The following is a 115,343-nucleotide window of genomic DNA, read 5'->3' on the forward strand; positions in this document are numbered from 1 at the left end:
GTGGCTTTGCTTGCCTTACCGGGACAAATGCCCCTGACTGTCTACCTGCTGCAATGCGGTGCTACAGCGTTCTTCTTCAATGGCAGCGGTATGGGTTACTATGGCCGGCTTTCGCAACCGCAACTTTACTTCTTTGCTGCTGAAATGGGCATCCTGGTATTGGGCGCCTGTATCCTTTGGAGCAAGGTATTCCGGCGGGGCCCGGCAGAGTGGCTGCTTGATTATGCCATCACCGGCGAACGGCCACCGGCGATCCGCGAAACACAATCTTTTCAAACCCAAACTGACCTGGTATGACCACGCCTAACCACCTGCCACAACCTGTTGCCAAGGCGGAACGCATCCGTACTATCGATATGATCCGCGGCGTTGCGCTGCTGGGTATTTTACTGATGAACATCCCAGGCTTTGGCATGCATTGGTCGAATTTTATCACGATACTGAAAGGCTCAAGAATTAATGCCGACTATCAGACATTCCTGGTTGTCATTACGTTTTTTGAAGGCACCATGCGCGGCTTGTTCAGCATGTTGTTTGGCGCGGGAATGATCCTGTTTATGCGCAACAAGGAAGATGCGCCCGGCGGTGCCACCGTATCGGAATATTATTTCCGGCGGTTGCTCTGGCTGGTGGGTTTCGGACTGATCAATGCCTTCATCTTCCTGTGGAACGGTGATATCCTTTTCTTCTACGGGCTCTGTGGCATGCTGCTGTTTCCTTTCCGCAACCTTGCGCCGGCGAAACTGGTGGTTGTAGTGTTGGTGTGCCTGGGAGTGGGCATGCTGAAACAACAGGCCAGCCACAATGACCTGCAAGATAAAAGGGTCGCTTTTCTGGAAGCTAAAAAAGCAGAGAAAGCACATCGTACGCTCACGGCTGATCAGAAAGAAGCGATCAGCGCCTGGCAGGGCATCGAAAAAAATTATTTCACCTTCGATTCTGCGCAGGCAAAAAAAGACATCGCCAAAATGCATGGTTCCTATGGTAGTGTCTATCGTTTCCTGATTCCGCAGAATGCCAATATTGAAACTTTTCTCACGTATCACGGTTCCTGGGATATCCTGACCATGATGTTCCTCGGCATGGCCCTGTTCGGCTGGGGGTATTTCTCCGACAAATGCAGCTCGGGCACCTATGCGCTGGGCGTGCTGATCGGCTACGGATTCGGGTTCCTGGTCAGCTGGACGCATTTTAAGGGACTGTACCAGGATGGCCTGAACCTGGGGGCTTATGTGGATCGCTACCGCGTTACGCACCAGTTGCTGTATGACCTGAAGCGCATGTTCATCAGTACCGGGCATGCTGCCCTGGTGATCCTGGTTTTCCGCAGCAGGCTGGTACCGTGGCTGATGCATGCACTGGGCTGCGTGGGACAAATGGCGTTTACGAATTACCTGATGCAAAGCATCATCTGTTCTACTTTCTTTGACGGGTTTGGATTGGATCAGTACCACCGCCTGCGGTTCTACCAGCTGTATTATGTAGTGGGCAGCGTCTGGTTGTTCCAGCTGATCGTTTCGCCCATCTGGCTGCATTATTTCCGTTTCGGGCCTTTTGAATGGTTATGGCGCAGCCTGACCTACTGGAAACTGCAACCGATGCGACTGGCACCGAAAGTACAGGCGCCACCATATGAAGCGCCGCAACTGGCGTCCTGATCTGCATTGCCCTCGGTTTCGCAGCCTGCCCTGATTTTGTCTCATTTACCACCCGCTTTCTTCGCTAAAGCCAGGGAAATTTGGGAATGAAATGTTTTGTGGATATCTCGCTGTCACTCGATGGTTTTACTGCCGGTGATGTCATCAATGTGGAGCAGCCACTGGGTTACCGGGGGGAATTGCTGCATGAGTGGTTCTTTTCCGGGAAGACACCGGAGGCCATCAGGATGCAGGAGTATGTAGTGAACCGCACCGGCGCAGTAATAGCTGGCAACGGCACCTATGCCCCGGCGATACCCGTGGCCTGGAATAAGCAATCTCCTTTTAAAGTTCCCTGTATAGTGTTGTGCCACCAGCAGCCTGCATTTACCGTCAGTGGTTTTTTATACGAGACCGGTGGCATAAAAGCTGCACTGGAAAGGGCAGTGGACATTGCCGGTGACAAGGATGTCTGGATCATGGGCGGTGCGAATGTGATTCAACAATTCATAGCAGCGGGTTGGGTGGATGAACTGCACCTGCATGTGGTTCCAGTGTTGCTGGGTAAAGGCCGGCGGCTGCTTGAGCATATTGATCCTTCAGCGTTCGGGTTCCGGTTGGTAGAAAAGGCATTTGCATCGGAGGTAGTGCACTTGCGGTATTTTAAAGTAGTCGATCATGATGAACCGGATTAACGCTTTTGAATTTCATTTTTTGTACTAATTAATACATCAATCATGAACAGGAAAGAAATTGTCAGAAAAGCAATTGACGGATTTGTTGCTTCGGATATTGAAGCGGCATTGTCTTACATGACGGAAGATGTGAAAATGGGATGGCCGGGTTATTTTGACCTGGCACCGGGAAAATCTGCAGTCCGCGAATTTATGACTGACATGCCCGAAACGCTGAGTTTCGGGGTGGGAGAGCTGATCGAAGATGGCGATAGGATCGCGGCCACCGGAACGGTCACTTCCAAATTCAAAGATGGCAATATCAAAAACTGTTTCTTCTGCGATATCTATTTTTTTGAAGGCGACAGGATTAAAGAAGTGAAAAGTTATATGGTGTTTGAACCACCGAAAGACCAATCAGTTCCGGCATAAAGGCAATGGTAATTTGTCCGGCCCGCCCCTTGATGAAGTCCGGCTTGCCCCCCGGCTTCGTGACTTATGGGCAATAGATTTGTTGGACCAATTATCAACAGCAAATCTATTCTTAAGCAAATCTATTCTTATGGCAACAAGAGATTTTACCATCGCAATCATCGTGGACCAGGATCCTGAGGCAGTTTATCATGCGATTAACAATGTACGCGGCTGGTGGTCAGAAGAGATCACCGGTGATACGGACAGGAAGAACGGCGTATTCGATTATCATTACAAGGATCTCCATACCTGTCGCATAAAAGTCACCGAACTAGTACCGGGCAGTATTGTGGCCTGGAAGGTGCTGGACAACCAATTTAAGTTTACGCAAAGCAAGACCGAATGGATTGGCAATCCCATCGTCTTTGAGATCACTGACGTGGGTGGACAGACGCGGTTGCAGTTCACCCATGTAGGACTGGTGCCGGGCATTGAATGTTATGAGATCTGCAGGGATGCCTGGACGAACTATATCACGGAAAGTTTAAAGACCCTGATTGAAACGGGCGAGGGTGATCCGATCCGGAAGACAGGGAATGCTTTCCAGGAGGTGATCGAAGAGCGGGTGGATGGTTAAAAGCTGCAATTCCACACTTTAACAAATTTTGTACGGGCGCCGGTGCATCGGCGCCCGGTGTTTGTATGGTCAGGATGCAAACATTATCTATGAAGCAGATGGTATTTCTCATGGCGCTGGCGTTCGCCGTTTCTTCCTGCGAGCGGAGCGTTGAAAATCCCCGGCAGCCCTCACCTGAACCTCCCAAGACGCAGCCGGAGATGACTTATATCGACCTCGGCAATGTGACTGTTGGCTTCGGACAGGCGAAGGGAGTTGACCTGACGGCAGACGGCCAACCTGATTTGATCTTCGGTACGGTCCTGGTGGGAGATCCAATCCTTAAAAGAGATCGCCGGCAGTACACTGTCGTATCTGCGCAGAAGCGGAATCTCCTGAACGATGCCACAGACCAGACCCCGGCATTGCACCAGCGGGACGGCATCACCGCAGCGCATCCCGGCTACCTGTGGTGGGACCTTTCATCCATCGTACTTGCCGAGAAGATCGTCACCTATACCAATACCTTCTGGCAGGGCAACTGGAAAGATGCCGGTCACCGTTACCTCCCCATCCAGATCGACCTCCAGGGCAAAAAATATCACGGCTGGGTAGAGCTGAGCCTGCCCGGCGCTGAAGAAAAGATCATTCTCCACCGGGCTGCAGTAAGCAAAGTGCCGGACGTGGCCGTGATGGCGGGGTTATAGTTTATGAAAACTTGCCTTCGTATTTCAGAATAGCTATCTTTCTGAAATGACTGTTTAAAACATGTTTGAGATATTCTCTGATGGTGCGGAATTTCGCCTTGTCAAAGCAAAGGGATTGATGAACAGGGAGCGGATCAATGTGGTGGTCAGCACACTTTTAATTTTCCTGTTTTTCTCTGTTCTTTATTTTACCATTAAGCAAACACTGTCCGTGATAAAATTGGTTCTGTTCAATGCAGTAATATTTGTCATTTTCGGTGTTTGGAAGGCCAGAAGCCTGCGTAAGACCGTATTGTCCATTACAAGAAAAAATGAATGCTACCTGATCGACGGAAAGCAATATCCTGTATCAGGTGCTGTGATTGCACTGGATTTTATGGAATATTCCGGTGATGTACCGACCGGATCACGGGGGATTCTTTATTTTCAGATCGACCGGGACGATTACCTCTTAGCTGAAGGAGTTGGTCGGGAAGCAGCATCGCAGGTCGCAGTAGCAATGGATGCTTTTTTCCTGCAACCGGTAGAAATCCGGAGCGGTGTCGCCTGGTAATTGTTAACTTTTTGCTGGCAATGATTATGTGCATTGATATCAGCACGCTGACAAAGGACAGGAATAGAAAAATTATAGCAAATGCACGAGGAATTCCACTATAATGAGCGTGTACGAAAGCTCAAAAGGAAAGATGGCTTCGAGGCCTTTGTTTTTTCAAATCTCAACAATCCGGACGATCTCAAAAATGTACCCGTTGATGCTATCGTCGCCGTCTCCATCAAGGAGAGTTTTAATTATGACCTGATCGCTCTGTTGACGCGGTTGCAGGTCCTCACGATGTTTGATATCGTACTCGACGAATATGCCATACAACAAATGATGTGCCTCACTGGTTTGAAGCGGCTAAACCTGGTGGACTGCAAAATTAAATCACCCTTCGATCTGGGCAGATTTGCAGATCTCGAGGAAATTGATCTTAACTGGAGCAACAATGTTGATTTTTCCGGTTGTGCAAATCTCAGGGAATTGGTAATCAGAAAGGTGGGCTCATTCGACCTGCGGTTTTTACAAATGAACGCGAAACTGGAAAAGGTAGAAATACTTGGAGGGACTATCACCAGCCTTAATGGGCTTGAGTCATTGAAAGCTTTAAAGGGATTGTTACTGATGAACCTTCGGCGCCTTGAACAGCTCACTGAACTTACAGCACTCCCTTCGGCAGAGTACCTTTTTTTGATGGGACTCAAACTGAAGGTCGATATATCCCCGTTGCAGCGACTCTCTAACCTTAAGTGGCTGGTGCTGGAAAATTGTCCGGAGGTTTCATCACTTGGGTTATTACTGCATATGCCTTCCATGAAAGGAGTGCTTGTAATTAAGAAAGGCCAAAAAAGCGAGGAGGAAAAGGCAGTTACTTCGGCGCTATCCGATATTACATACCGCTACTTCAGAAAGGATAGTGTAATTAATAGGTTGGTTGATGTTTTCAGCAAGGGTGAATAACAATTAGACAAATAGTTTCGCCTGGGTAAATCGTTCTGCGAGCAGAATTCCGATAAATCCCGATGTGTATGCCAGTAAATCTAACCATTCAAATGAACTTCCTAGTATCGTGCGGGCTACTACCGATTGCCCTAATCCGAGTTTGTCGGCCCAGTTAAAATACTGCAGGCATTCAATCAAAAATGCAAATGCCAAAACAGCAACAGCTGTTTTTGCCGGCGGATAATTCAGGAAGGATTTTGTAAAACAATACATCAGCGGAACAACCAGGAAATCGCCTAAATAAGGCCGGATAAACTTGTCGTGTACATAAACCGCGATAAGCACTTCAATGCTAAACAAGATGGTGGCCAGGAGAAAATAGGATCGGTTGAATTTGAACACTGCGTTCATTTGGTTGTTCAGGAGGAAAGTTATTTAAAATCAAAAATCAACGGCAATTTTATTTCATACTCGCTAGCCCTCCCTGCTTCAAAGTAAACTTCGTTTTGTCAAAATCTGCCTGATACTGGTGACGTGTATAGGTCTTGTGTAAGATCTCGTCGGGTTTGAGATAGAAACGGCGGTTACGGTTCTTGTATTGCCGGTTCGCATTGGAACAGTTCAATGTGAATTCTGTGCCGTCATATAAAGGGAAACCAAGATGGTGATCGATGGCGATCTGGTCGGTAAATCTTTCCATCTTGCGTTTGTAACGGGCAAAACAATACCGGTACCCGATCCACGCGATGCCGCCATTGGAGGTCTGCGTATAATGCAGCACATGCCCCAGCTCGTGCCCCAGCCAGCCAATCGTTTCGTTGAAATTCAGTTCCTGCCAGCTCATGCCCAGTTTGGCGGCTCCTTGCTCGTTAATGGTGATGATATAGGTACGGTGGTCCCTTTTCCGCAACAATGACTCAGCAGTCGGTTTGGAAGACATGGTGGTTTTTGATTTGCCGAACCTGAATATGATGTGGGTGGTTTTCAGTTCCGGGTAGAAGGAGAGGGCGGTAAGGCATTCCAGTTCGACTGCAGGCGGGATCACTTTGTTCATACTGAATTCACGACGCAGGTAATCCAGCCGGCGTTCAAAAGAATCTCGTACGAGGTAACTCACGGAATGGTATTGGGCACTGCAACAGAAACCGGTTAGCAGGAAAAATGTAGTGAGGATTATACTGGCAATCCACTGGCCGGTCGGCCGGCGGGGAAAATGAAGTTGTTTCATGACTTAGGTTTAATGCGTTGAAGAATGGTGGGTAGCGGGAATGGTTACAGGGATCACTTGAACCTGGCGAGTCCCGGTTGAAGGCTGGCTTTTTTTCGGTTGATCTTTTTCGCGTTCTGCGGATGGCTGTTGTAGTCTTCCTGTACCCGGATGTCGCCCCAGCGGGTGATGGACACAGTTGCTGCAGGGATGCAGGTATCAGCTTTGGGATGATATACCGTCCACTGGCCCATAGATTCCCAGACGGGGGTGAAAACAACGTCTTTGTATCGGCGTTGCGGCATATTGCCGACCAGTCCATATTTGCGGGTAAACATGCCGGGCCGGGCCATCACCCAGCTTTTACTCCCGTATATCGGCGTCTGGCTGAACACATTGCCAAGTCCCGCCAGCAGCGAATCTCCCCGCATTGGGACTGCCTCTGAAGTATCGGTGGCGGGAAAGGTATAATCGGCCCCTGCATAACAGGCGCCCAGGCCGACCCTTGTGCGTTCATCGCAATACCGGGCTATGCGCTTCAGGTGCCGCGTGCAGTTTGTGTCGCCGATATTATGCCAGGAGAATTTGTCGCGCCCGATGGTGAACGACGCATAACGATCACCATAGTGTCCATGGGAATCGAACCAGAGACTGCCGATATTCGTCTTTCTGTGACGCATGATTTTTTCAATTTTCCGTGCGGCCGCTTCCGAGGAGCTTGCCCGGATCACCACGAATTTTCCAGGGGCATGCAGGGCATTGATATAGGCCCGCGCCAGGATATAGTCGGCGGTGAAATCCGGCTTCTTTTTCTTTTCGCGGGAAACGACAAAGATGTTCGGGCGGGACTGGGAAAGCCCATAACTACTGATCAATGCAATTTGGATGAACAGCAGCGCAGCAAGGCGGTTGAAGGGTTTCATACTTGCAGTTTAGGTGGAGGTTTTTGATGGTTGTTTCCTCAACGAAACTAGCTGGCGGTGAAGCCCCTTCCGAATCGATACCCGCGTGGTTGCTGCTGCTTTCCGGCGATTTTCCATAACGGCCTGCCACACGCGAACGGGCAGTTTCATTTTACGGCAAAGGCATTGTGGCAAGCGACTAGCCAGGGGGCGCTTTACGGATTTTCCGTAAAGGGATTGACAGGATTATGGGAAATCCGTAAATTAAGGGAGATGGACAATGCCCATTTCCAGAAGGAGCTGTTCAATCACATCCGCAACAGCCTGCCCGGCCACATCTCCCTGGTCGAGGAAATTGCCGAATTGCTGCAATTGAGTTATGATAGTGTCTACCGCCGGGTGCGGGGTGAAAAGCCGCTCGCGCTGCACGAACTCAAACTGATCTGCGAAAAATACAGGCTCTCGCTTGATCAGCTGTTGCAGCTGGAAACTGATTCCGTATTGTTTGATGCCCCGGGTATGAAGACGAGCAATGGCGATTTCCTGCACCACCTGCAGGGGATCCTGCAACAGTTTCATTATTTCAACACGTTTGATGAGCGGGAGATCTATTACCTCTGCAAGGACTCCACGATCTGGAATTTTTACCTTTTCCCCGAGATCGCCGCCTTCAAAACTTTTTTCTGGAACAAGACGATCAACAACCAGCCATCACTCGCCGGCAAGTCTTTCTCGCTGGAAGCATTTCCCTATAGTGAATGTTTTGCCCTCGGACAGGAAGTGCTGCGCGCCTTCAACAGGATTCCCTGCATTGAACTCTGGAATTTTGAAAGCATGAACAGCTCGATCAACCAGATCGCCTACTATCGTGACGCCGGCCATTTCAAAACGCGTGAAGATTTCAATAAAGTGGTGAACAGTTTCCTGCAGATGGTGGATCACCTGCAGTTACAAGCGGAAACAGGTGCCAAATTTCTTCCGGGTGACGGGCCCTCTGCCGCGAGGACGTCCATCCAGTATTATGTGAATGAACTCATTCTTGGCAACAATACTATGGTGATCAACCTCAACGGACAATCGCTGTCCATGGTGAGTTATTCTGTTTTCCATTACCTGTTTACCCGCGATCCGCGGTTTTCCGAAAAGGTGATGGAGTCGTTCAATACGTTGCTGAGCCGTTCTACGCTGATCAGTAAGACGGGGGAGAAGGATCGGAACCGGTATTTTAATTCCGTCAGGGAAAAGATCCGCGCGCTGGGCTGAGCTGTTTTTCACGATAAAGGGGCTGATCAAACTCCAAGCTTAACTTTAACAAAGTCCAAAATATTTTCCCCCTGCCTTACGGTTGCTTGAAAATTGCTTTAAAGTTGCCTAATCCTTGCTTTAAAACAGCTTTACCCCTTATAGAACCTTGCTCCTGAAGCAAGGTTAAAGCAAGGTTTAAGCGACCTTAAAACTTCTTTAAGGTAAATTTAAAGCAGTAACGTACGGGTCAAATCTGCTCAAAATTTCGGTCATATGGGTTGGCTGGTGTGATGTTTCGGAGCGGGTGCAAGGGCGGCTGCAAAGGGCCTTAAAATGCGTTCCCGGGGCATTGTCGATAGGTCTTGCAGTACTTTTACTGGTCGTTCAAACTCTTGACTGATCAGCACCAGGCCGAAAATGCTACCTGCTACCTGTTAACAATAGAGGGAATACGGGAACTGTCGGGTTAAGACCACAGGCGGGGCGATTTACCGTCACTATTTTCCTGGAAACTGCCAGAATCGGCCTTGGTTTGATTTTTTCGTGGTATCTGGAAAATGATAGCACATGAAAAAATTCATTACGTTGGCGTTAGCCTGTTTGGTAACAGGTCTCGCCATGGCTCAGGCTGACACGCTCAATTCAAAAAATCTGCCACCAGCAGTATCTTCTTCATTTTCTACTAAATATGGCGACGCTACCTTGACCAGCTGGAGGATGAACAGGAACCAGTACAGCGCAAATTTTACCCAGAACAACAAAAAACAGATGGCCGTTTATTCCGATACCGGCGAGTTGCTGTGGACAGGCGAAAAAGTAACTAATGCGGATATTCCCGCTTCTTTCAGCAGTTCCATGAAACAGGGTAACTATACCACCAACGACATCAGTGATGTTTACAGGGTATCCCGTAACGGTCAGACGCAATATTACATTACACTGAGTGGCACGCCCACCCGCCGTTACATGTATGATAACAACGGTAAACTGATCAATGAATAGAAAAATGGTGGCCCGCTATTGCGACGCGTATACATATACCAGTAACGAAGCGTACCCATGATCATCACGGATCACACCATGCCGGAGTTGCCGGGTCTGCCAGGAAGAAAACTTCGGGCAGATCCGGTGCTGCCGGCAAAGGTGTACATAAGAAACAGTCAAAAAAAGACCATCCTCCCAAACGATGGTCGCGGGAAGTAATGCTGCATAGCGACGCGCTGGACCTGGATAAAGGTGTGTTTATGAAAGAAAATCCGGTTGCCATTGCGCGATCGCTGCAGCGTTCCGCCAAAGAAGAATGATGAATATCCAGACACAGCTCGCCAGCGCGATCGTGGTTTGATATTGACGCCGGGCAGCTGGCATTTCATCCTTGTTTAGTGAGTAAGCCGAAGGCAAAATTTCATGCCCGTACAGTAGTAATACCGATAGCTGTACGGGAATTTTCCCGTTGTAACGGAATTCTCCACAAATTACTTTTGGTTCAACTTAAATCTTATTCTATGTTTCTTTTAATTGATGCAGTCACCTGCCTCAGGCAGGACGATTATACCGGTGACGATGACGTTTACCTGGTTGTCAAAAATGGCGCTCCGCACACCATTACTGTGGGCGCGATCAGTGTAAATAATACCAAACAGCTTTCTGCCCAGGTCGCACTTTCGGAAGAAGGACCTCATACTATTGAAGTGTGGGAAAGGGATGCTCTTACCTCAAACGACCTGATCGGTACGGTCGACCTGGATAACTTTACCCACAATGTTGAACAACAGGGCGTGGTGGACAATGGATCTGCCAATTACAAAATCTGGTTCACCGTGGTTGACGAATCACACTAGTACAAGCGACTTTTTTACCATAAAACCTACCTCTCTATGTCAGTTTTTAAAAGTGAACAGCTGATGCAGGCGACGCTTGCCAAGCTGAATGAGATTCTTACAGGCGGTGATGAATATGCACCCGCCAGCAAAAACAATTTTGTATCCTGGATCACACCCGGCATTCCGTTTGGCAACGGCGATTTTGATTACCTGGAGAAAGGATTCAACGCGGCTGATGCAACTGAATTGCGCAAGCTCATCATGCAGGCAGCAGACTTTTCCATGTTTGCTGATCTTGTTCCTGATCCATCGGCCGTATACCAGGCGGACCAGTCGCAAACAATTGACCGCAACAGCCAGGAGCGCCTGAGCAAGATCTATGGCAACATCCTGAAGTTTGCCAAGGTGACCAATCTAGATCCTTCCGAGGAGGAAAAGAAGAAGCTCGACAAATTCAAAAGTCTGCTGTATACGGTTAAGAAAGAAAAGAATCTGGTGACCGACGAAGAAACGGAGAGGACGACCGACAGCCCGATCTCACTCGCCTATGCTGAAAAAGAGCAGGCCTATTCCGATGCAGTGTTGCTGTATAACAACAAACGCATCAGCGCTGCGGCGGGTGACAACAAGGAAGCAGTGCTTGATTTCAGTGTTAACCAGCCTGTCTACAGGAATAAGGTCAAGAGTGCCATGAACGCGTGGACCGGTGCAGGTTACAAGAATGAAGTGGAGGCTATGCATGCCTATATTGCGCAGGTGACAGGCCGCAGCATGGCCTCCTGGTTTTCAGAACTTCGTGATGCCTATGACAGGGCAAGGTTCACAGAGTCGATGATCGATTTCGACTTTTATCCTGTAAGACTTTTCCCCGCCAATTTCCACAAACAGGAATGGATGAAATACAGTTTCAGTGACAAGGAGGTGACCACGCATTCATCAAAATCCACCACAGCCTGGAATGCCGGGGGCGGCGTCAATTTCGGTCTGTGGTCCGCAGGCGCTGACGCCAGCGGGTCCACGGAACGTACCAATGATACCATGGAGACCAATGCGTTCGAAATGAATTTTGAACTGACACAGGTCAAGATCATGCGGCCCTGGTTTGGAACGGAACTATTTTCCTGCCGTGGTTGGAAGCTGGATCCGGGTACATGGACTTTCGGTAATCCTGTTTTGTCAGATGGCGGTAACCCACCCAAAGGAAGTTTTATCGCATATTCCACGCATGCTGTTTTTGCCCGTAACCTTAACCTGAAATTTGATAAATCCGCCTGGCAGTCCAGCACTTTTAAGAGCAAATTTGATGCATCGGCTAATGTAGGATGGGGGCCATTCCGGGTGAAGGGTGGTTATTCCAAGGGCAAAGAAACAAGTGATTTTCATTCCAAGGACACCGGCGAAGGAATCAGTTGTAACGGGATGCAGTTGTTGTGTTTCATCAACCGCCTTGTCGGTGTTTGCCCGGATACAGATCCTAACGCTAAATTCGATTAGCCATGAACGCAGCCATTGCCATCGCCCTGCTGACCAAGCTGAAGCTCATCTTTGAAACAGATGCAGACGGGGTAAAGCAGGATCAGAAATTTTTGTCTTTCCAGAATGGCCAGTTCATGGTCTCCAAAGAGGCGTTTTATTTTGTGGATCCCGAAAAATATGGCATCGATCCGACAGAGGCGACTGTCAGGAAGCATGCTTTTGCTGCCATGTTCAATTTCATTGCTGAACCCAATGACCTGATCACGGTAAAGCCGGATCTACTGCAGGACGTTTACAGCAGGGTGCTTAAGCTGGCCATTCCCGCCAACAGCCATCGGACGGCAGCTGAGGAAGCCAGTTACCAGGACGCGCTTGCATTCCTGAACAAGGAAGAGGCCGTAGATGGCATACAGGTCACACCGCTGGCCCGCTATGAACAGTATGAACAATTGTACAAGGCTGCGGTGAGTGACTATAAGACCAGGCAATTGCAAGCGACGCTTGCAGAGGGCGTAGGTGCGGAGCCGGTCAAAACCCAGTGGCTGGCTGATGAACCGGCCCTGAAAAGTATGATCGCTAAAGCGATGCTGGCATGGGAATCCAAAGGGAATAAGGCCGCGGTGGAAAAGTGGCTGGGGTTGTTTAACCAGCTTACGGGAGCTGCGCCGGTCACTACTTTGAATGATCTTAAAACAGACTATGAGTTGTTTGCAAAAATGCATGGCGCCGACGAACTGGCCGGTGAATTCACCTATCTGCCAACTTTGTTCAATCCCATAAATTTTTTCGAGGACCAGGTTCCCTGGCAGATGCTGACACTCGATAAAATGGAGGTGGCCTCCTTGTATGAAAAAGCGCCTGCCAACCTGAAGGAGGTTTTCCAGGTGAGTGACGGCGAACCGGAAATACAACATATCGGGTTTGAATATGCGGTCGTAACAATTGTCAGGGAATGGTTTCCGCTCAAGGAGTTTTTTCAGCAAAGATTCTGGAAACTTCCTGATGGTGAAACGGTCATATCGGACGGCAATGGAAATGGCCTGGTGCCGGCATATCCCGACAAAATGATCTTTGTACGCAATGTTGCTATTCAGTATGCAAAGCCGGTTCAACCATCTGCAGCAACGGGCAACCTCACGGCACAGTTGTTTGTAAAGCTCAATCCGCAGGTGAGCTTCCAGGCAAAAACAAAATCTGATCAGTTGCTCGGTCGAAGGATGAAGATGGCAACACTGCGGGCCGGCGCTGCAGCACCGGCAGAAAGCGCCGCACCGGTTATGCCGGTGGCTGATTCCGCGGGACGTGTACTGAGCATGCACCTCGCCGGTGACAAACCTGCTGTTGCGCGGAAGTTTTCGGCCAGCCTTTTCAAGGCGGGCGGTTTCCGCAAATTCACGGATGTGGTAGTTAAACCGCCGCCACCACCCACACCGCCGCCTGTTCCGGGGAATACAGAGTTAAAATACCCGGCTATGGAACTACTTGCCTTTATCTGTAAAAAAATGCCGCTTTGTCCCGATCCGGATACCGCGCTGGACTGGACCTGAAGCAATCAAAATGTAAACATCATGAAACAAAATGATTTCATTGCTGTACGATTTCCAAACGACAGTAAACAATATTTCGCATCGGTCACTGAAGTAAAGAACGACGGCCTGTTTGACTGCCGGTTTGTGCATACCGGGAGTCACTACACCTTTCAGCAGTTTTCCGGCTGGCTGGAAGTCAAAGCAACCAATGGAAATTTCCCGCCAGGCACGCGCACCAATGACGTGATTCTGTATGAACCCAAACAACGTAACCTGGATAATGGCAGCCACCTGGTGGTGACGTTCGAAGATGGTTATCCCTATCTTGGGGTGGTGGATGCTGTTCAGCCGGAGATGAAGATCAGATTTTTGCATTCCGGCAATGTCTATTCGGTTGACAGCGGCGGAGTAGCGCATGCAGCAGGCAAATTGTACGATGGCAAAAGGGTGCTGGAGAAGAAACCTTACTCCGATGGCGTAAGTCTCTTCAGTACGGCAACTGACAAGATCATCGTGCTGGAGATCAATGGCAGGAGCGGACCGGTTAGAGGTGAATTCGAGGCAAAAATCAATGCTGACACGGGTGATTCCCTCGCACCCAACCTGTATGAGAATGGCTATCTCCGGGCCGAGGAAGGCAAGGCGCAGGACAAGTTCGGTGTGAATGGCAGCGACCAGGTAACGATGACGATATTTGTCGCCTTTCATCCTTCAGTGCTGCCCTATACCATTAACCCGCGCGAGAGTACCGTAATAGACCGCACCACGAGTATTTACGGCAAGAAAAGTTTCACCTATAAAAAGGAAATAAACTCGCTACATTTTGATATTGAAGTGTTGTATGACTCCACCACGCTCAGTAACACGACCAGATCTGAGGCAATAAAGACAGTAATGTCAGAACACCGGAAAGGCAGTTCCGGCACGAAGGGATACGAATTCGGAACAGAGATTTCAGGCGACATTTTCTTTGTCGAAGCGAGTGGAACTGTTTCCCACACCCGGGAGACGACCACCACAGACGAAACGGCCACGGGAGAAAGCACGGCGGACGCAACGGGCACTGAGAGTTCCAGCAGCTGGACCGTTTATTACCCCGTCGGACTGGATATTAAGGAGAAGTTTTGACACTGGTGTTGTGCTGCCGGGAAACTACAGTACTACAAACAAGATGCAGTAAGCCCCTGCAATAGTATATTGCAGTAACCTGAAATTCCTGTTATGAGATTTCCCGGAAAGCTTTGCATATTAGTACTATACTTTCTTGGCAGCACATTTTCCTCCCGCGCACAGGTAAAAACTTCCCGCCCCAACATAGTGCTCATCAACATGGATGACATGGGCTATGGTGACCCGACCTGTTACGGCGGCGGTCCCTACCAGACACCACAGATCGATGCGCTGGCTGCGAGTGGTGTACGCTTTACAGAATTCTATGCCGCCCAGGCCGTCTGCTCGGCTTCGCGGAGTGCCCTGCTGACGGGCTGTTATCCCACCCGGATCGGGATCAGCGGCGCGCTTGACCACAATGCTAAATTTGCCCTCAATCCCAATGAAACCACGTTGCCCGAAATGCTGAAAAGCGTCGGTTATGCCACAGGGATGGTCGGCAAGTGGCACCTCGGTCACAAACAGCCCTACCTGCCCCTGCAGAATGGATTTGATGAGTTTTTCGGACTACCGTATTCCAATGATATGTGGGCCTACGACTATAACGGCGAACGCTGGAAAGACACCAGTTTCTGGCGAGCGAAGTATCCGCCGTTGCCCCTGATCGACGGCAATGAAACCGTGAAGATCATTGACGGCTTCGATGACCAGGACGGTCTTACTTCGGCCTATACGCAGCGGGCGGTATCGTTCATTCAAAGCAACCATAAAAAGCCCTTTTTCCTCTATTTCGCCCATTCCATGGTGCATGTTCCCCTGGGCGCTTCAGCGAAGTTCAAGGGGAAAAGCGGAGCCGGTTTGTTCGGTGATGTAATGGAAGAGGTGGACTGGTCCGTCGGCGAAGTGATCAAAGTCCTGAAGGCAAATAAGGTCTATGATAACACCATCGTGATCTTTACCAGCGACAACGGGCCATGGCTCACGTTCGGCAATCATGCCGGCAATACCGGCGGATTGCGGGAAGGGAAGGGAACAGCCTGGGACGGCGGACTGAAAGTGCCATGCATCATCAGCTGGCCGGGTCATACAAAGGCCGGGACCGTAAGCAACCGGCTGCTGACCAATATGGATCTCCTGCCCACGCTGGCAGACATCTGCAAGGCACAGTTGCCGCAACAAAAGATCGATGGCGTAGATTTTAAAGCCGTGCTGCTCGGCGACCAGCGTGCTGTGCCCCGGGACGAATTCGCTTACTATTACGACCGCAATAACCTGAAAGCCATCCGGAAAGAAAACTGGAAGTTGGTTTTTCCTGCCACCTCCCAGACCTACGGCCCGCCTGCCACCATCGGCGGCGACCGCTACCCGGGCAAATATGCGCAGGCAGATATTCCAATGGCACTCTATGATCTCAGTACAGACCCTGGCGAAGACCGTGATGTGCAGGCACAATACCCGGAGATTGTCAAACAGCTTTCGGAAATCGCCAACCGCTACCGCAAAGCCCTCGGCGATGGACTCACCAATAGCGTGGGCACCGAAATACGACCAGCCGCTCAACTTCAATAACACTATTCGCCGCTATGAGTAACCGAAAATGGATTGTCGCTGCCGCCATGGCATTGCTGCTGAATGTTCCTGCCCGTGACTGCTTCGCGCAACAACCGGTAAAGGGCGCGGAAGATCGCCAATACTGGTCGGAACTGCTTTTCCGGATCGCATGGCCCATTGCAAAAAGCATCAGCAACGGCACGCTGCACCAGGATCTGCCGCTCGAAACAGCGCCGGGTTACTACCTGAACCTTAAAGCGGTTACCTATGGTGAAGCTGTTGGCAGAACCCTGGCAGGAATTGCGCCGTGGCTCGCTCTCCCTGATGATGCATCAAAGGAATCTGCATTAAGACAACAACTTCGCGAAGCGCTGTTGAAAGGATTGCCCAACCTGGTGAATCCGCAGCATCCGGATCACCTGAATTTTGAAACGGAAATGCAGCCGCTGGTGGATGCCGCCTTCCTCGCGCAGGCATTTCTCCGTGCACCGGCTGCCCTGTGGGAACCACTTGATTCCCTCACCAAAAAACGGTATGTCGCAGCATTCCAGTCCCTCCGCAACCGGAACGCTTATTACAGCAACTGGCTGCTGTTCGCGGGGATCACCGAAGCCTTCCTGCTGAATACCGGTGAAAACTTTGACCCGGCCCGGATTGATATAGCCATCAGGAAAATGAAGGAGTGGTATGTGGGTGACGGACTCTATTCGGATGGCGAAAAATTCGCCATGGACTATTACAATTCCTTCGTGATCCAGCCCATGCTGGTTGATATATTGAAAGTGTTGTCAGAAAAGAAGATTCTCACCACTACTGCCGATTATGACCTCGCCCGTAAACGGATGGTGCGTTATGCCGTGCTGCAGGAAAAGATGATCTCACCCGAGGGTACCTATCCCATTACCGGCCGCTCGATTACTTACCGTACCGGTGCGTTCCAGGCACTGGCGCAAACGGCCCTTGAACATCAGTTGCCGGAAATTACAACTCCCGCACAGGTACGTTGCGCCCTGACCGCCGTGATGAAAAAATTGTTTGAAGCACCCGGTACTTTCTCTTCTGCCGGGTGGTTACAGATCGGACTTGCCGGTCATCAGCCGGAACTGGGTGATCCCTATATCAGCACCGGATCACTATACCTGGCAACGGTCGGATTCCTGCCCCTGGGTCTGCCTGCCAGTGATCCCTTCTGGACGACCCCGGCTGCTGCATGGTCTTCCCAAAAAGCCTTCAGCGGACAAGCGATAGAGAAGGATCACAAAATCGATTATTGAGCAGCTGTTACGATAATATGAATTGCCGCCTGATGAATTGTCGTTTATTCCTTGTCGTGAGATCGCTGATGGTACTGGCGGGTACCATATCCGCCAGGCAGCTTCCGGCGCAGGACAATCTTGACCTGGGAAAAATGATCCGAGCGGTGGATAGCAGCAATATTTTTCAATCGCCGGATTACTATCAATGGTGTTCCAGTGTGATAGAAGGGGAGGACGGAATGTTCCATATGTTCTATTCGCGATGGCCCCACGGCAGACGAACCGCCGCAGACGATACCCTCAATTATATTTTTGACGGGTTCTCCGGCTGGAACAAATATTCCGAGATCGCTTACGCTATTGCAGACAAACCAGGCGGACCCTATCATTATGTGAAAACGATTCTGAAAGGAACTGGTGATCCCACCCGATGGGATCGCTTCACCTATCACAACCCACTGATCCGGAAATTCAATGGCGAATATTACCTCTATTTCATCGCCAATGCATTTGACAGTGCATTCACTGTAAAAAAATCTGTAACTCCACAATCGCTGCAATGGCTTCGATACAATTGTACCCAGAAGATAGGTGTGGTGAGGGCAAAAACCCTGGATGGATTGATCAGCGGGCAGTTTGATCATACTCCCGCATATATCATGGCGCCCGATAACCAGCGCACTTACGAAGTGGCCACCAATCCGGCTGTCACACAAGGCCCTGACGGAAAATATTACCTGCTGTACAAATCGCGGATGCCGGAAGTGGGACATATGACGTTCTGGATGGCGGTTGCTGACCGGCCCGATGGCCCCTTTACAACGGTCAGCAATGTTCTGGCAGGAGCGGATCTGGCCTGCGAGGACCCAACCCTTTGGTATGATGCCGGGCGAAAAAGATTTTATGCTGTCGCGAAGTATTATTCGAATGCGGGAAAGCTTGCTCCGCAATTTGGAGCGCTCGTGCTGATCACCTCCATCAACGGGCGCGACTGGCAGCCGGCACATCATTCGCTGGTAAGCCTCCGTCAACTTCGTTGTAAAAACGGTCAAATGATCCCCCTGGCCCGACTGGAAAGGCCTTTCATTTACCTGGACGAGGCCGGCTGGCCAAAAGCCTTGTTCGCAGCAGCGGCCGTTGATGATCCCGGCAAAGGCGATCCGGAGAAAGTAAGACCCGGGAATAATACCTTCATTGTCCAGATTCCCCTTCAGTAAGCCTGAACATTTCACTGCCATTTCCACTTTTGTTTTTGCCCCATCTACAGTATTGATTTCCGTTGTTGAGTGGAAGGCATCCTCTTTTCCAAAAAAATGCAATTTGTAAAACTGAGTGAAATGAGCCACCAGGCTATGATTAATAGTCGTATGTGTGGTAGCCGGTTACAATACGATTTGTACCAGATCAGGAATGCTCCAGGAGGAGTAACGTATACCTGGTCTGCATTCGCACAATAACCGTATACAACCGCATAGATTGGTGAAATGCAGTCTGGTGGCTCATTTCACTCGATTTTATGAATTGGCCGTTTTCAAAAAAGCAACTCCCTCCTTCGCTAAAGCTTCGGAGGGCAAAGCCCACTTTCGCTAAAGCTACCGCCTCCGCTAAAGCTGCGGCAGTCAGAGCCGGAGGGCAAAGCCAAACTCCAAACCCCAAACCCACCTTCGCTGAAGCTTCTGCCTGCGCTCCGCTCCGGCAGACAAAGCTGGTGGGCCCTCCTTCGCTAAAGCTACCGCCTCCGCTAAAGCTGCGGCAGTCAGAGCCGGAGGGCAAAGCACAAAAAAGAGCCCCGGCAACGCCGGGGCTCAACTCTTCATTATGTTTCCGTTTATCAGTTCACTCACCCTCTCGGGTTCCAACTTCTAAACTTCTAAACAACTAAACTCCTAAACATTAAAACGCTTTCTTCACATCCCCCTTCTTCTCCTGTGCTTTCTGCATGGGCGTAATGCCGGTGCTTTGTCCGCGGGTGTTTTGTTTCAGCTTGTAGAGCTGGAACTTGCTGGGTTCGGCGATGGTTCCCCAGGTGTTGTTGCTTTCATTGATGTCAGCAGTTTCACGCATGGGATCGAGTTTGATGCTCTTCACTTCCTTGTCTTTCGCATATACCTTGGTCACTTTGCCTTCGTTCTTGCGCCAGATCTGGGCAGGAATGCGGTCAACTTCAGTAGTGCCGTCCGTATAGGTGAACTCAACGATGATCGGCATCACGAGTCCGCCCTTGTTGCTGAAGGTCAGTTCGTAAATATGCTTGTCTTTGAATTTCGCCTGTACCGCGTCGTCGGCCTTCTGTGTATTGGTCACAGCAGGAACTTCGTAAGTGGCAGTGTCGATGGGCTCGAGACCGCGGGCATAACGCCAGTAGAAATCGCGCAGGGTAGTGTCGGCATCAGTTGCGAACACGATGCTCTTGTCTTCCTTGTTGCGGATCTTGCTGATGTCTTCAAAAGTATTCACCTGGGGCTTCGCCAGCTTGATCTTATTCATGCCGTTCACCGGCTGGTTACCGTTGGTGGGCTCACCAAATTCCGGGCGAAGGTAGCGAACCGTATCGATGGCGATGTCCGTAGCATCTGTGCTGTAGAACCAGCCTCTCCAGAACCAGTCGAGGTCTTCACCGCTGGCATCTTCCAGGGTGCGGAACAGGTCAGCCGGTTGCGGATGTTTGAATGCCCAGCGGCGGCTGTACTCTTTAAAAGCATAGTCGAACAGTTCGCGGCCCATGATGGTTTCGCGGAGGATGTTCAGGCCGGTTGCCGGCTTGCTGTAGGCATTGGGACCGAACTGGATGATGTTCTCGCTGTTGGTCATGATCGGCTCCAGCTGGTCTTTCGGCAGCTTCATGTAGTCGGCGATATAGGCAGCAGGACCGCGGCGGGTGGGGAATTTATTGTCCCACAGTTCTTCGGTCAGGTACTCCACGAAAGTGTTCAGGCCTTCGTCCATCCAGCTCCACTGGCGTTCGTCGCTGTTCACGATCATCGGGAAGAAGTTGTGACCCACTTCATGGATGATCACACCCAGCATACCGTACTTGGTGCCCTCGCTGTAAGTGCCATCGGGAGCAGTACGGCCATAGTTGAAGCAGATCATCGGGTATTCCATACCGTTAGCCGCCTCGATGCTCTGGGCAACGGGGTAGGGGTAGGGTACAGAGAATTTGCTGTAGGTCTTGATGGTATGCGCTACTGCTTTGGAGGAGTAGGGGCGGTACAGGCCATAAGCTTCTTTACTATAGAAACTCATGCACATTACTTTTTTGCCTTCCACGTTCGCAGGGATCGCATCCCAGATAAAGCGGCGGGAAGAAGTCCACGCGAAGTCCCGCACATTATCGGCTTTGTAGATCCAGGTCTTCTTGGTTTTAGACTTGGTCTTCTCTGCTTTTTTCGCTTCGTCGAGTGTAACGATCTCGGTTACATCTTTTGCCGTCTGTGCTTTCTGCCAGCGGCTCATTTGTGTAGGCGTAAGCACAGCAGCATAGTTGATACACTCGCCGGTAGAACCGACCATGTGATCGGAAGGAACGGTCATCGCAACTTTGAAATTGCCGAAAGTGAGGGCGAATTCTCCGCGGCCGGTGAACTGGTGGTTCTGCCAGCCCTGGAAATCGCTGTATACGCAAAGGCGGGGATACCATTGGGCAATCGTGAAGAGGTAGTTTCCATCTTCAGCGAAATACTCATAACCACCACGGCCGCCTTCTTTCATGCGATCGGAAATCTTGTAGTTCCAGTCGCACTTGAACACGAATTTTTGTCCGGGTTTCAGTGCCGCAGGAAGCTCTACGCGCATCATGGTTTTGTTGACGGTGTATTTCAGTTCTTTACCGAGCGCGTCGGTCAGTTTGACGATGTTGACACCGAAATCGTTTTTCTTTTCTTCGTAACGGTCCATCTGAATGTCAACGGTCTGTTTGCCGATGCTGGACGCGTCCTGGTAGTTGGCGTTCTTTTCGCTGCTGTGTTCGTTTTCGTCCAGCTGCAACCAGAGGTAGGTCAATACATCCGGGCTGTTGTTGAAGTAGGTAACGGTTTCAGAACCGGTCAGGCGCAGTTTTTCTTCATCAAGTTCGCACTTGATGTCATAGTCCGCGCGCTGTTGCCAGTATTTCGGTCCGGGAGCACCACTGGCGGTACGGTACTCATTGGGCGTTGGGAGGATTGTTCCCAGCTGTTCAAACTTGTTCCCGTGATTCGAACCGGGATTGTTCTTGATGTCCTGGGAGTAAGCCGTTCCGGCAAAGAGCCCCAGACATGCAAAGAGGAGTTTTCTCATTTGTATATGCTGTTGATGAAAGGGATACATCTTTTTGGGGGAACCGTTCCACTGCCCATTTAAGGGAAAACAGCAGAATCAGGGAAGATAAAATGCTTACCCACCAGCGCCCCGGAACCTTCAAAAGGTCCACGAATATAAAGGATAGCACCAAAACCACCGCCACTACCAGCAATTGGGCTACTTCGATGCCAAGGTTAAATGCCAGCAAGTGCAGGGTCAGTCCCTCTTTGCCTTCCAGGTCGAGCAGGAGATTGGCATAGGCGAGTCCATGGATCATGCCGAAGAACAGGGCGAAGAAGTAAATGAGCGGCAGGCGGGGGGCGTTTTTGCCTTCTTTATGGAAAATATTGTTGACGGCAGTGCCGGCAATTGTTAAAGGTATCAGGAATTCTATCCATTTTACCGGAACAAAGAGATTTCCGCTGACACTGAGCACGAGGGTGATGCTGTGTCCGATGGTGAAGGCAGTCACCAGGATCGCAACTTTTTTCCAGTCCTTCCATCCGTACCGTAAACATAGTGCGGTTACGAATAATATGTGATCCAGTGCGTCCCAGGTGAGGATATGCTCCATCCCGAGGCGGAAGTAAAGGTTAAAATCTTGCATACTTTATGAAGCTGTCAAAATAAAACAGAGTTTTGGGCTGGAAAAAAATATTTGGTCAATGGTCACTGGATTATTTAAATGGTTGACAGTAGCAATGGTTTCCGTTGTGCATCCCTTTTTTGTGAGTGTTTCCGAGGTGCAGCACAATGCAAAGGACAAAACCCTGGAAGTAAGTATTAAACTTTTTATTGATGACTTCGAAAAGGCTTTGTCAGCAGGCCGTGAAACCGCGGTGGACCTCAGTGCACCGAAAGACCAGGCCAAGGCCAATGAGCTAGTTTTTCATTACCTGCAGCAGCATTTCAAAATAAAAGTGAATGGCCAGCCGGTGACCCTTGAATTTGTCGGTTACGAAAAAGAAAAAGAAGCCGCCTGGTGTTATGTACAGGTGACCAACGTCCCCAACGTCCAAAAACTCGAGATCGCCAATTCACTGCTCTACGACGCTTTCGACAAACAGATCAACATCATGCACGTAACGGTGAACGGTGAACGAAAAAGTACGAAGGTGGGCTACCCGGAGCAGAATGCGGCGTTTAGCTGGTAACAGACGGGGTTCTTTCTGTTTATAAGTTTAGATGTATGGTAGTTTAGTAGTTCTATGTCGCTGAACAGGTTGCTGTTTGTTTATTTGCTGAACTATGCTGTAAAACAGCTGCCGAACGATTGAAGATAACAGTAATCCTGCGCCCTGAATTACGAACGATTAACCCTTACTCAACTAATTTCAATGAGGACCAACTTCTAAACAACTAAACTTCCAAACAACTAGACAACTCAGTCCTCCTCATCCATCTTCTCCCTGATATCATCCGATATCGCCACTAAGATCTTGTCAATCCTCAAACTGTCCATATCGATGATCTCGAAGCGGAAGCCTTTCCATTCGAGGGTGTCGCCGGTCATAGGGATTCTTTCGAGTTTGTGCAGGATAAAGCCCGCGAGGGTATTGAATTCCTGTTCGCCCTCGTTCATCCAGTCGGTCATGCCGAAGCGGCTGAGGAAGTCGTAAAAGGGGATCTGTCCGTCGACAAGGTAAGTACCATCATCACGTTTGTTGATGGCATAATCTTCGAGATCAGGCTGAGGCAGGTCGCCGACGATAGCTTCCAGGATATCGTTGAGGGTGATCATGCCCTGAACCGAGCCGTATTCGTCAACGATAAAGCAGGAGTGGAGCTGTCCTTCCTTGAAGCGCTCCAGTACCCGGTAGGCGGTATTGTTTTCCGGCACAAACATCGCCGGCTTCATGATATGCTTAAACAGGGTGAGGTCGTTGGTAATGTAGAGGTCCTTGATGGAAACAACGCCTTTGATATTGTCGATATCGCCGTCGCAGATGGGATAGATGGAATGCGGTTCCATCACGATTTTCTCCTTGATGCTGACTTCATTGTCGTTGATGTCGAACCAGATGATGTCACTCCGGTGCGTCATCAGGGAAGAGATGCTCCGGTCGCCGAGGTGAAACACCCGTTCGATGATCTCCTGCTCGGCTTCCTCGATCGTGCCCTGTTCGGTGCCTTCGCTGATGATGGCTTTGATTTCTTCTTCTGTTACCTGCGTATCGTTTTTGCGGATGTTGAACACTTTTGCGAGCAGGTTGGTGGAAATGCCCAGCAGCCAGATAAAGGGATACGTGACCTTGCTGAGCAGGTTCATCGGTCCGGCTACCAGTTTGGCAATCACTTCCGGTTTGCTGAGGCCAAGCCTTTTGGGCAGCAGTTCTCCCAGCACGAGGCTGAGATAGGTGATGAATACTACCACTACGCCGGTGCCGATGCCTTTGGAATATTTGGCCAGCAACGGGATCTGGTTGAAAAATGCGGAAACATTCTCGGTAAGTGCCTCGCCGGAATAAATACCGGTCAGGATCCCGATCAGGGTAATGCCGATCTGCACGGTGCTCAGGAAAGTGTCGGGATGGCTGGCCAGGTTCAGCGCTTCGCGGGCTCTCGCATCACCCCGGGAGGCCTGGGCTTCCAGGCGGGCTTTGCGGGCCGAGACCAATGCGATCTCTGCCATGGAAAACACACCGTTTAACAGTATGAGTCCCAGTATTATAAGAATTTCCGTCATTATTGTAAAGGGCCGAAATTTTTGTTGAAGATAATACTCATTCCGTATCCGAGACCAATTCCCAGGAGGGCTCCGGCAGTGATATCAATAGGGTAATGCACGCCTACATAAACCTGGGCAAAACTGACCAGGCCTGCCAGTACAAATAAAATCTTAGACCAGGGCTTCAGCCATTGTCCTATGGTAAGGTAGGTGAAAGTGGCAAAACCAAAATGGTTCGTGGCATGGGAAGAGGTGAAACTGCTGCTGCCGGGGCAGTAGCGGATGAAGATCCGGATCTGGTCGGCAATTTCCGGGTCGCGGCAGGGGCGGAGCCGCATGATGTTGTTTTTGATCAGGTTGCTGCTCACCTGGTCGGTGAGCGACAGGCAGACGATGGCACCCACGATCCAGATCCAGCCTCTTTTGCCGAAATTCAGCGGCGCCAGCACCAGGAAAAAGAGGTACATGGGCAGCCAGAAATAGGTTTCCCGTATATGCTGGAAGATGGTATCCAGTACAGGATTACTCCAGTCGCGGTTAATGGTAACCGCCAGATTTTTGTCAATGCTGATAATCCTGTCTATTAAGTCCATGCGCTTCGCGATGTGGCAAAAATATAAATAATCCCGACTTTTGCCGTTATGGCTAAAATTCCCCGGACAATTCGATGGGTTTTCCTGATCAGTTTGTTGCTTTTGGTACTGATGAGCGCTGCCCGCCTGGGCACCTGGCTCACCTTTCGGTTGCCGGTTACCGGTAGTGGCGGCGCACCCGGAACGGGAAGGGCTTTCTGGCTCGGTTTCCGTTATGATGCCAGGATCGTCGGCGCCATCGCACTGGTCACGGCGCTGATCACAGCGCTACCCGTAGCGGATCCTTTCCGGAATCCCCGGGCCCTGAAGGGCTGGACCTGGTTTTACAGCATCATCGCCCTCGCGCTGGTGGTTTTTTATGCCGTCGATTTCCTGCATTTCCGGTACCTCAACCAGCGGTTGAATGCCAGCGCACTCAGCTTTCTGCAGGATGCCGCCATTTCAGCAAAGATGGTATGGCAAACCTACCCGGTGATTCGCATACTCCTGGCTGTTATTGTACTCACCTGGGGAATCGTTTGGATGATCCGGTATTTTTACCGCAGCATCAAAAAAAGTGACTACCGGTATAACCGTCCTGTGCGGGTGATCGGGTATATCGGCGGGTTTCTTGTACTGGCCGTGGCCTTGTTCGGCAGGGTGGGACAATACCCGCTGCGGTGGAGCGATGCCTTCAACCTCGGCAGTGATTTCAACGCCAATATTGCCTTGAATCCCATCCAGTCTTTTGCCAGTTCTTTCAAATTCCGCGGCTCCGGTTACGATGCGAAAAAAATGGCGGACGTATACCCGGAAATGGCAGCCTATCTCGGGGTGGAACATCCGGATCCGGCCACCCTGAATTTCCGGCGGAACGTATTGCCGGATACCATAGCCAACTGGCAGGGTGCCACCACGCCGAATGTGGTACTCGTCATCTGTGAAAGTTTCAGTGCCTATAAAAGTTCCATGTGGGGCAGTCCCCTGAACACGACACCCTATTTCGCGGGCATGTGTAAGGAAGGATTATTCTTCGACAATTGCTTTACGCCGCTGATCGGCACCGCGAAGGGCGTTTGGGCGACAGTGACGGGCATACCGGATGTGGAACTGGTGAAGACCGCGAGCCGTAATCCGTTGATGGTGGACCAGGCTACGATCCTGAATGAGTTCAAGGATCATGAGCGCTATTATTTCCTGGGCGGCAGCACGAGCTGGGCAAATATCCGGGGGATCCTGACCAACAATATCCACAACCTGCATTTGTATGAAGAGGGGGATTACGATGTGCCGCGGGTGGACGTATGGGGTATCAGTGACAAAAATCTTTTCCTGCAGGCGGATAAAATTCTCAGCAAGGAACAGAAACCCTTTTTTGCAATTATCCAGACGGCAGACAACCACCGGCCTTACACCATCCCGGAAGAAGACAGGGCAGCAGTAGGACTCGTGAACTTTCCCAAAGACACCCTGAACCGTTATGGTTTTGAGAACAACGATGAACTGAATGCCTTCCGGTATACGGACTACTGTTTCAAAACTTTTATGGAGAAAGCAAAGGCCTCTCCATATTTCAACAACACCTTATTTGTTTTCATCGGCGACCATGGTATTGCCGGCAACGGGGGACCATTATTTCCGCCGGCATGGACGGAAAACGGGCTCACGGCGAATCATGTACCGTTGTTGTTTTATGCACCGGGAAAAATCCCGGTGGCGCGGCTGCATGATGTGGCGTCACAGGTGGACGTACTGCCTACTATTGCCGGTATCGCCAATATACCCTATCGCAACAGCGCCCTGGGCCGCGACCTGATGGCGCGGCATGCGGCGGATTCCGGCAGCAGCAACCGTGCCTTCATTTTGGAGTATAACAATAAGCGGCTGGGGATGATCTTCAACAACTGGTACTTCACCCGGCCGATCCAGGGTGGGAAACCCGTAATGGCCTGGGCAGATTTTGCACAACCTGATCCCAAAACAACGCAATCGTTTGAACCATACGACTGGTGGTCAAAGGCTTATTACGAAACGGCCAGGTACCTCTTATTGAACAATAAGAAAAAAGAATAATCCCTTACTTCACTCCGGGGAATCTCTTATTTTTGACGCTATAAACCTCTTGAGACTGTGGCATTGATCAAAAGCATATCCGGCATTCGTGGAACCATCGGCGGAACACCTGGTGAAAACTTGACTCCCATTGACATCGTTCGTTTTGCAGCAGCTTACGGCACCATGCTGACGGCCTCCAACAAGGCGGCAACAGTAGTGATCGGAAGGGACGGCCGCATTTCCGGCGAAATGGTGAATCACCTGGTAGCCCAGACACTGATCGGTCTCGGGATCAAAGTGGTTGACCTTGGCTTGTCCACCACCCCAACGGTAGAAATGGCGGTGGTTTGGGAAAAAGCAGATGGCGGTATTATCCTGACAGCGAGTCATAATCCCAAAGAATGGAACGCATTGAAACTGCTGAACAGTGCCGGTGAATTTATTTCTGCGGAAGCAGGAGCCCAGGTGCTGGATCTTGCATCGCGTGATGCTTTCGCATTTGTGCCGGTGGATAAACTCGGTACCTATACTTTGAACGATAGCTATCTTGGCAAACATATCGATGCAGTGGTGAATCATCCGCTGGTGGATGCTGCTGCGATCAGGGCGAAAAACCTGAAAATTGTGGTGGATGCCGTGAATTCTACCGGCGCCATCGCCGTGCCTGCTTTGCTGAAGGCACTCGGTGTGGAGGAAGTCAGTGTATTGAACGGGGAGGTGAACGGAAGATTTGCCCACAATCCCGAGCCATTGCCGGAGAACCTTGTCGGGCTCAGTGCAGAGGTGAAAAAAAGCGGTGCTTCACTGGGGATTGCTGTTGACCCGGATGTGGATCGTTTGTGTTTTGTAAATGAAGACGGCAGCATGTTTGGTGAAGAATTCACCCTGGTGGCAGTTGCAGATTATGTGCTGCAGCATCGTCCCGGGAACACCGTATCCAATATGTCTTCCACCAAGGCACTCAAAGAAATCACGCTGAAACATGGCGGTGAGTATTTCCCTTCTGCCGTCGGTGAAGTGAATGTGGTGAAGAAGATGAAGGAGTCCAACGCTGTGATCGGAGGTGAAGGCAATGGCGGAATTATCGTGCCTGATCTGCATTATGGTCGTGATGCCCTGATCGGTATCGGGCTTTTCCTCAGCGCGCTGGCCAGGCACAAGAACGGGATCAAGAGTTTCCGTTCCCGTTATCCCGATTATTTCATTTCCAAGAATAAGATCGAGCTGGAAAAGAGCATCGATGTAAAAGAGATCTTCGAAAAGATCCAGACGAAATACAAGAAACATCCCGTGAATACGGAAGATGGCCTGAAGATCGAATTCGACAACGACTGGGTGCACCTGCGGACCTCCAATACGGAGCCGATCATCCGGATCTATGCCGAGAGCAATTTTGAAACCACGGCGAACAATATCGCCCTCCGCCTGATGCAGGATATCAAGGAGTTCATGTAAAAGTTACCGGTGTCGGATAATTTTCTGAAATTTGCGGCGGTTCCAAAATAACAGCTGTGAACAGGATTTATTTTGACAATGCCGCCACGACGGCTCTTGACCCCCGGGTACTGGAGGCGATGATGCCCTACCTGACTGAAAAATTCGGAAATCCTTCGTCTATCTATTCCTATGGCCGGGAGAGCCGTCTCGCTATAGAGAATGCGCGGAAATCGGTGGCGAAGATCCTGAACGCCCATCCTGCGGAGATCTTTTTTACTTCAGGCGGTACCGAAAGCAGCAATACGGCCATTGCGGCCGCCCTGCACAACCTGGGTTGCCGGCACATCATCAGTTCGCCGATTGAACACCACGCTACATCCCATACCGTGGAGTACTACCATCGCCGGGAAGGAGTAGCGCTCAGCTGGGTAAAACTGCTGCCGGATGGCCATATCGACCTGGAAGACCTGGAACGCCTGCTGGCGGCCAGCAAGGATCGAACATTGGTAAGCCTGATGCATGCGAACAACGAGATCGGCAACCTGCTCGATCTGCATGCAGTCGGAAATATCTGCAAAAAATATAATGCCATTTTCCATTCCGATACGGTACAGACCGTGGGGCATTACCCGTTTGACCTCCGGAATACACCGGTGCATTTCATTACCGGTGCGGGACATAAATTTCATGGTCCCAAGGGGGTGGGCATCCTGTACGTGAATGAAAATGTACAGATCCAGCCGTTGCTGCACGGTGGTGCCCAGGAAAGGAATATGCGCGCGGGTACGGAAAACCTGTATGGGATCGTGGGCTTCGCCAAAGCACTGGAACTGGCCATGGCCAGTCACGCTGAAGATGCTGCTTACATCAGGGAGCTGAAACAATACATGGCGGATCAGCTGAAAGAGAAGGTCGGCCATGTCGAATTCAATGGTGATGCATTCGGTCGCTCCCTGTATACGGTACTGAACGTTTCATTCCCGAAATCCGAAAAGTCTGAAATGATCCTGTTCAATATGGACATCAACGGGATCTGCGCCAGCGGTGGCAGCGCCTGTACCAGTGGTGCCGACCTCGGCTCGCATGTGATCCGGGAAGTCAACAGCAATCCCAACCAGGTAGCCGTGCGGTTTTCCTTCTGCCGCCAGAATACAAAAGAAGAGATCGATGCTGTAGTGGAGAAACTGAACGGAATGCTTTAGAGGTCGTTCCTTACCGTGAAGCCTACCGGAACAAGCAATTCACCCGGATCATACATGTTGAGGTAGAGGATCACCGGTTGATCCTGGCCCGCCCAGGTGATCACGTAAATGTCAAGCAACCCGGTGCCGACCGTTTCATTGCCCAGTTTCATGCCGTATTTGGATTTGAAATGGCAGCAGCTTCCCCTGCGCTCATAACTGATCTGCTCGCCGTGGGGACCCAACAGGGCATTCAGGTAACGTCTTTCATTCGATGGGCCTTCGCCCGATGTTTTACTGCCGACTTTAATCGGATTTTCTTTCGAATAGCCGTAGGTAGTATCCGTCGATAGTGAATCGTACACAAAAGCATTCCCTGAAATCGTGTATTTGCCGGGTTTTGGCGTAGTGCCTGAGGTTGATTTTTTAGCGCTGCTGCAGGAAGTGGTGGTGATTACTGTGAGTGAGGCGAACAACAACAGCGTAGTGCTGCGGAGTTTGGAAAATTTCATACAATGAGGTTTAACTTGTAACGGTAAAATAACATACAGGCCGAACACTTGCAAGCGCATTGCCTGCATTTAGACATCCCTTAACGATCAGGCTCCCGAGGTGTCGATATAATGGCGTGGTGCACCCGGTTCCCCTGTGTTGCGCTGCATCCGGTAGTTGGTGTAATAATAGGAGAAAGAGATGCCCAATGCCAGTATAACGAGGAGGATCAAACGCGTTTGAAACCTTCTTATATTGGCCAGTACAAAAAAATAATAGGCACCCAGCACCAACAAGGGAATAACCAGGAACACGATGCCCAGGAAGGGATTGAATCCATTGACAAAAGCAGTTACGGTGATATGCAGTACTACAGCCATGTCAGTATCAGCGCAATGTTGGTATGTCTGGTCATCGGGGTTTGTCGGCTTAGGGAGCCTGAATATAGTGTCTTTATGACACATGCTCAAGCATTGCGACCAACCGGGTGCTTATGTCGACAAAACAGATCAGTCCGCTTTTTCATACCGGATCATAACGCTTCCCGCTACCAGGTCATGAATGGCACGCCGCTGGTGATTGGTATACATGGTGAGAAAGGAGATCCAGCCCAGCGAAAGCTTGATGACGTACCGGATGAATGCCTGCAGGAAATTGATCCTTTTTTCGGGATGATTGACATCGCGTACCCGTATCCCTTTCAGGTAATTGCCGGCGGTACAGCCCAGACTGGTACAGAGGGGCTCGTATACTGCCCATAAGCCGAAAAACAGCGCGATCCTGATCCAGTCAGGGGTATTCTCGTACCGCTCCAGCAAAATACTTTCTGTATTCCAGTTATGCAAGTGGAATCGGCGGATTGTTACCGGGCAAGTTCCTTAATGTCCGGAACTTCCAGGATCGGGCTGTGATATCCTTTGGAGACGGCATGGATCATGGCCAATCCCACTTCCTGCAGTGTGCAGGTAAAACCCGGACTGATCAGGGCAAACAGGGGATATAGCGTCAGGAAGACCCGGAAAACGGATTTGACATTTTGTTGTCCGGGTACCGGCTTCATTAGTCCCGGCCTGAAATTGTACGTTGCTTTAAACGGCAACCGCTGGAGGGCATTTTCGGTTTTACCCTTGACCCGGGCCCACATGGTGCGTCCCTTTTCACTGCTGTCGGTATGTTTTCCGGAAACATAGGTGAACACCATTTCCGGCTGGAGTGATGCCAGCTTCCCCGCAAAGGTCAGCGTCAGGTCATAGGTCAGCGCGTGATATTTTGCTTCATCCATCCCTACCGAACTGACCCCGGCGCAAAAGAAACAGGCATCATAACCCTTAACCTGTTCGCTGACGGATTCCAGCCGGGTGAAATCTGCCAGCAACAGTTCTTTGAGCCTGGGATGCTGGCGGTTCAGCGGACGCCGGTTGATGACGAGCACATCGGTTACAGCCGGGTGTTCAAGGCAAACCAGCAGGACACCTTCACCCACCATTCCCGTGGTGCCGGTAATGATAACTTTCATATAGTGGTAACTGATGAGCCAGAAAAAAGTTTATTGTTCCTGCCGGATTGTCCGCGTAAGATGGTCAAACAGTTCCTGTGTCCTTTGTTTTACAATGGCCAGGAATTGAGCTGAATCGATCAATGATTGCATGGTGCCACCTCCGGAATATTCCTCTTTGCTTACAATACCGATCAGTTTGAATTCTGCATCGCGGAAAGCCAGCCAGGCTTTCTGTGCCTGAACAAGGGTGTTCTTATCATCACCTTTCAAAATCGCCATTAATTTTTTGTAGTACTTGTTTAACAGCACATCATATTGTTGCCTCGCCTCATATCCTGCATTTACCATACCGGCAGTGCTGTAATCAATTTCAATCGTGGCAGCAAATAAACGCTCGATCCGCATCGTATCTACAATATATTCCCTTTGCTCCGGGGACCAGTCTTCCGCTTTCAGCCTGGCTTTCGTGAGCTCAATATCCTGGTTGACCCTGGTTTCAATTTGTTTCAGTTTCTGCGGTGTGATCTCTACGGGTGCCTGGCTGAAACCACGCATGGTGCAACACAGCAACAGGATAAGGGTGATTTGTTTCATAGGAAACAAATATAATCACAGGAATATTACTTCACCCGTCTGCAGGTTGTAATAAGCGCCGATGATCCTGATTTCGCCTTTTGTTTCCATTTCTTTCAGAATGGGACTTTTTGCCCGGATGGTTTCGATCGTGTTGGTGACGTTTGCCTTGGCAACCTGCTCTACAAACGCATCGTTTTTGGAGGACTTTTCACCGGCAAAACCAGCCGACAGTTTTACCGCCGGCGCGATCTTCGTGAGCATGGCTGTGATATTGCCCAGTTTCACATTGTCGATCGCTGCCTTTACAGCACCACAGGACTCATGCGCCAGCACAAGGATCAGCTTCGCACCAGACACCTTACAGCCGAATTCCATACTCCCGAGAATATCTTCATTCACAAAATTGCCGGCGACCCGGGCAACAAACATATCCCCGATACCTTTGTCAAACACGTCTTCTACCGGAATGCGACTGTCCAGGCAGGAAAGCACTACCGCTTTCGGATACTGCCCCAGCACCGCTTTGCGCACCATGGTGGAATGATCACGCGCCGTGAGATCGTTGCGCACGAAACGTTCGTTACCTTCTTTCAGCGAAGCGATCACCTGGTCGGGAGTTAGCGCCTGCTGTTCTTCTGCAGTCAGCACTTTTTCCCGCCGCGGGGTGGGCAATGCGACCGGCTGGGCTGAATCCGCTGCAGCAGGAGCAACAGTTGCGTTGGTCGCTTCGGTACCCGTTCCGGCCTGTCCACAGGAAAGCAACAGCAGCCAGGCACCGGCCGCAACGCTGGTTAGATTGATTCGCTTCATGCACATGATTTTTGGGTGTGTAAAAATTAAGGATTTCGGCTGATGTATGTATGATAAAAATCATTTATTTATCTTTCCCGGTCATGAACAAGTTTACCTGCAATAGATTTTTGCGGATTCCTTCCCTGGTATTGTTGCTAACGCTCCTTTACTCCGGCAGGAGTGATGCCCAGTCGGTCGCAGACGGCACCTGGCGAAAAGATAGCGTCTACCTGATCCGGGACAGTGTACTGATCCCTACCCGTAGCGGTCATTCCATTTCGCTGATGGTGGTTCGCAGGGAAGGAGCGGCGGACAAGCTACCGGCCATTCTATTTTATACGACCTATTACCAGGGGCCCGGCGATGCGATCTTCGGCAAGCGCTCAGCAGACAGGGATTATGCCGGCATTGTGGCCTATGCCCGGGGTATCCGGACAGACATCAGCGCGTATGCGCCGTATGAGCATGAACCGGTTGATGTGTACGATATCATCGACTGGATCAGCAAACAAGACTGGTGCGACGGGCGGGTGGCGATGTTTGGCGGCAGTTATACCGGGTATGCGCAATGGGCGGTGATGCGGCAGCGGCACCCGGCGCTGAAAACGATCGTACCTCAGGTAGCGGTGATGCCGGGTTTCGATACGCCTTATGAGAACAATGTGCAAACGAACAATATCCTTGCCTGGCCCAATGACAATATTTACAAACGGCCGCCATTGCGGCGGAGTCTGCCTTTTGAATGGTATGAAAAGGGAATTGCCTTCGCCAGGATGGACAGTCTCGCTGGTGAAGCCAATCCCATCTTCCGAAACTGGCTGGCGCATCCTGCTTATGACAATTACTGGCAGCAGTTGGTTCCCGACGCCGCTGCCTATGCGAAAATTGATATTCCCATCCTCAGTACGACCGGTTATTATGATGGCGCACAGATCGGCGCCCTGCAATACGTTCGGCAGCATTACCGGAATAATCCTGCCGCGGAACACTATCTCGTTATCGGCCCATGGGACCATTGGGGCGCACAGCGGCGGGCAGCTCCCACGCTGATGGGCTATGCGATCGATTCGGTCGCACGCATCAGCCTGATGGAACTGGCCTACCAGTGGATCGACTATGTGATCAAGGGAAAACCGCGGCCGGCGTTGTTGCAGGACAGGATCAATTTTCAGCCAATGGGAACCAACCAGTGGAAACATGCTGCTTCACTGGAAGCACTCAGCAGGGATTCATTGCAATTCTGGTTGTCGGATGGAAATCTGGTTTCTAAACTGCCGCGGAAAGCTGCCTTCAGCCGCCAGGTAGTGGATATGAAAGACCGGAAAACGGAGAACAACTTTTTTACACCGGAAATCATTTTCGACAGTCTCGATGCCAGCAACGGGATCTTATTCCAGTCATCACCTTTTGAACGGGAAGTTACGCTATGCGGTTCTTTTGGCGGACAGATCCAGCTGACCACCAATAAGCGTGATGCCGATATTTCTCTTGCGCTGTATGAGCTGCAGGCCGATGGCCGGTATTTCTTTTTAACGCGCTATGTTGGAAGAGCCAGTTATGCGCGGGACCGGACGCGCCGGCAGCTGCTCGATCCTGGCCAGTCTGTGTTGTTGCCGATTGGAGCAACACGGTTTGTCAGCAAGCGCATCGGAAAGGGGAGTTGCCTGGTGGTGTTGCTGAATACGAACAAACATCCTTTCGAGATCATCAATTACGGATCGGGTAAAGCAGTGGCGGATGAGTCCATCGGTGATGCGGGTGTGCCGATGGAGTTGCAGTGGGGAAACCGGAGTTATATCAGCTTACCGGTTTGCCGGTAGTGACAACGGTTCTTTCAGGTAACGCAGTATATACTCCCGGATAGTGTCCTGTTGCTGCGGGTTGCCGGCATCGCTCATGTTGTTGTGCGGCATGTCGGTTAATGGCTGGATGATGATTCCAAATTCTTTTGCTTCAGCTGGTGTGGGCAGCACGTCTTCATCTGCAGGAAAGTCGCTCGAGCGGAGCGAATATACCCTTGGGGTTTTGGTGCGGGGCAGTGCCATCCTGCGGTTGTCGAGGGTGATGATGCGGCTGACGGTGCCGGGATACAGCACCGGATATAATGCCGTCATATCGCCGCCGTTGGAATGGCCGATCAGGGTGACCTGCGAAAAATCCAGTTCAGAATGATCCCGTTTCAGGGTTAATAAAACAAAGTGGATATTCTCAACGCCCCTTTCCCAGAACGGCCGGCGAACCACCTGGGGGGGGCCCGCTGAGGGGATGAGGTCATCGGTGGGCAGTTCGTGCTGGATGCTGACCACAACATATCCCTGTCGGGCAAGAAAACTGTTCAGAAAACTATAACGCAAATAATCACCACCCTGGTTGGCGCCATAGCCGTGGCTGAAAATTACGAGGGGAAGGAGTTTGGAGTTTGAGTGGTTTGAGGTTTGAGGTTGGTCTTTTGGATTGTAGATCGCGATCGGGATGCGACGCTGACGGGATGTATCAAATAAGGATAGCGTATCTGCCTGGGCTTTCGCCTGAAGTGTGCAACAAAGCAGGAACAGTATGTAGAAGAATTTTCTGCGTTGAGCATATAAGTGTGCTTTCATGTATTATATTGACAAATATTGCGCAATGCCGGCCGGAATTACTTTGTAATTGGTCTTGTCGGCGGTATGTACCGTTCCAGTAAAGCCAGCAGGATCTTTTTGTTGAGTTTGTCCAGAAGGAAGACCGCTGCAAGGAACCCACACCAAAACAACAAAGTTAATATGCTTCGGGGCAAGCCAATACCAAGAGACGTTAGAATCAATCCGGCTGCTCCGATATAAAATAAAATTAAAAATGATAAGTTGACACCAGCTGTTGCTTTCAGCAAAAAATGATGGTCCCCAATTTCTGCAGTGACTGATAATTTTCCCCCTTTTGCTGACAGACTGGTTGGAAAGCCATATCGCTTTGTATAGAATTGCCAGTGACCCGGAATTGCCTGCTTTTCACCCCAAAGACTAAACTTTGACGAACTGTACCGCGTAGTGATTATTTCATCCAGCATATTACTGATCTCGGTTGACCGGGTCAACGGGTATTTGTATGTTTTTGTAACGCTTTGAAAAAGCAATAGGGTTTTCATCGTTAAAATTTCAGGCCTCCAGTATAGTCAGATACGGTTTTCCTGTGGTCAGTTTAATCCTGGCTTTCCGGGGAATGATCTCTGGGTGAATAAAGACGATCAACAGGATGAGACCGGGGATGCCTGCATAGGCGACGGTATCTCCCCACACACTTACAAAGTTGTCAATCTTTGCTTCAGACGGATGTTCCTTGGGATAGATCACCGGTATGACCTCACCACGGTCGAAGAACATATTGCTGCTCCCGTTGAACCAGACGGAGTCTTTCCCGTCAAAAAACCTGATCACCGAATAAACACTCATGATCTGTCCCGACTGTGATTTGCCGATATAATGCATCACGCCATTTGTTCTTTCAACACTGTTCAGCCAAATTAGCTTTTGCACCAGGAACGGTGATGCCAATAAAAGAAATGAACAAAACAGGAATGTAGAACGGCTGAGGATCATGACGGTTAAAATAATACTTTAAGCCTTCAGCTTTTGTTAATTTTAATCATCGCTTCCTGCAATAATTCGTCAATAAGTGTGGTTTCCGGATTTAATTCTTTGGCTTTCTGAAAAAAGGCAAGTGCTTCGGTTATTTGATTTTGTTCAAGGTAATAAATGCCCAGGTTGCGGTAACAATAGGCGTTCTTGTCATCGAGATCCATTGAACGTCGTATGTCAGCCAGGCCCTGGTCTATTTCACCGAGTTTGATCCTTGTCAGCCCTCTGTTGTTATAAGCGTATGCGAATTCCGGATCGCATTCGAGAGCGCGGTTAAAAAGTGGCAGGGCTTCTTCAAACTTCTCCAGGCCCAACAGTTCAAATCCCAGGTTATTCAGGGCGAATGTATGGTTCGGGTTGATCTTTAATGCCTTTCGGTACAATTCAAGTGCAGCTTCAGTATTCCACTTCCTTGTTTTTGCTATTGCCAGGTTGTAAAAATCGTTAGCGGTAAGGAGTTCTTTCTTTGCCAACTGTTCCAGAAGATCAGCAGCTTCTTCTACGCGTCCGGCCAAAAGATAGGTTTCTGCCGCAAAGCGGACAGCAGCCGGGTTGGACCTGTATTTTGGTGTCAGTTGATCCAGCCTTTCCGCCGCGACAGCATATTGTTTTTCATTCCGGATCTTTTCAATTTCAAGTATATCGACAGGGATTCGTTTTGCTGAAATCAGCCATTTCAACTGGAAACCGTCAGAATAACAGATCGGATCAGAGGGGACGCCTGTATATTGTTTGGTTGGAAGAATGCTCCAGAAAAAATCTATAATTGCGGATGCGGCAAAAATCAGCAGGAACATTTGAAAGGTTTGCGATGATGCTGAATAAAATGCTGTCACCATGGCGGCAATGGCGACTACCAAAGAAATTGCAGGACCGCCACCTGCGATTATCATTTTCTGGCTGAACGTAGTGCCGATGTGGTTGAACCTGCACAACCCTGACAGCCAGGTAAAGGGAACCGGATTTAGCCTGAAAAACAGTCTACCGAAGCTGAAATTTACCGTGTCGGATTGTTTGCCGGAACAACCGATAAAGATTTCAACCGATTGTCCGGTGAAAGTCATTGCAGGAATCGCGTGACCCAATTCATGCACCAAAACGGAAAAAAGTCTTCCCGCCAGGCATGCAATCAGAAGGGTTAGTAGGAAAAGCATCTCAGGAATAAACTTCGGTTATGGTTTGGCGGAACAGGTCATTTAGAATTTCAGTTTCCAGAGACCTGACCGGATGTAGTGACTTTACGTAATCCCGAAAGAAACTGATCTTCTCCTCGAGGAAGTCGTTTAATAAAGTTATCCTCGGCTCAGTACTGAGCTCTTCGCCGGATTTTTTCCGTACAAGCAACTGGTCGATTTCTTTCCTGATAACAGGCTCTTCCACATGATTGTCGAACAATACCTGGAATTCCACAGGTGGGGGTGTGTTGTTCTTCAGGATCCATTCACAGGCAAGGATCGGCCGCAAAACATAAAAGTATTTTTTCACGCGCACCATATCCGTTTGCAAGTAGTTGCGATAGTTGCCTTCCGCCATATGCAGGTAATGGTAGAGGCATTTGGCGGGACTGAAATACTGTTTCGTCGGTTCGCGGAGCCGCTCTGCCGTGGACCAGGGTTCACGGTAGACAATGGGGCTGCGCAGCCACTCCAGCAACGGTGGATTGGAAGTCCGGAACAGTTTCAGGGCCTTACGGAGTTCCCAGCCGGAGAGGTCGACATCATTCGGAAGGATCTCTTCAAGGTTATCTTTTTTGTCGTCAATCTGCAGGTACCAGTCCCGAGGATGAACATAGATAAAGCGTACATCCCAGTCGCTGTTGGTGGAAGCAAAACCCCAGGCGCGGCTGCCACTTTCCACGGCATAAAGGATTTTGATATTGTGTTCAGCTTCGAGCTTGTCAAGTTCTGCTGAAATAGTCATGCGCATGGGCGCTGTGATTGCCTGTATGTCCATAATGTTTATTTACAGCGATAGTGCAGCTGCACCAGTCCTTTCTCAAAATATCGGGTGGAGATCAGTTCCATGTTCTGCTCGGGGCGGCCATCCTTAAACAACCGGATGCCATCACCCACCAGGATGGGAATGATCGATACGACGATCTCATCGATCAGTTTTTGCTGCAGCAGCAGGTCGACGATCTCTGCTCCGCCATCGCAGAAAATGTTTTTACCATCTGCGGCCTTCAGTTGTTCGATCAGTGATTTGATATCGCCGGTGTAAAAAATGATATTGTCAGCAGCCGGCTGCGGCGTCCGGGTAATGATATAATTGGATTTATCAGCATGAACATAGTCGGGTACGTGCCGGGTGATCCAGTCGTAGGTTTTACGGCCCATGATCACCGTATCCACTGTTTTAATGAATTCACCATAGCCGTAATCTTCGCCTTCTTTTTCTACAACAGATAGAAAACCCAGGTCGTCACCAGGTTTGGCGATATAGCCATCAAGGCTTGCGGCAATATAAAGGATAAGTTTTCTTTTCATGGCTGGTTATTAATAACTGCTTTAAGGAGCCTTGTGTTCTCAAAAATCTTTGTAGCGAAAATCCAGTTCGCGGCAAAGGGCAATGATAGCTTTTTTCCCTTTATCGGAAAAACCGTCTTAGCTCGTTTGCTTTCAGGAAGACGGTGTTCCGGGGCAGGCCGGGTGGTGGGGTCGGCGTTTCAGATAACCGTGAAGAGTCTTTAATTGGCAGAGGTTCTTTTTCAACAGGCGTGTGTGGCTGGAAGCAGCACGATGATAGTATCGCCAGCAGGAAAGAAATGGATATTGAAGTTGCCCTGAACATGGATCGTCTTAACTATAATCTGGTATCGGCGGTAAGTGTCTTTGGGTCAATGTCGAAATGAGAAGTAAATGCGTTGATAAGAAAAGGAGTCACCTCCCGTGGGTTATAAGACGCCGGATCGCGTCTTGCAGTTCGGTAGTTATGCCAGGCGAAGTGCCGGGCGAGCGCGCCCACAGTTTCCATTTGAAATAGTTTCGCCATTTTTACTGAAAGCCAGATCGCAGAAAAATTAATTAGAAGGCAGGATACTGCCAGTTTCCAGGAAATGAAAAAGAGCGTAAGGGAGCAAACGGTCGTTATCAACCAGGTTAGTGCAAGCCGGTCGGTTATGCTCAGGTTAATTAACCTGAGCCCTAACAGGGTATTGATTTTTTTTACAATTGATTGACGGCGGCGGACAGGGATCAGGTCTTCCAGCCTGGTTGCCGGCAGAATGTTTTCCCTGGGAATCTGGCAGGCAAATGCAATGGCATTGCGCACTTTATAGAAAGCCTGTTGGGGGTACAGTCACTGGCCTTTGCTCCCTCAAGATTTGTTTCAAAAAATAAGCACAGTTCCCCGAAAGTAGAAACACGTACTGCAGCCAATGCGTCTGTATTTATCCCGAATGATGTTGCCAGGTGAACCACCAGGTCACTGATGTCTTCGGGGTCAATGTCGGATAAAGTATAGTTGTCAGCCATGTTATTGGTCCGTCTTGTCAGCGAAAATTACTACTATGATAATCAAAATTGCAATTCCAATGAAATAGTCACTGTCCCGCTCATTCGCTTTGAACCATGTTGTAAACTTTTCCCTTCGCCCGGAAATGAGCCAGCGGACAATTGCCACCGGCCATGCCAGCAGGATCTGAAAAATGGTTCCGAAAATTACTTCTGCTAAAAAGTTAAACATGGTGGTGGCTATGTTGATCGTTCGGTTTTATGTTTATTTTAGAACAAACCTTTTACTGTGGAACTAATCTTAATACTAATCTTATTTCTCGGCCTGAATGCCGGTGTTGCTTACTTCCTTGTAAAACAGTTCGTCCGGATTCCGGTGGACAAGCCCGGCCGTGGTGCCTGGATGATCGCTTCTTTTGCCATTGCATTTTTATTACTTACGGCATTGACAGGTTATCTTATCGTTTCCAACCTGCGGTTTGAAAGATAGTACCGCCTGCGGACAATGATCTCCGCTACTGCCAGGTTGATGATCAGGGCCGCCCATGCGTCAAAAATATAAATGTCATCATAAGACCAGTTGGTGTAGCGGCTCATCACGAATTTGCAGAGCCGCAAAGTCAGCGCCGTCAGGGTGAGCGCATAACTGCGTGTCATGAAATCGCGGTGCAGGGTAACTGATCCCTTCCTGATCCAGTAGATGCCACCGATGGTAAAATACACCCAAAGCAAATCGAGCAGGATAAATGCTATCTTTCCGGGAAGATGGCCATTGGCATAGATCCCCATGACCAGGGCCACAGGAAAATTGATCAAAATGATGTTGGCCGCATAGATGCGCCCCAGCCAGCGGTGCCATTGCATACGAAATTGCCGGGCAGGTAAAAATTGCGTGAATCCTGCCGCGAGACAAAGGAAACAGGTGAATACATGGATATAGAAAGCAATCCTCCAGAACGCATTGGAAATCACCTCCTGCTTGAAAGCAAGAAATCCAGCCGTCGTAGAAAAGGACGCGTATTGCCAGATGGTTAGCACCATGCCGGTGAATGCCACATACAGGAGGACCAGCGCCGCCAGCCGGATCTGTGCAGGTATGTTTTTAGTCAGCACCGGAAGATTTTTTAACCGCAATGATGATTCCGGACGCCCAGTTCAGCCTGGTCAGCAAGAGGTCGGTTCTTGTATCGAGATAATCCATTAACTGCCGTGCTTTTGCTGCATGTCCTTCCGGCCAGTTGGGTTGCGGCAGCATGTCGTCAATGAGGTAGAGCCCGCCGTCGTTGAGCAGTTCCAGTACTTCGTCCAGCAATAAATATTTGCCATGCCAGGTGTCGGCGAAGATATAGTCGAATTTTTCGGTGGCATTGGCAGTTATCCAGTCGCCGCCATCCGCAAGCTGTAAACAAAGCCGCGGGTCAGCGGCGAATGTTTCTTTGGCCAGCGCGAGAAAGGCAGGATCGTTGTCGATAGAAACCAGTGTTGATTGTTGATCCATGCCATCGAGGATCCAGGCGGTGGACAATCCCGTGCCGGTGCCCAGTTCCAGGAAGCGCCCTGCTGGTTTGGATGCCGCCAGCGTGCGCAGCAGGGAACAGGTTAAAGGATCTGAAGCCATGGTGAAGCCGGACTGGCTGGTCTTTTCCAGCAAAAGCGCGTAAGTGTCGGGTAGTGTTTGAATCGGTGTGGTTGTCATTTGGGGGTCCATTAGTTGCTTTCGGGCAGCAGTTTTATTGCTTGTTTGTAGCTTGTTTCCTGCTTCTCCTCAGGCTCTTCATTGCTTCCTGGTTGCAACTCTTACGGCCAGGAACCAGACAATAAACTTCAATCAGAAAAATAGCCTAATAATAAAAGCCCCGCAATAGTGCTGCCTATGAAAGTTCTGTTAAAGCGGTGTTGTGTGGCTTCCCGATCAGATTTTGTCCAGCGTTGTTTTGGTCAGTTCGTTCGTGATGTCGCCGGTGTTCAGGGTGGTGGCCGGTTCAAACAGCATAATACACACTTCCTCGTCGGCCACAGGCCGGTGTTCCACACCACGCGGTACAATGATGAATTCATTTTCATGTACTGTTTCCGTCCGATCCCGGAATTCCATCTGCAGCGTGCCGCGGATCACCAGGAAAAGCTCATCTTCCAGTTCATGGTGATGCCACACGAATGGCCCTTTCAGTTTTACCAGCTTCACGTGCTGGCCATTGAGTTCCCCAACGATCTTCGGACTCCAGTGCTCTGAAAAAAGTCCTAATTTTTCATTGATGTTCACTGTTTTCATGGCTGTTTTTGCTAAGTCTTTAAAGCTAATAAATTCTGCTTTGTGGAAGCTGTTTTCCATTTAACCGTGAAACGGCCCGGATATTTTTTACTTCGACGGGTTTTGTCGTCCTTTCAAAAAAAACCAACATGAAAAAGGGAATTTTCACTTTGGCCATCTGCCTGGGAGCATTTGCCTACTCCGGCATGGCACAAACATCCGACGCTGAGGCAGAGGCGCTGGTGAATTTATTGGGTGTGCAGAAACGGGAAGCGATCGCCAAGCTGGTTCCGGTTGCTGCCGCCGATTCTGCAGCATTCTGGAAAATTTATGATGAATACCAGGCGAAAAATAAAGCCAAGGCAAAGGACAGGATCACCCTGTATGAGCAGACAGCCCAGGCCTATACCAACCTGACGCCGGAAAAGGCCGATGCATTGGCCAAGCGTTATTTTGATAATCGTGAGGGACAGGAAAAGGACCTTGCTGAATACTATAAAAAGATAAAGGCGGCCACCAACCCGATCACAGCTTTCGAGTTTTACCAGGCTGAAGTGTACCTTCTGACACAGATCCGCGCCTCCATCATGCAGCAGGTTCCTACCTACAGCGAATTCCAGCGGCTGATCAAAAAATAGACCTAAATCAGTACCGGCCCATGAACCAGTCGTATCCTTCGATACGCCTGTATTCTGCCGGTACTTCTTTTGTTTTTCTGACCACCTTTTCCGGTGACACCTGGCCGTTCGTCGATTAACAGGATTGTTCCCGCCGGTCCCGAATTTTGGCCGTCCTCAAAGCTCACGGTTTCTACTATAATGGCAGTATCCCCCTGCCATTGCCTTTTATAAAGTTTTGCACCTCCCGGATGGCCGTATGTCACACCGCGTACGAGGTGTTCTTCAGGAGAAAAAGTTGGATTAATGAATTTTATGGCCTTGCTGAATGCACTTTCGTCAGCCTGCAACAGGTAGATTGTACTGAATGTCTTCAGGCAGCAACCAGCAGATCCATACCACGAGATCTCTAGATCTTTCAGTCCATCACCATTTATGTCCCTTATCGAATCCCTCAGGAACTCCATCGCATCCTGCTGGTGTGAAAGGACTTTGGTGAAGCCATCTGAATCTGTTTTATGGATGGAAATGCAATGAAACCAGCTGTTGTGCTGCCTTATAATGAGATGGGCTTTATCTTCTGTAAACAAATATCCCTTATTGATAGAAACGTCGATATTGAAATTGCAGGAACGGCCTTCTGCGTAGCTGGTGTCGAACTGAAGTTGTTGAAAGTGGTGCATAGCTATGTCATAAGCGTCCGACAAGCTGCTGTCAAGTAAACTGTTAACGATTTCTTCAGTCAGTTCCTGGTATTGCACACTTGTTTCAGCAGTTGTAGTTTTGTCCTTACTGATTTCCTGTAACCTGTCTGGATTTTTTTTGCGATGTTCCTTTTGCCCACCAGTATACCGGCAACCAATACCCACGATCACTATCAAAAAAAAGCAATCAGCTTTAACATTATTCCTGTTTTGAATAGCCAAGGCTATTGCCGTTAAAAAACCCTTTCATCTGCTCTCCAATGGCGGTTATGGTTTCCAGCACTGCTTCCCGCTGAATGCGCTGCGCCGCTTCATAATTGTCCAGTTCTTCTTTGCTGCGCTGAGATAATACATCCCGCGTTACCATGGTAGAAAATGGCACCAGGCCCGTTCTTACATCCAGCAGGATCAGCTGACTGGTAGCAAATGCCTTGATCTCCGGTTTTGCAAAAGGTTTGTATTTCGAGTAGAGATCGCTGTTGATGGAATATACCAGCACGAGGTCTGCCTGCATCCTTACGGCAGCTTCCCGCAAGGTGGTGAAGCCCGGGTTTTTGGCGATCAGCATGTCAGGTACAGCTGTAACACTAACCACCCGCGGTGACTGCCGTAACTGGAGCACGAACTGGTCGAGGTAGGCCTGCTGCGATTTGATATACTGTTCATCGTTCCAGTAGTACCTTTTTGTTCCACCCGCAGGATCAAGACGCACTACGGCTATCCGTAACTGTTGGGGAAGTTTGTAACTGCCATCCAGGATCTTCTGGATGTTTTCTTCAGAAATGGAAGAGGACCTGTCAGTGAACAGTGATTCAGTGATTGTGGTGTCGGCAACTGGAACGTGGGAATAATTTGCCTGGGGAACTTTCGAGGTGCCACATGCGGTGATGCCTGCCATCAGGCAAAAAAGCAGTAGTGTCCGGTTCATGTTTTTAAGGTTTGCTGCCAAGTTAGCGGGTGCAACAATCCCTTTATGATGGCTATCCGAACATTAACAAAATCGCAGGTTAAGATCCTTTAAGAAATGTGTCTATCAGCGGCAGGACGGGAAAATCCAGGGTTGCCGCTTCCGCGGGAATGGTCGTGATCTCACCGATACATTCGCCATGAGCACCGGGTAGTATCACCAGGCGCGCTCCGCTGATCATCCGGTGAAGGGCCACGGCGTGTTCGGGTAAAATAACATCCCTGTCCCCGATTATGATCATAACGGGTTTTGAGATTGCTTTCAGCTGTTCTTCGGGTATATCCGTGAAGTGCACCATTCGCCTTGCATCCTTGTCGTGCATCACAATCAGTTTTTCCGGATCTGGTGCTACTGCTTTATAGGCTTCCTGCAGCTGCACCGGCATAAACTCCAGGCTTGCGTTTTTCATGAAATCCCAGAATGCTTCCGGCATGCCACTGCGTTGGGCCAGCGCGGCGATCGTAATGATCCGGTTAACGATCTCAGGATGACGGATTGTTATCTGCAGGGCGGTGGTGCCACCATTGCTGAAACCCAGGAAATCTGCAGCGGGGATACGAAGGTGCTGAAGCAATCCGGCAATATCATCGGCGTCCTGTTCGAAACTCACTTCCTGGTCGCGGTCGCCACTACGGCCATGCGCCTGGAGATCAACAGCGATCACCTGCCGGTTATTGGTCAGCAAGGGAATGATCCTCCCGAACGTGGTCTGGATCGTTGAGCCGCCACCGTGAATCAGCACAAGGGGGCTTCCTTTGCCATGAATTTCGTAATACAGTCGGAGCCCGTTGATTTCGGCATAGCCATTAATAAAGTTTGCCATCAGGCTGGTAAGGTACGAAGGGAATCCTTCGCCTGGTTGATCCATTGCCGGTAGGCGGACCGTTCCCGGGGACTTAGCTGTGCCGCTTCGTCTACCATGCTCTGGTAAATCCGGGCTGCTTCATCACCACGCTGGTGCCGGAACAGGAATTGTCCATACTGATAGCGCTGTTCAAAATTCGAAAACCGGGCAGTCATTTTTTTGAATTCCGTTTCAGCAGCGGCCGGGTCACCTGCTGCATCCAGGGCCTGCGCATACAGCATGTGCTGACGGGAACGGGCGAACTGGGGACGTGTATAGATCTTACGTGTGGCAGTAATGAGTTCCGGCCATGCCTGCAGGCGGCCATAGGCTTCAATCAGCTGCAGCAGTACATGTTCGTTTTCAGCAAACACCCCTGTCAGGCAGCCTTCATAGATGTCCACCGCTCTTTCTGTTTGTCCCGTTGCCAGGTACGCGTCCGCGAGCTGCACTTTATTGGTAAAGGTGTCTGCAAATTTTACTTTGGCTTCGAGCTGTTTGATGCCTCCGGCGGGGTTGAACAATGAACCCAGGCCGGATTTAACCTGCTGTGCTTCCCGTCCGGTCAGGATCTCCGAATAAATATAGATAAGGCTTCCGATCAGCGGCAGGAAGACGATGATCCAGAGCCATTTGTTCTGGTTGCCTTTGCGGAGACAATGTAATGCGCAGATGGCTTGTAAGGCAACAGGGATAAAATAGAGGTAGTTTTCTCGGAGCAGCATAGTAAGGTTTAGGCCTGCCAAAATAATACAGTGATTCGATTTCACCAAGTCTCCGGTCAGTGACGGACAAAGCAACAGGCCACCCACTGATTGTGAACGAAAACTGCTAAGGCCAATATGGCAATTATCAGGGTGATCAATTGCCGCCGCCGCCCCATCTTCCTGAAAAAAATAAGCATTACGAAGGAGATCACGACAATTAACACAGAGACGACCCGGAAAACCACAACGGATAGGGTGAAGCGATCCACATGTAGTACAACAGGAAAGTATGCCAGGCGGTAATTGCTGCAAAATATACTGCCTCAAGTTTTGTCAGTTTCATAAATCGGCACTGATTGGCAAGAATTCTGTGGGCACGTATTCCGTCAGCCAGACCATGTTTTCGGACAGAAAGAATTGATATCCCGCTGCCGACATTTCGCCGGCGCGCACTTCAAACACAAAGGGTTTACCATGTCGCGCACCGACAGTGCGGGCAATTTCCTGATCTGTACTCAGGTGAACGTGGGTCCTGCTTTGTTTACTGATGCCGTTTGTCATGATTGACTGAACATTCGCAGCCGCGGTGCCATGGTACAGGATCTCCGGCGGCGCAGTCGGCCGCAATTCCAGGTCAATAGCGATGGAATGTCCCTGGCTGGCACGGATCTTAGTCATGCTTTCATCAAAAGCGAAACGTTTTTTGCTATTGGTGGCAACGATATGCTGCAGCAATTCAAGGTCGATAGCAATGCCGGCAGCATTACTTTTTGCAAGCAGCTCACCTATGATTGCCCAGCCGTTAGCGTCGAGCGCTAATCCTATGGTTGACGGCTGGTGCCGCAGTACCAGGCTTAAGAATTTGCTGATCCGGGTTATTTCTGTAGTTGTTTTCACGTGATAAGGTTAAGATAGCAGGTGGTAAAGATAATTGGATACCTGTCGCCAACCCTCACTGTCAAAGCAGATCACTTCCAGCGTGTGTTCCCCGATAATGAACAGGCCAACATAAAGCAGTACCGGGTGAACCCGGCCATTTGTCTTTTTGTCCCAGATCCAGGCCGCAACTATCAGGCTGTCCGCCAGTACCACGGCAAACCAGATATCCGGCCGGGGAATGCCCGGAAAAAAATGCCTGAACCGGAACCAGGCAGGCCACAGCAACACAAGCGTTGCCAGCAGCATTAACCTTTTGTGAACGGCTGGCTGAGACCGCAGGAACAAGCCTGACAAAACCAATCCCAAAAACATGATGGCTGTTGTAACTACTCCGAAAAGGCTGGAAATGGCTGTTTGTCCCAGCCCGTCACGCAGGCCTTTCTCCACAGCAAACAAGCCTGCGGGGATCATCGTGAATGCAGTACCAATCGCTACAACAATTCCGGCAATGCCCAGCCGCGGATGCCAGTGGAAACGTTTTGCCTTCACCAGCAATGCCTGCGTGAGAAAGATCAGTACCCAGCTGAAGGCAAGGGCTCCATGCCAATAGATCACCTGTGGCGCTGAAAATGTTCCGGCAGCAACGGGTAACATGAACGTACGGGAAAACCCGGTCAGCACGGCAAACACGCCGAGCAGCCCGATCGCAATAAAGAAGGTGATTTTGTTCAGTACCGGTGCGGAATTGTTCATGGAAAGGTTTCCGCTGAAATTATAAAAAAACCAAACATTATTTCAGAAAGCTGCCATCCGGGGCAAGTTTTACTTCCAGCTCAAGACTATCTTCTTCAAAATCAGCTTCAAAATAAAACTGGCCACCCTTCTTTTCTGCTTCCCATTCCACGTTGCGCGCGGTGGGATGTTTTCCTTTAAAAGCAGCCACCACATCGGGCGGCACGTCACTTTCCTTCAGGTCAATTTCAGTATCCTGGCTGCATGCCTGCATTGCCAACAGTAATATACTAAAGGCGAAACAGGTAATTTGTGATCGCAGGGCTGTTTTCATTTCAGAACAATCTTTGTATTTCAACCAGTCGCTCCTTGCCTGTCTTCAGCTGGATTGTACCCCTTAATGGCCGGCCCAGGTCCAATGTCGCATAAATGATCGAACAGGCCATCACCAGGAACCCACAGATAACGACCCATTCTTTAAACTGGATCACAGGTGTGGTGAACCCACCAATAAAGCTGATCGCCAGCGCCAGTGCGAAAAGTATATAAATGATCAGGTCAGGAACACCTGATTGCAAAAGCGCATCTCTTTTCTCTGCCAGGTCGAACATTGTTGTCAGCGACGACATCATAACGGAACCCGGACCAGCGACTCCCGGCAGCTGTGCAGTGTTGACAGCGTCCGTCCATAACCGGGAACTGATTGCTATTGCTTTTTCCCTTGCGATGTTGAATTCGCTGATTTTTTTTGCGTTATAATAGTCGATCATAACGTCTGTATAAGCCCTTAGATTTGACCTGAAAACCTTCCGCAGGCTGTCGGGAATTGCGTCAGTACGCAGAATGGTGTTGCGGATGGCATTGGATTCATCAACCGTTACAATCCTGACGTTCTCAAATTTCGCAGACGAGTTGCTGAAGGTGAAAGCCAGCAGAAAACCCCAAAGGCCGAACAATGCACCCAACAACGAGTTGACTCCTCCCCGGGACTCCTGTGCGTCATTCTGAAAAAATCGGTTACGGATATACCTGCCCAGTATAACGGTGGCAATACAAAACAGGAACAGGAGGACACAAAGCGTAGACGCTTCTGTGCGGAAGAGCAGGGAGTAACGCATGATGGACTGTTGCCTGCAAATATAAAATCACCCTGTGCGCGTACAATAGATCGAAAAGGTTTTACGGTAAAACGAAAAGGGTCAGCTACTCCCCAGCAGTTTTTTAACCTCCTGCAATTTCAGTAATGCTTCTACTGGTGTCAGTCTGTTGATGTCAACGGCTTCCAGTTGTTTCCGTATGCTGTCAAAAGTCTGCGAATGGATATCGAAAATGGACAACTGGAACTGCGGACTGTCCACTGCCTTTATCTTTTCCTTTACTGCCCTGGCCCCGGCGGCGGAAGGTACAGGGGCAACATTGGCTGTTTCTGCGGGTACACCTTCGATAGGTTTCGCTTCTAAGTGTGCCAGTACTTCATTGGCGCGGTCGATGAGTGCGGCGGGCATGCCGGCCATGCGGGCAACGTGAATACCGAAGCTGTGGGTACTGCCGCCCGGTGCAAGCTTGCGCAGGAAAATGATCTTATTGCCAGACTCCCGGTTGGTGATGTGATAATTCCGGATCCGGCTCCATTTTTCTTCCAGTTCATTGAGCTCATGATAATGCGTGGCAAACAAAGTAAGCGGCTGCTGCTCGCACTGGTGCAGGTATTCAGCAATGCTCCAGGCAATGGAAATGCCGTCATAGGTCGATGTGCCACGTCCGATTTCATCGAGCAATACCAGTGATCGCGGGGTAAGGTTGTTGAGAATACTGGCGGTTTCATTCATCTCCACCATGAAGGTTGATTCGCCGCCACTGAGGTTGTCGGAAGCGCCCACGCGGGTAAAGATCCTGTCAGTTACAGGCAGCAACGCTTCATCAGCAGGCACAAAACAACCCATATGCGCCATCAGCGTGATCAATGCGGCCTGCCGCAGCAGGGCACTCTTACCACTCATGTTGGGGCCTGTCAGAATGATCAGCTGCTGCTGCGTTTTATCGAGAACAAGATCGTTGCTGATGTATTGTTCTCCCTGCGGAAGGTACCTTTCGATCACAGGATGCCGCCCGGCGATGATCTTCATGTTATCGCCATCGTGCAGCTGCGGTTTCCGGTAGGTGAAGGAAAGTGAAACCTGTGCGAAACAAAGCACGCAGTCGAGGATCCCGACAATATTACCATTGGTCTGAATGGGAGAGAGGTATTCCAGCAATGCTTCCAGCAGCTTTTCAAAGATCCCTGCTTCCAGCCGGATGATCTTTTCTTCGGCGCCGGTGATTTTCTCTTCATATTCCTTCAGCTCAGGCGTGATATACCGCTCCGCATTGGCCAGTGTCTGTTTGCGCATCCATTCGGCAGGTACTTTCTGCTTGTGTGAATTCGTTACTTCAAGGTAGTAGCCGAATACATTATTGAAACCAACTTTCAGCGAGGAGATCCCGGTCCGCTGGGCTTCTTCCTGTTGCAGTTTCACCAGGTATTCTTTTCCCGTGGAAGCAATCTCCCGGAGCTCATCCAGCTCAGCACTGACACCTTTCCGGATAAAGTCGCCTTTCTGGATGGTTGGCGGCGGATTCTCGCTGAGTGTTTCCTGGATCTTCGCAGCAAGCCCGCTGCAGGGATCAAGTGTATCTCCCAGCCGGCGGAGCCAGGCATTGTCACTTTCCAGGCAAAGCTGCTGCATGGCAGCTACCTGCACGAGACCGCGGGCCAGCTGCAATACTTCCCGTGGACCGGACTTTTTCATGGGTACCTTGCTGGCAAGTCTTTCTATATCACCGCAGGCCCTGATGTGCTGGATCAGGGCAGGGCGCAGGTCAGCAGCTGCGATCAGGTATTCCACAAGGTCAAGCCTTTCTTCAATCCGGCGGCGGTCTTTGAGGGGAAATACCATCCAGCGCTTCAGCAACCTTGCGCCCATGGGCGACACTGTATGATCAAGTACCTTCAGCAGCGTATGCGCATCAGCGTTGGCACCGCCCAGCAGTTCAAGGTTGCGGATGGTGAACCGGTCCATCCAGAGAAAATCCGAGCGGTCGATACGCTGAATGCTCCGGATATGCTGCAGGTTGGGATGTTCGGTATCCTTCAGGTAATGCAGCAGGCCGCCGGCAGCAGTCAACCCGTTGTTCAGATCTTCCACCCCAAAACCCTTGAGGCTATGGGTCTGGAACTGCTTCAGCAGCAGCTCGCGCGTATAATGTTCCTGGAAAACCCATTCGTCGAGGGTATAGGTATAAGCTTTCGTGCCAAAATATTCCTTGAACAATTTCTGGCGATGCCGCTGAAACAGGATCTCAGCGGGCTGAAAACTCTGCAGCAGTTTATCTGCATACTCCCGGTCGCCTTCTGCAAGGAAAAATTCGCCGGTGGAAATATCCAGAAAGGCAATGCCGAACTGGTTGTCGTCTACAAAATGCAGGCAGGCCAGAAAATTATTGGCATGGTGATCCAGCAGTTTCTCATTGGTAGCCGTACCTGGCGTTACCATTTCGGTCACGCCGCGTTTGACGATCCCCTTTGCCTGTTTCGGATCCTCCAGCTGATCACAGATCGCTACCCGGTAGCCGGCTTTCACCAGTTTGTGCAGGTAAGTATCCAGGGCATGGTGCGGAAACCCGGCAAGTTCTGAAGCACTGGCTGCGCCATTGTTGCGTTTCGTCAGGGTAATGCCCAGCACCTGTGAAGCGATGATGGCATCACTTCCGAATGTTTCATAAAAATCACCCACCCGGAACAACAGCACTGCATCAGGATATTTCTGCTTGATGGCATTGTGTTGTTGCATTAAGGGTGTTTCAACGGACTTCGACATGTCTGACAAAATAAGGGGCAAAAATAGCGCGGAAAATTACTATTTTGATAACCAATTGCCTGTCATGCGTAGGATCTCGTTACTAACTGTTTTATTCTATTTATTCACATTTAGCGCATTCTCTCAGCCAGGTGATTTTCACGATTCTGATCTTCCCATTATTGTGATCAGTACCAACGGCCAGGAAATTCCGGATGACCCCAAAATCATGGCTGATATGGGAATCATTTATAATGGAAAGGGCCAGCGCAATTCCCTGGCAGATCCTTTTAATGAATACCAGGGGAAGATCGCCATTGAGATCAGGGGGCAGTCTTCACAGATGTTCCCGATGAAATCCTACAGTGTTGACCTTAAAAAGGCCACAGGAGGCAGCCTGGATGCCTCACTCCTCGGCATGCCCGCCGAAAGCGACTGGGTATTGTATGCGCCCTACACCGACAAGACTCTCCTGCGCAATGTACTTGCCTACACTATTGCCGCATCACTGGGACAGTGGGCGCCGCGATGCCGTTTCGTGGAACTGGTACTGAATGATGACTACCGTGGTGTTTACGTGCTGATGGAAAAGATCAAGCGAAACAGCAACCGGGTAGCCATCACCAAAATCGCATCCGGCGACGCATCCGGCGATGCTGTCACCGGGGGATATATATTCAGCCTGGATAAAGAGCCGGATGGCTGGTGGAGTGATTTCTGCGGTCGCCAGTTTTCCTATGTGTATCCCAAAGTGGAAGATATTGCCGGCATGCAGGCCAGCTACCTGAAAAAGTTTGTCGATAGTTTTGAGGCATCGTTACAGGCGCCGTACTTCCAGGATCCTGAACGGGGCGTACGCCACTATGCCGACCTGAATACTTTCATGGACTATTTCTATGTGAATGAGATCAGCAGGAATGTGGATGGTTACCGGCTGAGTTCTTTTTTTCACAAAGACAGGAATACCACCGATGGCAGGATCAAAGCCGGACCGGTGTGGGACTATGATCTCGCTTTCCGTAATGCAGATTATTGTGATGGCAGCGCCGATACCGGCTGGGCTTTCCGGTTCAACCGGGTTTGTCCTGCCGATCCCGCAGGACTGGTTCCCTTCTGGTGGGACAGGCTGTTCAAAGACACTGCCTATGTTGCCGCATTACGCTGCCGGTGGAAACAGGTCAGGTCGGGGGTGGTAAGCGAAGCAAAACTGACACAGGTAATCGATTCCATTGCCGCCCTGGTAAATGAGGCGCAACAGCGGCATTTTGCTCGGTGGCCGGTGCTGGGACAATATGTCTGGCCCAATCCACAACCCATTCCGGCTACCTATGCCGGAGAAATTGCACAGTTGAAAACCTGGCTCGTCAGCCGCCTGCACTGGATTGACCAGAATCTGCCCAATACAGGAAACTGCATGGACTGGCCGGAAAAACAACCCGGTACTTTCCTCCTGAAAGCTTATCCCAATCCGTTTACCGGTGATCTGCCCGTAAGGATCCTGTCCCGCGGGCAACAATCTGTTGATTTGCTGATATATGATATGTCAGGCCGGCGGATGTATCACACCACGGTCCCTGCACAACAGGGAATGAATCAGGTACTTTTGCCTTCCGCCGCCTGGGCGCCGGGCGTTTACCTGGTGAGGGCTGCCAATGGCGAGGGAGAGAAACAGGTATTGCGGCTGATCAAGCGCTGAGCATTCTTTATCTTTGCGCCATGCTTAAAAAATCGATGCAGGACCTGCAGCGAAAAACCGTGGAAGAATTCCGTGCCGCTGAGAAGTCGCCTGTTGTAGTGGTGCTTGACAATATCCGCAGCATGCACAATGTGGGTTCGGTATTCCGTACTGCCGATGCATTCCTGATCGATTCCATCTGTCTATGCGGTTACACGCCGCAGCCGCCGCACCGGGATATCCAGAAAACGGCGCTGGGTGCTACCGAAACGGTAAACTGGACGTATTTCCCGTCCACCCTGGACGCTGTGTTGCAACTTAAATCCACCGGCTTCGGAATCTATGCCGTAGAACAGGCCGCCGGCAGCCTTCGCCTGGATGATATTGAAACTGTTCCCGGTGAAAAGATCGCCCTGGTATTCGGCAACGAAGTAAATGGTGTGGACCAGGCTGTGATGACACATTGTGATGGATGCATCGAAATTCCGCAACTGGGCATGAAACATTCTTTGAATATTTCCGTGGCAGCCGGGATCGTCTTGTGGGAAATCATGCGGGTAAGAATCCCTGCATTATTGCCGGCAACTAATTCAACTACACATGAGCACGATTAAAAACTACCTGAGCCTCGTCAAATTCTCCCATACCATTTTCGCTATGCCGTTTGCGATGATCGGTTTTTTCCTGGGCGTGGCGGAGAAAAAAGCAAACCCGCTTAGCTTACCTGAATCAATGGGCTGGTATGGCAATTATTTCTGGATACAGTTCCTGCTGGTAGTGCTCTGCATGGTCTTTGCGCGCAGCGCGGCAATGGGATTCAACCGTTACCTCGATCGTAGCTTTGATGCACTTAATCCCCGCACCGCCGCACGAGAGATCCCTGCCGGAATCATCAGTGCCGATAAGGCACTATTGTTTACCGTTGTCAATAGTGTCTTTTTTATCGGAACAACGTTGCTGATCAACCGTGCCTGCTTTATACTCTCACCAGTCGCCCTCGCCGTAGTGTTGGGATACAGCTATACCAAAAGGTTTACGGCACTCTGCCATCTCGTACTGGGGGTGGGACTCTCACTTGCTCCCATAGGTGCGTTCCTGGCAGTGACAGGGTATTTCGCCTGGCTGCCGATACTGTTTTCATTCGCTGTTATCTTCTGGGTAAGCGGCTTTGATATCATTTATGCCCTGCAGGACGAAAGTTTTGATAAAAGCCAGCACCTGCATTCCATTCCGGCAGCAGTCGGCAAGAAAAACGCCCTGCACATTTCCGAATTCCTGCACCTCCTGAGCGCTACCTGTGTGGTGACTGCCGGGGTTCAGGGGCATTTCGGATGGACGTACTGGTTAGGTGTTGCTGTATTCATCGGCATGTTACTGTACCAGCACTCGGTCGTAAAACCCAATGACCTGACACGGGTGAACCTTGCCTTTATGACGGCCAATGGCATCGCCAGCGTGGTGTTCGCCGTGTTTGTGATCGCTGATCTTTTCTTCCACACCAACCTTTTCTGACTATGGGCAGGATAATGGCAATCGATTATGGTGGCAAACGGACCGGCATCGCAGTGACCGATCCCTTCAGGATCATCGCCAGCGGACTGCAGACCGTTGAGACCAAAACGCTGATCCCCTTTCTGAAGCAATACTTCGCTGCAGAAACCGTAGACCACGTGATCATTGGCGAACCCAAAAACTGGGACGATTCCGATACCCATGCCACCCCGCTGGTGCAGGCCTTTGTAACCCGTTTCAAAAAGGAATTCCCCCAGATCCCGATTGAAGGGGTCGACGAACGCTTTACCTCGAAGATGGCAAAGCAGAGTATGATCGCATCCGGCATGAAGAAAAAAGACCGCCGCGACAAAGGCATGGTCGACCTGATCGCCGCCACCATCCTGCTGCAGGAGTTCCTCGAAAGCCAAAGTCGTTAGGAGATTCCTTATTTTTGCCCATTGAACAAGAACAGATGATTCTACCAATTGTAGCTTACGGACATCCGGTGTTGAGACAGGTTGCAGAAGATATTACTGCAGACTATCCCAATCTCCAGCAATTGCTGGCAGATATGTGGGAAACCATGTATAACAGCAATGGGGTAGGGCTGGCAGCGCCCCAGATCAACCGTTCCATCCGGGTTTTCGTGGTGGATAGCAAACAGATTATCGATAATCTGGAGCCGGATGAAAAAAATGATTACCCTGGCGATGAAGGAGTGCGGCAGGTTTTCATCAACGCCCACATTGCCACACTTGATGGCGACGACTGGCCTTATAACGAAGGCTGCCTCAGCATTCCAAAGATCCGGGAAGATGTTTTACGCCCTGAGACAGTCACACTTTCCTGGGTGAACGAGAACTTCGAACCGCAGACAGCTTCTTTTACCGGGATCACTGCCCGCGTGATCCTGCATGAGTACGATCACCTCGATGGCAAACTGTTCATCGATCACATCAAACCGTTGAAACGCAAATTGCTGAAAGGAAAGCTGGACGATATCAGCAAAGGAAAGATCAGGGTGGATTACCGCATGCTTTTCCCGAAATAATAATGCCTGCTGCCCGCTGCCTCATCCTGCTGCTATTGTTGCTTCCCGCTCTAAAGAGCAGGGCGCAGGCTGATTCAACAACCGGAAGGCATGATACCACTATCGTGGTAGACAGGAAGATTGTTACGCTGAAGGAGGTAATCGTTCACCGGAATATGGATGTTCCATCCTTTATCCGGCGCATTCAATTTGATACCAGCTTTTACCGGGCATTCAAAAATCTTCACGAGGTCAGCTATACGGCGCTCAATGATGTGCGGCTTTTCGACGGAAAAGACAATCAGGTAGCGGGCCTCGAGAGCCGTACCCGGCAAACCTTTGACCAGGGCTGCCGCTACATGACGGTGCTGGAAGAACATCCTTCCGGTGATATCCGCAATCGCCGGGGAGAATGGAACTACTATACCATGTCTATGTATGCCGGGTTATTTTTTACCGCCGATACGACCTGCGGTGAGGACAATTCCGTGCAGGCTGCGGACCTTTCCCTCAAAGGAAAACGCGGACTCGAAAAGCACAAGGAGCAGCTGAAGATGCTGTTCTTCAATCCCGGGAAAAAGATCCCCGGCATTCCCTTCATCGGGGATAAGATCAATATCTATGAACCGCCGCAGGCTGACCTGTATAATTTCGAGATTGACATGATGCCCTACCAGGGAAATCTCGCCTATGTTTTTCGGATCTACCCGCGCGAAGGGCTCAGTGAAGCGCAGAAAGATCAGCTGGTATTCAACGAGATTACCACTTGGTTTGATGAAACCGATATGCGCATCATTGGCCGGAAATACGACCTCAGTTACGACACCGGCCTGTATGATTTTGATGTTCAGATGGAAGTGAGCATCAGCAGGAAAGGAGACCTCCTGTTGCCTACCCTGTTGCGGTACACCGGTACCTGGAAATACCCCTTCAAAAAAAGAGAGACTGGTGTATTTACAGCAACACTCTTCGATTTTCAGTAACTATTTCCGGTTGGCTGCAGTATAGCGGCGCCATTTTTCGATCAGCTGGTCCATGTCATCCGGCAACGGCGCTTCGAAAAAAACCTGTTCGCCTGTGGTCGGATGCTGAAACCCGATATTGCGGGCATGCAGGGCATGCCGGGGACAGATCTCAAAGCAATTGTCCACGAACTGCTTGTATTTCGCATACACCGTTCCTTTCACGATCCGGTCACCGCCATAAAAATCATCGTTGAAGAGCGAATGTCCGATATGCTGCATGTGCACCCGGATCTGGTGCGTCCGGCCGGTTTCCAGGCGGCACTCTACCAGGGTTACGTAGCCGAAGCGTTCCAGTACCTTGTAATGGGTAATGGCATCCTTCCCGTGCTCGCCTTCAGGGTAGGCATCGTACAGTTTACGGAAACGCCGGTGGCGGCCCACATGAGCGATGATCGTACCTTCATCTGCTTCCACATCTCCCCATACCAGCGCGATATACCGCCGGAAGATCGTATGATCGAAAAACTGTTTTGCCAGGGAAGTGACAGCGCGGTCAGTTTTCGCCAGCACCATCAGCCCCGTGGTGTTTTTGTCGATCCGGTGAACGAGCCCGAACCGGGGTAACGTTTCTTCTGAAATGGATTTATCCGTTTGTTGAAGGTACCAGGCGACACCATTGATCAGGGTGCCTTCCGGGTTACCGCTGCCCGGGTGCACCACCATACCTGCCGGTTTGTTGATGATCATGATATCGCGGTCTTCGAACTGGATATTCAGCGGGATCTGCTGTGGAACGATATGTTCCCCTTTCTTTTCGTAGTGCGAATAAATAACGATCTCATCCGCGGGACGGATCTTGTAGTTGGATTGGGTTGGCCGTCCGTTCACGAGGATCCTGCCTGCCTCGATCGCTTTCTGGACCTTATTGCGGGTGGCATATTCTATCCGGGAAACCAGGAACTTGTCGATCCGCATCAGTTCCTGACCACCGTCGATCCGGAAAACATGTTGTTCATATAGTTCTTCCGAGGCTTCCTGCTGTTCTTCCAGTTCTTCTGTATCCATAATGGCCATATCGCCGGGTTTTCGCAAAAATAGCATCCAAGCGCTACATTTGCGGAATGCAGGAAGTATTGTTCACAGATCTGGGGCAGATGGAATACCAGAAAGCCTGGGACCTCCAGGAGACGCTGCTGCAGGAAAACCTGGCGCGGAAAGCGATCGGCGGCGAAACCGTACACCGGCTCCTGCTCGTGGAACACCCTCCTGTATATACGCTGGGCAAAAGCGGCAAGATGGAGCATGTGCTGATCGATGAAGCGGAACGGGCTGCCAGGGGAATAGCGTTTTTCCGCACCAACCGCGGCGGGGATATCACTTACCATGGTCCCGGACAAATAGTAGGCTATCCGCTGCTTGACCTGGAGAAATTTGAGACGGATATCGGCAAATACCTGCGCCGCCTGGAAGAAACTGTGATCCGGACGATGGCGGTTTATGGCCTGAAGGGAGATCGCTCGGCAGGTGAAACGGGAGTATGGCTGGATCCTGATAAACCGGGAAAGGAGCGGAAGATCTGTGCCATTGGAGTCCGTTGCAGCCGGTGGCTTACCATGCATGGCTTTGCTTTCAATGTTTCGCCTGACCTCAGCTATTTCGGCCATATCGTACCCTGCGGCATTCAGCAGAAAGCAGTTACTTCCCTGGAAAAGGAATTGGGGTTTGCACCGGATATGGCGGAAGTGAAAGCTGTTCTGTTACGGGAATTTGAGGCAGTATTCGACGTGCAGTTGTCAGCTGCTGCTGTTCCTGTACCAGTTGCCGGCTAGAAGTCTTTTCCGATAAAGAACCTGTTCTTCTCTTTCAGGTTGCCGTCTTCATACAATTCAAACAGGAACCATCCGGCGTGATGGAAATTTGCCTTGTCCAGCAACAGGATCTGGTCCCGGATATCTTTTACCTCAAACAGGAAACTCTTGTCCTCTTCGTAAAAGCGGACCTTGTAATTCCTGGTCGCCGCATCCGGAAGCTCAATATGCAGCAACCCGGTTTTATCCGTAAACACATAGCGGGAGACCTTAAAGGTTTCCTTGGGTACGAATGGCCTGATGATCAGGGTGTCATTGATCACGGAAACCATGGTGTCCTTTGTTTTCAGGGTAACGGAATCCCGGAATCGCTTCAGCAGGGATTCGCGGACCGGCGCTTTGAGGGTGTCACCTCTTTTGACCTGGTAGATCTTTTCGGGAACTACCGGCGGCGTTACGGGCACCACCGGCGGTTTGTTATTTTCCTTGGGCGGCAGCACCGGCGGCGGGATCTCCGGCACTTTTTCGGAGGGCTTTTCCGAAGGCTTGCCAGTAGTTTTATCAGCCGCTTTCTCAGGGGCGGACAGTTTCTCCCGCAAACGGTCTTCTTCCGTTACCACGGGTCTCGGTGGAACAACGCCGGCCTGAGATGATTTCCTTGTTACAGGTGCCTGCTGTTCCGGCTTTTTAGCCGGTGGCGGGGGTGGTGGCGGAATATATTTTACAGGTTTCCTGGAAGTGCTGAAAATATAACGGCCACTGTCGAGCAGGATATACAGGCGGTAATACTGACTGGTATCCGGCGACCTGGTATCCACGTAGCCATTTTGCAAAACGACAGGATCGGGGAGGGTCATGATGGATTTGAACTGGCGGAGACTATCCTTCGACCTTTGAATACTGAGCTGGCGGATCTTCTGACCATAAGGATTGGTCCAGCTGATGAGCACCCGGTTGTTGGTCCGGCGCACAGCGGTAAAGGAAGGCAGTGTATCCTGCCCCAGGGCAACCTGGAACAGGCAGGAACAAAGCAATATCAACACCGGGAACCGGAAATATCCAACGTACCATTTCATCGCCGGCAAATATAAGTCAGACCCTATGCTTCGGCGGACAAAAAATTGAGGGTTCCCTGGGGTAGCGAAAGATTGCCCTGGAGCCCGCCGGAATGAATAATGAGGATCCTGTCGCCCGGGGAAAAATAATTTCTGCCCGCCAGTTTGCTGATGCCGTATAACAGTTTTGCAGTATAGACAAAATCGGTGGGCAGGTTCCAGGTGTCATACAGGTGGTTCATGAAATCAAAAAGCTCCGGCTGATGACGGGCATAACCGCCGAAATGAAAATCCTGCCAGATGCGGAACCTGTCCCTGCTTTCCGGCACCCATTCCCGGATAGCGGGGGTAATGGTGTCGGTTCCTTTAAGACTGGAAATGCCGATCACCTGCTGTTCCGGCAGGCTGGACCGGAGGAGTCCGGCGAGTGTTGTTCCCGTTCCGACAGCCGCTGCAATATGGGTATAGCCGCTGAGGTTTTCCAGGTGTTGCAGGATGGTTGCTGCTCCCCGGATACCATCATTGCCGCTGCCGCCTTCGGGAATGATCAATGTATTATTTTTTAATAATATTTCACCAAGGTCTGCCGCAATATTTTCCGGCGTTTCCTGCAACTGGCGGTACAATTGCCTGGAAACGGGATAAAGGGTCATGCCGTAGCGCCTTGCGGCCTGAAGTGTATGTGAATTCAATTCCTGTTCTTCTCCCCGGATGATCGCTGCTGAGGCGAGACCGTGAAGTGCAGCTGCAAGAGCAGTGGCTACGACATGGTTCGAGTAGGCCCCACCGAAAGTCAACAGCCGGTCTTTGTTCTCAGATTTTGCTTTTTCCAGCCAGTAGCGCAGCTTGTACCACTTGTTGCCAGACACGACCGGGTGCACCTGGTCAAGCCGCAGGCAATCTGCCGCAACCGTTTGACCGGGGAATCCGGGCAGCTCCTGGAGGGTGGGCGGATTGGTATGCAGGTTCAAATTCATATGGGAATATTTATATTCGCTCCCTAAAACAAATTTAGCAGAATGCAACCAACCCTTGTGATATTGGCGGCGGGTATGGCTTCCCGTTACGGCAGCCTGAAGCAGATCCAGTCTTTTGGTCCCAGTGGCGAAACGATCATGGAATATTCGATTTTTGACGCCATCCGTGCAGGATTCGGAAAAGTGGTATTTATTATTCGCAAAGAGTTTGAAAAGGATTTCCAGGAGGTTTTTGGAAGCAAACTGGAAGGAAAGATAAAAGTGGACTATGTTTTCCAGGACCTGAATGCGCACCTGAAAGACGGGCCGGCACCGGAAGGCCGTACGAAACCCTGGGGAACGGCACATGCCGTGCTTTGCGCAGAGTCAGCAGTTCAGGAGAATTTTGCAGTGATCAATGCAGACGACTTCTATGGCCGGGATGCATTTGAGAAAGCGGCCGATTTCTGCAGGAATGGCTGTAATGAACATACTTATAGTATCATCGGCTATGAATTATTGAAGACCCTTTCTGACCATGGTACGGTGAACCGGGGTGTCTGCCAGGTGGACGGCAATGGCAACCTGTTTTCCATCGCAGAACGCCTCAACATATCCCTCCAGGACGGAACGATCGTTTGTAATGACGACCAGGAACCGGCAACATTGCCGCTGGATTCCAGTGTTTCCATGAACTTCTGGTGTTTTCATCCGTCTGTATTTAAGATCAGCCAGCAGATGTTTGATGAGTTTGTGGCAGAGAACCGGGAAAACCTGAAAGCCGAATTTTTCATCCCCATTGTGGCTGACAGGTTCAGCAAGTCCGGCCAGGGAGTGATTCCTGTGATTCCGACCTCCAGCAACTGGTTTGGCGTGACGTATAAAGAAGACGCGCCAAGCGTTCAGGAAAGCCTGGATGCACTGGTGGCAGCAGGAGAGTACCCGACCAGTTTATGGAAGTCCTGATCCGGTCAGAGTATAATTACAGCATTAAAAAGCCCCTCCGGTTAGAGGGGCTTTTTCAATATTGGGATGTGGTGGTCAGGACCGCATTAATAACTCATTACATTAAAAACGCAATCTTCAATCTTTTTGATCTGCTGTACCCGGTCAATTCCTTTGAGTGCACTATGCTGGGAAAGACGGATAGAAATGGAACTGTCGGTTCTCAGGGAATCGAGCGCCCGCAGGATATTTTTACTTTGACTGCTGAATACGACACCTTCGGCGGACAATTGTTTGCCACTTAATACACCGATAATCTCTCCATTGTGGTTGAAAATCGGGCCACCAGAGTTGCCGGGATTTGCTGAGATGGATAACTGGAACGCCGAGGTATCCCCATTTAAGCCTGTTTTTGCACTCAGGTATCCTTCATTATAGACGATTTCTGTGCGGGGGTATCCGAGGGTGAAGATCTGCTCGCCCAGGTCACCTCTATTCGGCCGAATGGCATAGGGGAGGCGGGATATTGTTTCAAAGCGACTATCGGCAATTTTTAAAATGGCGATATCGGTATGTTCATTGACGTGCAGCGTTTTAGCTTTGAAATATTCACCTTTGGAATTAACAATATAAACGGAATCCGCTTTGGCAACGACGTGGGCACTGGTAACAAGATAACCTCTTCCGTCGATCAGGAAGCCGGTACCTCCGAACTTACCGGGGTCCACCGGGCGGACGGGCAGCGATTCTGCCTTGGTTGTGATGGTGTTCAGCTGGTTTTGTGCTTTCGCCTGGGACGCTTTAACCGCATTGATCTCTCTTTTCAGCTGGGCAAACTCGGAAGGGGAGCTTTTCGGGGAAAAATAGGTGACCATACCGCTGATGGCCAGGGCAGTAATACCGGCGATCGATGCAGCAACGGCGAATACCCTTTTATATTTACCGGCCTGCAGGAAACGGACCTTCGGCATTTCCTCACGGATTTCACCGGCTTCACGCAGCTGGTTATGCGTATCGTGCAGCAGGGTTTTCATGCTTTTCCGGTCGCCATACTGGTCAATTTGTTGTAGAAACAGGCTATGTTCCACCACAAGCTGGTCGATTTCAGGCCGTTCTTTGCGGAGCTGGTCAAAACGGGTGCGTTCCTCTTCGGTCATGTCACCCCCGAGGTAGCGCTCTGCGAGTTCCAGCATTTGTACATCTTCGGTCATGCTACTGGGTTTTATACTGGGCAAAAAACAATTTTTTCAAACGGGTAAGGCACTTATACTTCTGGTTCTTGGCATTTTCAGCATTGGTGTAGCCAAAACTGGCGGCAATATCTGACATGCTTTTCTTCTTGATATAATAAGCGTCCAGCAGGCTGCGGCAAGGCTCTCCAAGGCTCAGCATCGCTTTTTCCATCAGGGAGAAGCTTTGCTGCTGCGCTTCCATTCTTTCAACATCATCCTCCACCGGTACCACGGCTGCCAGGGATTCTACCTCTTCGGAATACTTCTGTAATTGCTGTAACCTTTTGAGCCACAGCCGCCTCGCTACTGCGTAGAGATAGGTTTTCAGCTGGCAGTTCAGTTCAAATTCGCCGGATTTTGCCTTGTCATACAACACCATCATGGTTTCCTGGAAGATATCCCTGGCGTCGTCCACTGATCCGTTATTGTTCACGATCAGCGTCTGCACCATTCCAAAATGCGTTTTGTAAATGGTTTCCGTCGCTGCTCGTTCCCGCAATGCCAGCCTTCTGATCAAATCCTGTTCTGAAGCGTCGTAACTCAAACTGATTACTGTTTAATACCTAAAATAACGAATAGTAACCCGGATGCAGGAGAAATAGTTGGAAGAAGGGGAGTTTAGGAGTTTGGTTGTTTATGAGTTTAGAAGTTGGAACCCGGGGGCGGAAAGGTTTGTAGTTTGGGGGTCTGGGGTTTGAAGTTAGGTTTGAGGTTGGCTTTGCTTTGCCGACCGAAGCTTCAGCGTAGGCAGGGCTGCTGAAGATTATCCAGGGACTATCTCACAGTAATCTAATAGCCGTCTAACAGCCGTCCTACAGCCATCCTATAGCGAAAGTACCCTTTTGCTGGGGGACCGCTATTGTTTTGCTGTAGGATGGCTATTGGCTGACTAAGGGGCAGCAGCTGGCTGAGGCTTGATTAGATCCTATTTTGTAATTGATTATCAAATAGATATTAGTTGCGGAGCGTCATTATTCACACCCAGGCACCCAAAACCTCAAACCTGACTTCAAACCCCAGACCCCCAAACCTCAAACTTTAAAAAAAAATCCTCCCCGGCAGGTTACCTTTTTCCATTCCCCGTATTAATCCCTAAATCAATCATTCAATACAAAAAGACAACAATGAAAAAGCTCCTTTTCGTTCTGGCTATTGGCGCTGCATTTGCAGCTTGTAACAACGCTGCTGAAACTACTACCGAAGCTACTGCTGATTCTGCAGTGAAAGCAGTTGATTCTGCTGTAACCGCAACTGTTGACAGTGCTAAAGCTGTAATTGATTCTACCGCTTCTGCAGTAGTTGACAGCGCTAAAGCTAAGGTTGACTCTCTGAAAAAATAAGAATTTCATATGGCAAGCAATCGCTAGTGGCCATCCTGATCTCAGGAGGGCCCCTTTTGCTTACCGTTTCTTACCGGCCGGTGTGCTTCATCAGCACACCGGCTTTTTTTTGCCTTATTGCCACGTCATCCGTTTTTTTCGGGCGTTTCGTATAATTCGTGTCCATCAGGCCGATTACCGATTTTCAGGTAAATGGCCAATATTTTTCCTTTCCAGCCTGCTGACTAAGTGTTTTATTTAGGTGGCGGGGCCATTCGTCGAAAAAGGTGAATGGGTATACTTTAATTTCCCCGGGAACGTTAATCTTTGGAGTAAATCTAGGGATCCATGAAAACGACTTTAACCATCCATTCCTTTGGAATCAATGCCGTACCTGTTTCATTTGCGCGATTTTCAGGGGGGACTGGCAGCTCATAGCAGGAATTGAAATCAAATTCTATCTATCTCAATTTCCTGTCTATGAAAAACTTATACATTTTAGCTTCCATTTTATTATTATCCTTAACCGCTTCCCAGGGGCAAATTACTGCAGCCATTAACCGGGCCAATTTTGGCGTTGACGGTGAAGTAAGAACCAATTTCCTGGGCGCTGCGCCGCAGTTTGCAGCAAGTTCGCATGACTGGTTTGCCAATACACTGACGGGACTGGATGGCAAACCTTCCCGTTTCATGATTGATACTACGGGTGCAGGATTTATAACCAGCCAATATGTAACCAATGCCAATTTCCGGAAACTTCCCTTTTTCCGGACGATGAACTATTCTCCATTTTCTGTTCTGGATAACCGCTTACTCATCGATGCTGTGTATATCCGCGATTACCATGGCATGGATTCCACAGCATTTGCGATTTCCAATAAGAATGGTAACAGCCCATCAGACTGGAACACGGCCGTAGAGACCAACATACCGGATAAAAATGATATCCTCGACATGTATGTGCATGTCCGCCGCGCCGGGCCACAGGCGATTCTGTCTGATTCCCTCTGGTTCATTGGAGGTATTGCACTGGATGCCACAAATGGTAACCGGTATTTCGATTTTGAAATGTATCAGACCGATATTTTTTACAACCGGCAGACGCGAAAATTTACAGGTACAGGCCCAGACGCTGGTCATACCACCTGGAAATTCAGCCCAACGACAGGGGCGGTAACAACGCCCGGTGATGTTATTTTTACTGCTGAATACAGCGGGGGCGGTCTTCAAAACCTGGAGGCCAGGATTTGGGTCGACAGGGCAGCATTAAGTATCAATTCGCCAAACTTTGACTGGACGGGCAGCTTTGATGGTGATAAATCTACTTCTCAGTTCGGTTACGCTGGCGTAAAACCGAAAGTCTCTGCCATTTTCTACAGCGGCCTTCAGAATGCAAGTGCCACCTGGGCCGGCCCGTTCCAGCTTGTCAGGGCGAACAATAATGTGCAGACAACCTTTGATGCCAATCAATTCCTGGAATTTTCCGTAAATATGACACGCCTCGGGCTCGACCCCATCTCCCTGCTGGGTGGGAATGCCTGCAGTATGCCATTCCGGCGGATCCTGGTAAAGACCCGCTCATCTTCTTCTTTTACGGCCGAACTGAAAGACTTTGTGGGTCCGTTTGACTTTTTCAACTTCAAAGCAGTTGACCTGGGCACCGATCTGCCCACCCTTTGCGGTCCCATGACCAGCACCATCTCCGTTACCAATCCCATGCCCACGTCTACCTATACCTGGGAGACACCCGACGGGCATATCGTGGGAACAACCTCCGGTCCACAGATTGCTGTGGATACGCCGGGTACCTACATCGTGAAACAGCGGCTGCTGGATGGTTGCGGGGAATATGCCGCTGATACCATGCTGATCATCAAAACACCCGGCTGTGTATTACTGCCGGCAAACCGCCTGTCTCTCACCGGGCGACTCGAAGGCACTGAAGCCAACCTCAACCTCGCGGTTTCTTCCAATGAAAATGTGCTTTCGCTTGAGCTGGAGAAAAGTACCGACGGAAACGTCTATACGGCAGTGAAAACGCAGCGTGCCAGGCTCCAGGACGGTCTGATGAACTACACCTTTGAAGATGGAACCGCCATGGAAAACGGTAATGTGTATTACCGGGTGAAAGTGACCAGGCAGGACGGGTCCATTGTTTATTCGGAGGTGGTCCGCTTCCGTTTGGGAAAGGCATCCACCCTGAAAGCCTTCCTTTATCCCAACCCGGTTGTATCTAATCCACAGATTTCCATACAGTCAGACAAAAAACAATTCGCCAGTGTTAAAATTTTTTCCAGCACGGGAGCGTTAGTAAAGCAGCAGCAGGTTAATCTGATTGCCGGTGAAAGCCGGATGACGCTTACCGGAGTAGAACAACTCAGCAAAGGAGTATACATGATTGCCATCAGTACGGAAACAGAAGCAACAGTGCTGAAAATGGTGAAAGCTCCTGCTAAAAAGTAGACTGAAATCCAATATATGAACCTAAACCGTTCCAAGTACATCAGTGCTTTCGCTTTGTCATGGCTGTTGGCGAATGCTGCATCCGCCCAGGAAGGCAGCACGGCAGTCAACAATGCGTCTGGCGGAACTTTCAAGAACAACCTTTACTACGTCGACTGGAGTGTGGGCGAACTAACCCGGATCGATACACGAACCAGCGACAATAAGGTGTTTATGCTTACGCAGGGTATTCTGCAACCTGATCCCAGTGGCACACTGGTTATTTCCGATGAACCCGTATTTACCAAAGATGAGGTGAAGATCCTGCCCAACCCCGTTCGTTCTAACCTGCAGGTTCAGATCGACGTGAAACAGCCGGGCAACCTCAAATGCATTTTATTTACTGCCAAAGGAGAGAAGCTGGCACAGCAGTCCTATGCCTATTACGGATATGGTGTGCAGGAAACTTTCAATATGACCAAACTGGCTGCAGGGAATTATTTTCTGTACGTGGAGCTGGAACCTTTAAAAGGCGGCATAGTGCGCAAGGGTGCCTATAAAATTATCAAGATCAATTAATCATTATACAAAATCCAGTTCCAATGATAAAACAAGTTATGCCCTTTGTGGTAGGACTGTTTTTATGCACATCTCTGAAAGCTCAGGTGCCAAAACAGATGAATTATCAGGGTATCGCCCGGAACGCTTATGGGGCAGCCTTATCCAACCAAAACATCAGCTTACGCATTTCAATTCGTGAAGGTTCACCTACTGGTACTGTCGTGTATTCTGAAAAACGGAATGTCACGACCAACCAGTTCGGTCTTTTTAATACGGCCATAGGCAGTACCGGCGCCAGTAATGTGACCGGTACGCTCGAAGGCGTCAACTGGGCGGCCAGTTCCGGAAAATTTATTGAAATCGAAATGGATCCCAAAGGCGGGAATAGTTTCATTTCACTTGGTGCCATGCCACTTACCAGCGTACCATTCGCCTTCCGCGCAGAATCAGCCGCTCCTGTCGGCGCTGCCGGTGGTGATCTGACTGGCTCCTATCCCGGCCCCACCATTAAGGATGGGGTGATCTCTGCAGCCAAACTTGAAAACGGTGCGGTGACTGCCCAGAAACTGGGAACAGGCGCTGTAACCACTGAAAAACTTGCCGACGGATCCGTTACCCTGGCCAAACTTGCGCCGGGTGTAGTAATCGGTGGCAGTGGCGGTGGAAATCCCACCGGCGCAGCGGGTGGTGACCTGAGTGGCAGCTATCCGAATCCCGGAATTGCCAATGGTGCAATATCCAGCGGAAAACTTGCCGACGGAAGTGTTACTGCTGCCAAGATCGCAGACGGAACCATTACGGCCAACAAACTGGCGGCTGGCGTAATTCCGGCTATTCCTTCCAGTTTGCCGCCCAGCGGAGCAGCAGGAGGGGACCTGAGTGGTACTTATCCCAACCCATCGATCGGCGCCAACAGCATCACCACAGCGAAAGTTGCCGATGGTGCCATTACCGCAGCCAAACTTGCTCCGGGAGTGATCCCAACCTCGCTTCCCGTTAGCGGAACTGCAGGTGGTGATCTGACCGGTTCCTATCCCAATCCAAACATCGGCAACAATGCAGTGACTACTGCAAAAGTGGCTGATGCCTCCATAACCAACCCTAAGCTGGCAGACGGTGCGATCAGTACCGCGAAAGTTGCAGATGGGGCGATTACTGCAGCTAAACTGGCTCCGGGAGTGATCCCTACCTCGCTTCCCGTAAGCGGAACTGCAGGTGGCGACCTCACCGGATCATTCCCCAACCCGGCGATCGCAGCCAATGCAGTAACTACTTCAAAAGTTGCTGATGCTTCCATTACAAATCCCAAACTTGCTGATGGCGCAGTCAACACCAGCAAAGTTGCCGATGGTGCCATCACCAGTACTAAGCTAGGTGCAGGTGCAGTAACTACTGCCAAGGTAGCTGACGCCGCGATCAACACTTCAAAACTTGCCGATGCAGCAGTCAGCAACAGCAAACTAGCTGATGGTGCAGTAGGTACAACCAAAGTTGCCGATGGATCTATCACTGCAGCCAAACTGGCTCCCGGTGTGATCCCCACTTCTTTGCCCATGAGCGGTACTGCTGGTGGCGACCTGAATGGTTCCTATCCGAATCCTGCCATTGCAGCCAATGCAGTGACCACCGCCAAGGTAGCGGATGCCTCCATTACGTCGCCCAAACTTGCCGATGCAGCAGTCAGCAACAGCAAACTTGCTGATGGTGCAGTAGGTACAACCAAAGTTGCCGATGGATCTATCACTGCAGCCAAACTGGCTCCCGGCGTGATCCCGACTTCTTTGCCCATGAGCGGTACTGCTGGTGGCGACCTGAATGGTTCCTATCCGAATCCTGCCATTGCAGCCAATGCCGTTACTACAGCCAAGATTGCTGATGGTGCGATTGTAACCAATAAACTGACAGATGCCAGCGTAACCAATGCAAAACTTGCTGCCAATGCAGTGACCACAGCAAAGATTACCGATGCCAATGTGACTACGCCAAAACTTGCTGACGGTGCAGTAACCGGTGCAAAAATTACGGATGCATCCATCACTACCACTAAAGTAGCCGACGGTGCCATCACTGCAGCCAAACTGGCTCCTGGTGTGATCCCCACATCCTTGCCCATGAGTGGAACTGCAGGAGGTGACCTGTCAGGAACCTATCCCAATCCTACTATCGCGAATGGTGCTGTAGGCGCTACAGCGCTTTCTGCCAATGCAGTGACCACAGCAAAGATTACCGATGCCAATGTGACTACGCCGAAACTTGCTGACGGTGCAGTAACTGCTGCAAAAATCACTGATGCATCCATCACTACCACTAAAGTAGCCGACGGTGCCATCACTGCAGCCAAACTCGCTCCTGGGGTGATCCCCACTTCATTGCCGATGAGCGGAACTGCCGGTGGTGATCTGACCGGAACCTATCCCAATCCCACTATCGCGAATGGTGTGGTTGGTGCAGCCGCACTTTCTGCCAATGCGGTAACTACAACAAAAGTTGCGGACAATGCTATTATTACTTCTAAAATAACAGATGCGAACGTTACCAATGCCAAACTCGCAGCCAATGCAGTGACCACGGCGAAGGTTGCAGACGCAGCGATTACTACAGCCAAAGTGGCTGACGGTTCAATCACTGCTGCAAAACTGGCGCCCGGTGTGATCCCAACTTCTCTGCCCGTTAGTGGAACTGCTGGTGGCGACCTCACCGGTACCTATCCCAACCCGACCATCGCCAATGGCGTAGTGGATGCTGCTGCACTTTCTGCGAATGCAGTAACCACTGTAAAAATTACGGATGCCAATGTAACCACGGCGAAACTGGCCGATAATGCGGTGACTTCCGCTAAAGTTGCAGACAATGCCATCGGAACTACCCATATCATTGATGCCAACGTGACGAGTGCAAAACTCGCTGCCAATGCAGTGACCACAGCTAAAGTGGCTGACGGTTCAATCACTGCTGCAAAACTGGCGCCCGGTGTGATCCCAACTTCTCTGCCCGTTAGTGGTACAGCTGGAGGTGACCTTACCGGTACCTATCCCAATCCGACCATCGCCAATGGTGTGGTGGATGCAGCTGCACTTTCTACGAATGCTGTGACCACAGTAAAAATTACGGATGCCAATGTGACCACGGCGAAACTGGCCGATAATGCAGTGACTTCCGCAAAAGTTGCCGACAATGCCATTGGAACTTCCAATATAATTGATGCCAACGTTACCAATGCCAAACTCGCTGCCAATGCAGTGAACACGGTTAAAATAGCGGATGCTTCAGTAACAACAGCGAAAGTTGCTGACGGAGCGATTACCTCCGCCAAACTGGCTCCTGGCGTAATTCCCACTTCGCTCCCGATCAGCGGTGTTGCGGGTGGTGACCTCACCGGAACTTATCCCAATCCTACTATAGCCAACGGTGTGGTAGATGCGGCAGCCCTGGCAACCAATGCAGTAACCACTGTTAAGATCACGGATGCCAATGTGACCAGCGCCAAACTTGCTGATGGCGCCGTTACTTCAGCAAAAGTTGCTGATGGTGCGATCACTACCGCCAAGATCACCGATGCGAATGTTACCAATGCCAAACTCGCTGCCAATGCAGTGACGGGTGTCAAGATAGCTGATGGTACCATCACTGCTGCGAAACTTGCTGCAGGAGTAATCCCGGCGAGCCTTCCGCCGTCCGGCGCTGCTGCAGGAGATCTTGCCGGCACTTATCCCAACCCCACTGTCGGAAAACTGAATGGTGTTGCACTTGCAGCCACTGCACCGACTTCCGGCCAGGTGTTGAAATTCAACGGAACCCAATGGGCGCCTGCTGCTGATAATACCGGTAGCGGCGGACTTACGTTCCCCTTCAGTGCCAGCGCCAACAGCCCCACCAGCATGTTCGCCCTGACGAACAGCGGAGCAGGCTCCGGACTGACAGGTATTAACAATGGTGCTGCTGCCAATGCTGCAGCTGTAATCGGTTCAAATACCGGGACCGGAGGAAGCACCACTGGTGTGCTGGGTACCAATTCAGGTGCCGGTACCAACGCAACTGGTGTTCTTGGTTCGAATACCGGCAGCGGCGACAATACTGCAGGTGTACTCGGTGTGAATACAAGCAGTGCTTCTGGTGCTACAGGTGTATCCGGTATCATCAGCAATGCCAATCCTGCTGTGACAGCAGCGGGTGTTTTCGGCAACATCAGTAATGGTACGAGCAGCGATGGCTATGGGGTTTGGGGTAATCACAACGGTGTCGGATTTGGTGTTTACGGAACCAGTGAAACCGGCTATGGCGTCGTAGGGCGATCTACCAATGGTGTAGGTGTATTGGCAAGAAGCAGTGGCCGGGCGTTTTGGGCATCCAGTGACAATGATTTAACTGCGGTAGTGGAGAACCTCAACCCTTTTAATCCCAATACGGCTTTGCAAATTGAAAACCAGGGAACAGCCGACGGTATCCAGGTGTTGGCGATGGGCGGTCACGCTGTCAATGCTGCCGCACTCGATGTTTCGAAAAATGGTGTATACAGCGAACATTATGGAGCAGGCGAAGCCATCACCGGTGTAACTGGAAGTGAAGACGCTGCTGCAGTCGTTGGCCGGAATGGCGGCTCTTACGCAGGTGTCAGAGGGGTTGCTGACGGCGGAATCGGGACGCTTGGCGAATCGACAACTAACATTGGTATTCTTGGAAAATCTTCCACCGGTACTGCAATTGTCGGTGAGTTGCCTTCCAACACAGGAACGAATAACCTCGCAGTCTTTAAAACAGCCGGCTTAAACAAAGCCCGTATTGACGCCAACGGTAAAGGCTTTTTCAATGGCGGTACTGCAACAACAGGTGCGGACGTTGCGGAATACTTCGACGTGGAAGGTGCCCGCAACACTTATGAACCTGGAGATGTACTGGAGATCTCTACTGAGGGTGACCGTAAAGTGGTAAAATCATCCAAACCTTATTCTACGCTGGTTGCGGGTGTGTTTGCTACCAGACCCGGACTGCTGCTTACGGAAGAAAATGCAGTGGACAATACCTTTCAGGCTGGTGTACCGATGGGTGTAATTGGTGTAATTCCCACCAAAGTAACCCTCGAAGGTGGTGTGATCCGCCGCGGTGACCTGCTGGTTTCCTCTTCTACTCCCGGTGCGGCGATGAAAGCCGACCCCGATAAGGTAAAGGTGGGACAGGTAATCGGTAAGGCACTGCAGGACTTCGACGGAAGTAAAAAAGGTCTCATCAATGTACTGGTAAGTGTAAAATAACTGACTCCAAAATCCTCTAAAATGAAAAAATCACTTCAAATCATAACCGGCAGTCTGCTGTTGTTGTGTGTCACCTGTTCCGTGAATGCCCAGGTTAACAGAACTCCGGCTCAGGCTGTATTGCCCAGTAACCAGCCGCTCAAGACACAACAGGAAAGACAGGCAATCATGGCAAAAATTAAACAGGATGCGCAGGTCCGCAGGCAAAAAATGCAACGACTCGAAACTGACCGTACTGCATTTACCCATCGCCAGTTGCCGGTCAATGCTACAGAACCAGTTGTCAACACTGCTCAACCTGTTCCAGTAAAGCAGGCCGAAACACAACCGGTGCGTGTTATCCACCAGGCACCTGTACCAGTCAAAAACCGTTAATCCGCATAGAAATAACAAAGGCCGTCTCATCGAGACGGCCTCTTAGTTTCCTTCAGCTTATCAGCAACAACTAAACAGATAAACTTTTAAACCTGTAAACTTTATTTCCCTACTTTCTTCTTCAGGTTCTCATCAATCGCATCCAGGAATTCCTGCGTGTACAGGAAATGTTCTCCATGCTTTACCTTATTGCCGTGCACACAAACCGCGAGGTCCTTCGTCATCTTGCCACTTTCCACCGTTTCGATACACACTGCCTCCAGGGCATTACAAAAATCAACCAGTGCCTGGTTGCCATCCAGTTTTCCCCTGAATGCCAATCCGCGTGTCCACGCAAAGATGGAAGCAATGGGGTTGGTGGAAGTAGGCTTACCCGCCTGGTGGTCACGGTAGTGACGGGTTACTGTACCATGCGCCGCTTCTGATTCCATCGTCTTGCCATCAGGCGTGATCAGTACAGAGGTCATCAGTCCCAGTGAGCCAAAGCCCTGTGCAACAGTGTCGCTCTGCACATCACCGTCATAGTTCTTACAGGCCCATACAAAGTTGCCGTTCCATTTCAGGGCACTGGCAACCATGTCATCGATCAGGCGATGCTCATATACAATGCCTGCTGCTTCGAAGGCAGCTTTGAATTCAATGTCATAGATCTCCTGGAAGATATCCTTGAAACGGCCATCATATTTTTTGAGGATGGTGTTCTTGGTAGACAAATACAGGGGCCACTTTTTGCTGAGCGCCATATTGAAACAGCTGCGGGCAAAACCTTTGATACTCTCATCCGTGTTGTACATCGTGAGGGCAACACCGTCTCCCTTGAAATTGAAAACCTCAAATGTCTGTGGTTCACCACCATCTTCAGGCGTGAAGGTCATAGTCAGTTTTCCTTTTCCTTTGATCACAGTATCCGTGGCGCGGTACTGGTCGCCAAATGCATGACGGCCAACGATGATCGGGGCAGTCCAGTTGGTTACCAGGCGGGGAATATTATTGATCACGATCGGCTCGCGGAATACCGTTCCGTCGAGAATGTTCCGGATCGTTCCGTTGGGGCTTTTCCACATCTGCTTCAGCGAAAATTCTTTCACCCTTGCCTCATCAGGGGTGATGGTGGCGCATTTGATACCCACGCCATGTTCCTTGATGGCATTGGCAGCATCAATAGTAACCTGGTCATTGGTGGCATCCCTGTGCTCAATACCAAGGTCATAATATTTGATATCCAGTTCCAGGTAGGGTAGAATCAGTTTGTCTTTGATAAATTGCCAGATAATCCTCGTCATTTCATCGCCATCCAGTTCCACGACCGGATTGGCTACTTTGATCTTGCTCATAGTCGGTTGATTTATAATGGAAGTCTGCAAACCTAAGCCAAATGGGGAAAAAAACAAATGCAAAATAATTCGAATCCTTCCGCAGCGCAGCTTCCCGGAGTCAGCGATGCAGAAATACAGCCTTCCATGGTTCTTCCGCTGTATTGAGCCATACTGCGTCAGTGAGATTATACCGGATCATCGTTTCTTTTGCCGCTTCCATACTTAATCCGGAGGTAAAGCTTCGTTTTGAATAGTAGGAAACTGCGGGACTTATCTGTACATCAGAGAAAATGGCAACATCTGAAGGTATATGCTTTTTAATCCATGCCCCGGCTGTCATCTCCGCATTGTAGGATTCTCCCTTCCAGCTGAATGCACCCGGCCGGTTGATAAAAAAGTATATGGCGGCAGAAACCGGGATGCACAGGAACAATAACCACCGCAACTGTAATCGCCCCAACCGGGGCAGCAGATAGGTTGCAACTAACACGGTAGCTGCCAGCGCAAATCCCAGCCAGGCAAATTCATGTACTGCACTCCAATTGAAGAAGACAAGATTATAAAACAAAACGGCAGATAATGCCCAGATCGGCCAGGTGGTAACAACCCCGTTTTTTACAATTGCCAAAAGAGCCGCGGGCAGCAACAGCAACAGCACGGGATAACCGGAAACCAGATTTTTTGCTACCATACTTACCATACCCGTTAACGGGATATCGCCGGCACTTCTTTCCACGAAGCGGCTTTGCCAGTACTGCAATACCTGGTGCCAGCCAAGGTAATGAGCAAATTGAGCCAGTGGAATCATTATGCCGCAAAGAAGCGCCAGGATCGATACTGACAAAACGAGCCCATACCGCTTGTCGATTCTTAATCGAAAGAGAGACCAGACAGCGAGGAAACCCAGCAAAAAGACTCCCAGCCAGTCAAAATAGCACAGGATGATTCCGATGAAAAATAAAGCACTCAACGAGATGTACCCGACATTGGCAGGCCCCTTTTCCATCTGGAACCAGGTATAAAAAAACGCGATGACCATTGGCAGCATGATCGACGTATTGACGTAGCCGTTTCCACCATACCAAAGTATCGCCGGCAACAAGCCAAACAGGGTGCATGATACCAACGCGACAGGTTTGTTTCCGACGGTTTCCCTGATTAGCAGATACAACATTGCAATAGTGAAAAGGCTGATGGCTATATTCAGTAATTGCAGCCAGATGGGCGTGAAGGGGAGTTTCAGCAGCGTGAAAATTGCATAGGGAAGTACATACCAGCCGGCACCAAATGATAAGTACACATGATTGTGCGCTGCATCTATATAAGGGCCTTCTTCAAATTTTTTATTGGCATCCCCCTGGTAATTCATCAGGGGAGTAAAGGAAAACTGTGAACCGCCACCTGCCTGTTTCCAACTTTCTGCGTTGATCAGTACAACGGCGGTATTGAATTCATGGTGCTTCGAAACAGGACGGTTCAGACTCGGAAGTCGCAACACTACCATCGCTGCAAGTATGCACAACAGATAGTAGTTTCTCAATAAACCTGGCATCAGTTTTTATTAATGGATGTTTTTAATACTTTTTATGATATAGAGTAAGAAGCCAAAAACAATTATCTGCATTCCCAGCGTGATACCAAATCCACCAGGAATGATTATCCGGAAGACTGAAACAGGATTGAGTGCTCCAAAACTGTTTTCCTGCCACTGAAAAACAGCATAGGCTGATAAGAAAATACCGGCGAGAAATACCACGCTGCCGACCAGAAGGCTTTTTTCGAACGTGAACCGGCGTCTGATAAATACCGTCAGCTTGTTATCCGGATAGAGTCCTATACGCTTTCCATACAATCTTGCCAGTAAGTAGAATTGAAGGAGCTGGAATCCCAGCGTCAAAAATATAGACGCAAAATAAAGCGTATGAATATCGAGAACGAGGTTAAAGATTTTAATGTAACTGAACACCAGGATCCCACCCAGCAGGCAACCGGTAAACAGAAAGAAAACTGCCGGAAACAGGAGCAGCCACTTCGGGCTGAATACCAGTATGAGCTTTAAGTGCTTCCAGCCATCCTGCCAGGTGCGTAAATGGGGTTTTCGGTTGCGTTGGTCTTTATGAAGGTCAATGGGGACTTCGGTGATCTTTAGCCGGTTTAATGCTGCTTTTGCAATCATTTCAGAAGCATATTCCATTCCCGCGGCCTGCATGTCAAGTTGCAGGTAGGCTTTCCTGGTAATGGCCCGCATACCGCTGTTGAAATCTGTCAGCGTAACATGAAATGATTTCCTGCCGATATAGGATATTACAGGCGTGCCCAGGTACCGGTGCAGAAAAGGCATAGCCCCTTTTGCAATGGTGCCGCCAAACCGGTTGCCTACTACCAGGTCGTAGCCTTGTTCAAGAGGCGGAATGAACAGGGATAACTGCCCGAAATCATAACTTTCATCACCATCGGCAAACACGATCCATGGGGTTGAAGCAGCCATTATACCAGCGTGCAAAGCGGATCCATAGCCTTTTTGCGATGCTTCCACAACCTTTACATTTTCCGCCCTGCAGATATTCACGGAATCATCAATGCTGCCATTGTCTGCTACGATAATTTCGCTGAAGTCAAATTCTGATTGTGCCAGGGCCTGTCGCGCCCTCCTGATGCAATTCCCTATTGTAGCCGCTTCATTCAGGCAGGGTATTACAACACTGATTGCATTCATGTCAACAAATATAAGCGGGGAAAATCAGCCCTCATGAGCTTTTTCGAAAACGAACAGGTTGTTCAGTCCCAGTTGAAATTTCTTATGAAGTATTAAGGTGAATCCGGATTTTTTTGCGAGCGGTACCGTTTCGTCAGCATTAAAGCCGTAATGCTCTTCAAGACGCATGCCTGCTATCAGCCTGAACCGTTTTAAGATTTCCAGGATACGGTCGACGGACGCATCCGGCACAGAAACGATCAGCTTTCCCTTTGGCAACAGTTTGGATGCACAGGCATCCAGGAATTCAGTTTGATTGCTTGCCGGAATATGTTCGATGATTGCCAGTGCAGTAATACAATGATAAAGTATGTCACCCGGTGCAGCACCGGGAAAGTAACCCTTAATAAGGCAGATGTTATCGCTTAGTTTTTTATTGTCGCACAAAGGATCAATACCTGTACCTGAATCAATCAGACGCCGGAGTTTCCATAACAATTCCCCGTGGTGGCAACCTACATCCAGTAACCTGGCCTGAGCCGGAACATGGGGAATTGCCATGCCGATTCTTCTTTGTTGCAGGTATCGGTCGAGAAGGGTCATAAAATCAGCCTGGTACTTTTGCAGAAAAAGATCAACCTGCTCATAGTCGGTTGATTTATAATGGAAGTCTGCAAACCTAAGCCAAATGGTGAAAAAAACAAATGCAAAATAACCTTCCAGCAATTACCTTTAAGGGGCAGTAAACGGAGGACTTCCTTGGATGCTTTAGCCTATATATCAAAATTCGTATCACTGACCCCCGCCGAAAAGGAACTGTTTCAGGAACACGTACAGGTAATCACTTGCTTCCCCCGGCAGATACTGACCCGGGTGGGCGAGTACGAACAGCATGTATATTTTGTGCAGCGGGGATTGGTACGGAAATTCTTTTACCGGAACAATGAGGAAGTTACCGTACAGCTGGCTTTGGAAGGAGAACTGGCATCATCAAGTGTTTCCTTCCTTTCGGGAGTGTTGTCGGATTTTGTATTGGAAACGCTGGAACCGAGTACCCTGGCTTTTATCACCAAATCATCGCTTGAAACGCTTTTCGCCTACAGCCATAATTTCGAAAAAATGGGGAGGCTGATCACCCTGCAATGGTTATTGTATAAAGAAGAATGGGACATATCACGCCTCGTCAAATCTCCCAGGGAAAGGTTTCAGATGATCCTGCGGGACAGGCCCGAGCTCCTGAACCGCGTTCCCCAGAAATACATCGCTTCCCTCCTCGATATGAAACCCGAAACCTTTAGCCGGTTTAAAAAAATGATACCGGTGGAGATGGAAAACGATTGACATGGAAAACTGGAAGATTCCCGGCCTGGAGGGATTTGGTAAGCAGATCCAGCAACTTTTTGCCTATTTCAATGCGCATATCGGCATGAACATGGCCACTTTTGAGCGGCTCATGACTTATTGTACGATCCGCAGATTTGATAAGAAGCGTATTTTTCTCCGCCCCGGAGAAACAGACCAGTATTTCAACCTCATACTGAAAGGCGTTGTGCGGAAGTATGTAGTGGCCGGAAAAAAGGAGTATACCCTGCAACTAAGTACAGAAGGCCATTTTATCCACTGTGAGCTGTCTTATTTCACCGGGAAGCCTACGGCAGCTTACCTGGAAACGCTGGAGCCCGTCATCCTCGTAAGCCTCAGCAAAACCAATATGGACCGGTTGCTGGAAGAAGTTCCCGAACTGAACCGGCTCGCGCGGCTCATGATCGGTGAAATGCATGTACGCAAGGAAGTGCGCGACCTGAACCATCTCCGGCTGACTGCACGGGAAAGGTTCCTGCAGTATGTAAAACGTCATCCGGGAATGTTGCAGCGGGTGTCACAACGCTATATTGCCTCTTACCTGCATATCAAACCTGAAACCTTCAGCAGACTGAAACACCTGTTGAGGGAACCAAAGGTGGCTGCTCCGGGAAACGCCTGATCAGAGATTGACCACGAGCACCGGTATGCGCAGTTCGTGCCGCACTTTGTTAATGGTGTCTCCGTAAAGAATATCCTCCATGCCTTTGTGCCGGTGTGCACCCATGATCAGCAGTTCGGCCGACTCTTCATTGGTAATGCGTACGATCTCCGCCTTGCGTGCCTGATGCCCAAGCCGGGCAATGGCTTTGTACCCGCGGCCCTCCAGCTGGCTCACATAAACCTCCAGCTGTTTGGAATCCTGCTGCGATTCCAGGTCTTCACTGCTGCTGCCGTAAAATTTGGCCGTTACACTCTCCACCACATGAATCAGCACCAGCGTGGCACCGGGACTGGCCTGCGCCATGGCATGCGCGATCAGTTTGCTGTCGTGCTGACTGAATTCAAGCGCGATGGCCACCTTGCTGTAAACCGGCAGGGGCTTGATCTCCAGGTTGCGGAGGTCTTCATGGATGGCAACGCGTACGGGTGATTTTCGCTTCCGGAAGAATGGAAATAAGGTCACGATGAGCAAGAGGCCGATCAATAAGAGTAAGCCGGCAACGATCAGGCCCTTGACAATAATGGAATGGTCTGACGTTAGGAACCCATACGCTTCAGTCAGTACCATCCTCAGGTTCAGGTATACGAGGATGGCGGCCACGGCCCAGGCTGCCACGGCCACCAGCGGTTTGATGTGAAAATTGCCCATCTTTTCCTTATCGCTTACGAAGTGGATCAACGGGATCACCGCGAATCCAAGCTGCATACTGAGGATCACCTGGCTTAAAACGAGCATGCTGTCTACCTCGCTGTCGCCATACAAATAGATGACGATCAGGGCAGGTACAATGGCCAGCAGGCGGGTGAGCAACCGGCGGAGCCAGGGATTGATGCGTAACCGCAGGTGACCTTCCATGACGATCTGGCCGGCCAGCGTGCCGGTAACGGTGGAACTTTGTCCGGCTGCAATCAGGGCAATCGCGAAAAGGGCAGGGGCGAGCTTGGTGCCCAGGAGGTTATCCAGCAGGCGGTGGGCATCTTCAATGCGCGCAACATCGGTTTGACCGGTCTTGTGAAATGCCGTGGCCGCAAGAATAAGGATGGCAGCATTTACAAAGAATGCGAGGTTTAACGCAATGGTACTGTCGATCACATTCATGCGGATCGCTCTCCGTTTCCCGGAGTCATTGTTGCGGATCTTCCGGGTCTGCACCAGTGCACTGTGGAGATAAAGATTGTGGGGCATTACGGTAGCACCAATAATACCGATGGCGATATACAGCGCTGTATTGTTCGGTATCGTGGGAACAAGGCCGGTAACCACCTCTCCCAATACCGGTTTGACCAGGATGATTTCTATCAGGAAGGAAACAGAGATAATGGAAATCAGCCCGATGATGAAGAGCTCCATTTTCCGCATGCCAAGCTTTTGCAGCCAGAGCAGGAGAAAAGTGTCTGCAACTGTTATGGCAACGCCGGCCATCAGCGGCAGTCCTGTCAGCAGGTGGATCCCGATAGCCATGCCCAGCACTTCCGCGAGATCCGTGGCGGCAATGGCAATCTCCGCCAGCAGGTACAATAAAAAATTAATGCCCGCCGGAAAGGTTTCCCGGTTGGCCTGGGCAAGATCCCTTCCCCTTACAATGCCCAGCCGGGCGGAAAGACTTTGCAGCAGCAACGCCATCAGGTTGCTCATCAGCAATACCCACAGCAAGGAATAGCCGAACTGGCTGCCACCCTGAAGATCGGTTGCCCAGTTACCCGGGTCCATATAACCAACACTTACGAGGTATGCCGGTCCGAGAAAGGAGAGGAGTTTTTTCCAGAAGCCTGCCCTGTTGGTAGTGTCTACACTGTTGTGTACCTCGCTGAGGGAAACATCATGTTGTTGCGACTGCATCATAGGCTCGAAAAGCGAGAAATAAAACCGGAATATTTCACTGGTCTAATTATTAAATTAGACAAATCTAAAAAAATTAACCGGACAAAAATCAGGACGCAATCCAAAACCGCTTTATTTTAGCGATTCACGGAAATGCGGCATATGTTGAGAAACTACAGGACGCTTGTGGTATTTGTCCTGGTTGTACTGGCGGCTTGTTCAACCAAAAAGAAAGACATGAAAGATGGTGATAGTGTTGAACTATCCGATTTCATTGCTTTTTTCCCCGAACAGGACCTGCCCATCCAGATCACTGATTCCGGTCTTACACGGAAAATTTCGGACTCCCTGCGCATCGGAAATAAGGTTTTCAGCCAGTTTGTGCCGGACAGTGTACTGCGGCCCGTTTTCGGAAAAGGCGTCAAACCTTCCTGTTATCCCATCGGTAAAATCTCTGTAAAAGATGGTGAAACCTATCTTTTCCTCCGTTCTGTAAGCGGTACTAAAAAGGCGGCAACCCTGCTGGTTTTTGACAAAGACAGTTTTGTCACCAGCCTGCCGCTGATCACGCTCAACGGCGCTCCCAGGGGGAATGAAAAGCTGGTGGCGAATATGGATACACGTTATACCGTTACCACGCTCCGGCAGGTGATTGGCCCCACCGGCCAGACCGCCTATGCCAAGAAGGTATATGTTTATAACCCCGAAGGACTGTTCACCCTGATCCTCACGGAATCCAATGATCAGAATGCTGCACCGCCACCGCTGATCAATCCGATCGACACGATGAAAGCCGCCCACAAGTGGGCCGGTGATTATCTGCAGGACAAGCGGAATATCGTTTCTTTCCGGGATGGCCGGAAAACCGGCACACTCCAGTTCTTTATCCACTTTGAAAAAGATAACGGCCAGTGCAAGGGCGAACTGAAAGGAGATGCCACCATCACCGGCGCCAACACCGTCCGTTTTATTGAAAATAACGGCACCTGTGCCCTTGACTTCCAGTTCAGTGGAAATACTGTAAGGATCAAGGAACAGCAGGGCTGCGGATCTTACCGCGATATTAAATGCTTCTTTGAAGGCCAGTATACCCGGAAGAAAAAACCTTCACCGGCGCCAACACGCAAAAAGAAGTAATTTGCGTACCCAATACACAAAGGACCCAGAAATACATTGTTATGCGTTTTTCCTCGTTTAACGTCCCGTACCAGATCGAACCGAATTATTCCAAAAAGGTTGCTTATTTCTCGATGGAATTTGCGATCCACCAACCGTTAAAAATATACAGTGGCGGCCTCGGTTTTTTGTCAGGCTCCCACCTGCGCAGTGCGTATGAATTAAGGCAGAACCTGATCGGGATCGGCATTCTGTGGAAATACGGCTATTATGACCAGGCCAGGAATCAGGACCAGACCCTCCAGGTAACCTGGATGGAAAAGCAATACAGTTTCCTGGAAGATACCGGTATTAAATTCCAGATCTCCATACATGACCATCCGGTTTGGGTAAAGGTATTCTACCTGAATCCGGAAACGTTCAAATCAGCCCCGCTGTTTCTGCTGAGCACTGATCTTCCCGAAAATGATTATGTATCGCAGACCATTACCCATCGCCTGTATGATGCCAACGTGGCCACCAAAGTGGCGCAGTTCATCCTGTTGGGTGTAGGTGGTGCCAAACTGCTCGATGAGATCAATTACAATCCCGACCTGTATCACCTGAATGAGGCGCATGGCATCAGCGCCGGCTTTTACCTCTACCAGAAATACGGCAAGAATCTCGATGAGGTAAAAAAACGCATGGTATTTACCACCCATACACCGGAAGAGGCGGGCAACGAAAAGCACGATATCTACCTGTGCCAGAAAATGAGCTATTTCTGCGGGCTAAGCCTCGAGGAGGTTCGTGCCCTTACCGGCATACAGGATGACCAGTTTAACCATTCCCTGGTTGCCCTGCGGTTCGCGCATATTGCCAACGGTGTGTCACAACTGCATGGCCATGTGTCGCGCGCCATGTGGGAGCGATATACCGGTATTTGTCCCATCAAATCCATCACCAACGCCCAGAACTGGCGGTACTGGTCAGACAAGCAGCTTTACCGCTTTATGGAAGAAGGGAACGATCATGGATGGGACGACCGTAAGACTTACCTGAAAAGAAGGGCATTTGAGATCGTGGCAGACCAGACCGGCAAACTGTTCAATCCGGACGTATTCACTATTGTCTGGGCAAGACGTTTCGCCGGTTACAAACGGTCAGAAATGATCACCCGCGACCAGGCCCGGTTCACTGCACTCCTTCAGAACCCGAAATATCCTGTACAGATCATCTGGGCAGGTAAGCCTTACCCGATGGACTACCCGGCGATCAATGATTTCAACCACCTGGTACATATGAGCAAGGCACATAAGAACATGGCCGTGCTGATCGGGTATGAACTCGGTTTGTCCAAACGCCTGAAACAGGCCGCCGACCTGTGGCTCAATAACCCCCGCGTACCGCGTGAGGCCTCCGGTACTTCCGGTATGACGGCAGCCATGAACGGTGCTGCCAACTTCAGTACAGACGATGGGTGGATCCCGGAATTTGTAAACCACGGCAACAACGGCTTTGTAATTCCCAAGGCGGATTATGCCCACATGAATACGCAGGAGCAGGACGAGTACGACCTGAACATGCTGTACAAATTGCTGGAAGAGCAGGTGCTTCCCCTGTACTATGAGAACAGGGATACCTGGCGGCAGGTGGTCAAGAATGGCATGCGTGATGTGCGTTACCAGTTTGAAAGCAACCGCATGGCACACGAATACTACGAGATTCTTTACAAAGGATGATTTTGGCATTCCGGCGATTGTTTATCTTTAAGAAAACACATCGCTGGAACCGAAACCAATTGAACTGCTGCGCCCTTTCCTGTTATTGCTGATGGTAGCAAGCATCGGCGTGATCGGCTATATGTCGGTCGAAGGTTTCCGGTTTGTAGAAGCACTTTACATGACGGTAATCACTATTACCACGGCCGGCTTTACTGAGGTAAGGCCGCTGAGTGATCACGGAAGGATCTTCACGATCTGTATGCTGGTGCTGAGCTGGATCTCCCTTGCCTGGGCGATCACGCGGATCATCCAGTACATCATTACCGGCGAGATCAACAAATATTTCAAAAACCGCAAGCTGATGATGGCCATCAACCAACTGAACAATCACGTGATCATTTGCGGATTCGGCCGGAACGGGCAACAGGCCGCGCAAACACTGAGGTACCACAAGAAACCCTATGTGGTGATTGAAAAGAATGAAGACCTGCTTCATCGCATAAAACCTGATCACCATGAACTGCTCTGTATCACCGGCGACGCCACGGATGATGAACTGCTGCGCAAGGCAGGTATTGAAAGGGCGCATTCCCTGATCTGCAGTCTGCCGACAGACGCCGATAATGTTTTTATCGTATTGTCGGCCCGGTCACTCAACAGCAAACTACGCATCATCAGCCGCGCTTCCGACAGCGCCACGGCACCCAAACTCAAAAAGGCCGGCGCAGATCATGTGATCATGCCCGACCGGATCGGTGGCACCCATATGGCTACCCTGGTTTCCAAACCTGATGTAATTGAATTCATCGATTTTCTCAGCGGGGAAGAAGGAGAGTCTATACACATGGAGTCTGTCGACTACCAGCAATTGCCGCCAGAGATCAGGGATACCGCTTTGCGGGATATCATGGCCTGGAAAAAGACCGGTGTGAATTGTATCGGTGTACGCGATAAAGACGGAAAATTCCTGATCAATCCGCCCGATAGTACGCGTATCGTATTGGGTATGAAGGTATTTGTACTGGGCACCAAGGAGCAGATAGAACACATGAAGGGAAATATTAACAATTGATCTCCGGTTCTGGCATAATAATGGTCAAGATGGAGCGTTAATATTTTACATCAATAAAAATCCGTCTATGAAAGCGCTTCTGGTCCTACTTTCAGTTGTGTCTGCACACACCTTTCATGCTGATCCCGAAAAAAATAAGCAGAACCTGCCGCCACAAGCCAATGCAGGCGAGGATATAGCGATTTCCACCAAAGACTTTGTTCAGCTCGACGGCACCGCGAGCCGCGAACCCGACGGCATTATTTCCCGTTACCACTGGGTTCAGGTATCCGGTACACCCGTGTCCATTGCCAATCCGCAGGCAGCCATTACAGCAATCTCCGGAGCTTCCAAAGGAACTTACACCTTCCGTCTTTCTGTAACAGATGAAAAAGGAAGTGTATCGGCCGATGAAGTGAAGCTGGTGGTAAAAGACTAGGTTGATCGTACACCACAATAAACAAAATGCCCTCTCCGAAGAGAGGGCATTTGTTATTTGATGCCGGTTTGTTTTTATTGTACTATTTCAAGCAGTTCAACATCGAAGATCAGGGTAGATCCGGGCATGATGTATGGACCTGCCTGGCTGTCACCATAAGCAAGATCAGCAGGTATGAACAGTTTCCATTTGCTGCCCACAGGCATCAGCTGCAGTGCTTCCACCCAGCCCTTGATCACGCCGTTGACATTGAAGTCAATAGGCTGGCCGCGGTCAACTGAGCTATCGAAAATCTGACCATTGATCAGTGTGCCGTGATAGTGGCATTTCACCTTGTCAGTGGCAGCCGGCTTCGGTCCGGTTCCTTCCTTGATGACCATGTATTGAAGGCCGCTCGGCAGGGTCACAACACTCGGCTTGGTTTTGTTTGCGGCGAGAAAAGCTTCACCTTCCTGGCGGGCAGCGGCTGACTTTTCTTTTTTCAGTTGCTGGAGATAATTTGAAATACTCATATTCATTTGTTCTTCGGTGAGGAGCGTGGTCTTGTTGCCCATACAATCATTCAGGGCTTTGCTGACCAGGCTTCCGTTAATATCCTTAATACCTTGTTCCTTGTAAAACGAAGCAAGGCTCATGCCGATGGCATAACTTACAGAATCAGCTGCGGTTCTCAGTTCTGTTGCAACAGCCGGCTTGGCTTTCACCGGTACAGATTTGCCCGGTGTTTTTTTCGCCTGGCCAAAAGAAGCAGCACTGGCCAGCAACAGGGATACCGCGATCAGGGGTTTTCGCATGGAATATTCTTTAAGCCCCGAAATTAACACAAATACTGCTGAATCGACCGGGTAACACGCTCCGAAATACTATTATTTTGTGATTGATCGTTAACCTTTAAAACAAGACCCTATGCGAAGACTTTTCTTGTCCGGTTTGGCTTTATTTCTGCTGTCCACCAGTTTTGCCCAGAGTGACGACAGTGGCTCCATCCTGAAGAGTGTGGGTGGAATACTCAACAAATCCAAAAGCAGCACAGGCGCCGGACTCAGCAGTGATGAAATTATTGCCGGTCTGAAAGAAGCATTGACTGTGGGTGCACAGAAAAGCGCCGACAAGCTGTCAATGGCCGATGGTTTCTTTAAAGACGCTGCGGTGAAAGTACTGATGCCCGAAGAAGCAAAAAAAGTAGAACAGAAACTGCGGCAGCTCGGCATGGGTAAGCTCGTAGATGATGCTATCCTCAGCATGAACCGGGCAGCAGAAGAAGCATCAAAATCTGCAGCGCCGATCTTTATCAGTGCCGTGAAAAAAATGACCCTGCAGGATGGCCTGAGTATCCTTAAAGGTGCTGATACCGCTGCTACCGGTTACCTCCGCAAAGCAACCACACCCGAACTCACCAGCGCCTTCCGCCCGGTGATCGATTCTGCCCTTCAGAAAACAGGTGCAACAAAATACTGGAAGGAAGTATTCGAGACCTACAACCGCTTCACCCTCAAACCGATCAATCCGGATCTCACTGCATTTGTTACAGGAAAAGCAATGGACGGGATCTTCTACTATGTTGCAGACGAAGAAAAGAAAATCAGGAAGGATCCAGCCGCAAGGGTAAACGATGTGTTGAAAAAAGTATTCGGCAGCTAAACGCAAAATGACAGTTACGGATATCTTTGTGCCGCGATGCTGTTGCGCACCTTAACTGTTTTCAGAAATGCTTATGCGGGACTATCCAGGGAAACCTGGCTCTTGTCGGTGATCATGCTCATCAACAGGAGTGGTACCATGGTGGTGCCTTTCCTGACACTTTATATGACCAGCCCGGGGATGGGATACACCATCGGCCAGGCTGGTTTTGTTTTTGGCTGCTTCGGTGCAGGTGCATTTGCCGGAGCATACATCGGCGGGCGGGTAACCGACAATATCGGGTTCTTCAAAGTACAGCTGATCACCCTGATCGGTGGCGGCTTGCTGTTCTGGATCCTGGGACAAATGAAGAGTCTTCCCCTGATCTGCGTTTTCACGTTCCTGCTCAGTTTTGTGAACGAAGCTTTCCGTCCCGCCAACTCTACAGCCATTGCGCATTTCAGTTCCCCCGAAAACCGTACGCGCTCCTATTCACTCAACCGCCTTGCCGTAAACCTTGGCTGGGCCGTGGGCAGTGCTTTCGGCGGCATCATCGCCAAATTCAGTTATGCCTGGCTGTTCTGGATCGACGGCTGCACCAACCTGCTCGCTGCCCTGCTGATGTGGCGGTTTCTGAAGGCTGCCGGAAGGCCCGACGAAAAGAAACAGGAAGACATTGCGGTTGACCGTTACCGTGACAGCGCCTACCGCGACCGCACCTATATTCTGTTTATCCTGCTGGTGACTGTTTTCGCTGCCTGCTTTTTCCAGGTATTTACCAATGTATCCGCTTATCTCCGGAATGAACTACGGTTCAGTGAACCCACGATCGGTTTGCTGATGGCATTGAACGGGGTGGTGATCGTGATGATCGAAATGGTGCTGATCTATCATCTGGAGGGCCGGAAGCGGGCCACCTGGTATATTTCCATCGGTACAGCACTGGTCGCGCTGTTCTTTCTCTTTCTTTCGATCGGACCGGTGAGCATCTTTCAGGCCGCGTTGCTGATCCTGTTGGCCACGATTGGTGAAATCCTCGCCATGCCCTTCATGAATAGTTTCTGGATCAGCCGGAGCAAAAATCACAACCGCGGGCAATATGCTGCTTTGTACACAATGGCCTGGTCAGCGGCACAGACCCTGGGGCCAATGCTTGCCGCGCAACTGGCGCAACATATGGGCTTCCGGTTTACCTGGCTGGTGATCGGTTGCGGCGCGATGCTTGCCGCGATTGCCTTCCGGGTTTCCCGGCAATTCGATCGGTAAAATTGTTGATGGTGTTGCTTAACCTGCGAGTTCACTGAGCTCCAGCCAGCGCAGCTCTTTTTCGTCCAGCAGCTGCGCAACTGCTGCAGCCCTTGCTGCCAGGTCCTGCAACTGCGCATAATCAGCATTGCCGGAAGCCATGGATGCTGCCAGCTCATGACGTTCTTTTTCCAGGGCGGCGATTTCATCACCCAGCAACTCGAATTCCCTTTTCTCTTTGAAGGAAAGTTTTTTCTGTTTCGCTGGTTCAGCGGTGGATGCTGATTTTTTTGAAGCGGCTGCAGTTGCTGTTGGCGCCTGTTGCTCCTGTGTTCGCTGCCAGATGCGGAACTGGCTGTAATTGCCGGGGAAATCCCGTACCGTGCCTTCGCCTTCAAACACGAACAGGTGGTCTACCAGGCGATCCATGAAATAACGGTCGTGTGATACGATCAGCAGGCAGCCCTGAAATTCACTCAGGAAATTTTCAAGTACCGACAGGGTAGAAAGATCCAGGTCATTGGTGGGTTCATCCAGGATCAGGAAGTTCGGATTGCGGAAAAGGATAGTCAGTAACAGGAGTCTTTTTTTCTCTCCGCCGCTCAGCTGGCTGATATAACTGTACTGCTGCTCCGGAGGAAACAGGAAGAGCTGCAGGAACTGTGCTGCAGAAAGACTTCCGCCTGAAGCGAGCGGGAAATTTTCAGCAAACCCCTTGACGTACTCGATGACCCGCATATCTTCCTTGACGGTAAGGCCCTGTTGTGAATAATAACCGAATATTACGGTATCGCCGATATTCACCTTGCCGCTGTCGGGTTGTTCAATGCCCTGCAGTATCGACAGGAAAGTGGATTTTCCAACACCATTTTTCCCTACAACACCGATGCGCTCTCCCTTTTTGAAAGTATAGTCGAATCCTTTGAGTATGGGCAAAGCCTCAAACTGTTTATACACTTTTTTAAGTTCCACTACCTTGCCGCCAAGCCGGCTCATCTTCAGTTGCAGTTCCAGTTGCTGCTCTTCGATCCTTTGCTTCGCCCGGGATTCCACATCATAGAAATTATCGATCCTGCTTTTGGACTTGGTCGTGCGGGCTTTTGGTTGTTTACGCATCCATTCCAGCTCCTTGCGGTAGAGGTTGCGCGCCTTGTCGATGGATGAGGCCAGTTGCTCCGATCTGGCTGCCTTCTTCTCCATAAAATTTTCGTAGTCACCCTTGTATACGTACAGCTGATCGCCATCCAGTTCCCAGACCTCTTCACACACAGCATCCAGGAAATAACGGTCGTGGGTCACCAGCAGCAGCGTCAATTTTTCCTGGTTCAGAAAATGTTCCAGCCATTCTACGGTTTCGACGTCAAGATGGTTGGTAGGCTCATCCATGATCAGCAGGGTATGTTTGTGTTCAAACCCGATGTCGATCAGCGTCCGCGCGAGGGCAACCCGCTTTTTTTGTCCGCCTGAAAGCGTTCCTGCCAGCTGCCCCAGCTGATGGATATTCAGCTTGCCCAGGATTTGCTTCACCTTTGCATCAAAGTCCCAGCCACCGGTTTCGTCCATCCGGTTGATGGCCTGCTGCATTTGCTCAGCATCCTCATTGTCACAGGCGAGCTCATAGGCTTTGATGGCATTCAGCGTGGGATGGTTATGATGAAAGATATTGTCAAGAATTGACCGGTTTTCCTCGAAAACGGGTTCCTGGTCGAACAGGGCTACGGTCACGTCTTTGTTGATCCAGCATTTGCCCTCATCGGGGATTTCCTTGCCCGCAAGAATTTTCAGTAATGTGGACTTTCCGGAACCATTCCGGGCCACCAGTGCGATCTTATCACCTTCTTCGATATGGAAAGAAATTTGCCGGAACAGTGGTTTGGTACCATATGCCTTCGTCAGCCCTTCAACAGAAACATAATGCATGCCGCAAAGATAAGTGCACGGTTTACAACTAATTCCCGCAAATTTGCATCACACCGCATGCGTGTACCGCTTCCTATACCAATAGTGCTGTTGTTATCAGCCGCAGGTGCCTTTCTGCCGGCTGCGGTTTTCGCCCAGGCGTATAAACTTGCGGACACAGGCTATATCGCCACCTACGAAAATGATATCGTCGGCCGGATCTATTTCTCCCAGAAATATACCACCATCAACCTGGTAGGAGAGGAAAATGAAAGATTGCGCTACCGCCCCAATACTACTTTTAATATGGGGATTGGTGTCACCCATCGCGGCGTCAGCCTGAACCTTGCCCTGAAGGGCCCATTCGGCAATAACGACGACGAAAAAGGCAAAACAAAATACCTTGACCTGCAATGTCACCTGTATCCAAGGCGGTGGACATTTGATTTTTACGGACAGAACTATAAAGGGTATTACCTGTTCCCGAAAGGCGACGGCATCCATGACGGCAACAGTTATTATGTGCGGCCGGATCTCAAGCTCAACCTTTACGGACTTGCCGTGTACCGGCTGAGCAACGGTAGCAAATTCTCTTTCCGCGCACCTTTTCTGCAGAGTGAATGGCAACATCATTCTGCAGGAACGTGGCTGTTGGGCGCTGAAGTGCATGGCGGCATATTGAAAGGCGACAGCGCCCTGGTTCCGGCTGACAAATCCGGGTGGTTCCCGCAGGCAGGAGTAGACAAGATGAAGTTCATGCAGATCGGACCCGGTGGCGGTTACGCCTACACCCTCGTGATCAAAAAACATTTTTTTATCACAGCAGCGGCCACCATCAACTTCAACCTGGGCGTTGCAAAAGAATATGCACCGTCGGGTGAACACACCCATTTTTCCTTTAGTCCGGTGGCCATTACCCGAGCCGCAATCGGCTACAACAGCCGCAAATGGATCATTACCCTTACCAATGTACCCAATTACCTTCCTGTCAGGAACCGTGGCTGGAACGATCCCTATCTTTTCAGTACCGGTAATTTCCGGCTGAATTTTGCCCATAGATTTGTACCCGGGCCGAAACTGGCCAAAAAGCTCAGCTTTCTCGATTTCAATTGACACAAACACCGGAGGGCTAACGAATATGCGTAATCGAAACAGTAATCCACTTCGCTGGATCGTTGCAGGTATACTTTTGCTTCTGCTTACCTGGGGTATCCGCTATCTCTGGGTTTCGCTGCCCATTATTACGGGCTACAGTGCGAAAATGGCCTGCTCCTGCACCTTCCTGAGCGGACGGCCCTTGTCAGCTGTTGAAAAGGAAGAACTCGGTACCGGCCCGCTGGCATGGGCAACGTTGCGCCTGGATTCGTCAGATCAATCTGTTACCGCTACTGTATTCGGACTGGCTGCTAAAAAAGCCATTTACAGGAAAGGGCTTGGCTGCACCCTGGTGAATGGTATTCCCGAGTCAGCCATCCGCGCCCAGGCTGGTAACTTTTCCTCTGCAACATTACCTCCTGCCGACAGCCTGCCATGGCCCATGGGAGACCGGTTGAGCGATACCTTTCCGGAAGGTATTGACCGGACCCGGCTGATGGCAGCCATCAATACCGCTTTCCTCGAACCGGATACTACCAGGCTGCTTCGCACCCGCGCGGTAGTGATCGTTTACAAGGGTCAGCTGGTTGGTGAACAGTATGCCCCTGGTTTCGACCGGCATACGCCGCAACTGAGCTGGTCAATGGCAAAAAGTGTTACCAGTGCCCTGGTCGGAAAGCTGGTGATGGAAGGGAAGCTTCAGCCGGACCAGCCAGCGCCTGTACCGGAATGGCAGTCGGTTAAAGATGGCCGTGAAGCGATTACACTCAAAAACCTGTTGCATCAGTCGAGCGGACTGGATTTCGAGGAGAACTATGCCAAATCATCAGATGCCACCAATATGCTTTTCCGCGAAGCCGATATGGGCGGCTACACGGCAGGGCATGCCCTGCGCGAAAAACCGGGTACCCGGTTCTATTACTCCAGCGGGAATTCGAATATCATTGCCGGAATTGTTCGCCGTACGATCGGTGATGCCGCCTATCATAGTTACCCGGCGGATTCCCTGTTTTATCCCGCCGGCATCCGGAGCATGGTGCTGGAGCCTGATGCAAATGGCACCTATGTCGGCTCCTCCTATGCATTTGCTAATGCGCGGGACTGGGCCCGTTTCGGCCTGTTATATGCCAATGACGGTATGGCCGGGGGCCACCGGTTATTGCCGGAAGGCTGGGTAAAAGCTACGGTAACCCCTGCGCCGGCTGCTCCCCGGGGACAATACGGCTACCAGTTCTGGCTGAACGCCGGCCCGGCCGGAAACTCTGCCGCACGCCTGTATCCGCAGCTGCCGGAAGACATGTATTATGCCGATGGCTATGAGGGGCAATATGTGATCGTCATTCCTTCGCGGCAGCTGGTGCTCGTACGCCTCGGACAAACGAATGGTGACAATTTTGACCTCGTGGCTTTTGTGGGAGGCGTGCTGGGGGCGCTGAAATAACAGGAAGGTTTGTGGTCTGAAGTCTGGGGTTTGAAGTTGAGCTACCACACGGTGTTTCCTGATCGAAATTGTAGCAGCCGTGTCCAAAAGCTCTCTGTTAAACCAGTAAACTGTTAAACCAGGAACAATTAAGGGGAGTTTATTAGCTCGTACACTTTTTAAAGGGAATCTGATATGCCACGGCTGGAAAATCTTATTGGACGGAAGGAGTAAAGTATATTAATCTCCGCTTTGCACATAACCCGGCAATTATAATAATCGTATACAAATGTGCGGTTTTGTGAAACGCAGTGTGGTGGCTCATTTCACTACGTTATACAAATTAACCATCTTCGAAAAAGCAATACACTTTTCTGCAAGGACGACGAAGTAGCCAACAGTAACTCCCAACTTCAAACCCCAAACCCTTTTCAAAAAAACGGTTCAAAAAAACTTCAGGCAAACCGGGTTCGGAACATCTATAATACCCTTACTGGTGAGCTGGCCCGTCTCCGCATTCCTTTCGAACACTTCAATGCCGCCACTTTCCTGGCCGGCAACCAGCAGGTATTTTCCGGAAGGGTCGATCACAAAATTCCGGGGCTTTTTGACCTTCAGGTCCTGGAAGCCGGCATTGGTCATCATTCCGGTTTTGGGATCGATACTGATAATGGCAATGTTATTGGACGCATAACGGTTGGAGGCATATACGAATTTGCCATCAGGGCTCACATGGATATCTGCACTTCCTCTATCCCCGCTGTATTGGGGTGTATGGGCATCAACTGATTGCAACATCGTCATTTTCCCTTTTTTGTATTGCCAGGAAGACACCTTTCCAGACATTTCTCCCATTTCAAAAAACCAGCGGCCATTCGGATGAAAAGCAATATGCCTGGGACCATCGCCGGGTGCAGTTGCAGCAAACGGCGGATTGGCAGCACTGAGCGCAGTCTGGTCTGCCTCGCTGTTGAATTTGTACGTAAATATTTTATCCAGGCCCAGGTCGCATACGAGTACATACCTGCCATCAGGAGTGATGGTCGTGCTGTGTACATGCGGGCCTTCCTGCCGGTCAGGATTGGTTCCTTTGCCGGTATGTTGTATCAGTTGCTGTTTGTCAGCCAGGCTGCCATCTATCAGTAAAGGATACGCTACCAGGCTGCCGCCCCCGTAATTCGCTGCGATCACCCATTTGCGATTATCTGACGCTGTTATATAACAGGGATAGTCACCTCCCGATGGAAGTTTGTTGAGAAAGGTCAGTTTCCCATCAGAAGGGTTTACCGAAAATGCACTGATCGAACCCGGTTCTTTTCCCCCGTTCTCATTTACGGCATACAGGTTTTTACCGTCTTTGCTCAGGGTGAGATAGGAGGGATTGGATACACCGGATGTAACACCACCAGGAGTGGCAGTGCCCGTTGCCGGATCAAAATTGAACAGGTAGATGCCCTCGCTTTTGTCGGAGGTATAGGTGCCCACATACAGGCGGAGCATTTGGGATTGTGCCGGTATGGCAGCACAACAGGCGAAAAAGGAAAGTAAGAATGGTGCAATGCGCATAGGTGTTCTGTTTAGGCCAGTAAATAAATCAGCAAACAAAGGATTAAAGCTACTACAACCATCAGTATTCCCTTATACCGGTCCCACAAATACTGATGCTTTTTTGCCCTTTCAAACTGGCGGAGCTCCCCGAGCAGCTGGTTATCCGCGCCGGCCAACTTCACCAGGCGCAATACGAGCTTTTCAGCCATCGGCCAGGGCAGGTATCCAGTTCCGTGGAGGAGGGAGTAAAAAAGAATTTTTCTGCTTTGGGATTCAGGTGCTTCCTGCAGCAAATGGAGGTGGTGGTCGTTAAGCAACTGTTCCAATTGCCGGAACAGGGCCTGATGGTTCATCCGGAAGGTGTCAAGGCCGTTCACATAGTTCTCGATCGTTCTTGCCTGTGAGACCAGGTCAATAATGGTAGGCGCTGGTGCCTGCTGTTGCATAGAAGGAATTTCCCGCCAGCGCTGCTGGTGATATTCACTACGTTTCACAGGATTACTCAGCACTTCATAGGCTTCCTGAATTTCGCGGAAATGGCTGGCGGCAAACGTGTTGCCCGTGTTGCGGTCGGGATGATACCGCATAGCCAGTTTGCGGAAGGCTTTTTTGACAGCACCTTCCGAAGCGCCCGGCTTGATTTCCAGCAATGCGTAATAATCCTTGATGGGCATCGGTTATTTACGAAGATACTATCGTGCTATTATTTTCGTTCTATAGTGTAGTTTTGTTTCAATATCCCAGCTATGAAAAACAACCTGCTTACACCCCGTGCCCTTGCTTTGTGTGCATTCCTGTCTTTATCCCTGATGGCTTGTGAATGGAAGAAGCCTTCCGCCCAGGCAAGCGTTGTGGCGCTTTCCGGCAATGCAGCTTCCGGTACTGAAACAACTGCTGAAGAAAGTGCTGCAGCAAAAGCGGTTACTGTTCCTGTCGGATCAGCTAATGAAGCCGGTAACGCGGAACTTCCCGCTCCTGCCGTCGGCTCAGCCGCCAGCATTATGGCACGCCCGCAGATCCCCATCCTTTGTTATCACCAGATCCGCGACTATCGTCCAACCGACTCGCGTTCTGCAAAAGATTATATCATTCCGCCGGCCGATTTCAAAGCCCAGATGAAAGGCCTCGCCGATAGTGGTTATACCACCATTCTTCCGGCGCAGTTATATGAATACCTCGTTACCGGCAAACAGCTTCCGCCGAAACCGGTAATGCTGACTTTCGATGATGGCTGCGACGAGCAGTTTGAATTCGCGCACAGTGTACTGAATCCGCTGAAGTTCAAAGGCGCCTATTTTATCATGACGGTTTCGGTTAACCGCCCGAACTACATGAAGGCAGAACAGATCCGCCAGCTGGCTGATGAAGGCCATGCCATCGGTCTCCATACATGGGACCATCACAATGTAAAACAATACCAGGGCACCGACTGGCAGAAGCAGATCGAACAACCGAAACTGTCACTGGAAAAAATAACCGGCAGACCTATCCAGTTTTTTGCCTATCCGTTCGGGCTGTGGAATCCTCAGGCGATACCGCAATTGAAAGACCGGGGCCTGATGGCAGCCTTCCAGTTGTCCACTGCCCGTGATGCCAATGATCCCCTGTACACAATCCGCAGGATCATCGTTCCGGGCGGATGGTCCGGCGCTCAGCTGGTGAACCGGATGAAAAACAGTTTTCACTGATCCGTTCCCTATACAACAAAGCCCGAATGGTAATCCATCCGGGCTTTTTTTATTTCTGTAACTGCGCTTATTCTTCAGCGTACGCACTTACAGGCTCACAGGTGCAGATCAGGTTCCTGTCACCATATGTATTGTTCACGCGGCTGACACTCGGCCAGAACTTATTGTCTCTTACGTACGGCAGCGGGAAAGCAGCCTGCTGGCGGGTGTAGACATGTTCCCAGGTATCTGCGGTAACCGTGTGCTGGGTATGCGGTGCATGTTTCAGCGGATTGTCCGCTTTGTCGCTGTTACCGTTCTCGATTGCCGCAATTTCTTCGCGGATGGCCAGCAATGCATCGCAGAAACGATCCAGCTCGGCTTTGTCTTCACTTTCCGTTGGCTCGATCATAATGGTGCCGGGTACTGGGAAACTCAGGGTAGGAGCGTGGAAACCGTAGTCCATCAGGCGCTTCGCCACATCTTCTGCTTCAATGCCTGCACTGGTTTTGAAAGGACGAAGGTCAACAATGAATTCATGTGCACAGGTGCCGTTGTGGCCAGTATACAGGATGGGGTATGCTTTTTCCAGTCTTGCCTTCATATAGTTGGCATTAAGAATCGCATATTCCGTTGCCTTTCTCAGACCTCTCGCGCCCAGCATGCGGCAATACGCATAGCTGATCAGTAGAATGGAGGCTGATCCATAGGGTGCTGCAGATACAGACCCGAATTCATTCTGAGGGCCGCCCAGAACCCAGTGACCGGGCAGGTGCGGTGCAAGATGTGCTTTCACACAGATAGGCCCCATGCCAGGGCCACCACCACCGTGGGGGATGGCAAATGTCTTGTGGAGGTTCAGGTGACAAACATCAGCGCCGATCAACCCGGGTGAAGTTAATCCCACCTGTGCATTCATGTTTGCGCCATCCATATATACCTGTCCGCCATGCTGGTGAACGATATCGCAGATCTCCTTAACACTTTCCTCAAAAATGCCATAGGTGCTGGGGTAGGTGATCATGGTGCCGGCAAGCTGGCTGCTGTACTGGGCGGCCTTGTTGCGGAAATCTTCCACATCGATATAACCATTCTCGAGGGCTTTCACCACCACTACTTTCATACCCACCATTACTGCTGACGCAGGGTTGGTGCCGTGTGCGGAGATCGGGATCAGGATCACTTTCCTGTTGGTATCGCCGTTGGACAGGTGATAGTTGCGGATCGCGAGCAGTCCGGCATATTCCCCCTGGGCTCCACTGTTCGGTTGCATGCTGCAGGCATCAAAACCGGTGATGTTGCAAAGAAAGTCAGACAGTTCCCGGATAACGCGCTGGTATCCGGCTGCCTGGTCAAGTGGTGCGAACGGATGTATTTTACTGAAGTGGTTCCAGCTGAGCGGCATCATTTCGGTAGCCGCATTGAGTTTCATCGTACAGCTGCCGAGGGAGATCATGGATGTGTTCAGGGACAGGTCCTTATTCTCAAGCGATTTGATATACCGCATCATCTGGCTTTCCGTACGATGCGTGTTGAACACCGGATGGGTGAGGTATTCTGAGGTGCGCGTGAGTGTGGAAGGAATATTTTCCAGGGAACTTTCATTGTCGAAGTCAAGTGTCACCACATTTTTGCCGGCTGCCCCAGCGAAGATGCCTGCAATATCAAGGAGGTCAGACTGTGTAGTGGTTTCATCGAGTGAGATCACAACGGTATTCAGGTCCACATAACGGAAATTGATCCGGTGCGCTACCGCGAGTTGCTGGATGGATGTGGCATTGTCTACCGTAACAGCGAGCGTATCAAAGAAATACTGGTGGTGGATCGCATAGCCATAGCTGCTCAGGGCGTCTGCCAGGCTGCGGGTAAGCAGGGAGACTCTTTTTGCGATCCTTTCCAGCCCTTCAGGACCATGATATACAGCATACATGGCAGCCATGTTGGCCAGCAATGCCTGTGCCGTACAGATATTGGAAGTCGCTTTTTCGCGCTTGATATGTTGTTCGCGGGTCTGCAATGCCATGCGGAGCGCACGGTTGCCCTGTGCGTCTACGCTGATCCCGATGATGCGGCCGGGAATAGCTCGTTTGAATTCATCCTTTACCGCGAAAAAAGCAGCGTGCGGACCGCCGTAACCGAGCGGTACACCAAAGCGCTGGGCGGAACCGAAGGCGACATCAGCGCCGAGTTCACCGGGCGAGGTGAGCAGGGTGAGGGCCAGCAGATCCGTCGCCATAGCAACAAATCCACCCACACCATGCACCTTTCCGATAAAGTCACGATAGTCTTCAATGCTGCCGTTGTCGTTGGGATATTGCACCAGGGCGCCAAAATAACGCTCATCAATAAACGCACTCTTATAATCGCCGAACACCACATCGATACCGATGGGGGTGGCACGGGTAACGATCAGGTCACGGGTTTGCGGGAACACACCATTGTCCACAAAGAACTTCGGCTGGTTGATCACCTCCGTTTTGTTCACATGGTGGAAGAGCATATTCATGGCTTCAGCAGCCGCTGTGGCTTCGTCGAGCAGGGAAGCATTGGCCAGTGGCAGGCCGGTGAGATCACAAACCATGGTCTGGTAATTCAGGAGGCTTTCCAGCCGGCCCTGTGAAATTTCAGCCTGGTACGGCGTATACTGCGTATACCATCCCGGATTCTCAAAAATGTTCCGCAGGATAACACTGGGGGTAATGGTATCGTAGTAACCCTGGCCAATATAAGTGCGGAATACCTGGTTTTGCAGGGAAATGTCTTTCAGCTGCCGGAGCAATTCTGCCTCACTGATCGCATCCGGAACTTTCAGTGGTTCCTCTTTCCGGATTGCTGCAGGTATGGTTTTGTTAACCAGGTCTTCCAGGGAACTTTCGCCGATGGTGCGCAGTAATTCCGGCGTTTGATGGAGGGTTCCAATATGACGACCAAGAAACTCATTGGATTGAACTTGAAATAAATTCATAATGTGTATGTGTTAGCCATTTAGGATGTGCAAAGGTAACGCTTTCACCCGTCGGGTGGCATCCATAACGGGAAACCAGGCAAACGGTTGACGGGATTCACGATTTTAATCGAATGCTCACCCGGCCGGGGCACTCCGGAGGATGAAAAAAAGTTAATTTGCGGCCATGGATCAACCCATTCTTCAGCATTGGGAAAAAAGGAGTAAAGAACGGCAAAAGATCTACCGAAGGTTTCTGGAGAATAATCAAAAGTCGAAGGTATACAGTCAGTTGCCGGCTTTACATGAAGAGGCATTCAGCAAAATAGATTGCCTGCAATGCGCTGCCTGCTGCAAAAATTATTCACCGCGCTTCAAGACCCCCGATATCAAACGGATCAGCAAAACGCTAAAAGTAAAGGAAAGCCAGTTCATAGACACCTATCTCCGGATCGACCCTGAGGGGGACTATGTGGTCAAAGGCACTCCCTGTCCGTTCCTGGGTAGCGACAACCGCTGCAGTATCTATGAAGACCGTCCTTCAGACTGCCGCCGTTTTCCGTACACCGACGAGGATGTACTGATGAAGCGTATTCAGCTCACCCTGAAGAACAGCAGCTTTTGCCCTGCCGTATATTATGTTTTGGAGAAACTCACTGCAATGAAATAATTCGCCCATGGCCCATTTGCCCAAGCTGATTGAAGACCTGGCACTCATCCTGTTTGCTGCCGCCATCACTACTCTGATCTTTAAAAAACTCCGCCAGCCGCTCGTGCTGGGGTATATACTCGCCGGACTGCTCGTTGGTCCCCATATTTCAATTGTTCCCACTGTTGTAGACCGCGAAAACATCAATATTCTTGCTGAGATCGGCGTGGTATTCCTGTTGTTCAGCCTTGGCCTTGAATTCAGTTTCAAGAAACTCGCAAGGGTTGGGGGGACCGCTTCCATCACGGCCATCTTTGAGATCTTCGCCATGCTGGGCATAGGTTATGGCGCAGGTATCCTGATGGGATGGTCCAAAATGGATGCGATCTTTCTTGGGGGAATCCTTTCCATTTCATCCACTACCATTATTATACGGGCCTTTGAAGAACTCGGCCTCAAGAACAAGCAGTTTGCCCGTGTTGTTTTTGGCGTCCTGATCGTGGAAGACCTGGTCGCCATCGTGCTCCTGGTGTTATTGTCCACCCTGGCCATGACCCAGCATTTTGCCGGTGCGCAGATGTTGTACTCCGTAGGCCGCCTGGTGTTCTTCCTGGCTTTATGGTTCCTTGCCGGAATATTCGTTCTGCCAACCCTGTTGCGGCGCATCAAGGGTTCACTGACAAACGAAACCCTGCTGATCCTGGCCCTCGGCCTCTGCCTGGCCATGGTGGTGCTGGCCACGCATACCGGATTTTCACCCGCACTCGGTGCCTTCGTAATGGGTTCCATTCTCGCGGAAACCACCCTGGCCGAAAAGATCGAACACCTGGTGATGCCGGTAAAGGATCTCTTCGCAGCCGTATTCTTTGTTTCAGTGGGCATACTCATCGATCCGAAAAGTATCGTTGACCATGCCGGCCCTGTCGCGATCATCACCTTCCTGACGATCTTCGGAAAATTCCTGAGTTCTTCCATCGGCGCGGTGATCAGTGGTCAACCGCTGCGGCAATCCATTCAGACCGGTTTCAGTCTCGCCCAGATCGGCGAATTCTCCTTTATCATCGCACAGCTGGGGCTCACCCTTGGTGTGACCAGTGATTTTCTGTACCCGATTGCAGTGGCTGTTTCCGCAATTACCACATTTACCACCCCGTACCTCATTAAGGCTTCCGGTGGATTTTATGTGATGCTGGAAAGCGTGCTGCCTAAAAGATTCCTGCGTGCCGTGGATAAATACGCCTCCGGGACCCGGCAGATCCAGGCGGAAAGCGACTGGAAACAGGTGTTGCGCGCATACGGCATGATCATCGGCGGCAACAGTGTCATAGCCATTGCCATCATTGTATTTTCAGGAGTGGTCATCGGGCCGCTCGCGCATGAACACATTACACCCCGCTGGCTCGCAAATGTATTGCTGGTGGTGGTTACCCTGCTGATTACGGCGCCTTTCTTCTGGGGACTAATGGTGCGGAAACCCCGTTCCATGGCCTTTAAGGATCTGTGGCTCGATAAGAAATACAACCGCGGCCCGCTGCTGCTGATCGAGATCGGCAGGAACGTGCTGGGGGTGCTGATTTTCGGATTGCTGGTAGACCGGTTGTTTTCCGGCAAGGTTGCTGCGCTTTCGGCTTTCCTGGTGTTTATCGTAGTCATGATCATCTTTTCCAAAAAGCTACAGTCCTATTATGCAAGGATCGAACACCGGTTTTTGCGAAACCTGAACGCCCGGGAGAATGCAAAGGACGAGAAACCAGAACGGGAAGCCTTGCTGTCCCCCTGGGATGCGCACCTGGCTACTATGACGGTGAGCCCGGAGATCACTGGCCTCGGAAAAACACTGGAAGAACTTGCCTGGCGCGAAACCTACGGCATCAACGTGGCCAGCATTGACCGTGGCACCAAAATGATCCATATTCCTGCACGTACCGAACGCATTTTTCCGCATGATAAATTATCGGTTATCGGCACCGATATGCAGTTGCAGATGTTCCGTGCAGCAGTGGAGATCAACCAGAATGATCTGCTCCAGCTGCCCGAGGAAAATGAAGATATCGAGCTGGTCAGCATTATTGTGGATGAACACAACCACCTGAAGGGACAAAGTATCCGGAGTTCCAATATCCGGGAACGGACGGATGGCCTGGTGGTGGGCATCGAACGGGATGCCCGCAGGATGCTCAATCCGGATTCCTATACGGTATTTGAATGGGGCGATGTGGTGTGGATTGTAGGCAACCGCCGCAAGATCCTGTCGCTGTCACATCCTGTTTCCTGATCAGTATTCCATCTTTCTTAATGAGGGTGCTTTAAACCAGGTGGTCACGACCACCAGCAGTGTCATGCATCCGCCGAACACCACCGACGGAACGAGTCCCATCAGGCGTGCCATCACGCCACTTTCAAACTGGCCGATTTCATTGCTGCTGTTAATGAACATGCTGTTGACACTCATCACCCGTCCGCGCATATCGTCGGGTGTTTTCAGTTGGAGGATGGTGCCCCGCACCACCACGCTGATCCCGTCAAGCATGCCGCTGAACAGGAGTGCGATGAAAGACAGCCAGAATAGTTTTGATAGTGCGAAGATGATGATGCAGCAGCCAAATCCCCCTACGGCAAAAAACAGCCGCCGGCCCTGCTTGTTTTTCATCGGAAAGAAAGTGAGCAGCAACACGATGCAGATGGCACCAATATCTGCAGCGGCATTCAGCCAGCCGAATCCTATCGGTCCCACTTTCAGCACGTCCTTGGCGAAAACGGGCACCATGGCAACAGCGCCGCCGAAGAGCACGGCAAAAAGATCGAGGGTCAGCGCGCCCAACACCTCTTTTGTCCGGAATACAAATCGAACGCCTTCCTGCACGCTTTCCCAGGTGGATTGCTGTTGCCCCGGTTTAGGCAGGGGTGGCTTGGGCAGGATGCGGCTGATCCGGAGCAGTCCCAGTGCGATCAGGATGCAGATCACCGAAAGCGTACCAGTGGTGCCGAGAAAGGCAATCAGGAAGCCGCCGGCAGCATGACCGGTAACAGAGGCGGTTAGCCAGGTGCCCTGGTTCCAGGTGGTGGCGTTGGCCAGCAGATCACGCGGCACAACCTGAGCGAGGATCGCGGAAAAACAGGGGCCGGTAAACGACCTGAAAATGCCGGTAAAGAAGATGGCCACATAGATGCCTGTCACAATAAAAACTTTCAAACCTCCATGGGTAAACGAAAAGGAAAGCAGCAGTAACATCAGTGCACAGGCGCCATATAACGCAACACCACGGAGCAACAGGCGTCGTTTGTCAGAAAGGTCAATCACATGACCGGAATAGAGGGCAAGTGCAATTGCCGGAACGGCTTCGGCAAGTCCGATAAGTCCCATTGCCAGCGGATCGCCGGTCAGTTCATACAACCACCAGCCGACGAGCGTGCTCATCATGCGCAGGGCCATGATGAACAGAAATCTTCCGGTCATCAGGTTCCTGAATTCCGGAAGGCGTATGCTGGCGAAAGGGTCTGATTGCTGTTGCAGGTTTTTTGTTTCTGTCGTCATGTTGTCGCATTAGGGCAGGGCCAGGAAATGCTGCCCGTTCTCATAGTCTTTTTCGAGGGCATCCAGAATGACCTGCACATGTTTTTCATTTCCCAGGAAATCGGCATTGGAGGCATCCACAAACAATGTTTTGATATTGTGCTGCCTTATATAATGGGTATAGGTCTCCTGGATCCGGAATAAATAGTCGTCCGGAATCGACTGTTCATAAGAGCGGTTCCGCCGCCGGATATTGCTCTGCAGTTTCTGCACGGGGGCATGCAGGTAGATCAGGATATCGGGTTGCACCAGCTGCGGGATAATGATGTCAAAGATCCGCTGGTATAACCTGAATTCTTCTTCCGGCAGGTTCACTTTGGCAAACAGCAGGCATTTGGTAAAAAGGTAGTCGGAGATGGTTACGCTTTGAAAGAGATCTTTCGTGTGCACCAGTTCCTTCAGTTGTTTGTAACGTTCCGCCATAAAAAACAATTCCAGCGGGAAGGCAAACTGTGAAGGGTTTTCATAAAACTTAGGCAGGAAGGGATTGTCGGCAAATGCTTCCAGTACAAGCCGGGCATTATAATGTTTGGAAAGGAGGTGGGCCAGCGTTGTTTTTCCTGCGCCAATATTTCCTTCGATCGTAATGAAGTGGTAATTCATGAGAGTAACCGCAAAGAAAATATAAAGCCCTGTATTAGCCGTTATATTTTTTTACCGGCAGATCATCCGGGGTTTGCTGCAACAAGGCATCGATGGTCAGCTGTAACTCCGGGTGAATGAAGGAAGGGATGAGTTCCGCGAGGGGAATAAGTGCGAAGCGGCGAAGTGGCAACCGGGGATGCGGGATAGAAATATGATCGTTGTGATGAATTTCATCTCCGTAAAGCAGGATGTCGATATCGATCAGCCGGGGTCCGTTCCTTTCTTCCCGTACCCGGCCCATTTGCTTTTCTATTTTCAGCAGCATCGACATGAGTGCAGCGGCGTTGAGCGGCGTCCGGATTTCCAATACCTGGTTAAGAAAATCCGGCTGGTCTCCGAATCCCCAGGCGGCTGTTTCGTACAAAGACGACTGGCGCAATACCTGTCCGGCTTCCTGTGCCACCAGCCAGGCTGCCTTTTGCAGGTTTTCGATCCGGTTTCCGAGATTCCCCCCGATCAGGAGATAAGCGGTATGCATAGTTTCTGTACTTTACAGGCCAAATATCGGTATGGGACAATTCTTTAAATATTTTTTTGCCGCCCTGCTGGCTTTGGTGGTGTTTACGGTGATCGGGGTGTTCCTGTTAATCGGCCTGGCGGGGGCACTTGCATCGAAAGAAGAGGTGGTAATTGATCCGCATAGTGTACTGTATCTTGACCTGGGAAAGAATATAACCGAGCAGTCTCGCGATAATCCGCTGGCGGCACTCCAGGGCGATGAGCCCTATAGCCAGCCCGGCGTTTATGATATTGTGCAGATGCTTCAGTATGCCGGATCCGATGATGATATCGACGGACTTTACCTGAAATGCGGCAGCAATGCAAATGGCTTCGGTACGAATGAAGAGCTCCGCAACGCGATCGCAAAGTTCAGGGCTTCAGGAAAATTCGTGATTGCCTTCGGAGAAGTCATTTCTCAGCAGGCTTATCATGTGGCGGATGTGGCCAGTGCCGTTTATGTGCACCCCAAAGGAGGGCTCGACTGGAAGGGTTTCGGATTGCAGTATGTGTTCTTCAAAAAAGCTTTGGATAAACTCGAAATTCAGCCGCAGATTTTTTATGCCGGCAAGTTCAAAAGTGCAACTGAGCCCTTTCGCGAGGAACAGATGACGGAAGCCAACAAACTCCAGTCAAAAGTACTGCTGGACGACTTGTATGAACATTTTCTTACCGGTGCGGCGGCAGCAAGAAAGGTAGATGCCGCGGTGCTCCGCAACCTGGCAGACAGCAATGCCCTTCGGTCCGCCCATGATGCCGTAAATGCAGGTCTCTGCGACGGGTTGCGTTATGAAGATGAAGTGAAGGATGAGATCCGGAAGAAAAGCAGCAGCAAATCCATTGATGCCATCAATTTTGTGTCGATGGCCAAATACGGTTCAGCGGTAAATTATAACAGGGGTAGTGGTACCAACCGCATTGCCCTTATTTATGCGCAGGGGGATATTGTAGATGGTACGGGTGATGAGGGACAGATCGGCGGGGACCGTTTCCGCAGGTATATCCGGAAGGCCAGGCTGGATGACAATGTAAAGGCGATCGTTATCAGGATCAATTCTGGTGGGGGCAGCGCCATGGCCAGTGAGAACATGTGGCGTGAAGTGGAGCTTGCCAAAAAAGACAAACCCGTGATCGTGAGTTACGGGGATGTGGCTGCCTCCGGCGGGTATTATATGGGTTGCAATGCCGACAGTATTTTCGCCCAACCCAATACGATCACCGGTTCGATCGGCGTGTTTGCGATCATTCCCAATATGCAGGGATTTTTCCGTGACAAATTGGGAGTAACCTTCGACGGCGTGGAAACCAGCCCGCATGCCAATTCACCTTCAATTGCCGAACCGCTCAATGAAACAGAACGACGATTCTTTCAGTCGGATGTGGACAGTATCTATCATACTTTCCTGACACGGGTGGCGGATGGCCGGAAAAAAACAATTGCTGAAATCGACAGTATCGGGCAGGGAAGGGTGTGGACGGGTAGCCGCGCAGTACGCATCGGACTGGTTGACCGGATCGGCGGTATTTCCGATGCCGTTGCAGCAGCAGCAAAAATGGCTGGTGTCAGGGAATACCGGTTGCGCGAATACCCGGAACAGATCAACATCTTCGAGAAACTGACAGGCGCTTACAAAAAAACCGTGGGCACCGAAGCGCTGAAAAGCGAGCTCGGCATACCCGCCTATGGCCTCTACGAAGAGTTCAGGTCCATCAGGGCCTCTATCGGAAAGGTGCAGACGAAAATGCCCTATTACCTTATTTTCCGTTAACGTCGTCGATCCTTTATGGAGAAACAGTATAGTCAGGTGCGGGCGATGCTGGCCATTACGAAGGCCAGCCTGATCGGCATATTCCGTAGTCCCAGTGCCGTGGTATTCAGTATTTTCTTTCCACTCATATTTATTCTTGTTTTCGGCTTTATCGGCAACGGCGGCGGACCGGTTTACCGGATCGCCCTGACACCCGGCTCCGATACCAGTAACCCGGTTTACCAGGGGCTGCGGGAGCGGTCCAATATCCGCTTCACCGATCCGGTAGATTCCGCACAACTGGAAAGTGACCTGGTGAAGGGTCGGATTACCGGTGAACTGGCCATCCGGCCGAAGGGAGGATCAGGTGATAGGGCCGCCGGTTACCAGGTGACTTTCCGGGCAACTACGGCCAGCGCCGATAAGTTTTACAGCTTTATGCCCCTGTTGGAAAATATCATCTTTAAAATAGACCGGCAGCGGGAACCCGGAGCCTCCACCATTGCTACAATAGTTCCGGAGATCCGGCAGGTGCGGGAGTATCGCACCATCGATTTTATACTTCCCGGGCAGCTCGGTTTTTCCCTGCTCAGTATGGGGGTGTTCGGTGTGGCATTTTTGTTTTTCAATCTCCGCCAGCAGCTGGTGCTGAAGCGGATGTTTGCCACGCCGGTCAGCAAAACGGCGATCATTATGGGAGAGGGGCTGAGCCGGGTGATCTTCCAGTTGATGACTGCTGTGGTGATCATCGGGCTGGGCTATTTTGCCTTCCAGTTTTCCCTGGTGCACGGGTGGGTCACCTTTGCCGAGATCATGGTGCTGTGTTTTGTCGCCCTCCTGGTATTTATGGGGTTTGGTTTTATTGTAAGCGCATTGGCTCCCAATGAGAGCGTCATACCTCTTTTTGCCAATGTGATCACCCTGCCGCAATTTCTGCTGGCAGGTACATTTTTTTCCATTGATGTCTTCCCCAAATGGCTGCAGCCGTTTTGCCGGGCATTACCGCTTACGCACTTTAATGATGCCATGCGAAAGATCGCTTTTGAGGGAGCCCATCTTACCGATTGTGGTAAACAGATCGGCTTTTTGCTGGGCTGGGGGGTGCTCATTTATGTGGTAGCTGAACGGGTCTTCCGGTGGGAATGACCCCGAACAATAGGTTTATATGAAAATTTTGAAACTGGCATTCTGGAGTATCCTGTTCTTCTCATTGTTGCTGCTGGTATTCAGCCTGCTGATTCCATCGCATGTGCGTATCTCCCGCGCGATTGATATACAGGCGGGTAAAGCGCAGGTCTTGCCGCTCATCAGCACTAATGACGGCTGGACTAAATGGAATGCCTATGCGCAGGACAGTTCCGGTAAATTCAGGTTTGAGATCAGGTCGGTGAGTGACAGTCTCGTTGAGGCAGACTGGACGGCAGGCAATAAAACATATCCTTCGAACCTGGCATTGTATGGGTTGAAATCTGGCACACTTACTGTACAATGGTATGTAGACTTTAAGCTTTCCTGGTATCCCTGGGAAAAATTCGGCAGTATCCTTTATGACAACCAGATGGGTCCCGTGATGGAGCAAAGCCTCAGGCAACTGAAGGCGCTTGCGGAAAAATGAATCGAATTACAGTATTCACTTTGTAAACAATAAACAGAAAAGTATGAAGTACCTGATCCTGGCGGTAATCGCCATTGGTTCATTGCTCCCTGCGAAAGCACAGGAGGCCAGAAAAAGTCCGCATGACACAGTTTCCAACGGAAACATTACCGTGACATACGGCCGGCCTTACAAAAAGGGCCGCGATATATTCGGCGGGCTGGAGGCTTACGGTAAGGTCTGGAGGCTCGGCGCTGATGAAGCTACCACGATCACCTTTGCCAAGGACGGCAGTTTCGGTGGCAAGGCCGTAAAGGCCGGCACGTACACCCTGTTTGCGACGCCAGACAAGAAGGAATGGACATTTATTCTCAACAGCCAGCTGGGACAGTGGGGCGCATATGATTATGACAAGAATAAAGGCAAGGATGTGTTGCAGGTAAAGGCACCGTCCAAAGCCCTGTCGAGCCCGGTGGAGCAGTTAACGATCCGGCTTGACGGAAAGAATATGATCGTGGAGTGGGACAAGACGCAGGTAACAGTACCGGCTTCCTGACCAACGGAAGGGCGTAAATAACCGCTTATCAAAAAGCTGCTGATGAAGCAGCTTTTTTTTGTCTTTTGTTGCCAGATATTGCGGGGATTTTAAAAATATATTGCAGCTTTTTGCGGCTTTTTAGGGATTATCCCCTAAATTCAGGTGGCAATTTTCTGCATTATCCCACACACTTTCGGTCAATCAAAACAAGCTGTCATGAAAAGACTCCCTTCATTATTAATTCCGGGAAAGCGGCCCTGGCTGGTTTTCCTTCTTTGCTGTTTTGGCCTTGCCTTGTCTGCGCAGGTCCGGATCACCGGCAAAGTAAATGATGCCCAGGGCAACCCCCTGCCGGGCATTTCGGTTAACGTTAAACGAACTACTGTAGGAACGGCATCCGATGCCAATGGCAATTATGTTTTAACCGGCAACCTTAAACCGGGAGATTACGAATTGGAGTTTAGTGGTGTCGGCTTTAAAACCATTCAGCAAAAACTTGTAATTTCTGCTGCTGCCAATTACGAAGCCAACCAGCAACTCTCACCGGATGCTCTGGGACTGGATGAAGTTATCGTGACTGGTACGAGTGCCGGGACAACTAAGAAGCAACTGGGCAGCTATATCAGCTCATTGAAAGCTGATGAGTTGAACAAAGGTGTTCCCTCCAACGTGCTGCAATCGCTCCAGGGCAAAACTGCCGGTGCGCAGATCATTCAGAATTCCGGTGATCCTGCAGGCGGTATTTCTGTCCGACTCCGGGGAATTAGTTCCGTTTCCTCTTCTTCTGAGCCTCTATACATCGTGGACGGTGTGATCGTGAACAACGCGACTAACCGCGTAACCAACACTTCCGGTAACTACGACGGCAACAATTTCGTTGGTGCTATCGGACAGAACCGCATGGTAGACATCAATCCCGCCGATATTGAAAGGGTGGAGGTATTGAATGGTGCAGCGGCTGCTGCAATTTATGGAAGCCGCGCCAATGCCGGGGTGATCCAGATCTTTACCAAAAGAGGCAAGACAGGTGCCCCGACGCTGAATTTCTCCACCAGCCTTATGGTCAGTGAGCTGCGAAAGAAGCTGGAGGTAAGCCAGGCACCTACCAAATTCGGTGGTCCGACGGATGGTCCCAATGCTCAAACGCAGGACATCCTGACGCCGTCACTGGTGAATACCACTCCGGTGACCCGCTACGATTACCAGGATTATATCTTCCGTACAGCCATTGGTACTGACAATACCCTGTCTTTTTCCGGCGGCACCGAAAAGACCAAATATTATGGTTCCGGTACCTATTTCTACAACCAGGGTATCGTAAAGAACACCGATTTTCAACGCTACAATTTCCGTATAAATCTGGACCAGACACTTGCTTCGTGGGCTTCCCTGAATATGGGGCTGAACTATATCAACAGCACAGCGAACGAGAAACCCGATGGCAACTCTTTCTTCTCGCCTATGAATAGTGTGACCATCATCGGCAACTTCCACGACATCTGGCGTCGCGACCCTGCCGGTAACCTGATGGCTGTGGGTGAACGTGGACGCGTCAATCCGGTTTCTGTAATCGAAGACATCAAACAAAAGCAAACCACTTCCAGGATCATTGCGAATGTGGGGCTGAAGCTGAAACCCATGAGGAACCTGACAATAGATTACCTCCTGGGTATTGACAACTACACGCAAAATGGTACCACGCTGATTCCTCCTTTTGCCTACAACGTGGGTGACGGCTTTTACGGCGGCGGGTCAACTTTACTGGCTGACCGCAATGGTTATGCCAGTACCGCTAACAATAATTTCCTCGGTGTGAACAATGACCTGAATGCCACCTATACCGCGGAAATAAACGAATTCATCGGAAGTACCACGCAGCTTGGTGTATCCCAGCAATACGAACGGAACCGATATTCCCTGTTCCAGGGCCGTGGCCTGGCGCCGCTGATTGAAACGGTTAATGGTGCGGCAACGGTTTTGCCCGGAGCAGATGAAAGAAGTGAGATTTCCGTAACGGGTGCTTATGTGCAGCAAAATTTCCGCTTCTGGAATTCGCTGTTTCTCACCGGCGCAATTCGCCTGGACGGATCTTCCGTTTTCGGAAAAGACCAACGCAATCAAACCTATGTAAAGGCAAGCGGTTCATACGTGCTTTCTTCAAACGACTATTGGACCAAATCCGGCCTCGCCAACTTCTGGAACCTGTTTAAAGTACGCGTGGCTTATGGTGAAAGCGGCAACCTTACCGGCATCGGTGCCTACCAGCGGTTCAATAGCTATACGTCAGCGCCATTTGTCGGAAAATCTACGCTGAATGGCAGCACAACACTTGCCAATTCTGACATCAAACCAGAAAGGCAACAGGAGTTGGAATTCGGTACAGATATGGCATTCTTCAACAGCAGGTTGAATTTTACCCTCAATGTATATACGAAAAAAGTAAAAGATCTGTTGATCAACCGCGTTTATGCACCTACAACAGGTTACAGCAGTTACCTCAGCAACCTCGGCTCTCTTGAAAACAAAGGGATCGAAATCGTTCTGGGCGGCACACCCGTTAAAACAAAAGACCTCACCTGGGACGTAAACTTTATCTATAACCGCAACCGGAACAAAGCGATTGATATCGGTCAGGCACTTACCCTGTTCAGCACGAACGCCGGCGCTCCTGTTGCCATCCTTCAGGGCGAGCCCATCGGCGTGTTCTATGGTACTTTCTTTGCCAAAGATGAAAACGGTGGAGAGGTAAAGAATACCAAAGGAATTCCGCAAATGGAAAAAGGGGTGCAGAACAGCCCGCTATCCTATACGCCGCAACGGGATGCCAATGGTTTACCGACCGGCAGTACGCTTAGGAAAATAATAGGAGATCCGAACCCCGACTGGACCGGATCATTTGTAACCGATCTCACCTATAAAAAATTCGGACTGAGGGTACAGGTGGACGCTGTTCAGGGTGTAGATGTATTCAATGCCGATTTTCGTACCCGTCAGGGTGTAGGCAACGGGAAGGTGGCCGAACAGGAGCATGAAGGACTGTTACCCCGTGGTTATATTTCCGCTACAGAAGGAATTTATAATATTGAAGAATGGAGAATTGACGATGGCTCCTTTGTAAAGCTCCGCGAAATATCACTTAATTATCATTTCGGCAACTGGAAAAAACTCCGCGACCTTAATTTTATGCTGAGCGGCAGAAACCTTTTCAGCTGGGATGACTATAAAGGGTATGATCCTGAAGTAAATGCAGCTGGACAAAGCACACTGTTGAGGGGAATCGATTTCGGTTCTGTGCCTATTCCCCGCACCTTCAGCTTATCTATCCAGGCTAAATTCTAACAGCGAAAAAAAATTATCATGAAAAGAATTAATCTTCCTATATCATTCTTTGCATTCCTGGTGGTGGCCACTTCGGTGATGCCTGGTTGCAAAAAAGATTTTTCCAACCCCAATGCTGCGCCAGAGGATGAAGTATTTACTTCAGCCAGAGGCATGACAGCAGTGGGCGTGGGACTTCAACGGAAATATAGCTATTCACGTGCCGGCGATGTATACAATATTGTTACTGCCAACGGATTTACCACCAACGAATTGTTGCTGATGAATGCTGGTAATACCGCTGAAGCGCAATTGAGTGTCGGGGGAACAGCAGTAGATCCAACCAATACCATTCTCGCCAATATCTGGGCAAACGGCAGCAAGATCATTCTCGACGCCAACAGGATCATTACAGCGGCGCCAACCATCACAGATCCGAACTATGTCAGTGCGCTTACCGGGTATGCAACCATCTTTAAAGCGCAGGCATTGGGCAGTCTGGCTATGTTCTGGGAAAAGGTTCCCGACACTTCCGGAATTCTGCAGGTTACATTCTCTGACCGCATGCTGGGTTACCAGCGCGCAATTGCGTCTATTGATAAAGCCCTCGCCCTGATTGCAGCTGATTCCATTAGTGCTAACTTTGCCCTGAACATTCCCCCTGGTACCAATATCAAGCAAACTTTGCTGGCATTGAAAGCACGCTATGCCGTTTTCTCCGGCGACTGGGACAACGCGCTTGCTGCAGCGAATGCAGTGGATCTTACCGTTAAGAGCACCATGAATTTTGACGGTGCCAGTCCGAATCCGATTTTCGAAACAGCAACTGCTACCAACAACGTTTACCAGGTGATTGATTCTACGTTTGGATTGCCCGAAGGCCTGCGTCCGGAAAATTCAGACAAAAGAGTCCAATTCTATACGTTGCTCAATACACAGCTTAGTCCCGATAAACCTGTGCCACCACGGTTCCGCATCAATGGCTTCGGCGTAGCAACTGCGACATCCTACCCTTATTATGTTCCGGGAGAAATGACCCTCATCAAAGCAGAAGTTTATGCGCGTAAAAACCAACTGCCTGATGCGATCGCCGAAATCAATAAGATCCGCACCAAAAAGGCAGCAGATGACCCATTCGGCATCGGGGCAGATGAATCGCCCTATGCCGGTGCGGTAACCCAGGACGCTGTGCTGACAGAAATTTACCGTCAGCGTTGTATTGAACTTTATATGCAGGGCTTCAAACTGGAAGACAGCAGACGGTTTGATCGTCCTATTGCGGAAAAGAAACGCAATTTTTTTCCTTACCCTTTTGCTGAAAGGGACAACAATTCCAATACACCGCCGGATCCATTATTTTGACTTTATATTTCAGACGGCTATAAAAAAGAGCGCAGCTTTGGTTGCGCTCTTTTTTTAGGTGGCCTGCTGAAGCATTTAGATTGTTGCAGCAGTAAACATTTCAGAAGCGTTACATCATAGTGCTGATGCCGCATCAAACACCTTGTGCATTGCCGCCACTGCCTTTTCCACCATCATTGCATGCTCATCGGGTTTAAGGCAATAGGGTGGCATAAAGTATAAGGTATTTCCCAGCGGCCTCAGGAACAGTCCTTTCTGCAATGCCTCATGTGTCAGGTGCGGCCCTATCGCATTGAGGTAACCTGATTCTCCCTGAACGATGTCAAAGGCAAGAATAGTTCCGAGTTGCCGCAGCTGCCGCATTTGAGCCCTGTTTCCGGTCATCTGGGGCAATTCACGGGCCGCTTGCTCATGCCACCGGCTGATCTGCGCCACCCGGTCCATCGTCCCTTCCTGATTAAAAATTTCCAGGCTGGCCAGCGCTGCCGTGCAGGCCAGCGGATTTGCAGTAAAGGAATGGCCATGGAACAATGTCTTTTTGCGGTCGTCGCTCCAATAGGCATCGAAGATGCGGGCGGTGCAGGCGGTCACCCCCAGCGCCATCGTTCCGCCGGTTAGTCCTTTCGACAGGCAGATAATATCCGGCTTTGCTTTCATCTGTTCAGACGCAAACAGGGTTCCGGTTCTGCCGAATCCGGTGAGCACTTCATCAGCAATACAAATCACTTCCAGGTCCTGCAGCCGTTGCAGCAGTTTATCCAGCCATGCGGGCGCATACATATTCATACCGCCTGCACCCTGCAACAATGGTTCATAGATAAAGCCTGCCAACTGGTCGCCTGCTGCAGTAAGCACCTGTTCAATGACTGGCCAGGTGTTTTCATCCGGCAGATCGATCCAGACGGTTTCAAAAAGGTAATCGTCAAAGGGTGCGGTAAACACACTCCTGCCGCTTACGGCCATGGCACCGAAAGTGTCACCATGATAGGCGTTGCGGAAGGCCAGGATCTTTTTCCTGGCCGGCCGGCCATCAGGAGACCTGTTCCACCAGTACTGGATGGCCATCTTGATGGCTACTTCCGTAGCAGTGCTGCCATTATCCGAATAAAAAATCCTGGACATATGGCCAGGCAGCAGGGGAATCAGTTTTTCGGCGAGCTCAATTGCCGGCTGGTGGGTAAACCCGGCAAAAATGACCTGTTCCAGCTTCCTGGCCTGGGCTGCAAGACGTTCGGCAATATAGGGATGGGCGTGTCCATGCAGGGTTACCCACCAACTGCTGATGGCATCCAGGTAACCCCTTCCGTCAGCACCGTACAGCCAGGCACCGGCCGCCTTTTCAATAAACAGGGGTGGAGGTGCTGTCTTTTCCTGGGTGTAGGGGTGCCAGATCAGGTTTTTATCCTTTGATAACCAATCCATCCGCCAAAACTAACAATTAAGCCGCTGGATTGACCATTGATGTTTTTTTAACGGGATGCAACGGGCGCAGGTGGTATCTTGTCAACTTATTCAACAATATGACCAATGAACAGCAACTGGTCCGGGATTGCCTGAAAGGGAAGCCATCGGCGCAAAAAATGCTCTATGAGCAGTTTGCGTCCCAGATGCTGGGCGTCTGCTATAGGTATACCAAGTCCGTAACGGATGCGGAAGACGTACTACAGGAAGGATTTATTAAAGTTTTTCATTATCTCGCCCAGTTTCGTGGAGAGGGTGACCTGGGGGCCTGGATCAGGCGCATTATGGTCACGACCGCGATCAACTACCTGAAGAAAAATGCCAAATACCAGTATGACCTTTCCTTCACAGGAGAAGAAAAAGGGTATTTGCATCCGGTATCCCCGGACAATCCGGAGGTCAGCCTGAGTGCGAAGGAGCTTTCCGACCTGATCCGGCAGTTGCCTCCCGGATACCAGGCCATTTTTAACCTGCATGCCGTGGAAGGTTACACGCATGTTGAAATCAGTTCTATGCTGGGAATTCATGAAGGAACTTCCCGCTCTCAATATGCCCGTGCCCGCAACCTGTTGATCACCTGGTTGCAGCAAGAATCCGAACCCGTAAATCTAGCACACTATGCCCGATCATGAATTTGATAAGGCCCTTGGGGAAAAAGCCCGTGAACTGCGGCTTCAACCTTCACCAGCTGTCTGGGAAGGTGTAGCAGCGCAGTTGCAGGAAAAAAAGCGCCGCCGTGGCGCCGCCTGGTTCCTGATGGCAGCCGCCGTTGCCGGTCTCAGCCTCGGTGGCTGGTGGCTGGCTGAACGCCATTCCCCCCAGGAAGGCCACCAGCAGGTGGTTACCACCAATCCTGATCAGCAGGCTGCAACAACCGGTTCTTCCGCTACTGCAAAAACTGCAGGTGAAAACAGCAACGCAGCGGATAGCAGGGATGTCGCCAGCAACCAACCTGAATCAATAAATGCCAATTCTGTTACCAATTCAGATGCCGGAACCGGTAGCGATGCAGCTGGCAATGCCGCTGATAATACCACTGATAATGCCGTAACAAAACGCAGGATCAATAACCATAATACCACTGCATATCGTTCAACTGTACACAACCAGATGAAATCAGCAGCCGGCATCACTACCGGATCTGCTACTGCTAAAACTTCCCGTAAACAACAGGGAAATACAGGGAACACACCTGGAATCGACCAGTCTGCTGATAACTACGGCGCTACCATTCTTACAGAGAACAGTGTTCCGCGTGTACCCGAAGCCTTTGCCGGTCAGCTTCCGTTGCAGGGCAAACAATCCATCGCTGTTCAGCAGCCTAAGTCAAAAACCGGCAATATTCGTCCTGGAAATCTTCCTGCCACCACCATCTCCCTGAAAGAGAAAACCAACCGCAAATGGCAGTACAGTTTTGAAGCCAGCGCCGGCGTAAGCACACTGAATGAACAGCCATTCTCCGG

At 50.4% G+C, this 115,343-nt stretch carries 111 protein-coding genes (2 of these 111 only partly in view); 59 read left to right on the forward strand and 52 right to left on the reverse strand.

Annotation, left to right across the window (positions count from 1 at the left end):
• The 8 genes from FPE01S_RS13075 to FPE01S_RS13110 form a co-directional block, all read left to right on the forward strand.
• A protein-coding gene (locus FPE01S_RS13075; protein ID WP_046369397.1) for a DUF418 domain-containing protein crosses the window boundary here: on the forward strand, positions 1-297 show its final stretch. It extends 1,092 nt beyond the left edge of the window; the window shows 297 of its 1,389 coding nt (coding positions 1,093-1,389); its start codon lies beyond the left edge, outside the window; its stop codon occupies positions 295-297.
• Positions 294-1,658: a DUF418 domain-containing protein gene (locus FPE01S_RS13080; protein WP_046369398.1), complete on the forward strand. Its 1,365-nt coding sequence runs from the start codon at positions 294-296 to the stop codon at positions 1,656-1,658. Before FPE01S_RS13075 ends, FPE01S_RS13080 begins: the two co-directional genes overlap by 4 nt.
• Positions 1,659-1,744: 86 nt before the next feature.
• Positions 1,745-2,332: a dihydrofolate reductase family protein gene (locus FPE01S_RS13085; RefSeq protein ID WP_052955760.1), complete on the forward strand. Its 588-nt coding sequence runs from the start codon at positions 1,745-1,747 to the stop codon at positions 2,330-2,332.
• A gap of 42 nt (positions 2,333-2,374) precedes the next feature.
• A complete protein-coding gene (locus tag FPE01S_RS13090) occupies positions 2,375-2,743 on the forward strand; it encodes a nuclear transport factor 2 family protein (protein WP_046369399.1) in 369 nt (122 codons plus the stop codon).
• Positions 2,744-2,873: 130 nt separating this feature from the next.
• A complete protein-coding gene (locus FPE01S_RS13095) occupies positions 2,874-3,362 on the forward strand; it encodes an SRPBCC family protein (RefSeq protein WP_046369400.1) in 489 nt (162 codons plus the stop codon).
• An 89-nt stretch (positions 3,363-3,451) separates the two neighbouring features.
• Positions 3,452-4,048, forward strand: coding sequence for a hypothetical protein (locus FPE01S_RS13100; RefSeq protein WP_046369401.1), 597 nt, complete (start codon positions 3,452-3,454; stop codon positions 4,046-4,048).
• Positions 4,049-4,109: 61 nt separating this feature from the next.
• Positions 4,110-4,601 (forward strand): hypothetical protein, encoded by a 492-nt coding sequence (locus FPE01S_RS13105; RefSeq protein ID WP_046369402.1) that lies wholly within the window; start codon positions 4,110-4,112, stop codon positions 4,599-4,601.
• Between the two features lie 81 nt (positions 4,602-4,682).
• Positions 4,683-5,546 carry a leucine-rich repeat domain-containing protein gene (locus tag FPE01S_RS13110; protein WP_046369403.1) on the forward strand — a complete coding sequence of 288 codons (864 nt, stop codon included), beginning with the start codon at positions 4,683-4,685 and terminating at the stop codon, positions 5,544-5,546.
• A gap of 3 nt (positions 5,547-5,549) precedes the next feature.
• On the opposite strand, the gene FPE01S_RS13115 is transcribed toward FPE01S_RS13110, so the two are convergent.
• The 3 genes from FPE01S_RS13115 to FPE01S_RS13125 are packed head-to-tail and all read right to left on the reverse strand — an operon-like array spanning position 5,550 to position 7,658.
• Positions 5,550-5,930: a ribosomal maturation YjgA family protein gene (locus FPE01S_RS13115; RefSeq protein WP_245623999.1), complete on the reverse strand. Its 381-nt coding sequence runs from the start codon at positions 5,928-5,930 to the stop codon at positions 5,550-5,552.
• Between the two features lie 58 nt (positions 5,931-5,988).
• Positions 5,989-6,756 carry a hypothetical protein gene (locus FPE01S_RS13120; RefSeq protein ID WP_052955761.1) on the reverse strand — a complete coding sequence of 256 codons (768 nt, stop codon included), beginning with the start codon at positions 6,754-6,756 and terminating at the stop codon, positions 5,989-5,991.
• 53 nt (positions 6,757-6,809) lie between these two features.
• On the reverse strand, positions 6,810-7,658 hold the full coding sequence (locus tag FPE01S_RS13125; protein ID WP_046369405.1) for a hypothetical protein: 849 nt from the start codon (positions 7,656-7,658) through the stop codon (positions 6,810-6,812).
• Between the two features lie 252 nt (positions 7,659-7,910).
• Between FPE01S_RS13125 and FPE01S_RS13130 the strand changes: the two genes are divergently transcribed.
• The 10 genes from FPE01S_RS13130 to FPE01S_RS13170 all read left to right on the forward strand — a co-directional run bounded on the left by FPE01S_RS13130 (position 7,911) and on the right by FPE01S_RS13170 (position 18,844).
• Positions 7,911-8,900, forward strand: coding sequence for a helix-turn-helix domain-containing protein (locus tag FPE01S_RS13130; RefSeq protein ID WP_046369406.1), 990 nt, complete (start codon positions 7,911-7,913; stop codon positions 8,898-8,900).
• A 549-nt stretch (positions 8,901-9,449) separates the two neighbouring features.
• Complete coding sequence (locus FPE01S_RS13135; protein WP_046369407.1) at positions 9,450-9,884, forward strand: PepSY-like domain-containing protein; 435 nt, start codon at positions 9,450-9,452, stop codon at positions 9,882-9,884.
• Positions 9,885-9,919: 35 nt separating this feature from the next.
• The gene (locus tag FPE01S_RS26450; protein WP_369403731.1) at positions 9,920-10,186 is read left to right on the forward strand and encodes a DUF3175 domain-containing protein; all 267 of its coding nucleotides are present in this window, start codon (positions 9,920-9,922) and stop codon (positions 10,184-10,186) included.
• A gap of 201 nt (positions 10,187-10,387) precedes the next feature.
• Complete coding sequence (locus FPE01S_RS13140; protein WP_046369408.1) at positions 10,388-10,723, forward strand: hypothetical protein; 336 nt, start codon at positions 10,388-10,390, stop codon at positions 10,721-10,723.
• 36 nt (positions 10,724-10,759) lie between these two features.
• Positions 10,760-12,199: a hypothetical protein gene (locus FPE01S_RS13145; protein ID WP_052955762.1), complete on the forward strand. Its 1,440-nt coding sequence runs from the start codon at positions 10,760-10,762 to the stop codon at positions 12,197-12,199.
• 2 nt (positions 12,200-12,201) lie between these two features.
• Entirely contained in the window at positions 12,202-13,728 is a 1,527-nt protein-coding gene (locus FPE01S_RS13150; protein ID WP_046369409.1) for a hypothetical protein, read from the forward strand.
• 21 nt (positions 13,729-13,749) lie between these two features.
• Entirely contained in the window at positions 13,750-14,838 is a 1,089-nt protein-coding gene (locus FPE01S_RS13155; RefSeq protein ID WP_046369410.1) for a hypothetical protein, read from the forward strand.
• Positions 14,839-14,931: 93 nt separating this feature from the next.
• Positions 14,932-16,389 (forward strand): sulfatase family protein, encoded by a 1,458-nt coding sequence (locus tag FPE01S_RS13160; protein WP_046369411.1) that lies wholly within the window; start codon positions 14,932-14,934, stop codon positions 16,387-16,389.
• A gap of 14 nt (positions 16,390-16,403) precedes the next feature.
• Complete coding sequence (locus FPE01S_RS13165; protein WP_046369412.1) at positions 16,404-17,645, forward strand: DUF2264 domain-containing protein; 1,242 nt, start codon at positions 16,404-16,406, stop codon at positions 17,643-17,645.
• Positions 17,646-17,677: 32 nt separating this feature from the next.
• Entirely contained in the window at positions 17,678-18,844 is a 1,167-nt protein-coding gene (locus tag FPE01S_RS13170; protein WP_157474018.1) for a glycoside hydrolase family protein, read from the forward strand.
• A gap of 676 nt (positions 18,845-19,520) precedes the next feature.
• Here the strand turns inward: FPE01S_RS13170 and FPE01S_RS13180 are convergent.
• Together FPE01S_RS13180 and FPE01S_RS13185 are read right to left on the reverse strand one after the other, a co-directional pair.
• A complete protein-coding gene (locus tag FPE01S_RS13180) occupies positions 19,521-21,905 on the reverse strand; it encodes a M1 family metallopeptidase (RefSeq protein ID WP_046369415.1) in 2,385 nt (794 codons plus the stop codon).
• Positions 21,805-22,515 (reverse strand): HupE/UreJ family protein, encoded by a 711-nt coding sequence (locus FPE01S_RS13185; protein WP_072053992.1) that lies wholly within the window; start codon positions 22,513-22,515, stop codon positions 21,805-21,807. The genes FPE01S_RS13180 and FPE01S_RS13185 overlap by 101 nt, the downstream gene beginning before the upstream one ends.
• Before the next feature lie 58 nt (positions 22,516-22,573).
• Between FPE01S_RS13185 and FPE01S_RS13190 the strand changes: the two genes are divergently transcribed.
• A complete protein-coding gene (locus FPE01S_RS13190; protein WP_046369416.1) occupies positions 22,574-23,062 on the forward strand; it encodes a DUF6702 family protein in 489 nt (162 codons plus the stop codon).
• Between the two features lie 230 nt (positions 23,063-23,292).
• On the opposite strand, the gene FPE01S_RS13195 is transcribed toward FPE01S_RS13190, so the two are convergent.
• Together FPE01S_RS13195 and FPE01S_RS13200 are read right to left on the reverse strand one after the other, a co-directional pair.
• The gene (locus FPE01S_RS13195; protein WP_046369417.1) at positions 23,293-24,594 is read right to left on the reverse strand and encodes a hemolysin family protein; all 1,302 of its coding nucleotides are present in this window, start codon (positions 24,592-24,594) and stop codon (positions 23,293-23,295) included.
• The gene (locus tag FPE01S_RS13200; protein ID WP_046369418.1) at positions 24,594-25,169 is read right to left on the reverse strand and encodes a phosphatase PAP2 family protein; all 576 of its coding nucleotides are present in this window, start codon (positions 25,167-25,169) and stop codon (positions 24,594-24,596) included. Before FPE01S_RS13200 ends, FPE01S_RS13195 begins: the two co-directional genes overlap by 1 nt.
• Before the next feature lie 48 nt (positions 25,170-25,217).
• On the opposite strand from FPE01S_RS13200, the gene FPE01S_RS13205 reads away from it, so the two are divergent.
• The 3 genes from FPE01S_RS13205 to FPE01S_RS13215 are packed head-to-tail and all read left to right on the forward strand — an operon-like array spanning position 25,218 to position 29,842.
• Positions 25,218-27,221: an LTA synthase family protein gene (locus tag FPE01S_RS13205; protein ID WP_046369419.1), complete on the forward strand. Its 2,004-nt coding sequence runs from the start codon at positions 25,218-25,220 to the stop codon at positions 27,219-27,221.
• Positions 27,222-27,278: 57 nt separating this feature from the next.
• Positions 27,279-28,658 carry a phosphoglucosamine mutase gene (gene glmM / locus FPE01S_RS13210; protein WP_046369420.1) on the forward strand — a complete coding sequence of 460 codons (1,380 nt, stop codon included), beginning with the start codon at positions 27,279-27,281 and terminating at the stop codon, positions 28,656-28,658.
• Positions 28,659-28,714: 56 nt separating this feature from the next.
• A complete protein-coding gene (locus FPE01S_RS13215) occupies positions 28,715-29,842 on the forward strand; it encodes a cysteine desulfurase family protein (RefSeq protein ID WP_046369421.1) in 1,128 nt (375 codons plus the stop codon).
• Here the strand turns inward: FPE01S_RS13215 and FPE01S_RS13220 are convergent.
• From FPE01S_RS13220 to FPE01S_RS13245, 6 genes are all read right to left on the reverse strand, one after another.
• Complete coding sequence (locus tag FPE01S_RS13220) at positions 29,839-30,333, reverse strand: hypothetical protein (RefSeq protein WP_046369422.1); 495 nt, start codon at positions 30,331-30,333, stop codon at positions 29,839-29,841. The genes FPE01S_RS13215 and FPE01S_RS13220 overlap by 4 nt on opposite strands.
• Before the next feature lie 87 nt (positions 30,334-30,420).
• The gene (locus tag FPE01S_RS13225; protein ID WP_046369423.1) at positions 30,421-30,693 is read right to left on the reverse strand and encodes a hypothetical protein; all 273 of its coding nucleotides are present in this window, start codon (positions 30,691-30,693) and stop codon (positions 30,421-30,423) included.
• A 129-nt stretch (positions 30,694-30,822) separates the two neighbouring features.
• Positions 30,823-31,158 (reverse strand): RDD family protein, encoded by a 336-nt coding sequence (locus FPE01S_RS13230; protein ID WP_052955764.1) that lies wholly within the window; start codon positions 31,156-31,158, stop codon positions 30,823-30,825.
• A gap of 17 nt (positions 31,159-31,175) precedes the next feature.
• The gene (locus FPE01S_RS13235) at positions 31,176-31,829 is read right to left on the reverse strand and encodes an NAD-dependent epimerase/dehydratase family protein (RefSeq protein ID WP_046369425.1); all 654 of its coding nucleotides are present in this window, start codon (positions 31,827-31,829) and stop codon (positions 31,176-31,178) included.
• 30 nt (positions 31,830-31,859) lie between these two features.
• Positions 31,860-32,405, reverse strand: coding sequence for a lysozyme inhibitor LprI family protein (locus FPE01S_RS13240; protein ID WP_046369426.1), 546 nt, complete (start codon positions 32,403-32,405; stop codon positions 31,860-31,862).
• 15 nt (positions 32,406-32,420) lie between these two features.
• Positions 32,421-33,197 (reverse strand): carbonic anhydrase family protein, encoded by a 777-nt coding sequence (locus FPE01S_RS13245; RefSeq protein ID WP_083990253.1) that lies wholly within the window; start codon positions 33,195-33,197, stop codon positions 32,421-32,423.
• Positions 33,198-33,280: 83 nt separating this feature from the next.
• Between FPE01S_RS13245 and FPE01S_RS13250 the strand changes: the two genes are divergently transcribed.
• Positions 33,281-34,999 (forward strand): CocE/NonD family hydrolase, encoded by a 1,719-nt coding sequence (locus tag FPE01S_RS13250; protein ID WP_046369895.1) that lies wholly within the window; start codon positions 33,281-33,283, stop codon positions 34,997-34,999.
• Here FPE01S_RS13250 and FPE01S_RS13255 read toward each other — a convergent pair.
• The 7 genes from FPE01S_RS13255 to FPE01S_RS13285 form a co-directional block, all read right to left on the reverse strand.
• Positions 34,982-35,779 carry an alpha/beta hydrolase family protein gene (locus tag FPE01S_RS13255; protein ID WP_046369427.1) on the reverse strand — a complete coding sequence of 266 codons (798 nt, stop codon included), beginning with the start codon at positions 35,777-35,779 and terminating at the stop codon, positions 34,982-34,984. The two genes, FPE01S_RS13250 and FPE01S_RS13255, sit on opposite strands and share 18 nt — an antisense overlap.
• 38 nt (positions 35,780-35,817) lie before the next feature.
• The gene (locus FPE01S_RS13260; protein WP_046369428.1) at positions 35,818-36,303 is read right to left on the reverse strand and encodes a hypothetical protein; all 486 of its coding nucleotides are present in this window, start codon (positions 36,301-36,303) and stop codon (positions 35,818-35,820) included.
• 10 nt (positions 36,304-36,313) lie between these two features.
• Positions 36,314-36,691 (reverse strand): DUF3592 domain-containing protein, encoded by a 378-nt coding sequence (locus FPE01S_RS13265; RefSeq protein WP_157474019.1) that lies wholly within the window; start codon positions 36,689-36,691, stop codon positions 36,314-36,316.
• An 89-nt stretch (positions 36,692-36,780) separates the two neighbouring features.
• Positions 36,781-37,947: a tetratricopeptide repeat protein gene (locus tag FPE01S_RS13270; protein ID WP_046369430.1), complete on the reverse strand. Its 1,167-nt coding sequence runs from the start codon at positions 37,945-37,947 to the stop codon at positions 36,781-36,783.
• Position 37,948: 1 nt separating this feature from the next.
• Positions 37,949-38,746 (reverse strand): nucleotidyltransferase domain-containing protein, encoded by a 798-nt coding sequence (locus FPE01S_RS13275; RefSeq protein ID WP_217998211.1) that lies wholly within the window; start codon positions 38,744-38,746, stop codon positions 37,949-37,951.
• A gap of 5 nt (positions 38,747-38,751) precedes the next feature.
• Positions 38,752-39,279 (reverse strand): dihydrofolate reductase family protein, encoded by a 528-nt coding sequence (locus FPE01S_RS13280; protein ID WP_046369431.1) that lies wholly within the window; start codon positions 39,277-39,279, stop codon positions 38,752-38,754.
• A gap of 316 nt (positions 39,280-39,595) precedes the next feature.
• Positions 39,596-40,063, reverse strand: coding sequence for a hypothetical protein (locus tag FPE01S_RS13285; RefSeq protein ID WP_046369432.1), 468 nt, complete (start codon positions 40,061-40,063; stop codon positions 39,596-39,598).
• A 471-nt stretch (positions 40,064-40,534) separates the two neighbouring features.
• Here FPE01S_RS13285 and FPE01S_RS25490 point away from each other — a divergent pair, with 471 nt between their 5' ends.
• Positions 40,535-40,735 carry a hypothetical protein gene (locus tag FPE01S_RS25490; RefSeq protein WP_046369434.1) on the forward strand — a complete coding sequence of 67 codons (201 nt, stop codon included), beginning with the start codon at positions 40,535-40,537 and terminating at the stop codon, positions 40,733-40,735.
• On the opposite strand, the gene FPE01S_RS13300 is transcribed toward FPE01S_RS25490, so the two are convergent.
• From FPE01S_RS13300 to FPE01S_RS13310, 3 genes are all read right to left on the reverse strand, one after another.
• Entirely contained in the window at positions 40,699-41,358 is a 660-nt protein-coding gene (locus FPE01S_RS13300; protein WP_046369435.1) for a DUF2306 domain-containing protein, read from the reverse strand. The two genes, FPE01S_RS25490 and FPE01S_RS13300, sit on opposite strands and share 37 nt — an antisense overlap.
• Complete coding sequence (locus FPE01S_RS13305) at positions 41,348-41,941, reverse strand: O-methyltransferase (RefSeq protein WP_046369897.1); 594 nt, start codon at positions 41,939-41,941, stop codon at positions 41,348-41,350. Before FPE01S_RS13305 ends, FPE01S_RS13300 begins: the two co-directional genes overlap by 11 nt.
• Before the next feature lie 216 nt (positions 41,942-42,157).
• Positions 42,158-42,517 (reverse strand): cupin domain-containing protein, encoded by a 360-nt coding sequence (locus FPE01S_RS13310; RefSeq protein WP_046369898.1) that lies wholly within the window; start codon positions 42,515-42,517, stop codon positions 42,158-42,160.
• Positions 42,518-42,645: 128 nt separating this feature from the next.
• Between FPE01S_RS13310 and FPE01S_RS24930 the strand changes: the two genes are divergently transcribed.
• On the forward strand, positions 42,646-43,134 hold the full coding sequence (locus FPE01S_RS24930; RefSeq protein WP_052955766.1) for a hypothetical protein: 489 nt from the start codon (positions 42,646-42,648) through the stop codon (positions 43,132-43,134).
• Between the two features lie 2 nt (positions 43,135-43,136).
• Here FPE01S_RS24930 and FPE01S_RS13320 read toward each other — a convergent pair whose 3' ends face one another.
• The 10 genes from FPE01S_RS13320 to mutS form a co-directional block, all read right to left on the reverse strand.
• Positions 43,137-43,994 carry a hypothetical protein gene (locus tag FPE01S_RS13320; protein ID WP_157474020.1) on the reverse strand — a complete coding sequence of 286 codons (858 nt, stop codon included), beginning with the start codon at positions 43,992-43,994 and terminating at the stop codon, positions 43,137-43,139.
• 22 nt (positions 43,995-44,016) lie between these two features.
• The gene (locus tag FPE01S_RS13325) at positions 44,017-44,745 is read right to left on the reverse strand and encodes a hypothetical protein (RefSeq protein ID WP_046369437.1); all 729 of its coding nucleotides are present in this window, start codon (positions 44,743-44,745) and stop codon (positions 44,017-44,019) included.
• A gap of 79 nt (positions 44,746-44,824) precedes the next feature.
• Entirely contained in the window at positions 44,825-45,607 is a 783-nt protein-coding gene (locus FPE01S_RS13330) for an alpha/beta fold hydrolase (protein ID WP_217998212.1), read from the reverse strand.
• The gene (locus FPE01S_RS13335) at positions 45,607-46,353 is read right to left on the reverse strand and encodes a PLDc N-terminal domain-containing protein (protein ID WP_046369439.1); all 747 of its coding nucleotides are present in this window, start codon (positions 46,351-46,353) and stop codon (positions 45,607-45,609) included. The genes FPE01S_RS13330 and FPE01S_RS13335 overlap by 1 nt, the downstream gene beginning before the upstream one ends.
• A 199-nt stretch (positions 46,354-46,552) precedes the next feature.
• Positions 46,553-46,678, reverse strand: a complete 126-nt coding sequence (locus tag FPE01S_RS26340; RefSeq protein WP_281176208.1) for a hypothetical protein — start codon at positions 46,676-46,678, stop codon at positions 46,553-46,555.
• Positions 46,675-47,232, reverse strand: a complete 558-nt coding sequence (locus tag FPE01S_RS13340) for an RNA 2'-phosphotransferase (protein WP_046369440.1) — start codon at positions 47,230-47,232, stop codon at positions 46,675-46,677. Before FPE01S_RS13340 ends, FPE01S_RS26340 begins: the two co-directional genes overlap by 4 nt.
• A gap of 9 nt (positions 47,233-47,241) precedes the next feature.
• The gene (locus tag FPE01S_RS13345; RefSeq protein ID WP_046369441.1) at positions 47,242-47,967 is read right to left on the reverse strand and encodes a hypothetical protein; all 726 of its coding nucleotides are present in this window, start codon (positions 47,965-47,967) and stop codon (positions 47,242-47,244) included.
• 37 nt (positions 47,968-48,004) lie between these two features.
• Complete coding sequence (locus tag FPE01S_RS13350; protein WP_157474021.1) at positions 48,005-48,280, reverse strand: hypothetical protein; 276 nt, start codon at positions 48,278-48,280, stop codon at positions 48,005-48,007.
• A 1-nt stretch (position 48,281) separates the two neighbouring features.
• Entirely contained in the window at positions 48,282-49,064 is a 783-nt protein-coding gene (locus FPE01S_RS13355; protein WP_046369443.1) for a bestrophin-like domain, read from the reverse strand.
• A gap of 81 nt (positions 49,065-49,145) precedes the next feature.
• Positions 49,146-51,803, reverse strand: a complete 2,658-nt coding sequence (mutS, locus tag FPE01S_RS13360; RefSeq protein ID WP_046369444.1) for a DNA mismatch repair protein MutS — start codon at positions 51,801-51,803, stop codon at positions 49,146-49,148.
• 64 nt (positions 51,804-51,867) lie between these two features.
• Between mutS and FPE01S_RS13365 the strand changes: the two genes are divergently transcribed.
• From FPE01S_RS13365 to FPE01S_RS13390, 6 genes are read left to right on the forward strand one after another with little or no spacing between them, the layout of a single operon-like run.
• The gene (locus FPE01S_RS13365; protein ID WP_046369900.1) at positions 51,868-53,478 is read left to right on the forward strand and encodes a CotH kinase family protein; all 1,611 of its coding nucleotides are present in this window, start codon (positions 51,868-51,870) and stop codon (positions 53,476-53,478) included.
• 20 nt (positions 53,479-53,498) lie between these two features.
• Positions 53,499-54,071 carry an RNA methyltransferase gene (locus tag FPE01S_RS13370; protein ID WP_046369445.1) on the forward strand — a complete coding sequence of 191 codons (573 nt, stop codon included), beginning with the start codon at positions 53,499-53,501 and terminating at the stop codon, positions 54,069-54,071.
• Positions 54,058-54,969 (forward strand): UbiA-like polyprenyltransferase, encoded by a 912-nt coding sequence (locus FPE01S_RS13375; RefSeq protein ID WP_046369446.1) that lies wholly within the window; start codon positions 54,058-54,060, stop codon positions 54,967-54,969. The genes FPE01S_RS13370 and FPE01S_RS13375 overlap by 14 nt, the downstream gene beginning before the upstream one ends.
• A gap of 2 nt (positions 54,970-54,971) precedes the next feature.
• The gene (gene ruvX, locus FPE01S_RS13380; protein WP_046369447.1) at positions 54,972-55,388 is read left to right on the forward strand and encodes a Holliday junction resolvase RuvX; all 417 of its coding nucleotides are present in this window, start codon (positions 54,972-54,974) and stop codon (positions 55,386-55,388) included.
• A gap of 35 nt (positions 55,389-55,423) precedes the next feature.
• Positions 55,424-56,002, forward strand: coding sequence for a peptide deformylase (gene def, locus FPE01S_RS13385; protein ID WP_046369448.1), 579 nt, complete (start codon positions 55,424-55,426; stop codon positions 56,000-56,002).
• A gap of 2 nt (positions 56,003-56,004) precedes the next feature.
• Positions 56,005-56,964: a hypothetical protein gene (locus tag FPE01S_RS13390; protein WP_046369449.1), complete on the forward strand. Its 960-nt coding sequence runs from the start codon at positions 56,005-56,007 to the stop codon at positions 56,962-56,964.
• Here the strand turns inward: FPE01S_RS13390 and FPE01S_RS13395 are convergent, their stop codons facing one another.
• The gene (locus FPE01S_RS13395) at positions 56,965-58,020 is read right to left on the reverse strand and encodes an RluA family pseudouridine synthase (protein WP_046369450.1); all 1,056 of its coding nucleotides are present in this window, start codon (positions 58,018-58,020) and stop codon (positions 56,965-56,967) included.
• 47 nt (positions 58,021-58,067) lie between these two features.
• Here FPE01S_RS13395 and lipB point away from each other — a divergent pair, with 47 nt between their 5' ends.
• Positions 58,068-58,775, forward strand: a complete 708-nt coding sequence (gene lipB, locus FPE01S_RS13400) for a lipoyl(octanoyl) transferase LipB (RefSeq protein ID WP_046369451.1) — start codon at positions 58,068-58,070, stop codon at positions 58,773-58,775.
• Here the strand turns inward: lipB and FPE01S_RS13405 are convergent.
• Together FPE01S_RS13405 and FPE01S_RS13410 are read right to left on the reverse strand one after the other, a co-directional pair.
• A complete protein-coding gene (locus tag FPE01S_RS13405) occupies positions 58,772-59,830 on the reverse strand; it encodes a hypothetical protein (RefSeq protein ID WP_046369452.1) in 1,059 nt (352 codons plus the stop codon). The two genes, lipB and FPE01S_RS13405, sit on opposite strands and share 4 nt — an antisense overlap.
• Before the next feature lie 23 nt (positions 59,831-59,853).
• Complete coding sequence (locus FPE01S_RS13410) at positions 59,854-60,786, reverse strand: 1-aminocyclopropane-1-carboxylate deaminase/D-cysteine desulfhydrase (RefSeq protein WP_052955769.1); 933 nt, start codon at positions 60,784-60,786, stop codon at positions 59,854-59,856.
• Positions 60,787-60,828: 42 nt separating this feature from the next.
• Between FPE01S_RS13410 and FPE01S_RS13415 the strand changes: the two genes are divergently transcribed.
• Positions 60,829-61,731, forward strand: a complete 903-nt coding sequence (locus tag FPE01S_RS13415; protein ID WP_046369453.1) for a nucleotidyltransferase family protein — start codon at positions 60,829-60,831, stop codon at positions 61,729-61,731.
• 86 nt (positions 61,732-61,817) lie between these two features.
• On the opposite strand, the gene FPE01S_RS13420 is transcribed toward FPE01S_RS13415, so the two are convergent.
• A complete protein-coding gene (locus tag FPE01S_RS13420; protein WP_046369454.1) occupies positions 61,818-62,921 on the reverse strand; it encodes a S1 family peptidase in 1,104 nt (367 codons plus the stop codon).
• A gap of 1 nt (position 62,922) precedes the next feature.
• Entirely contained in the window at positions 62,923-63,486 is a 564-nt protein-coding gene (locus tag FPE01S_RS13425) for an RNA polymerase sigma factor (protein ID WP_046369455.1), read from the reverse strand.
• 580 nt (positions 63,487-64,066) lie between these two features.
• On the opposite strand from FPE01S_RS13425, the gene FPE01S_RS13430 reads away from it, so the two are divergent.
• From FPE01S_RS13430 to FPE01S_RS13450, 5 genes are all read left to right on the forward strand, one after another.
• Entirely contained in the window at positions 64,067-64,282 is a 216-nt protein-coding gene (locus tag FPE01S_RS13430) for a hypothetical protein (RefSeq protein ID WP_046369456.1), read from the forward strand.
• A 459-nt stretch (positions 64,283-64,741) separates the two neighbouring features.
• Complete coding sequence (locus tag FPE01S_RS13435) at positions 64,742-66,724, forward strand: T9SS type A sorting domain-containing protein (protein ID WP_046369457.1); 1,983 nt, start codon at positions 64,742-64,744, stop codon at positions 66,722-66,724.
• A gap of 15 nt (positions 66,725-66,739) precedes the next feature.
• Complete coding sequence (locus tag FPE01S_RS13440) at positions 66,740-67,282, forward strand: T9SS type A sorting domain-containing protein (RefSeq protein ID WP_046369458.1); 543 nt, start codon at positions 66,740-66,742, stop codon at positions 67,280-67,282.
• A gap of 23 nt (positions 67,283-67,305) precedes the next feature.
• Positions 67,306-72,513, forward strand: coding sequence for a beta strand repeat-containing protein (locus FPE01S_RS13445; protein ID WP_157474023.1), 5,208 nt, complete (start codon positions 67,306-67,308; stop codon positions 72,511-72,513).
• 21 nt (positions 72,514-72,534) lie between these two features.
• A complete protein-coding gene (locus FPE01S_RS13450) occupies positions 72,535-72,888 on the forward strand; it encodes a hypothetical protein (protein ID WP_046369460.1) in 354 nt (117 codons plus the stop codon).
• A gap of 101 nt (positions 72,889-72,989) precedes the next feature.
• Here the strand turns inward: FPE01S_RS13450 and FPE01S_RS13455 are convergent, their stop codons facing one another.
• From FPE01S_RS13455 to FPE01S_RS13470, 4 genes are all read right to left on the reverse strand, one after another.
• Entirely contained in the window at positions 72,990-74,222 is a 1,233-nt protein-coding gene (locus FPE01S_RS13455; protein ID WP_046369461.1) for an isocitrate dehydrogenase (NADP(+)), read from the reverse strand.
• 100 nt (positions 74,223-74,322) lie between these two features.
• On the reverse strand, positions 74,323-75,756 hold the full coding sequence (locus FPE01S_RS13460; RefSeq protein ID WP_157474024.1) for a hypothetical protein: 1,434 nt from the start codon (positions 75,754-75,756) through the stop codon (positions 74,323-74,325).
• A 9-nt stretch (positions 75,757-75,765) separates the two neighbouring features.
• A complete protein-coding gene (locus FPE01S_RS13465) occupies positions 75,766-76,920 on the reverse strand; it encodes a glycosyltransferase family 2 protein (protein WP_046369463.1) in 1,155 nt (384 codons plus the stop codon).
• Positions 76,921-76,944: 24 nt separating this feature from the next.
• The gene (locus FPE01S_RS13470; RefSeq protein ID WP_157474025.1) at positions 76,945-77,502 is read right to left on the reverse strand and encodes a class I SAM-dependent methyltransferase; all 558 of its coding nucleotides are present in this window, start codon (positions 77,500-77,502) and stop codon (positions 76,945-76,947) included.
• Between the two features lie 156 nt (positions 77,503-77,658).
• On the opposite strand from FPE01S_RS13470, the gene FPE01S_RS13475 reads away from it, so the two are divergent.
• The gene (locus FPE01S_RS13475) at positions 77,659-78,240 is read left to right on the forward strand and encodes a Crp/Fnr family transcriptional regulator (RefSeq protein WP_046369465.1); all 582 of its coding nucleotides are present in this window, start codon (positions 77,659-77,661) and stop codon (positions 78,238-78,240) included.
• Between the two features lies 1 nt (position 78,241).
• The gene (locus FPE01S_RS13480) at positions 78,242-78,883 is read left to right on the forward strand and encodes a Crp/Fnr family transcriptional regulator (protein ID WP_046369466.1); all 642 of its coding nucleotides are present in this window, start codon (positions 78,242-78,244) and stop codon (positions 78,881-78,883) included.
• Here FPE01S_RS13480 and FPE01S_RS13485 read toward each other — a convergent pair whose 3' ends face one another.
• Positions 78,884-80,767 (reverse strand): Nramp family divalent metal transporter, encoded by a 1,884-nt coding sequence (locus FPE01S_RS13485; protein WP_046369467.1) that lies wholly within the window; start codon positions 80,765-80,767, stop codon positions 78,884-78,886.
• A 141-nt stretch (positions 80,768-80,908) separates the two neighbouring features.
• Here FPE01S_RS13485 and FPE01S_RS24935 point away from each other — a divergent pair, with 141 nt between their 5' ends.
• The 4 genes from FPE01S_RS24935 (at position 80,909) to FPE01S_RS13505 (ending at position 85,055) form a co-directional block, all read left to right on the forward strand.
• The gene (locus FPE01S_RS24935) at positions 80,909-81,883 is read left to right on the forward strand and encodes a hypothetical protein (protein WP_052955770.1); all 975 of its coding nucleotides are present in this window, start codon (positions 80,909-80,911) and stop codon (positions 81,881-81,883) included.
• Between the two features lie 41 nt (positions 81,884-81,924).
• The gene (glgP, locus tag FPE01S_RS13495; RefSeq protein ID WP_046369468.1) at positions 81,925-83,583 is read left to right on the forward strand and encodes an alpha-glucan family phosphorylase; all 1,659 of its coding nucleotides are present in this window, start codon (positions 81,925-81,927) and stop codon (positions 83,581-83,583) included.
• A 91-nt stretch (positions 83,584-83,674) separates the two neighbouring features.
• Positions 83,675-84,637, forward strand: coding sequence for a potassium channel family protein (locus FPE01S_RS13500; protein ID WP_046369469.1), 963 nt, complete (start codon positions 83,675-83,677; stop codon positions 84,635-84,637).
• A 67-nt stretch (positions 84,638-84,704) separates the two neighbouring features.
• On the forward strand, positions 84,705-85,055 hold the full coding sequence (locus FPE01S_RS13505) for a PKD domain-containing protein (RefSeq protein WP_046369470.1): 351 nt from the start codon (positions 84,705-84,707) through the stop codon (positions 85,053-85,055).
• A 74-nt stretch (positions 85,056-85,129) separates the two neighbouring features.
• Here the strand turns inward: FPE01S_RS13505 and bamJ are convergent, their stop codons facing one another.
• A complete protein-coding gene (gene bamJ, locus FPE01S_RS26150; RefSeq protein ID WP_046369471.1) occupies positions 85,130-85,849 on the reverse strand; it encodes a BamJ family beta-barrel-assembly machinery protein in 720 nt (239 codons plus the stop codon).
• Between the two features lie 112 nt (positions 85,850-85,961).
• Here bamJ and FPE01S_RS13515 point away from each other — a divergent pair, with 112 nt between their 5' ends.
• Together FPE01S_RS13515 and FPE01S_RS13520 are read left to right on the forward strand one after the other, a co-directional pair.
• Positions 85,962-86,696 (forward strand): DUF4197 domain-containing protein, encoded by a 735-nt coding sequence (locus tag FPE01S_RS13515; RefSeq protein WP_046369472.1) that lies wholly within the window; start codon positions 85,962-85,964, stop codon positions 86,694-86,696.
• Positions 86,697-86,732: 36 nt separating this feature from the next.
• Positions 86,733-87,941 (forward strand): MFS transporter, encoded by a 1,209-nt coding sequence (locus tag FPE01S_RS13520; protein ID WP_046369473.1) that lies wholly within the window; start codon positions 86,733-86,735, stop codon positions 87,939-87,941.
• Positions 87,942-87,959: 18 nt separating this feature from the next.
• Here FPE01S_RS13520 and FPE01S_RS13525 read toward each other — a convergent pair whose 3' ends face one another.
• The gene (locus FPE01S_RS13525; RefSeq protein ID WP_046369474.1) at positions 87,960-89,840 is read right to left on the reverse strand and encodes an ABC-F family ATP-binding cassette domain-containing protein; all 1,881 of its coding nucleotides are present in this window, start codon (positions 89,838-89,840) and stop codon (positions 87,960-87,962) included.
• Between the two features lie 57 nt (positions 89,841-89,897).
• Here FPE01S_RS13525 and FPE01S_RS13530 point away from each other — a divergent pair, with 57 nt between their 5' ends.
• Entirely contained in the window at positions 89,898-90,932 is a 1,035-nt protein-coding gene (locus FPE01S_RS13530; protein WP_169749166.1) for a DUF4421 domain-containing protein, read from the forward strand.
• A 25-nt stretch (positions 90,933-90,957) separates the two neighbouring features.
• Complete coding sequence (locus tag FPE01S_RS13535; RefSeq protein ID WP_052955772.1) at positions 90,958-92,355, forward strand: serine hydrolase domain-containing protein; 1,398 nt, start codon at positions 90,958-90,960, stop codon at positions 92,353-92,355.
• A 423-nt stretch (positions 92,356-92,778) separates the two neighbouring features.
• On the opposite strand, the gene FPE01S_RS13540 is transcribed toward FPE01S_RS13535, so the two are convergent.
• Together FPE01S_RS13540 and FPE01S_RS13545 are read right to left on the reverse strand one after the other, a co-directional pair.
• Positions 92,779-93,900: a lactonase family protein gene (locus tag FPE01S_RS13540; RefSeq protein WP_046369475.1), complete on the reverse strand. Its 1,122-nt coding sequence runs from the start codon at positions 93,898-93,900 to the stop codon at positions 92,779-92,781.
• A gap of 11 nt (positions 93,901-93,911) precedes the next feature.
• Positions 93,912-94,556, reverse strand: a complete 645-nt coding sequence (locus FPE01S_RS13545) for a DnaJ domain-containing protein (protein ID WP_046369476.1) — start codon at positions 94,554-94,556, stop codon at positions 93,912-93,914.
• A 72-nt stretch (positions 94,557-94,628) separates the two neighbouring features.
• Between FPE01S_RS13545 and FPE01S_RS13550 the strand changes: the two genes are divergently transcribed.
• A complete protein-coding gene (locus tag FPE01S_RS13550) occupies positions 94,629-95,570 on the forward strand; it encodes a polysaccharide deacetylase family protein (RefSeq protein WP_072053993.1) in 942 nt (313 codons plus the stop codon).
• A gap of 67 nt (positions 95,571-95,637) precedes the next feature.
• Here FPE01S_RS13550 and gcvP read toward each other — a convergent pair whose 3' ends face one another.
• Positions 95,638-98,514: an aminomethyl-transferring glycine dehydrogenase gene (gcvP, locus tag FPE01S_RS13555; RefSeq protein WP_046369477.1), complete on the reverse strand. Its 2,877-nt coding sequence runs from the start codon at positions 98,512-98,514 to the stop codon at positions 95,638-95,640.
• 166 nt (positions 98,515-98,680) lie between these two features.
• Between gcvP and FPE01S_RS13560 the strand changes: the two genes are divergently transcribed.
• Together FPE01S_RS13560 and FPE01S_RS13565 are read left to right on the forward strand one after the other, a co-directional pair.
• Complete coding sequence (locus FPE01S_RS13560) at positions 98,681-99,163, forward strand: YkgJ family cysteine cluster protein (protein ID WP_046369478.1); 483 nt, start codon at positions 98,681-98,683, stop codon at positions 99,161-99,163.
• Positions 99,164-99,170: 7 nt separating this feature from the next.
• Complete coding sequence (locus FPE01S_RS13565; protein ID WP_046369479.1) at positions 99,171-101,417, forward strand: cation:proton antiporter domain-containing protein; 2,247 nt, start codon at positions 99,171-99,173, stop codon at positions 101,415-101,417.
• Here FPE01S_RS13565 and FPE01S_RS13570 read toward each other — a convergent pair whose 3' ends face one another.
• The 3 genes from FPE01S_RS13570 to folK are packed head-to-tail and all read right to left on the reverse strand — an operon-like array spanning position 101,418 to position 103,839.
• Positions 101,418-102,677 carry an MFS transporter gene (locus FPE01S_RS13570; protein ID WP_046369480.1) on the reverse strand — a complete coding sequence of 420 codons (1,260 nt, stop codon included), beginning with the start codon at positions 102,675-102,677 and terminating at the stop codon, positions 101,418-101,420.
• A gap of 9 nt (positions 102,678-102,686) precedes the next feature.
• Positions 102,687-103,319, reverse strand: a complete 633-nt coding sequence (locus FPE01S_RS13575; protein ID WP_046369481.1) for a deoxynucleoside kinase — start codon at positions 103,317-103,319, stop codon at positions 102,687-102,689.
• Between the two features lie 34 nt (positions 103,320-103,353).
• Positions 103,354-103,839: a 2-amino-4-hydroxy-6-hydroxymethyldihydropteridine diphosphokinase gene (gene folK, locus FPE01S_RS13580; protein WP_046369482.1), complete on the reverse strand. Its 486-nt coding sequence runs from the start codon at positions 103,837-103,839 to the stop codon at positions 103,354-103,356.
• A 31-nt stretch (positions 103,840-103,870) separates the two neighbouring features.
• Here folK and sppA point away from each other — a divergent pair, with 31 nt between their 5' ends.
• The 6 genes from sppA to FPE01S_RS13610 all read left to right on the forward strand — a co-directional run bounded on the left by sppA (position 103,871) and on the right by FPE01S_RS13610 (position 112,419).
• Entirely contained in the window at positions 103,871-105,628 is a 1,758-nt protein-coding gene (sppA, locus tag FPE01S_RS13585; protein ID WP_046369483.1) for a signal peptide peptidase SppA, read from the forward strand.
• 15 nt (positions 105,629-105,643) lie between these two features.
• Complete coding sequence (locus FPE01S_RS13590) at positions 105,644-106,753, forward strand: ABC transporter permease (RefSeq protein ID WP_046369484.1); 1,110 nt, start codon at positions 105,644-105,646, stop codon at positions 106,751-106,753.
• A 19-nt stretch (positions 106,754-106,772) separates the two neighbouring features.
• A complete protein-coding gene (locus FPE01S_RS13595) occupies positions 106,773-107,222 on the forward strand; it encodes a hypothetical protein (RefSeq protein WP_046369485.1) in 450 nt (149 codons plus the stop codon).
• Between the two features lie 43 nt (positions 107,223-107,265).
• Positions 107,266-107,757, forward strand: a complete 492-nt coding sequence (locus tag FPE01S_RS13600) for a DUF2911 domain-containing protein (protein WP_046369486.1) — start codon at positions 107,266-107,268, stop codon at positions 107,755-107,757.
• Positions 107,758-107,955: 198 nt separating this feature from the next.
• The gene (locus FPE01S_RS13605; protein ID WP_046369487.1) at positions 107,956-111,078 is read left to right on the forward strand and encodes a SusC/RagA family TonB-linked outer membrane protein; all 3,123 of its coding nucleotides are present in this window, start codon (positions 107,956-107,958) and stop codon (positions 111,076-111,078) included.
• A gap of 18 nt (positions 111,079-111,096) precedes the next feature.
• Positions 111,097-112,419 (forward strand): RagB/SusD family nutrient uptake outer membrane protein, encoded by a 1,323-nt coding sequence (locus FPE01S_RS13610; RefSeq protein WP_046369488.1) that lies wholly within the window; start codon positions 111,097-111,099, stop codon positions 112,417-112,419.
• A 114-nt stretch (positions 112,420-112,533) separates the two neighbouring features.
• Here FPE01S_RS13610 and bioA read toward each other — a convergent pair whose 3' ends face one another.
• A complete protein-coding gene (bioA, locus tag FPE01S_RS13615; protein WP_046369489.1) occupies positions 112,534-113,841 on the reverse strand; it encodes an adenosylmethionine--8-amino-7-oxononanoate transaminase in 1,308 nt (435 codons plus the stop codon).
• 98 nt (positions 113,842-113,939) lie between these two features.
• On the opposite strand from bioA, the gene FPE01S_RS13620 reads away from it, so the two are divergent.
• Positions 113,940-114,512 (forward strand): RNA polymerase sigma factor, encoded by a 573-nt coding sequence (locus tag FPE01S_RS13620; protein WP_046369490.1) that lies wholly within the window; start codon positions 113,940-113,942, stop codon positions 114,510-114,512.
• Positions 114,499-115,343, forward strand: partial view of an outer membrane beta-barrel protein gene (locus FPE01S_RS13625; protein WP_046369491.1) — the 5' portion only. Its footprint extends 670 nt past the window's final position; the window shows 845 of its 1,515 coding nt (coding positions 1-845); the start codon lies at positions 114,499-114,501; its stop codon lies beyond the right edge, outside the window. Before FPE01S_RS13620 ends, FPE01S_RS13625 begins: the two co-directional genes overlap by 14 nt.

This window comes from Flavihumibacter petaseus NBRC 106054 (genome assembly GCF_000974785.1).
Taxonomy (GTDB): Bacteria; Bacteroidota; Bacteroidia; order Chitinophagales; family Chitinophagaceae; genus Flavihumibacter; species Flavihumibacter petaseus.

Bases quoted from the DNA above. Each gene is read 5' to 3' on its own strand.
- FPE01S_RS13080 (WP_046369398.1), top strand. From the start codon at position 294: ATGACCACGCCTAACCACCTGCCACAACCTGTTGCCAAGGCGGAACGC.
- FPE01S_RS13085 (WP_052955760.1), top strand. From the start codon at position 1,745: ATGAAATGTTTTGTGGATATCTCGCTGTCACTCGATGGTTTTACTGCC.
- FPE01S_RS13090 (WP_046369399.1), top strand. From the start codon at position 2,375: ATGAACAGGAAAGAAATTGTCAGAAAAGCAATTGACGGATTTGTTGCT.
- FPE01S_RS13095 (WP_046369400.1), top strand. From the start codon at position 2,874: ATGGCAACAAGAGATTTTACCATCGCAATCATCGTGGACCAGGATCCT.
- FPE01S_RS13100 (WP_046369401.1), top strand. From the start codon at position 3,452: ATGAAGCAGATGGTATTTCTCATGGCGCTGGCGTTCGCCGTTTCTTCC.
- FPE01S_RS13105 (WP_046369402.1), top strand. From the start codon at position 4,110: ATGTTTGAGATATTCTCTGATGGTGCGGAATTTCGCCTTGTCAAAGCA.
- FPE01S_RS13110 (WP_046369403.1), top strand. From the start codon at position 4,683: ATGCACGAGGAATTCCACTATAATGAGCGTGTACGAAAGCTCAAAAGG.
- FPE01S_RS13120 (WP_052955761.1), bottom strand. From the start codon at position 6,756: ATGAAACAACTTCATTTTCCCCGCCGGCCGACCGGCCAGTGGATTGCC.
- FPE01S_RS13125 (WP_046369405.1), bottom strand. From the start codon at position 7,658: ATGAAACCCTTCAACCGCCTTGCTGCGCTGCTGTTCATCCAAATTGCA.
- FPE01S_RS13130 (WP_046369406.1), top strand. From the start codon at position 7,911: ATGGACAATGCCCATTTCCAGAAGGAGCTGTTCAATCACATCCGCAAC.
- FPE01S_RS13135 (WP_046369407.1), top strand. From the start codon at position 9,450: ATGAAAAAATTCATTACGTTGGCGTTAGCCTGTTTGGTAACAGGTCTC.
- FPE01S_RS13140 (WP_046369408.1), top strand. From the start codon at position 10,388: ATGTTTCTTTTAATTGATGCAGTCACCTGCCTCAGGCAGGACGATTAT.
- FPE01S_RS13145 (WP_052955762.1), top strand. From the start codon at position 10,760: ATGTCAGTTTTTAAAAGTGAACAGCTGATGCAGGCGACGCTTGCCAAG.
- FPE01S_RS13150 (WP_046369409.1), top strand. From the start codon at position 12,202: ATGAACGCAGCCATTGCCATCGCCCTGCTGACCAAGCTGAAGCTCATC.
- FPE01S_RS13155 (WP_046369410.1), top strand. From the start codon at position 13,750: ATGAAACAAAATGATTTCATTGCTGTACGATTTCCAAACGACAGTAAA.
- FPE01S_RS13160 (WP_046369411.1), top strand. From the start codon at position 14,932: ATGAGATTTCCCGGAAAGCTTTGCATATTAGTACTATACTTTCTTGGC.
- FPE01S_RS13165 (WP_046369412.1), top strand. From the start codon at position 16,404: ATGAGTAACCGAAAATGGATTGTCGCTGCCGCCATGGCATTGCTGCTG.
- FPE01S_RS13170 (WP_157474018.1), top strand. From the start codon at position 17,678: ATGAATTGTCGTTTATTCCTTGTCGTGAGATCGCTGATGGTACTGGCG.
- FPE01S_RS13180 (WP_046369415.1), bottom strand. From the start codon at position 21,905: ATGAGAAAACTCCTCTTTGCATGTCTGGGGCTCTTTGCCGGAACGGCT.
- FPE01S_RS13185 (WP_072053992.1), bottom strand. From the start codon at position 22,515: ATGCAAGATTTTAACCTTTACTTCCGCCTCGGGATGGAGCATATCCTC.
- FPE01S_RS13190 (WP_046369416.1), top strand. From the start codon at position 22,574: ATGGTCACTGGATTATTTAAATGGTTGACAGTAGCAATGGTTTCCGTT.
- FPE01S_RS13195 (WP_046369417.1), bottom strand. From the start codon at position 24,594: ATGACGGAAATTCTTATAATACTGGGACTCATACTGTTAAACGGTGTG.
- FPE01S_RS13200 (WP_046369418.1), bottom strand. From the start codon at position 25,169: ATGGACTTAATAGACAGGATTATCAGCATTGACAAAAATCTGGCGGTT.
- FPE01S_RS13205 (WP_046369419.1), top strand. From the start codon at position 25,218: ATGGCTAAAATTCCCCGGACAATTCGATGGGTTTTCCTGATCAGTTTG.
- FPE01S_RS13220 (WP_046369422.1), bottom strand. From the start codon at position 30,333: ATGAAATTTTCCAAACTCCGCAGCACTACGCTGTTGTTGTTCGCCTCA.
- FPE01S_RS13225 (WP_046369423.1), bottom strand. From the start codon at position 30,693: ATGGCTGTAGTACTGCATATCACCGTAACTGCTTTTGTCAATGGATTC.
- FPE01S_RS13235 (WP_046369425.1), bottom strand. From the start codon at position 31,829: ATGAAAGTTATCATTACCGGCACCACGGGAATGGTGGGTGAAGGTGTC.
- FPE01S_RS13240 (WP_046369426.1), bottom strand. From the start codon at position 32,405: ATGAAACAAATCACCCTTATCCTGTTGCTGTGTTGCACCATGCGTGGT.
- FPE01S_RS13245 (WP_083990253.1), bottom strand. From the start codon at position 33,197: ATGAAGCGAATCAATCTAACCAGCGTTGCGGCCGGTGCCTGGCTGCTG.
- FPE01S_RS13250 (WP_046369895.1), top strand. From the start codon at position 33,281: ATGAACAAGTTTACCTGCAATAGATTTTTGCGGATTCCTTCCCTGGTA.
- FPE01S_RS13255 (WP_046369427.1), bottom strand. From the start codon at position 35,779: ATGAAAGCACACTTATATGCTCAACGCAGAAAATTCTTCTACATACTG.
- FPE01S_RS13260 (WP_046369428.1), bottom strand. From the start codon at position 36,303: ATGAAAACCCTATTGCTTTTTCAAAGCGTTACAAAAACATACAAATAC.
- FPE01S_RS13270 (WP_046369430.1), bottom strand. From the start codon at position 37,947: ATGCTTTTCCTACTAACCCTTCTGATTGCATGCCTGGCGGGAAGACTT.
- FPE01S_RS13275 (WP_217998211.1), bottom strand. From the start codon at position 38,746: ATGGACATACAGGCAATCACAGCGCCCATGCGCATGACTATTTCAGCA.
- FPE01S_RS13280 (WP_046369431.1), bottom strand. From the start codon at position 39,279: ATGAAAAGAAAACTTATCCTTTATATTGCCGCAAGCCTTGATGGCTAT.
- FPE01S_RS13305 (WP_046369897.1), bottom strand. From the start codon at position 41,941: ATGACAACCACACCGATTCAAACACTACCCGACACTTACGCGCTTTTG.
- FPE01S_RS13310 (WP_046369898.1), bottom strand. From the start codon at position 42,517: ATGAAAACAGTGAACATCAATGAAAAATTAGGACTTTTTTCAGAGCAC.
- FPE01S_RS24930 (WP_052955766.1), top strand. From the start codon at position 42,646: ATGAAAAAGGGAATTTTCACTTTGGCCATCTGCCTGGGAGCATTTGCC.
- FPE01S_RS13325 (WP_046369437.1), bottom strand. From the start codon at position 44,745: ATGAACCGGACACTACTGCTTTTTTGCCTGATGGCAGGCATCACCGCA.
- FPE01S_RS13330 (WP_217998212.1), bottom strand. From the start codon at position 45,607: ATGGCAAACTTTATTAATGGCTATGCCGAAATCAACGGGCTCCGACTG.
- FPE01S_RS13335 (WP_046369439.1), bottom strand. From the start codon at position 46,353: ATGCTGCTCCGAGAAAACTACCTCTATTTTATCCCTGTTGCCTTACAA.
- FPE01S_RS26340 (WP_281176208.1), bottom strand. From the start codon at position 46,678: ATGAAACTGACAAAACTTGAGGCAGTATATTTTGCAGCAATTACCGCC.
- FPE01S_RS13345 (WP_046369441.1), bottom strand. From the start codon at position 47,967: ATGAACAATTCCGCACCGGTACTGAACAAAATCACCTTCTTTATTGCG.
- FPE01S_RS13350 (WP_157474021.1), bottom strand. From the start codon at position 48,280: ATGAAAACAGCCCTGCGATCACAAATTACCTGTTTCGCCTTTAGTATA.
- FPE01S_RS13355 (WP_046369443.1), bottom strand. From the start codon at position 49,064: ATGCGTTACTCCCTGCTCTTCCGCACAGAAGCGTCTACGCTTTGTGTC.
- mutS (WP_046369444.1), bottom strand. From the start codon at position 51,803: ATGTCGAAGTCCGTTGAAACACCCTTAATGCAACAACACAATGCCATC.
- FPE01S_RS13365 (WP_046369900.1), top strand. From the start codon at position 51,868: ATGCGTAGGATCTCGTTACTAACTGTTTTATTCTATTTATTCACATTT.
- FPE01S_RS13370 (WP_046369445.1), top strand. From the start codon at position 53,499: ATGCTTAAAAAATCGATGCAGGACCTGCAGCGAAAAACCGTGGAAGAA.
- FPE01S_RS13375 (WP_046369446.1), top strand. From the start codon at position 54,058: ATGAGCACGATTAAAAACTACCTGAGCCTCGTCAAATTCTCCCATACC.
- ruvX (WP_046369447.1), top strand. From the start codon at position 54,972: ATGGGCAGGATAATGGCAATCGATTATGGTGGCAAACGGACCGGCATC.
- def (WP_046369448.1), top strand. From the start codon at position 55,424: ATGATTCTACCAATTGTAGCTTACGGACATCCGGTGTTGAGACAGGTT.
- FPE01S_RS13390 (WP_046369449.1), top strand. From the start codon at position 56,005: ATGCCTGCTGCCCGCTGCCTCATCCTGCTGCTATTGTTGCTTCCCGCT.
- FPE01S_RS13395 (WP_046369450.1), bottom strand. From the start codon at position 58,020: ATGGCCATTATGGATACAGAAGAACTGGAAGAACAGCAGGAAGCCTCG.
- lipB (WP_046369451.1), top strand. From the start codon at position 58,068: ATGCAGGAAGTATTGTTCACAGATCTGGGGCAGATGGAATACCAGAAA.
- FPE01S_RS13405 (WP_046369452.1), bottom strand. From the start codon at position 59,830: ATGAAATGGTACGTTGGATATTTCCGGTTCCCGGTGTTGATATTGCTT.
- FPE01S_RS13410 (WP_052955769.1), bottom strand. From the start codon at position 60,786: ATGAATTTGAACCTGCATACCAATCCGCCCACCCTCCAGGAGCTGCCC.
- FPE01S_RS13415 (WP_046369453.1), top strand. From the start codon at position 60,829: ATGCAACCAACCCTTGTGATATTGGCGGCGGGTATGGCTTCCCGTTAC.
- FPE01S_RS13420 (WP_046369454.1), bottom strand. From the start codon at position 62,921: ATGACCGAAGATGTACAAATGCTGGAACTCGCAGAGCGCTACCTCGGG.
- FPE01S_RS13430 (WP_046369456.1), top strand. From the start codon at position 64,067: ATGAAAAAGCTCCTTTTCGTTCTGGCTATTGGCGCTGCATTTGCAGCT.
- FPE01S_RS13435 (WP_046369457.1), top strand. From the start codon at position 64,742: ATGAAAAACTTATACATTTTAGCTTCCATTTTATTATTATCCTTAACC.
- FPE01S_RS13440 (WP_046369458.1), top strand. From the start codon at position 66,740: ATGAACCTAAACCGTTCCAAGTACATCAGTGCTTTCGCTTTGTCATGG.
- FPE01S_RS13445 (WP_157474023.1), top strand. From the start codon at position 67,306: ATGATAAAACAAGTTATGCCCTTTGTGGTAGGACTGTTTTTATGCACA.
- FPE01S_RS13450 (WP_046369460.1), top strand. From the start codon at position 72,535: ATGAAAAAATCACTTCAAATCATAACCGGCAGTCTGCTGTTGTTGTGT.
- FPE01S_RS13455 (WP_046369461.1), bottom strand. From the start codon at position 74,222: ATGAGCAAGATCAAAGTAGCCAATCCGGTCGTGGAACTGGATGGCGAT.
- FPE01S_RS13460 (WP_157474024.1), bottom strand. From the start codon at position 75,756: ATGCCAGGTTTATTGAGAAACTACTATCTGTTGTGCATACTTGCAGCG.
- FPE01S_RS13465 (WP_046369463.1), bottom strand. From the start codon at position 76,920: ATGAATGCAATCAGTGTTGTAATACCCTGCCTGAATGAAGCGGCTACA.
- FPE01S_RS13470 (WP_157474025.1), bottom strand. From the start codon at position 77,502: ATGACCCTTCTCGACCGATACCTGCAACAAAGAAGAATCGGCATGGCA.
- FPE01S_RS13480 (WP_046369466.1), top strand. From the start codon at position 78,242: ATGGAAAACTGGAAGATTCCCGGCCTGGAGGGATTTGGTAAGCAGATC.
- FPE01S_RS13485 (WP_046369467.1), bottom strand. From the start codon at position 80,767: ATGATGCAGTCGCAACAACATGATGTTTCCCTCAGCGAGGTACACAAC.
- FPE01S_RS24935 (WP_052955770.1), top strand. From the start codon at position 80,909: ATGTTGAGAAACTACAGGACGCTTGTGGTATTTGTCCTGGTTGTACTG.
- glgP (WP_046369468.1), top strand. From the start codon at position 81,925: ATGCGTTTTTCCTCGTTTAACGTCCCGTACCAGATCGAACCGAATTAT.
- FPE01S_RS13500 (WP_046369469.1), top strand. From the start codon at position 83,675: ATGGTAGCAAGCATCGGCGTGATCGGCTATATGTCGGTCGAAGGTTTC.
- FPE01S_RS13505 (WP_046369470.1), top strand. From the start codon at position 84,705: ATGAAAGCGCTTCTGGTCCTACTTTCAGTTGTGTCTGCACACACCTTT.
- bamJ (WP_046369471.1), bottom strand. From the start codon at position 85,849: ATGCGAAAACCCCTGATCGCGGTATCCCTGTTGCTGGCCAGTGCTGCT.
- FPE01S_RS13515 (WP_046369472.1), top strand. From the start codon at position 85,962: ATGCGAAGACTTTTCTTGTCCGGTTTGGCTTTATTTCTGCTGTCCACC.
- FPE01S_RS13520 (WP_046369473.1), top strand. From the start codon at position 86,733: ATGCTGTTGCGCACCTTAACTGTTTTCAGAAATGCTTATGCGGGACTA.
- FPE01S_RS13525 (WP_046369474.1), bottom strand. From the start codon at position 89,840: ATGCATTATGTTTCTGTTGAAGGGCTGACGAAGGCATATGGTACCAAA.
- FPE01S_RS13530 (WP_169749166.1), top strand. From the start codon at position 89,898: ATGCGTGTACCGCTTCCTATACCAATAGTGCTGTTGTTATCAGCCGCA.
- FPE01S_RS13535 (WP_052955772.1), top strand. From the start codon at position 90,958: ATGCGTAATCGAAACAGTAATCCACTTCGCTGGATCGTTGCAGGTATA.
- FPE01S_RS13540 (WP_046369475.1), bottom strand. From the start codon at position 93,900: ATGCGCATTGCACCATTCTTACTTTCCTTTTTCGCCTGTTGTGCTGCC.
- FPE01S_RS13545 (WP_046369476.1), bottom strand. From the start codon at position 94,556: ATGCCCATCAAGGATTATTACGCATTGCTGGAAATCAAGCCGGGCGCT.
- FPE01S_RS13550 (WP_072053993.1), top strand. From the start codon at position 94,629: ATGAAAAACAACCTGCTTACACCCCGTGCCCTTGCTTTGTGTGCATTC.
- gcvP (WP_046369477.1), bottom strand. From the start codon at position 98,514: ATGAATTTATTTCAAGTTCAATCCAATGAGTTTCTTGGTCGTCATATT.
- FPE01S_RS13560 (WP_046369478.1), top strand. From the start codon at position 98,681: ATGGATCAACCCATTCTTCAGCATTGGGAAAAAAGGAGTAAAGAACGG.
- FPE01S_RS13565 (WP_046369479.1), top strand. From the start codon at position 99,171: ATGGCCCATTTGCCCAAGCTGATTGAAGACCTGGCACTCATCCTGTTT.
- FPE01S_RS13570 (WP_046369480.1), bottom strand. From the start codon at position 102,677: ATGACGACAGAAACAAAAAACCTGCAACAGCAATCAGACCCTTTCGCC.
- FPE01S_RS13575 (WP_046369481.1), bottom strand. From the start codon at position 103,319: ATGAATTACCACTTCATTACGATCGAAGGAAATATTGGCGCAGGAAAA.
- folK (WP_046369482.1), bottom strand. From the start codon at position 103,839: ATGCATACCGCTTATCTCCTGATCGGGGGGAATCTCGGAAACCGGATC.
- sppA (WP_046369483.1), top strand. From the start codon at position 103,871: ATGGGACAATTCTTTAAATATTTTTTTGCCGCCCTGCTGGCTTTGGTG.
- FPE01S_RS13590 (WP_046369484.1), top strand. From the start codon at position 105,644: ATGGAGAAACAGTATAGTCAGGTGCGGGCGATGCTGGCCATTACGAAG.
- FPE01S_RS13595 (WP_046369485.1), top strand. From the start codon at position 106,773: ATGAAAATTTTGAAACTGGCATTCTGGAGTATCCTGTTCTTCTCATTG.
- FPE01S_RS13600 (WP_046369486.1), top strand. From the start codon at position 107,266: ATGAAGTACCTGATCCTGGCGGTAATCGCCATTGGTTCATTGCTCCCT.
- FPE01S_RS13605 (WP_046369487.1), top strand. From the start codon at position 107,956: ATGAAAAGACTCCCTTCATTATTAATTCCGGGAAAGCGGCCCTGGCTG.
- FPE01S_RS13610 (WP_046369488.1), top strand. From the start codon at position 111,097: ATGAAAAGAATTAATCTTCCTATATCATTCTTTGCATTCCTGGTGGTG.
- bioA (WP_046369489.1), bottom strand. From the start codon at position 113,841: ATGGATTGGTTATCAAAGGATAAAAACCTGATCTGGCACCCCTACACC.
- FPE01S_RS13620 (WP_046369490.1), top strand. From the start codon at position 113,940: ATGACCAATGAACAGCAACTGGTCCGGGATTGCCTGAAAGGGAAGCCA.